The organism is Streptococcus atopicus, from assembly GCF_049166725.1.
GTDB lineage: Bacteria > Bacillota > Bacilli > Lactobacillales > Streptococcaceae > Streptococcus > Streptococcus hominis.
Map to the genome: position 1 here is coordinate 115343 of NZ_JBMHFC010000002.1, position 115343 is coordinate 230685.

The 115343-nt window shown below is 38.7% G+C and carries 115 protein-coding genes, 1 tRNA gene, 3 pseudogenes and 1 other annotated feature (2 of these 120 running past the window's edge); of the genes and pseudogenes, 84 read left to right on the forward strand and 35 right to left on the reverse strand.

From position 1 onward, the window contains the following. Positions 1-1107: the 3' portion of an ABC transporter permease gene (locus ACOMA9_RS01900; RefSeq protein WP_126468071.1), read on the forward strand. 171 nt of this gene lie to the left of the window's left edge; 1107 of the gene's 1278 nt are visible here — the last part of the coding sequence; its start codon lies beyond the left edge, outside the window; it ends in the stop codon at positions 1105-1107. 106 nt (positions 1108-1213) lie between these two features. On the opposite strand, the gene ACOMA9_RS01905 is transcribed toward ACOMA9_RS01900, so the two are convergent. Continuing rightward, the gene (locus ACOMA9_RS01905; RefSeq protein ID WP_003024081.1) at positions 1214-1384 is read right to left on the reverse strand and encodes a DUF3042 family protein; all 171 of its coding nucleotides are present in this window, start codon (positions 1382-1384) and stop codon (positions 1214-1216) included. A gap of 77 nt (positions 1385-1461) precedes the next feature. Here ACOMA9_RS01905 and miaA point away from each other — a divergent pair, with 77 nt between their 5' ends. The 9 genes from miaA to recJ all read left to right on the forward strand — a co-directional run bounded on the left by miaA (position 1462) and on the right by recJ (position 10019). Next, positions 1462-2346: a tRNA (adenosine(37)-N6)-dimethylallyltransferase MiaA gene (miaA, locus tag ACOMA9_RS01910; RefSeq protein WP_247905834.1), complete on the forward strand. Its 885-nt coding sequence runs from the start codon at positions 1462-1464 to the stop codon at positions 2344-2346. Next, the gene (gene hflX / locus ACOMA9_RS01915; RefSeq protein ID WP_330944969.1) at positions 2339-3577 is read left to right on the forward strand and encodes a GTPase HflX; all 1239 of its coding nucleotides are present in this window, start codon (positions 2339-2341) and stop codon (positions 3575-3577) included. The genes miaA and hflX overlap by 8 nt, the downstream gene beginning before the upstream one ends. Next, positions 3570-4199, forward strand: a complete 630-nt coding sequence (locus tag ACOMA9_RS01920) for a cystathionine beta-lyase (protein WP_330944968.1) — start codon at positions 3570-3572, stop codon at positions 4197-4199. Before hflX ends, ACOMA9_RS01920 begins: the two co-directional genes overlap by 8 nt. Positions 4200-4209: 10 nt before the next feature. Next, a complete protein-coding gene (rnz, locus tag ACOMA9_RS01925; protein WP_003043038.1) occupies positions 4210-5139 on the forward strand; it encodes a ribonuclease Z in 930 nt (309 codons plus the stop codon). Positions 5140-5174: 35 nt separating this feature from the next. After that, positions 5175-5783, forward strand: coding sequence for a histidine phosphatase family protein (locus ACOMA9_RS01930; RefSeq protein WP_330944967.1), 609 nt, complete (start codon positions 5175-5177; stop codon positions 5781-5783). A 9-nt stretch (positions 5784-5792) separates the two neighbouring features. Continuing rightward, positions 5793-6548, forward strand: coding sequence for an SDR family NAD(P)-dependent oxidoreductase (locus ACOMA9_RS01935; RefSeq protein WP_330944966.1), 756 nt, complete (start codon positions 5793-5795; stop codon positions 6546-6548). Between the two features lie 9 nt (positions 6549-6557). Further along, positions 6558-7295 carry a methyltransferase domain-containing protein gene (locus ACOMA9_RS01940; protein ID WP_330944965.1) on the forward strand — a complete coding sequence of 246 codons (738 nt, stop codon included), beginning with the start codon at positions 6558-6560 and terminating at the stop codon, positions 7293-7295. Continuing rightward, positions 7273-7689, forward strand: coding sequence for a GNAT family N-acetyltransferase (locus tag ACOMA9_RS01945; RefSeq protein ID WP_330944964.1), 417 nt, complete (start codon positions 7273-7275; stop codon positions 7687-7689). The genes ACOMA9_RS01940 and ACOMA9_RS01945 overlap by 23 nt, the downstream gene beginning before the upstream one ends. 95 nt (positions 7690-7784) lie before the next feature. Next, entirely contained in the window at positions 7785-10019 is a 2235-nt protein-coding gene (gene recJ, locus ACOMA9_RS01950; protein ID WP_330944963.1) for a single-stranded-DNA-specific exonuclease RecJ, read from the forward strand. 291 nt (positions 10020-10310) lie between these two features. Here the strand turns inward: recJ and ACOMA9_RS01955 are convergent. The 3 genes and pseudogenes from ACOMA9_RS01955 to ACOMA9_RS01965 form a co-directional block, all read right to left on the reverse strand. Next, positions 10311-10957: pseudogene (locus ACOMA9_RS01955) on the reverse strand (ABC transporter ATP-binding protein); the annotation flags it as partial. A 17-nt stretch (positions 10958-10974) separates the two neighbouring features. Next, positions 10975-11670 carry an ABC transporter ATP-binding protein gene (locus ACOMA9_RS01960; protein ID WP_003042057.1) on the reverse strand — a complete coding sequence of 232 codons (696 nt, stop codon included), beginning with the start codon at positions 11668-11670 and terminating at the stop codon, positions 10975-10977. Between the two features lie 3 nt (positions 11671-11673). After that, positions 11674-12039: a GntR family transcriptional regulator gene (locus tag ACOMA9_RS01965; protein WP_003029270.1), complete on the reverse strand. Its 366-nt coding sequence runs from the start codon at positions 12037-12039 to the stop codon at positions 11674-11676. Positions 12040-12194: 155 nt separating this feature from the next. Here ACOMA9_RS01965 and ACOMA9_RS01970 point away from each other — a divergent pair, with 155 nt between their 5' ends. The 7 genes from ACOMA9_RS01970 to ACOMA9_RS02000 all read left to right on the forward strand — a co-directional run bounded on the left by ACOMA9_RS01970 (position 12195) and on the right by ACOMA9_RS02000 (position 20928). Next, positions 12195-15296: a DNA polymerase III subunit alpha gene (locus tag ACOMA9_RS01970; protein ID WP_330944962.1), complete on the forward strand. Its 3102-nt coding sequence runs from the start codon at positions 12195-12197 to the stop codon at positions 15294-15296. 82 nt (positions 15297-15378) lie between these two features. Continuing rightward, positions 15379-16389, forward strand: a complete 1011-nt coding sequence (pfkA, locus tag ACOMA9_RS01975; protein WP_003042339.1) for a 6-phosphofructokinase — start codon at positions 15379-15381, stop codon at positions 16387-16389. Positions 16390-16447: 58 nt separating this feature from the next. Continuing rightward, entirely contained in the window at positions 16448-17950 is a 1503-nt protein-coding gene (gene pyk / locus ACOMA9_RS01980) for a pyruvate kinase (RefSeq protein WP_003024114.1), read from the forward strand. A 154-nt stretch (positions 17951-18104) separates the two neighbouring features. Next, positions 18105-18662 carry a signal peptidase I gene (lepB, locus tag ACOMA9_RS01985; protein WP_151380204.1) on the forward strand — a complete coding sequence of 186 codons (558 nt, stop codon included), beginning with the start codon at positions 18105-18107 and terminating at the stop codon, positions 18660-18662. 142 nt (positions 18663-18804) lie between these two features. Beyond that, positions 18805-19446, forward strand: a complete 642-nt coding sequence (locus tag ACOMA9_RS01990; RefSeq protein WP_003042803.1) for an amino acid ABC transporter permease — start codon at positions 18805-18807, stop codon at positions 19444-19446. A 9-nt stretch (positions 19447-19455) separates the two neighbouring features. After that, on the forward strand, positions 19456-20085 hold the full coding sequence (locus ACOMA9_RS01995) for an amino acid ABC transporter ATP-binding protein (RefSeq protein ID WP_003042623.1): 630 nt from the start codon (positions 19456-19458) through the stop codon (positions 20083-20085). A gap of 9 nt (positions 20086-20094) precedes the next feature. After that, positions 20095-20928: an amino acid ABC transporter substrate-binding protein gene (locus tag ACOMA9_RS02000; RefSeq protein ID WP_151380206.1), complete on the forward strand. Its 834-nt coding sequence runs from the start codon at positions 20095-20097 to the stop codon at positions 20926-20928. Between the two features lie 260 nt (positions 20929-21188). Here the strand turns inward: ACOMA9_RS02000 and ACOMA9_RS02005 are convergent, their stop codons facing one another. Then, entirely contained in the window at positions 21189-22391 is a 1203-nt protein-coding gene (locus ACOMA9_RS02005) for a cation diffusion facilitator family transporter (protein ID WP_022525000.1), read from the reverse strand. Positions 22392-22546: 155 nt separating this feature from the next. On the opposite strand from ACOMA9_RS02005, the gene pcrA reads away from it, so the two are divergent. The 20 genes and pseudogenes from pcrA to radC all read left to right on the forward strand — a co-directional run bounded on the left by pcrA (position 22547) and on the right by radC (position 42409). Beyond that, positions 22547-24829, forward strand: a complete 2283-nt coding sequence (gene pcrA, locus ACOMA9_RS02010) for a DNA helicase PcrA (protein ID WP_330944961.1) — start codon at positions 22547-22549, stop codon at positions 24827-24829. Positions 24830-24848: 19 nt separating this feature from the next. After that, a complete protein-coding gene (locus tag ACOMA9_RS02015) occupies positions 24849-25247 on the forward strand; it encodes an NUDIX domain-containing protein (protein WP_330944960.1) in 399 nt (132 codons plus the stop codon). Between the two features lie 24 nt (positions 25248-25271). Beyond that, complete coding sequence (locus ACOMA9_RS02020; protein WP_330944959.1) at positions 25272-26171, forward strand: helix-turn-helix transcriptional regulator; 900 nt, start codon at positions 25272-25274, stop codon at positions 26169-26171. 451 nt (positions 26172-26622) lie between these two features. Next, on the forward strand, positions 26623-28392 hold the full coding sequence (locus ACOMA9_RS02025) for an ABC transporter ATP-binding protein (protein ID WP_330944958.1): 1770 nt from the start codon (positions 26623-26625) through the stop codon (positions 28390-28392). After that, entirely contained in the window at positions 28385-30124 is a 1740-nt protein-coding gene (locus ACOMA9_RS02030) for an ABC transporter ATP-binding protein (RefSeq protein WP_330944957.1), read from the forward strand. Before ACOMA9_RS02025 ends, ACOMA9_RS02030 begins: the two co-directional genes overlap by 8 nt. 124 nt (positions 30125-30248) lie before the next feature. After that, positions 30249-31523: a DUF2130 domain-containing protein gene (locus ACOMA9_RS02035; protein WP_330944956.1), complete on the forward strand. Its 1275-nt coding sequence runs from the start codon at positions 30249-30251 to the stop codon at positions 31521-31523. Positions 31524-31532: 9 nt separating this feature from the next. Then, positions 31533-31674, forward strand: a pseudogene (locus ACOMA9_RS02040) (GNAT family N-acetyltransferase); the annotation flags it as partial. 49 nt (positions 31675-31723) lie between these two features. Then, complete coding sequence (gene truB / locus ACOMA9_RS02045; protein WP_330944954.1) at positions 31724-32602, forward strand: tRNA pseudouridine(55) synthase TruB; 879 nt, start codon at positions 31724-31726, stop codon at positions 32600-32602. Between the two features lie 25 nt (positions 32603-32627). Then, complete coding sequence (locus tag ACOMA9_RS02050; RefSeq protein ID WP_247937148.1) at positions 32628-33560, forward strand: bifunctional riboflavin kinase/FAD synthetase; 933 nt, start codon at positions 32628-32630, stop codon at positions 33558-33560. Positions 33561-33680: 120 nt separating this feature from the next. After that, the gene (locus tag ACOMA9_RS02055; RefSeq protein ID WP_003042028.1) at positions 33681-34082 is read left to right on the forward strand and encodes a Spx/MgsR family RNA polymerase-binding regulatory protein; all 402 of its coding nucleotides are present in this window, start codon (positions 33681-33683) and stop codon (positions 34080-34082) included. Position 34083: 1 nt separating this feature from the next. Continuing rightward, a complete protein-coding gene (locus ACOMA9_RS02060) occupies positions 34084-34368 on the forward strand; it encodes a UPF0223 family protein (RefSeq protein ID WP_003029307.1) in 285 nt (94 codons plus the stop codon). Then, a complete protein-coding gene (locus ACOMA9_RS02065; RefSeq protein ID WP_330944953.1) occupies positions 34352-35125 on the forward strand; it encodes an inositol monophosphatase family protein in 774 nt (257 codons plus the stop codon). The genes ACOMA9_RS02060 and ACOMA9_RS02065 overlap by 17 nt, the downstream gene beginning before the upstream one ends. Next, positions 35126-36430, forward strand: a complete 1305-nt coding sequence (locus tag ACOMA9_RS02070; protein ID WP_330944952.1) for an RsmF rRNA methyltransferase first C-terminal domain-containing protein — start codon at positions 35126-35128, stop codon at positions 36428-36430. Positions 36431-36535: 105 nt separating this feature from the next. Beyond that, positions 36536-37402 carry a phosphate ABC transporter substrate-binding protein PstS family protein gene (locus ACOMA9_RS02075; protein WP_057489695.1) on the forward strand — a complete coding sequence of 289 codons (867 nt, stop codon included), beginning with the start codon at positions 36536-36538 and terminating at the stop codon, positions 37400-37402. A 21-nt stretch (positions 37403-37423) separates the two neighbouring features. Continuing rightward, positions 37424-38335 (forward strand): phosphate ABC transporter permease subunit PstC, encoded by a 912-nt coding sequence (gene pstC / locus ACOMA9_RS02080; RefSeq protein WP_003024154.1) that lies wholly within the window; start codon positions 37424-37426, stop codon positions 38333-38335. After that, the gene (gene pstA / locus ACOMA9_RS02085) at positions 38325-39209 is read left to right on the forward strand and encodes a phosphate ABC transporter permease PstA (RefSeq protein ID WP_330944951.1); all 885 of its coding nucleotides are present in this window, start codon (positions 38325-38327) and stop codon (positions 39207-39209) included. The genes pstC and pstA overlap by 11 nt, the downstream gene beginning before the upstream one ends. 11 nt (positions 39210-39220) lie before the next feature. Beyond that, positions 39221-40024: a phosphate ABC transporter ATP-binding protein PstB gene (gene pstB, locus ACOMA9_RS02090; protein WP_003029316.1), complete on the forward strand. Its 804-nt coding sequence runs from the start codon at positions 39221-39223 to the stop codon at positions 40022-40024. 42 nt (positions 40025-40066) lie between these two features. Further along, a complete protein-coding gene (pstB, locus tag ACOMA9_RS02095; RefSeq protein WP_003029320.1) occupies positions 40067-40825 on the forward strand; it encodes a phosphate ABC transporter ATP-binding protein PstB in 759 nt (252 codons plus the stop codon). 163 nt (positions 40826-40988) lie between these two features. Beyond that, positions 40989-41642 (forward strand): phosphate signaling complex protein PhoU, encoded by a 654-nt coding sequence (gene phoU, locus ACOMA9_RS02100; RefSeq protein ID WP_126467089.1) that lies wholly within the window; start codon positions 40989-40991, stop codon positions 41640-41642. An 86-nt stretch (positions 41643-41728) separates the two neighbouring features. Beyond that, positions 41729-42409 carry a RadC family protein gene (radC, locus tag ACOMA9_RS02105; RefSeq protein ID WP_003024167.1) on the forward strand — a complete coding sequence of 227 codons (681 nt, stop codon included), beginning with the start codon at positions 41729-41731 and terminating at the stop codon, positions 42407-42409. Here radC and ACOMA9_RS02110 read toward each other — a convergent pair. The 6 genes from ACOMA9_RS02110 to ACOMA9_RS02135 form a co-directional block, all read right to left on the reverse strand. Next, positions 42406-43098, reverse strand: coding sequence for a gamma-glutamyl-gamma-aminobutyrate hydrolase family protein (locus tag ACOMA9_RS02110; RefSeq protein ID WP_003032527.1), 693 nt, complete (start codon positions 43096-43098; stop codon positions 42406-42408). The two genes, radC and ACOMA9_RS02110, sit on opposite strands and share 4 nt — an antisense overlap. Before the next feature lie 27 nt (positions 43099-43125). Continuing rightward, on the reverse strand, positions 43126-43770 hold the full coding sequence (locus ACOMA9_RS02115) for a redox-sensing transcriptional repressor Rex (protein ID WP_003029327.1): 645 nt from the start codon (positions 43768-43770) through the stop codon (positions 43126-43128). 172 nt (positions 43771-43942) lie between these two features. Next, a complete protein-coding gene (locus tag ACOMA9_RS02120; RefSeq protein WP_151380068.1) occupies positions 43943-44290 on the reverse strand; it encodes a DUF1831 domain-containing protein in 348 nt (115 codons plus the stop codon). Positions 44291-44295: 5 nt separating this feature from the next. Continuing rightward, positions 44296-45411, reverse strand: coding sequence for a cysteine desulfurase family protein (locus tag ACOMA9_RS02125; protein ID WP_151380069.1), 1116 nt, complete (start codon positions 45409-45411; stop codon positions 44296-44298). A 9-nt stretch (positions 45412-45420) separates the two neighbouring features. Beyond that, a complete protein-coding gene (locus ACOMA9_RS02130) occupies positions 45421-46380 on the reverse strand; it encodes a ribose-phosphate diphosphokinase (protein WP_049533856.1) in 960 nt (319 codons plus the stop codon). 83 nt (positions 46381-46463) lie between these two features. Further along, complete coding sequence (locus tag ACOMA9_RS02135) at positions 46464-47024, reverse strand: CYTH domain-containing protein (RefSeq protein WP_106083417.1); 561 nt, start codon at positions 47022-47024, stop codon at positions 46464-46466. 95 nt (positions 47025-47119) lie between these two features. Between ACOMA9_RS02135 and yjbM the strand changes: the two genes are divergently transcribed. The 5 genes from yjbM (at position 47120) to mutY (ending at position 51704) form a co-directional block, all read left to right on the forward strand. Beyond that, positions 47120-47791, forward strand: a complete 672-nt coding sequence (gene yjbM, locus ACOMA9_RS02140) for a GTP diphosphokinase (protein ID WP_106083416.1) — start codon at positions 47120-47122, stop codon at positions 47789-47791. Further along, positions 47775-48593: an NAD kinase gene (locus ACOMA9_RS02145; protein WP_049512216.1), complete on the forward strand. Its 819-nt coding sequence runs from the start codon at positions 47775-47777 to the stop codon at positions 48591-48593. The genes yjbM and ACOMA9_RS02145 overlap by 17 nt, the downstream gene beginning before the upstream one ends. Further along, complete coding sequence (locus tag ACOMA9_RS02150; protein ID WP_151380070.1) at positions 48590-49480, forward strand: RluA family pseudouridine synthase; 891 nt, start codon at positions 48590-48592, stop codon at positions 49478-49480. Before ACOMA9_RS02145 ends, ACOMA9_RS02150 begins: the two co-directional genes overlap by 4 nt. A 10-nt stretch (positions 49481-49490) precedes the next feature. Next, a complete protein-coding gene (pta, locus tag ACOMA9_RS02155; RefSeq protein ID WP_003029342.1) occupies positions 49491-50468 on the forward strand; it encodes a phosphate acetyltransferase in 978 nt (325 codons plus the stop codon). A gap of 66 nt (positions 50469-50534) precedes the next feature. Continuing rightward, the gene (gene mutY / locus ACOMA9_RS02160; protein ID WP_049533764.1) at positions 50535-51704 is read left to right on the forward strand and encodes an A/G-specific adenine glycosylase; all 1170 of its coding nucleotides are present in this window, start codon (positions 50535-50537) and stop codon (positions 51702-51704) included. 115 nt (positions 51705-51819) lie between these two features. Here mutY and ACOMA9_RS02165 read toward each other — a convergent pair whose 3' ends face one another. The 5 genes from ACOMA9_RS02165 to ACOMA9_RS02185 form a co-directional block, all read right to left on the reverse strand. Next, positions 51820-52167, reverse strand: coding sequence for a DUF6568 family protein (locus ACOMA9_RS02165; protein ID WP_106083411.1), 348 nt, complete (start codon positions 52165-52167; stop codon positions 51820-51822). A 390-nt stretch (positions 52168-52557) separates the two neighbouring features. Continuing rightward, the gene (locus ACOMA9_RS02170; RefSeq protein WP_247905855.1) at positions 52558-54276 is read right to left on the reverse strand and encodes a phospho-sugar mutase; all 1719 of its coding nucleotides are present in this window, start codon (positions 54274-54276) and stop codon (positions 52558-52560) included. Between the two features lie 179 nt (positions 54277-54455). Beyond that, complete coding sequence (locus tag ACOMA9_RS02175) at positions 54456-55019, reverse strand: ECF transporter S component (RefSeq protein ID WP_003024201.1); 564 nt, start codon at positions 55017-55019, stop codon at positions 54456-54458. Further along, positions 55003-55554 (reverse strand): phosphopantothenoylcysteine decarboxylase, encoded by a 552-nt coding sequence (gene coaC, locus ACOMA9_RS02180; protein WP_247905856.1) that lies wholly within the window; start codon positions 55552-55554, stop codon positions 55003-55005. The genes ACOMA9_RS02175 and coaC overlap by 17 nt, the downstream gene beginning before the upstream one ends. Beyond that, positions 55551-56243: a phosphopantothenate--cysteine ligase gene (locus ACOMA9_RS02185; protein ID WP_247905857.1), complete on the reverse strand. Its 693-nt coding sequence runs from the start codon at positions 56241-56243 to the stop codon at positions 55551-55553. The genes coaC and ACOMA9_RS02185 overlap by 4 nt, the downstream gene beginning before the upstream one ends. 137 nt (positions 56244-56380) lie before the next feature. On the opposite strand from ACOMA9_RS02185, the gene ACOMA9_RS02190 reads away from it, so the two are divergent. The 3 genes from ACOMA9_RS02190 to ACOMA9_RS02200 all read left to right on the forward strand — a co-directional run bounded on the left by ACOMA9_RS02190 (position 56381) and on the right by ACOMA9_RS02200 (position 59352). Then, on the forward strand, positions 56381-58051 hold the full coding sequence (locus tag ACOMA9_RS02190; protein WP_330944950.1) for a formate--tetrahydrofolate ligase: 1671 nt from the start codon (positions 56381-56383) through the stop codon (positions 58049-58051). Positions 58052-58154: 103 nt separating this feature from the next. Next, positions 58155-58697, forward strand: coding sequence for a GNAT family N-acetyltransferase (locus tag ACOMA9_RS02195; protein WP_151380073.1), 543 nt, complete (start codon positions 58155-58157; stop codon positions 58695-58697). A gap of 1 nt (position 58698) precedes the next feature. Then, entirely contained in the window at positions 58699-59352 is a 654-nt protein-coding gene (locus ACOMA9_RS02200) for a DNA alkylation repair protein (protein ID WP_022524991.1), read from the forward strand. Between the two features lie 194 nt (positions 59353-59546). Here the strand turns inward: ACOMA9_RS02200 and ACOMA9_RS02205 are convergent, their stop codons facing one another. Beyond that, the gene (locus ACOMA9_RS02205) at positions 59547-60239 is read right to left on the reverse strand and encodes a YoaK family protein (protein ID WP_003029367.1); all 693 of its coding nucleotides are present in this window, start codon (positions 60237-60239) and stop codon (positions 59547-59549) included. Between the two features lie 347 nt (positions 60240-60586). Between ACOMA9_RS02205 and ACOMA9_RS02210 the strand changes: the two genes are divergently transcribed. From ACOMA9_RS02210 to ACOMA9_RS02270, 13 genes are all read left to right on the forward strand, one after another. Then, the gene (locus ACOMA9_RS02210) at positions 60587-61663 is read left to right on the forward strand and encodes an aspartate-semialdehyde dehydrogenase (protein ID WP_247906609.1); all 1077 of its coding nucleotides are present in this window, start codon (positions 60587-60589) and stop codon (positions 61661-61663) included. 54 nt (positions 61664-61717) lie between these two features. Then, entirely contained in the window at positions 61718-62599 is an 882-nt protein-coding gene (dapA, locus tag ACOMA9_RS02215; RefSeq protein WP_151380074.1) for a 4-hydroxy-tetrahydrodipicolinate synthase, read from the forward strand. A 291-nt stretch (positions 62600-62890) separates the two neighbouring features. Then, positions 62891-63742, forward strand: a complete 852-nt coding sequence (locus tag ACOMA9_RS02220) for a MerR family transcriptional regulator (protein WP_330944995.1) — start codon at positions 62891-62893, stop codon at positions 63740-63742. Positions 63743-63887: 145 nt separating this feature from the next. After that, positions 63888-64022, forward strand: a sequence feature (ribosomal protein L10 leader region). Between the two features lie 38 nt (positions 64023-64060). Beyond that, entirely contained in the window at positions 64061-64561 is a 501-nt protein-coding gene (rplJ, locus tag ACOMA9_RS02225) for a 50S ribosomal protein L10 (RefSeq protein WP_003024222.1), read from the forward strand. 70 nt (positions 64562-64631) lie between these two features. Then, positions 64632-65000 (forward strand): 50S ribosomal protein L7/L12, encoded by a 369-nt coding sequence (rplL, locus tag ACOMA9_RS02230; RefSeq protein ID WP_059220797.1) that lies wholly within the window; start codon positions 64632-64634, stop codon positions 64998-65000. Positions 65001-65196: 196 nt separating this feature from the next. Next, the gene (gene rimM, locus ACOMA9_RS02235; RefSeq protein ID WP_009568768.1) at positions 65197-65715 is read left to right on the forward strand and encodes a ribosome maturation factor RimM; all 519 of its coding nucleotides are present in this window, start codon (positions 65197-65199) and stop codon (positions 65713-65715) included. Next, a complete protein-coding gene (gene trmD, locus ACOMA9_RS02240) occupies positions 65705-66430 on the forward strand; it encodes a tRNA (guanosine(37)-N1)-methyltransferase TrmD (protein WP_151380079.1) in 726 nt (241 codons plus the stop codon). Before rimM ends, trmD begins: the two co-directional genes overlap by 11 nt. Positions 66431-66573: 143 nt before the next feature. Then, entirely contained in the window at positions 66574-67497 is a 924-nt protein-coding gene (locus ACOMA9_RS02245) for a metal ABC transporter solute-binding protein, Zn/Mn family (RefSeq protein ID WP_270737068.1), read from the forward strand. Between the two features lie 8 nt (positions 67498-67505). Further along, positions 67506-70070, forward strand: coding sequence for a pneumococcal-type histidine triad protein (locus ACOMA9_RS02250; RefSeq protein WP_421424521.1), 2565 nt, complete (start codon positions 67506-67508; stop codon positions 70068-70070). A 477-nt stretch (positions 70071-70547) separates the two neighbouring features. After that, complete coding sequence (locus ACOMA9_RS02255; RefSeq protein ID WP_049514024.1) at positions 70548-71045, forward strand: GAF domain-containing protein; 498 nt, start codon at positions 70548-70550, stop codon at positions 71043-71045. Then, entirely contained in the window at positions 71045-72709 is a 1665-nt protein-coding gene (gene dnaX / locus ACOMA9_RS02260) for a DNA polymerase III subunit gamma/tau (RefSeq protein ID WP_421424523.1), read from the forward strand. Before ACOMA9_RS02255 ends, dnaX begins: the two co-directional genes overlap by 1 nt. A 38-nt stretch (positions 72710-72747) precedes the next feature. Further along, positions 72748-72942 carry a DUF3272 family protein gene (locus ACOMA9_RS02265; protein WP_003042586.1) on the forward strand — a complete coding sequence of 65 codons (195 nt, stop codon included), beginning with the start codon at positions 72748-72750 and terminating at the stop codon, positions 72940-72942. A 237-nt stretch (positions 72943-73179) separates the two neighbouring features. Beyond that, on the forward strand, positions 73180-73596 hold the full coding sequence (locus tag ACOMA9_RS02270) for a YjdF family protein (protein ID WP_151380077.1): 417 nt from the start codon (positions 73180-73182) through the stop codon (positions 73594-73596). A 58-nt stretch (positions 73597-73654) separates the two neighbouring features. Here ACOMA9_RS02270 and birA read toward each other — a convergent pair whose 3' ends face one another. Both birA and ACOMA9_RS02280 read right to left on the reverse strand, forming a co-directional pair. Then, entirely contained in the window at positions 73655-74590 is a 936-nt protein-coding gene (gene birA / locus ACOMA9_RS02275) for a bifunctional biotin--[acetyl-CoA-carboxylase] ligase/biotin operon repressor BirA (protein WP_421424526.1), read from the reverse strand. A 2-nt stretch (positions 74591-74592) separates the two neighbouring features. Then, a complete protein-coding gene (locus ACOMA9_RS02280; RefSeq protein WP_421424528.1) occupies positions 74593-75594 on the reverse strand; it encodes a LacI family DNA-binding transcriptional regulator in 1002 nt (333 codons plus the stop codon). A gap of 241 nt (positions 75595-75835) precedes the next feature. On the opposite strand from ACOMA9_RS02280, the gene ACOMA9_RS02285 reads away from it, so the two are divergent. The 6 genes and pseudogenes from ACOMA9_RS02285 to ACOMA9_RS02310 all read left to right on the forward strand — a co-directional run bounded on the left by ACOMA9_RS02285 (position 75836) and on the right by ACOMA9_RS02310 (position 80697). After that, on the forward strand, positions 75836-77014 hold the full coding sequence (locus ACOMA9_RS02285) for a galactokinase (RefSeq protein WP_421424530.1): 1179 nt from the start codon (positions 75836-75838) through the stop codon (positions 77012-77014). Between the two features lie 72 nt (positions 77015-77086). Beyond that, positions 77087-78568 (forward strand): UDP-glucose--hexose-1-phosphate uridylyltransferase, encoded by a 1482-nt coding sequence (gene galT / locus ACOMA9_RS02290; RefSeq protein ID WP_330944944.1) that lies wholly within the window; start codon positions 77087-77089, stop codon positions 78566-78568. Positions 78569-78665: 97 nt separating this feature from the next. Continuing rightward, positions 78666-78875 (forward strand): annotated as a pseudogene (locus ACOMA9_RS02295) (UDP-glucose 4-epimerase GalE); the annotation flags it as partial. A gap of 143 nt (positions 78876-79018) precedes the next feature. Then, positions 79019-79153, forward strand: coding sequence for a DUF4044 domain-containing protein (locus tag ACOMA9_RS02300; protein WP_003024272.1), 135 nt, complete (start codon positions 79019-79021; stop codon positions 79151-79153). A 57-nt stretch (positions 79154-79210) separates the two neighbouring features. Next, entirely contained in the window at positions 79211-80521 is a 1311-nt protein-coding gene (gene obgE / locus ACOMA9_RS02305) for a GTPase ObgE (RefSeq protein WP_195322987.1), read from the forward strand. Between the two features lie 14 nt (positions 80522-80535). Beyond that, positions 80536-80697, forward strand: a complete 162-nt coding sequence (locus ACOMA9_RS02310) for a hypothetical protein (RefSeq protein WP_003024275.1) — start codon at positions 80536-80538, stop codon at positions 80695-80697. 32 nt (positions 80698-80729) lie between these two features. Here the strand turns inward: ACOMA9_RS02310 and ACOMA9_RS02315 are convergent, their stop codons facing one another. Further along, positions 80730-81680, reverse strand: coding sequence for a polysaccharide deacetylase family protein (locus tag ACOMA9_RS02315; RefSeq protein WP_195673205.1), 951 nt, complete (start codon positions 81678-81680; stop codon positions 80730-80732). 178 nt (positions 81681-81858) lie between these two features. On the opposite strand from ACOMA9_RS02315, the gene ACOMA9_RS02320 reads away from it, so the two are divergent. From ACOMA9_RS02320 to ACOMA9_RS02345, 6 genes are all read left to right on the forward strand, one after another. After that, a complete protein-coding gene (locus tag ACOMA9_RS02320; protein ID WP_421424534.1) occupies positions 81859-83145 on the forward strand; it encodes a homoserine dehydrogenase in 1287 nt (428 codons plus the stop codon). 1 nt (position 83146) lies between these two features. Further along, on the forward strand, positions 83147-84013 hold the full coding sequence (gene thrB, locus ACOMA9_RS02325; RefSeq protein ID WP_421424535.1) for a homoserine kinase: 867 nt from the start codon (positions 83147-83149) through the stop codon (positions 84011-84013). A gap of 359 nt (positions 84014-84372) precedes the next feature. Beyond that, positions 84373-85302, forward strand: coding sequence for a hypothetical protein (locus ACOMA9_RS02330; protein WP_421424537.1), 930 nt, complete (start codon positions 84373-84375; stop codon positions 85300-85302). A gap of 144 nt (positions 85303-85446) precedes the next feature. Further along, on the forward strand, positions 85447-86775 hold the full coding sequence (locus ACOMA9_RS02335) for a PTS sugar transporter subunit IIC (protein WP_421424539.1): 1329 nt from the start codon (positions 85447-85449) through the stop codon (positions 86773-86775). Then, a complete protein-coding gene (locus ACOMA9_RS02340) occupies positions 86768-87610 on the forward strand; it encodes an alpha/beta hydrolase (protein WP_421424541.1) in 843 nt (280 codons plus the stop codon). The genes ACOMA9_RS02335 and ACOMA9_RS02340 overlap by 8 nt, the downstream gene beginning before the upstream one ends. Positions 87611-87811: 201 nt before the next feature. After that, positions 87812-88660, forward strand: a complete 849-nt coding sequence (locus ACOMA9_RS02345; protein ID WP_421424570.1) for an aldo/keto reductase — start codon at positions 87812-87814, stop codon at positions 88658-88660. Between the two features lie 615 nt (positions 88661-89275). Here ACOMA9_RS02345 and ACOMA9_RS02350 read toward each other — a convergent pair. Then, complete coding sequence (locus ACOMA9_RS02350; RefSeq protein WP_330944940.1) at positions 89276-89782, reverse strand: LysR substrate-binding domain-containing protein; 507 nt, start codon at positions 89780-89782, stop codon at positions 89276-89278. Beyond that, complete coding sequence (locus tag ACOMA9_RS02355; RefSeq protein WP_247906616.1) at positions 89766-89927, reverse strand: LysR family transcriptional regulator; 162 nt, start codon at positions 89925-89927, stop codon at positions 89766-89768. The genes ACOMA9_RS02350 and ACOMA9_RS02355 overlap by 17 nt, the downstream gene beginning before the upstream one ends. Positions 89928-90147: 220 nt before the next feature. On the opposite strand from ACOMA9_RS02355, the gene ACOMA9_RS02360 reads away from it, so the two are divergent. From ACOMA9_RS02360 to ACOMA9_RS02370, 3 genes are all read left to right on the forward strand, one after another. Next, the gene (locus tag ACOMA9_RS02360) at positions 90148-91107 is read left to right on the forward strand and encodes an ROK family glucokinase (RefSeq protein WP_003042755.1); all 960 of its coding nucleotides are present in this window, start codon (positions 90148-90150) and stop codon (positions 91105-91107) included. A 149-nt stretch (positions 91108-91256) separates the two neighbouring features. Then, positions 91257-91604: a 50S ribosomal protein L19 gene (rplS, locus tag ACOMA9_RS02365; protein ID WP_003024326.1), complete on the forward strand. Its 348-nt coding sequence runs from the start codon at positions 91257-91259 to the stop codon at positions 91602-91604. A gap of 39 nt (positions 91605-91643) precedes the next feature. Beyond that, positions 91644-91715, forward strand: a tRNA-Arg gene (locus ACOMA9_RS02370). Between the two features lie 73 nt (positions 91716-91788). Here the strand turns inward: ACOMA9_RS02370 and ACOMA9_RS02375 are convergent. From ACOMA9_RS02375 to ACOMA9_RS02400, 6 genes are all read right to left on the reverse strand, one after another. Further along, the gene (locus tag ACOMA9_RS02375) at positions 91789-92931 is read right to left on the reverse strand and encodes a site-specific integrase (RefSeq protein ID WP_270737057.1); all 1143 of its coding nucleotides are present in this window, start codon (positions 92929-92931) and stop codon (positions 91789-91791) included. A gap of 53 nt (positions 92932-92984) precedes the next feature. Next, a complete protein-coding gene (locus tag ACOMA9_RS02380) occupies positions 92985-93326 on the reverse strand; it encodes a DUF771 domain-containing protein (RefSeq protein WP_270737056.1) in 342 nt (113 codons plus the stop codon). A gap of 6 nt (positions 93327-93332) precedes the next feature. After that, positions 93333-93944, reverse strand: coding sequence for a replication protein (locus ACOMA9_RS02385; protein ID WP_330944939.1), 612 nt, complete (start codon positions 93942-93944; stop codon positions 93333-93335). 240 nt (positions 93945-94184) lie between these two features. Then, on the reverse strand, positions 94185-94541 hold the full coding sequence (locus ACOMA9_RS02390; RefSeq protein WP_330944938.1) for a hypothetical protein: 357 nt from the start codon (positions 94539-94541) through the stop codon (positions 94185-94187). A 242-nt stretch (positions 94542-94783) separates the two neighbouring features. Next, positions 94784-95938, reverse strand: a complete 1155-nt coding sequence (locus ACOMA9_RS02395) for a helicase HerA domain-containing protein (RefSeq protein ID WP_270737053.1) — start codon at positions 95936-95938, stop codon at positions 94784-94786. After that, positions 95935-96249 (reverse strand): hypothetical protein, encoded by a 315-nt coding sequence (locus tag ACOMA9_RS02400; protein ID WP_330944937.1) that lies wholly within the window; start codon positions 96247-96249, stop codon positions 95935-95937. The genes ACOMA9_RS02395 and ACOMA9_RS02400 overlap by 4 nt, the downstream gene beginning before the upstream one ends. Positions 96250-96582: 333 nt before the next feature. Here ACOMA9_RS02400 and ACOMA9_RS02405 point away from each other — a divergent pair, with 333 nt between their 5' ends. Continuing rightward, positions 96583-97788 carry a hypothetical protein gene (locus ACOMA9_RS02405; RefSeq protein WP_270737051.1) on the forward strand — a complete coding sequence of 402 codons (1206 nt, stop codon included), beginning with the start codon at positions 96583-96585 and terminating at the stop codon, positions 97786-97788. A gap of 82 nt (positions 97789-97870) precedes the next feature. Here ACOMA9_RS02405 and ACOMA9_RS02410 read toward each other — a convergent pair whose 3' ends face one another. Then, on the reverse strand, positions 97871-98197 hold the full coding sequence (locus ACOMA9_RS02410) for a helix-turn-helix domain-containing protein (protein ID WP_003031298.1): 327 nt from the start codon (positions 98195-98197) through the stop codon (positions 97871-97873). A 261-nt stretch (positions 98198-98458) separates the two neighbouring features. Here ACOMA9_RS02410 and ACOMA9_RS02415 point away from each other — a divergent pair, with 261 nt between their 5' ends. Both ACOMA9_RS02415 and ACOMA9_RS02420 read left to right on the forward strand, forming a co-directional pair. Further along, positions 98459-101533 (forward strand): SEC10/PgrA surface exclusion domain-containing protein, encoded by a 3075-nt coding sequence (locus ACOMA9_RS02415; protein ID WP_421424546.1) that lies wholly within the window; start codon positions 98459-98461, stop codon positions 101531-101533. Positions 101534-101539: 6 nt separating this feature from the next. Beyond that, entirely contained in the window at positions 101540-102388 is an 849-nt protein-coding gene (locus tag ACOMA9_RS02420) for a hypothetical protein (RefSeq protein ID WP_268733972.1), read from the forward strand. A 107-nt stretch (positions 102389-102495) separates the two neighbouring features. On the opposite strand, the gene ACOMA9_RS02425 is transcribed toward ACOMA9_RS02420, so the two are convergent. Then, positions 102496-102792 carry a type II toxin-antitoxin system RelE family toxin gene (locus ACOMA9_RS02425; protein WP_003024343.1) on the reverse strand — a complete coding sequence of 99 codons (297 nt, stop codon included), beginning with the start codon at positions 102790-102792 and terminating at the stop codon, positions 102496-102498. Beyond that, positions 102789-103037, reverse strand: coding sequence for a type II toxin-antitoxin system RelB/DinJ family antitoxin (locus ACOMA9_RS02430; protein WP_003029583.1), 249 nt, complete (start codon positions 103035-103037; stop codon positions 102789-102791). The genes ACOMA9_RS02425 and ACOMA9_RS02430 overlap by 4 nt, the downstream gene beginning before the upstream one ends. 505 nt (positions 103038-103542) lie before the next feature. Here ACOMA9_RS02430 and ACOMA9_RS02435 point away from each other — a divergent pair. The 5 genes from ACOMA9_RS02435 (at position 103543) to ACOMA9_RS02455 (ending at position 108377) form a co-directional block, all read left to right on the forward strand. Next, positions 103543-104478, forward strand: a complete 936-nt coding sequence (locus ACOMA9_RS02435; RefSeq protein WP_421424550.1) for an IS30 family transposase — start codon at positions 103543-103545, stop codon at positions 104476-104478. A 281-nt stretch (positions 104479-104759) separates the two neighbouring features. Next, a complete protein-coding gene (locus ACOMA9_RS02440) occupies positions 104760-105302 on the forward strand; it encodes an alpha/beta hydrolase (protein ID WP_421424551.1) in 543 nt (180 codons plus the stop codon). A 336-nt stretch (positions 105303-105638) separates the two neighbouring features. Continuing rightward, entirely contained in the window at positions 105639-106094 is a 456-nt protein-coding gene (locus tag ACOMA9_RS02445) for a hypothetical protein (RefSeq protein ID WP_151380325.1), read from the forward strand. Between the two features lie 272 nt (positions 106095-106366). After that, positions 106367-107041, forward strand: coding sequence for a response regulator transcription factor (locus ACOMA9_RS02450; RefSeq protein ID WP_003024352.1), 675 nt, complete (start codon positions 106367-106369; stop codon positions 107039-107041). Continuing rightward, positions 107031-108377, forward strand: coding sequence for a sensor histidine kinase (locus ACOMA9_RS02455; RefSeq protein WP_151380324.1), 1347 nt, complete (start codon positions 107031-107033; stop codon positions 108375-108377). The genes ACOMA9_RS02450 and ACOMA9_RS02455 overlap by 11 nt, the downstream gene beginning before the upstream one ends. Positions 108378-108681: 304 nt before the next feature. Here ACOMA9_RS02455 and ACOMA9_RS02460 read toward each other — a convergent pair whose 3' ends face one another. Continuing rightward, on the reverse strand, positions 108682-110130 hold the full coding sequence (locus ACOMA9_RS02460; protein WP_151380323.1) for an alpha-amylase: 1449 nt from the start codon (positions 110128-110130) through the stop codon (positions 108682-108684). A gap of 176 nt (positions 110131-110306) precedes the next feature. Here ACOMA9_RS02460 and ACOMA9_RS02465 point away from each other — a divergent pair, with 176 nt between their 5' ends. After that, the gene (locus ACOMA9_RS02465; RefSeq protein ID WP_421424555.1) at positions 110307-111920 is read left to right on the forward strand and encodes a M20/M25/M40 family metallo-hydrolase; all 1614 of its coding nucleotides are present in this window, start codon (positions 110307-110309) and stop codon (positions 111918-111920) included. Positions 111921-111969: 49 nt separating this feature from the next. Here ACOMA9_RS02465 and ACOMA9_RS02470 read toward each other — a convergent pair whose 3' ends face one another. The 3 genes from ACOMA9_RS02470 to coaA all read right to left on the reverse strand — a co-directional run bounded on the left by ACOMA9_RS02470 (position 111970) and on the right by coaA (position 113768). Then, positions 111970-112479, reverse strand: coding sequence for a DNA topology modulation protein (locus ACOMA9_RS02470; protein ID WP_151380321.1), 510 nt, complete (start codon positions 112477-112479; stop codon positions 111970-111972). A gap of 63 nt (positions 112480-112542) precedes the next feature. Next, a complete protein-coding gene (gene rpsT, locus ACOMA9_RS02475; protein ID WP_020999623.1) occupies positions 112543-112794 on the reverse strand; it encodes a 30S ribosomal protein S20 in 252 nt (83 codons plus the stop codon). Between the two features lie 53 nt (positions 112795-112847). Further along, complete coding sequence (coaA, locus tag ACOMA9_RS02480; RefSeq protein WP_049533158.1) at positions 112848-113768, reverse strand: type I pantothenate kinase; 921 nt, start codon at positions 113766-113768, stop codon at positions 112848-112850. A 95-nt stretch (positions 113769-113863) separates the two neighbouring features. Here coaA and ACOMA9_RS02485 point away from each other — a divergent pair, with 95 nt between their 5' ends. After that, entirely contained in the window at positions 113864-114457 is a 594-nt protein-coding gene (locus ACOMA9_RS02485) for a class I SAM-dependent methyltransferase (RefSeq protein ID WP_049533157.1), read from the forward strand. Further along, positions 114454-115343, forward strand: partial view of a pyrimidine-nucleoside phosphorylase gene (locus ACOMA9_RS02490; RefSeq protein ID WP_151380318.1) — the 5' portion only. 388 nt of this gene lie beyond the right edge of the window; the window shows 890 of its 1278 coding nt (coding positions 1-890); the start codon lies at positions 114454-114456; its stop codon lies beyond the right edge, outside the window. The genes ACOMA9_RS02485 and ACOMA9_RS02490 overlap by 4 nt, the downstream gene beginning before the upstream one ends.

Consider the following 115343-nt stretch of genomic DNA (forward strand, 5'->3'; position numbering starts at 1 on the left):
TCCTTATTTTACTCACACAAGAGAAGTAAAAACGGTGATGGTGTTATGACGTATCAAGAGATGCGTGACGATGCTGAAAGTGGAAATGGTGATGAGACAGTTTCGACAGAAGAAGAGCCTCGAATCCAAGAAGTTTGGGTCAAGCAAGCGGTTAATGATATTAGCGGAATTGACAATTATTATGTTACAAATAACACAACCGCTACAGTAAATTATGGTAAGAAAAAGGCGGATAATATTCCTATAACAGGTATCAATTCCACTTACTTTACGGTAAAGAAATACCAAATCGTTGCAGGACGGACATTGAAATCAAATGATTATCAAACATTTGCAAGAGTTGTATTACTGGATACGAAACTAGCTGATATTCTTTTTGGAGGTGCAGATAAGGCGCTCAATCAGATTGTCCAGCTGGGATCTAATAATTACCGTGTGATTGGGGTTTATAAAGATCCGAATGAAACGCGAAATCGCTTAGCCAATATGAACAACGGAAATTTATTAATGGCTAACACTCAGTTGGCAGCTGAATACAATGTTGCTGAGATTATGAATGTCGTGGTACATGTTAAAAAATTAGATGATGTGTTGAAAGACGGAAGTGCAGCTGCGCGCTTGATGACAAAATTGTCTGGTGTAAGAGAAGGCGAGTACCAGATGTTTGATCAAGCCAGTCAATTGGCTGCTATCCAAAGTCAGGTTGCCATTGTGCAAGTGGTTTTTGGAGCGATTGCCGGGATAGCACTTCTCGTTGGTGGTATCGGTGTTATGAATATTATGCTTGTATCAGTGACAGAACGAACCCGTGAAATCGGTCTTCGAAAAGCCCTTGGAGCAACCCGTGGCAATATCTTGATGCAATTTGTCATTGAGTCAATGGTGTTGACAGCGATTGGCGGTTTGATTGGGCTTGCTTTAGCAGCTCTTATCGTGGCATCTATCGGTCATAGTTTGGATGCATTTTTCGGAGCTCCACCTACCATTACGACTGTGTCTGCTGTCGGAAGTGTGCTTTTTTCTGCAACTATCGGAATTGTTTTCGGTATTTTGCCAGCTAATAAGGCTTCTAAATTGGATCCAATCGAATCCTTGCGTTATGAATAAAAAACTGACCGTTGCAGTATGAGAAAAAACGTGTAAAAAAACTCCAACAGATACTCATTTTTCTAGTGAGTTATCTATTGGAGTTTTTATATGAAATGAATGGTTTTTAGTGTGATACACGTTTGCGAGCTGCTTTTTTACGGTTTTCTTCGATGAAAGCTGCTTTCTTTTCTTCAGGTTCAATCACTTTTTTCTTGAATGTATAAACTGCACCTGCAACAGCAGCAACAGTGCCAGCTACGCCAGTTACAACACCTTTAACAAATCCTTTAGCCATGAGATTTCTCCTTTTCTGAACTTTATTTATGTTATAATATATAGTAACGAAAAATTAAATTTTTTTCAAGGGAAAAGATGAAAACCAAGATAATTGTAATTGTAGGACCAACTGCTGTCGGAAAAACGGCTCTCAGTATAAACCTCGCAAAACGTTTCAATGGTGAGATTATTAGCGGTGATAGTCAGCAAGTGTATAGAAAACTAAACATCGGAACGGCTAAAGTCACTCCAGGTGAGCAGGAGGGGATTCCTCATTATTTGATAGATGTTCGGGAAGTGACCGAGTCTTATTCAGCCTTTGACTTTGTAAAAGAAGCCGAGGCTGCTGTTGAGATGATTGTAGCAAAAGGGAAACTGCCGATTATTGCAGGCGGAACGGGGCTTTACATTCAAAGTTTGCTGGAGGGCTATCATCTGGGCGGTTTAGCTTCTCATGAAGAGATTTTAGCTTATCGAGCCGAACTAGATACCTTGGCTGATGAGGAATTATTTGGCAAAATAGCAGAGCTGGGATTGGAAATTCCCCAGATTAACCGCAGGCGGGCTATGCGAGCGCTGGAAATTGCTCATTTGGGGAATGAACTTGAAAACAAACAGCCTGACTATGAAGCCCTGCTGATTTGTCTGGACGATGACCGAGAAGTTCTCTATGAGCGTATCAATCAGCGAGTGGATCTAATGCTAAAGGCTGGACTTTTAGAAGAGGCGAAGTGGCTTTATGACAACTATCCACATGTCCAAGCCAGCAAAGGAATTGGCTACAAGGAACTTTTCCCCTACTTTGCTGGGGAGTTGACCTTAGAGGAAGCTATCAATAAACTTAAACAAAATACTCGCCGCTTTGCTAAACGTCAGCTAACTTGGTTCAGAAATCGCATGAATGCTACTTTTTATCAGGTTTCAGAGCCGAATGTCAAAGAGCGGATTATGCAGGATATAGAGGAATTTTTGAATGATTGAAACAGAAAAACAGCAGGAACGAGTGATCCTCATCGGAGTAGAATTGCAGGGAATAGAAAACTTCTCTATGTCTATGGAAGAATTAGCCAGTTTAGCCAAGACTGCTGGCGCTCAGGTAGTTTCCTCTTACACTCAGAAACGAGAGAAGTATGACAGCAAGACTTTTGTTGGTGCTGGAAAATTAGAAGAAATCAAACATATGGTAGAAGCAGATGAAATTTCCACCGTTATTGTCAATAATAGTCTGACACCTCGCCAGAATATCAATTTGGAAGAAATTTTAGGGGTTAAGGTTATTGACCGCATGCAATTGATTTTGGATATTTTTGCTATGCGAGCTAGAAGTCATGAAGGAAAACTTCAAGTTCACTTGGCTCAACTCAAATATCTCTTGCCTCGCTTGGTCGGGCAGGGGATTATGCTCAGCCGTCAGGCTGGGGGAATTGGTTCCCGCGGTCCTGGTGAAAGTCAGTTGGAACTCAATCGTCGTAGTGTTCGCAATCAGATTCATGATATTGAGCGCCAACTCAAAATTGTAGAGAAAAACCGCGCAACTGTACGGGAGAAACGTCTGGACTCTAGTGTTTTTAAAATCGGTCTGATTGGTTATACCAATGCTGGGAAGTCTACCATAATGAATGTCTTGACGAACAAGAGCCAATATGAGGCGGACGAACTTTTTGCTACTTTGGATGCGACAACCAAAAGTGTCAATCTGACAGGCAGACTCAATGTGACATTGACAGATACAGTTGGTTTTATTCAGGATTTGCCGACGGAATTGGTATCTAGCTTCAAGTCTACTCTAGAAGAGAGCAAAAATGTGGATCTTTTGGTTCATGTGATTGACGCCAGTGACCCTAATCACGAAGAACATGAAAAAACGGTCTTGGCGATTATGAAGGACTTGGATATGTTAGACATTCCTCGCTTGACCCTCTATAATAAAGCGGACAAAGCAGAGAACTTTACTCCAACTTTAACTCCCTATGTCCTGATTTCGGCGAAAAAGGAAAATAGCAGAGCAGTCTTGCAGGAGACCCTGCTGAATAAGATGAGAGAACTCTTTGTCCCTTTTCGTATCAAGGTTAGCCCTAGCAAGGCTTATAAGTTACATGAATTAGAAAGCCTAGCAATCATTGATAAGAGAGAATATCTGGAAGAAAGTGAAACAATTTCTGGCTACATAGCAGAAAAGAATAAATGGAGACTAGAAGAATTTTATGACTGATTATATCAATTTAGCACTTAAATATGGCGGTTTTACGAGCTTAGACCGTGTTTATCTAGGAAAGGTTTTGGACAGGTTGTCTGATTCGCAAAAAATGACTTTTATCACACCACCGCCTAGCGTTATCAATGCGTATTTTTCGGAACTCTATCAAAAAAAGAGTCCGGAAGCTGCAACGGATTATTTTTTAGAATTAAGTAAAGAATTGGCTCTTTTTAACGACCACCCTAGCTTTGATGAGGAAAAACCTTTTATCCGCCTGAATCTTTCAGGTAAGTCTTATGGTTTCTGCTTTGAAAACGAAGATGGGATTGGTTTGATTTTTCCAGAACGTCCAGAGGTAATTCAGTCTGATCTGCTTTTTGAAATTGCTCAGATTTTTCCTCACTATTTGGTTTATGAAGAAGAAAATGTCATTCGGATGATGCCAGCTATTTCTGAAGAAGTAGTGCAAAAGCAGCCGCTCTCTGCTCTGACAGATCTTTATAAGCTAGCAGATGGTCGCCTGAAACTGGAAGGGTACAATCAGGAAGAGCTAATCCAGTTGGCTCAAGACTATTCTGGTCAGCTTTACTATCGCTCGCAGAATCGCTCTGCTATGATTTATATTAAAGAAAAATAGAGAGAATAATATGCAACTACAATTTTTAGGTACAGGAGCAGGTCAGCCGTCTAAGGCTCGCAATGTATCCAGTCTGGTTTTGAAATTATTGGATGAAATCAACGAAATCTGGATGTTTGATTGCGGTGAAGGAACCCAGAATCGTATTTTAGAGACAACGATTCGCCCTAGAAAGATTAGAAAGATTTTTATCACCCATTTGCATGGGGATCATATTTTTGGTCTGCCGGGTTTTCTCTCCAGTCGAGCATTTCAAGCCAATGAAGAGCAAACTGATATTGAAATCTATGGACCAGTTGGCATCAAAAGTTTTGTCATGACAAGTCTGCGTGTGTCAGGGTCTCGTCTGCCTTATCGGATTCATTTTCATGAGTTTGACGAAAAAAGCTTAGGGAAAATTTTGGAAACTGACAAATTTACAGTTTATGCCGAGAAGCTAGACCACAGTATTTTTTGTGTGGGTTATCGCATTATGCAGAAAGACTTAGAGGGAACCTTGGATGCCGAGAAGTTAAAAGCTGCGGGGCTTCCTTTTGGGCCTCTCTTTGGTAAGGTAAAAAATGGAGAGGATGTAGTGCTAGAAGACGGAACAAAGATTATAGCAGCGGATTACATTTCAGCTCCACGACCTGGGAAAATTATCACTATTCTAGGTGATACGCGTAAAACGAATGCTAGCGTGCGACTGGCTGTCAATGCAGATGTTTTGGTGCACGAGTCTACTTATGGTAAAGGGGACGAAAAAATTGCTAAAAATCACGGGCATTCTACTAATATGCAGGCAGCAGAAATTGCTAGAGAAGCTGGTGTCAAGCGCCTCCTTCTCAATCATATTAGCGCACGCTTTCTATCAAAAGATATAGGTCAAATGCGCAGAGATGCCAGTTCCATTTTTAAAAATGTTCACTTAGTCAAGGATTTAGAAGAAGTAGAACTATGAAATTTTAGCGAGAATCAGCTAGAGGAAAGGAATTCATGAATCTATTATTTGTCAGACATGGGAAAGATTCTGATCAACACAGAGGTGGCTGGAGTCAGCTCGATTTGCTTCCTGAGGGAAAAAGGGAAGCAAAAATGTTAGCGGATTACTTAGAGCGACACAAAGAAAACTACCATTTTAAGAAAATTATTACGAGTGATTTAAAAAGAGCTGAGACAACTGCAATAATTTTAGCAAAGAAACTTCAGCTACCGTTGGAAAAAGAAAGCAACTTACGAGAAACGAATAATGGTGACTTGGCAGGAATGTTAAATAGCGAGGCTGATCAAAAATTTCCTCATCTTTATTTTAGAAGTCTTGCGATGGACGAGCATTATCCAAATGGAGAAAGTCCGAGAGAATTTTATCAACGGATAAAAACTTGGTTTCAACGCTTCTTGCAGGAAAATGACGATTCAGATGAGACACAAATTGTGGTCACACACGGTGGAGTGATCAACATTATCTATCATTTAGTGAACCAGATAGAATGGACGAATAAAAGCAATCTATTCCACGTCAAACATTGTAGCATTAGTCTATTGAATACAAAAACGCTTGTTTTTGAGGTTGAAAACCAAACGGATTTTTTAGAAGAAAAATAAGGAGAACACATGCGAACAATCGTTATTACAGGGGCTAGTGGCGGTGTGGCTCAGGAAATGGTGAAGTTGTTGCCAAATGACCAGCTGATTTTAGTGGGACGCAGTCAAGAAAAATTAACAAAACTTTATTCAAATCATGCACATTGTGAATTCGTTGAGTTGGATATTACGGATTACAAAGCTTTAGAAGCTTTTACTGAAGAAATTTACCAGAAGTATGCTCAGGTGGATGTTCTAGTCAACAATGCTGGTTACGGGATTTTTGAGGAATTTGACAAGATTAGCAACGAAGATATTCATGCCATGTTTGAGGCCAATACGTTTGCTCTGATGAATCTGTCTCGTCTTTTCGGAGAGCAGATGAAGCAAGCGGGTCATGGGCATATTGTCAATCTTGTTAGTACAGCTGGGCTGATTGCCAGTGCCAAATCCAGTCTTTACTCGGCTACCAAGTTTGCTGGAATTGGCTTTTCTAATGCTTTGCGCTTAGAGCTCATGCCCTACAATGTCTATGTGACCACCGTTAATCCGGGACCAATTAAGACGGCTTTCTTTGATAAAGCTGACCCTGACGGTAGTTATGTTAAGGCAGTTGATAAGTATATTTTAGAAGCGGATGTCGTTGCTAAGCAAATTGTGGACAATTTTGGAAAGAAGAAACGGGAGCTGACGATGCCTTTCGCTCTGAAAGCAGCCCACAAACTTTATACGCTTTTTCCAAATATTGGTGATAAACTAGCTAGTAAAATGTTTAATTATAAGTAGGAGAATTTTATGGATGTGACAGCTTACAAAGAATTTTTAAACCAACCTTGGGGTAAGCTTTATTATGATATTCTCTTTGCTCAGCTAGCACATATAAAAAACAAGGAAGTACTGGATTTCGGTAGTGGTTTTGGCTTGGTAGCAGATTTTTTAGCACAAAATAATCAGGTAACAGCCATAGAGCCAAATGATGAGATGATTGCAGAACGGAAGCAGAATTTTCATTATCATCAACTACAAGGCAGTCTGGAATTGTTGAAGGAAATTCCAAGTGCTCGTTTTGACCTTATCGTTTGCCACAATGTTCTGGAGTATGTGGATGAGCCAGCTCTTTACCTAGCTGAATTTAGCAGATTGCTGAAAAAAGGCGGACAGATTTCTCTCATCAAGCACAATGAAGTGGGGCGAATCATGCAGACTGTTGTGTTTGCAAATGATACAAATTTAGCATTGGATTTATTATCAGGTAAATCTTATCAATCACATACAATGGGGCAAGCAACCTATTATGAAATAGCAGACGTATTACAAAAAGCTGACACTGAACTGACTGTTCAGGACTATCAAGGAATCCGAATTTTCTATGGTCTGCAAGACAATGCAGTGAAGACTGCTAATGACTGGCGGGAAAAGATGCTGGAGGTAGAGCTTGTAGTTTGCCAACAGTCTCCTTATCGGGACATTGCGGCTTTTCAGCATATTTGGCTACAAAAAGGAGGCAAGAATGATTCGTTATTTTGCAAATAGACAAATTGCAATTGAAGACTTACTTCCACTTTATCAATCTGTTGGCTGGACCAACTATACAGAACGGTCAGATATGTTAGAACAAGCATTTCAGCACTCACTATTTACTGTATCAGCCTATGATGGAGAACAGCTAGTTTGTCTCCTTCGAGCAGTCGGAGACGGATTTTCTAGTGTTTTCATTCAGGATTTGTTAGTTTTACCGTCTTATCAGCGCCAAGGTATCGGTCGAGAATTGGTTCGACAAACGCTGGAGACCTTTGCAGATGTTTATCAGATTCAGCTAGTAACAGAGCAGTCAGACAAAAATTTAGCCTTTTATCGCTCTTTAGGATTTCGGGAACTGTCGGATTTGAATTGCACGGGTTTGATTTATAGAGGTAAAAGCTATTAGATAAATGCTTGTGTATAAAATTGGAGGTTTGGGCTAGTGAAAGCTAGTCTTTTCGTGTTATAATAGACTTTATATTGCAACAGAAAGATAAAAGCATGATTACATCAAAATATGATTGGCAGATTGCCACAAATTTTTCAGATGAGAGCTTTATTAAAAAAGCTAAAAAACTTGGCTTGGAGGCTTCGGTAGCTAATCTGGTCTACCAGAGAGGAATTCAGACAGAAGAAGCACTGCGAGATTTTCTAGAGCCTAGTTTGGACCAGCTGCATGATCCTTATGAATTGCATGATATGGATAAGACAGTGACGCGCATTCGTCAAGCGATTGAAAATTATGAGCAGATCTTGATTTATGGCGATTATGATGCGGATGGCATGACTTCGGCTTCTATTGTTAAAGAAGCACTAGAACAACTTGGAGCAGAGTGTCAGGTCTATTTGCCCAATCGATTTACAGACGGTTATGGTCCTAACGCGAGTGTTTACAAGTATTTTATTGAAAATCAGGGAATTTCACTCATCGTTACAGTGGATAATGGAGTTGCAGGACATGAAGCAATCGAACTAGCTCAGTCTATGGGAGTGGATGTCATTGTGACGGATCACCATTCTATGCCAGAGGTACTTCCTGATGCTTATGCAATTATTCATCCAGAACATCCGGAAGCTGATTATCCTTTTCAGCATTTAGCTGGTTGCGGTGTAGCTTTTAAGTTAGCGACTGCTCTTTTAGAGGAAGTACAAGTAGAGTTGTTAGATCTAGTCGCTATTGGAACTATTGCAGATATGGTCAGCCTAACGGATGAAAATCGCATTCTGGTCAAATATGGGCTAAGCGTCCTCAAAAATACTCAACGAATCGGCTTGCAGGAGCTTTTTAAGATTGTAGGTATTCAGGAAAATGAAGTGGATGAAGAAACAGTCGGTTTTCAAATAGCCCCTAGACTCAATGCTCTAGGTCGATTGGATGATCCAAATCCTGCTATTGAACTTCTGACGGGTTTTGATGAAGAAGAAGCGCGTGATATTGCCCTGATGATTAACCAGAAAAATGAAGAGCGCAAGGAGATTGTTCAGAAGATTTATGATGAAGCCAAGACCATGGTTGATCCCGATAATCCCGTTCAAGTTCTAGCCGGTGAAGGTTGGAATCCAGGTGTTTTGGGAATTGTGGCAGGTCGGCTTTTGGAAGAATTACACCAGCCAGTCATTGTCTTGAATATTGAAAATGATTTGGCAAAAGGCAGCGCCCGCAGCATTGAAGCAGTTGATATTTTTGAAGCCTTAGACCCTCATCGAGATTTATTTGTGGCTTTTGGTGGGCATGCAGGGGCAGCTGGTATGACTCTAGAGGCCAACAAGTTAGAAGCACTCAGTCAGGTTTTGGTAGCATATATTGAAGATAATCAAGTGGATTTGTCCACTAAGAATGAGCTCTTTTTGGATGAGGAATTATCTTTGCCAGATTTGACACTAGAGACCCTCAAAAACTTTGAAAAGTTAGCTCCTTTTGGCATGGACAATAAAAAGCCTGTTTTTTATTTGAAAGATTTTAAGGTTGAAAATGCCCGCACTATGGGGGCGGGAAATACTCACCTTAAGCTGAAAGTTTCTCAGGCTGACGCAGTTTTTGAGGTAGTGGCTTTTGGTCTGGGTGATCTTGCGACAGAATTTTCCCAAACTAAAAACTTAGAGCTAGCAGTCACTCTGTCGGTCAATAAATGGAATGGTAAAACCAGTCTCCAGCTTATGCTAGTGGATGCTAAGGTCAATGGGATTCAGCTCTTTAATATTCGAGGTAAAAATGCTCCTTTGCCTGAAAATGTGCCCGTCCTGCGTTTTTCAGAAGAAATGCCTAATTTGGAAAAGAGCAGAGCAATTGTCGTGTATGACTTGCCTGAACGCCTAAATCAGCTCAAAGCAATCATTCAGCAAGGACATTTTGAAGCAATTTACTTTAAAAATGAGATTGCTCAGCCTTATTATCTGACAGGTTTCGGAACGAGAGACCAGTTTGCTAAACTCTATAAAACGATTTATCAGTTTCCAGAGTTTGACATTCGTTATAAGCTCAAAGAACTAGCAGCTTATCTCAAGATTGACTCCATTCTACTCATCAAAATGATTCAGATATTTGAAGAGCTGAACTTTGTGACAATTCAAGATGGAGTGATGCAGGTAAACAAAAAAGCAGAAAAAAAGGCTATTGAAAACAGCCATATTTATCAAGAACTGAAGAAAACAGTCAAAGAGCAGGAGCTTATGGCTCTGGGAACGGTGCAGGAAATTTATGATTATCTGATAGAAAAAGATGAATTTTCAAACTAAATTTTAGATGAACTATTTATTGGTCTCGCACCGAAGGCTGCGAGACAGACTGAAAGTCGCATAATAAAAAAGTCATGAGTAAGATGGATCTCATGACTTTATTGTTTATATAAGTATTACTATCAGCTTGTGTTACCTACTGCAAATTCACTTTATTTTTGAGGATATAATACGTTCCGGCATAGTAGATAAGCCCTAAAAGAAGATAGGCTATGACTCCGCTCAAACTACCTAAAGAAGTTGAAAGTGATGGGAAGGCTGAAACATATAGATTAGCAGCGATAATCAGAGCAAATTGAATTCCAAAATAGGCTAGAAAGGCTATAGCAGCGCGGTGGTCTTGGAAAAGTTGACCGATAGAGATAGAAAGATAAATCAATAGGATATTTGGAATGAGAACTACAAGATAGTATCCAAATGATTTCAATAGTTCACCAGCAAATTCCCAAAAATGCTTGCCGAGTAATTGCACAAATGTTCCCATTTCAAATTGTGTATGAGAAGCTACCCCTACGATAAGAACAATGATTCCAAAACTAAGAAACAATGCAAGTGTGCTAAGAATCGTCCATATAACAGCACCGAGTAATTTTGAGAGGATAATTTGATGTTCGTTAACTGGTAAAGTGAGCGTTAGATATCCTTCTCTTTCATAAACACTATTTTTAAAGCGACGAATAATCAGAAAAAGTGTTGAAATGGCAAGTGCTACAAGGAGACCTGAGAAAATCAGCATTGTAAAACCGAAGAAAGTACTTGTCATACTCCCTACTTCATTAGTAGAAGACTGCAAACGGTCGAAAAAGTTCCTTCCATTTGCAAAATGTCTTAGCCAAAGTCCAATACTAATAGATAGAAAGAGTACGATTCCGTATAAACAAACCTAAATACCACTTGTTCACATTTTTAAATTCGTATTTTAATAAATTCCAAAACATAGTCAATCTCCTTTGTTCTAAGCCTTAAATTCTTGGCGGAAGAGCTGGTCAATAGATTCACCAGACTCATAGCGAATATCATCTACATTCCCTTGTCGAACAATCTTGCCATTATCAATAAAGATGATTTCATCTAGGATTGGTTCAATATCTGAAATCAAATGTGTTGAAATGAGAACAGAAGCGCTAGGTGAGTAATTGTTGATAATCGTCTTTAGAATGTAGTCTCGCGCTGCTGGGTCAACCCCTCCAATAGGTTCATCCAGAACATACAGTTTGGCTTGGCGGCTCATGACTAAAATCAGCTGAACTTTTTCCTTGTTTCCTTTGGATAATTTTTTGAATGCCAGATTTTCGTCAATATGAAGATCTTGCAAGAGTGCCTGTGCACGCTCTATTTCAAAGTCTGCATAGAAAGATTGAAAATACTGCAAAGCATCTTTGACTTTCATATTTTCATTTAGGTAAGTCGTATCTGGTAAATAAGATACGATTTTCTTGGTTTCTGAAGACGGTTGAAGTCCATTGATGAGGATTTTTCCGTCATTGGGTTGAAGCAGTCCATTGATTAGTTTTATCATGGTTGTTTTTCCAGAGCCATTTGGACCAAGTAAGCCGATAATTTTTCCAGCTTCAATTTCAAAATTGATGTGTTCTAAAGCAGGTGTGCTGCCGTATGATTTTGAGACATTTTCAAATGCAAGTAATACCATTTCCTAAACTCCTTTTATATAATCTGCAATGATAGTTGGTAATTCTTCTTTGTGATAGCCAAAGCGAGTCATATTGTTTACAAAATTTTTCACTTCCTCCTCAGAAAGTTTTTGTCTTGCTTGTAAAATCAAGTCGCGATTATCTGTGACGAAACGTCCTGATGTTCGTTGAGAATAGACAAATCCTTCTTTTTCCAAGTCAGATAAAGCACGCTGGATTGTATTGGGATTGACCCCCGCTTCAGCAGCCAATTCTCTGACGGCAGGTAGCTTTTCGCCAGCTTGCAGTTGATTGGAGATGATTTGTAATTTTATCCTGTCCATGATTTGTAAATAAATGGGCAGATTATTATCAAAAGTCCAACTCATGATTTCTCCTTTCTTCTGTATCTTTGTACTAATTAAATAATACAGTATTTTTTAAAAAATAGCAAGCCTTTAGAAAAAACTTCTATTATTTTTTCTTTAGCAAGCAAGCCAGAAATTTAGTATAATAGAAAAAAGAAGAATCAAAGGAGGATGCCGTGGTTGCTCAATTAGATACCAAAACTGTTTATACATTTATGGATAGTTTGATTTCTATAAAAAAATATGTAGAAACAGCTAAAAATTTAGGCTATCAAACTCTAGGGATAATGGACATTGACAATCTCTATGGAGTTTATCATTTCATGGAAACGGCGATCGAGCAAGGAATTCATCCGCTTTTAGGCGTGGAAATGACCTTGGATTACGCTGGACTTCCTCTTAATCTTCGCTTTCTAGCTCTTGATAGCCAAGGGTATCGCAATTTAATGAAACTTTCTACTTTAAAAATGATAGGAAAAAGCAAGTGGGAAGAATTTCAGCATTTATTGGAAGGAATAGCGGTTATTGTGCCTGTGTTTGAGGGCATTGAAGCCTTAGACTTGGGACGAGAGTTTTATATTGGCGTATTTTCTGACACTCCTAAGCAGGCGTTTCCTCATGCAACCTTGCCTTTGCAGACAGTTCGCTATTTTGATACAGGGGATTTAGAAACCTTGCAAATGCTATGTGCCATTCGTGAAAATAGTAGCTTGCGGGAAGTTGGAAATTTGCCAAATCACGAATATCTCTTATCACCTGAGCAATTCACACAATCCTTTCAAGAAAATTATCCAGAAAGTCTGGATAATTTAAAGCGGCTAGTTGCAGGCATTCATTACGAAATCAATACAGAGTTGAAATTACCACGTTTTAATCCAGAACGACCAGCAGCAGAAGAATTACAAGAACGAGCAGAAGCAGGGCTAGAGAAAAAAAGGTTAAATAGTCTGGTTTATAAAGAGCGATTGCAGCAAGAGCTGTCTATCATCCACCAAATGGGTTTTGACGACTACTTTTTGATTGTCTGGGATTTATTGCGTTTTGGTCGTAGTCAGGGCTATTATATGGGTATGGGGCGTGGGTCTGCAGTTGGAAGTCTGGTTGCCTATGCGCTAGAGATTACAGGGATTGATCCTGTTGAGAAAAATCTTCTTTTTGAGCGTTTTTTAAATGTAGAACGTTATACTATGCCCGATATTGATATTGACATTCCTGATGTCTATCGTCCAGAATTTATTCGCTATGTCCGCGATCGTTATGGAACCATGCATGCAGCTCAAATCGTGACCTATTCGACCTTTGGAGCTAAGCAAGCGATTCGTGATGTTTTTAAACGTTATGGTGTTCCAGAGTATGAATTGACCAATATTACCCGTAAAATTAGTTTTCGAGATAATCTGACATCTGCTTATGAAAAAAATATGTCTTTCCGCCAAATTATCAACAGTAAGCTGGAATATCAAAAAGCTTTTGAAATTGCGAAAAAAATCGAAGGAAATCCTCGTCAAACTTCTATCCATGCAGCAGGTGTCGTGATGAGTGACAATGACCTGACAGATCACATTCCGCTTAAATATGGGGAAGATATGTATATCACGCAATACGATGCGCATGGTGTTGAGAGTAACGGTCTGCTCAAGATGGATTTCCTTGGCTTGCGCAATCTAACCTTTGTCCAACGAATGAAAGAAGCAGCCTTGGAGAAATACGGTGTCGCTATTGATATTGCAAAGATTAACTTAGAAGACACAGCAACCTTACAGCTTTTTGCTGCTGGCAGAACTAAAGGGATTTTTCAATTTGAGCAAGCAGGTGCCATTAACCTTTTGAAACGAGTGCAGCCAGCTCGATTTGAAGAAGTGGTTGCAACAACCTCACTCAATCGTCCAGGAGCTAGTGACTATATAGATAATTTTGTCAGAAGAAAGCATGGACAAGAAAAAGTAGAAATGCTGGACTCAAGTTTGGAAGACATCTTGGCGCCAACTTACGGCATTATGCTCTATCAAGAGCAAGTAATGCAAGTAGCGCAACGGTTTGGGGGCTTTTCACTGGGGAAGGCTGACATTTTACGTCGTGCTATGGGGAAGAAAAATGTTGCCGAAATGCACAAAATGGAAGCAGAGTTTGTCACAGGAGCTCTCGAACTTGGGCATTCTGAAACTAAAGCAAAAGAAGTATTTGCAGTTATGGAAAAGTTTGCAGGTTATGGCTTCAACCGTAGTCACGCTTATGCCTATTCTGCACTTGCTTTTCAGTTGGCTTATTTTAAGGCACATTATCCTGATATTTTCTTTGATATTATGCTGAATTATTCAAGCAGTGATTACATCACAGATGCGCTAGAATTCGACTTCCAAGTTGCTTCTTTAAATATCAATAACATTCCTTATAGAGATAAGTTTCAAGACAAGCAGATTTATTTAGGGTTAAAAAATATCAAAGGCTTACCACGTGATGTTGCTTATTGGATTATTGAAAATCGTCCTTTTTCAAATGTAGAAGACTTCGTTTTGAAGTTGCCAACGCAATATCATAAGGTTCAGTTACTAACTCCTTTAGTGCAAGTTGGTTTATTTGATGTATTTGAAAAAAATCGTCAAAAAATCCTGCAAAATCTTCCGAATTTATTTGTCTTTGCGGATGAGCTGGGTAGTCTTTTTGCAGATACAAATTATAGCTGGACAGAAGCAGAGGATTATACAGAAGCAGAAAAATTTGAGTTAGAAAAAGAAATTATCGGTGTCGGTTTGAGCGAGCATCCCTTGGTAAAACTTGCAAAATCTGCTACTCAAGCCTTTACCCCTATTCAAGACTTGGTTGAAAACAATCATGCAACGATTTTAGTAGAGATTTTGTCCATTCGTGTTATCCGTACCAAAACGGGTGAAAATATGGCCTTCTTACAAGTGAGTGATGCTAAAAGAAAAATGGAGGTAACAGTCTTTCCAGATGCTTTTAAACAGTTCAGCAAAGGTTTGCATGAAAAAGGCTTTTATTATCTGACTGGTCGGGTTCAAAAACGCGAGGAGCGTTTGCAGCTGATTTTAAATGATTTGCAGGAAGCTGTTACAGAACGTTTTTGGATACAAGTAGAAGATCATGAAAGCGATGCAGCAATATCTGCTATTTTACGACAATTTCGAGGAGATATTCCGGTTGTTCTTCGATATGAAAATGAAAGAAAAACAGTGGCAATTACTCAATATCGTGTTCAAAAATCAGAGAAATTACAAGAAGAATTGAAAAAAATAACCATGAAAACGATTTATCAATAAAAAATTAGGAAAAAAGAAGAATTTTGGTTTTGATTGTGGTATAATCAAGGGTGAATGTAAAAAGAAAAAGGAGCACAAACGAATGAAACGTATTGCTGTTTTGACTAGTGGTGGTGATGCCCCTGGTATGAATGCTGCTATCCGTGCAGTTGTTCGTAAAGCAATTTCAGAAGGAATGGAAGTTTACGGTATCTATGACGGTTATGCCGGTATGGTTGCTGGTGAGATCTATCCACTTGATGCTGCATCAGTTGGAGATATTATTTCACGTGGTGGTACTTTCCTTCACTCAGCTCGTTATCCAGAATTTGCCCAATTAGAAGGACAATTAAAAGGGATTGAGCAACTTAAAAAACATGGTATTGAAGGAGTTGTGGTTATCGGTGGAGACGGTTCTTATCATGGCGCTATGCGTTTGACAGAACATGGTTTCCCAGCTGTCGGACTTCCTGGTACGATTGACAATGATATTGTTGGTACAGACTTCACAATCGGCTTTGATACTGCTGTAACAACTGCAATGGATGCCATTGATAAGATTCGTGACACATCATCTAGTCACCGTCGTACTTTTGTTGTTGAAGTAATGGGACGCAATGCTGGAGACATCGCTCTCTGGGCTGGTATTGCCACAGGAGCTGATGAAATCATCGTTCCCGAAGAAGGCTTCAAGATTGAAGATATCGTCGCTAGCATTAAACGTGGCTATGAAGAAGGTAAGAAACATAACATTATCGTTCTGGCAGAAGGTGTCATGTCGGCGAATGAGTTTGGCAAGAAATTGAAAGAAGCTGGTGATGTGAGTGACCTCCGTGTGACCGAACTTGGACATATTCAACGTGGTGGCTCACCAACTGCACGTGACCGTGTTCTTGCTTCACGTATGGGTGCTCATGCTGTTAGCCTTCTTAAAAAGGGCATTGGTGGTGTTGCAGTTGGTATTCGCAACGAACAAATGGTTGAAAATCCAATCCTCGGTACAGCAGAAGAAGGTGCTTTGTTTAGTTTAACTGAAGACGGCAAGATTATTGTTAATAATCCACACAAAGCTGATCTTGATCTTGCTAAATTAAACCGTAGCATTTCAATGTAATTTTAATTTGTTATCTTGGTCATAAAGACCATTAAATAAAAAGGAGTTTTCATATATCATGAATAAACGTGTAAAAATCGTTGCAACTTTAGGTCCTGCGGTAGAAATCCGTGGTGGTAAAAGATTCGGTGAAGACGGATATTGGGGCGAAAAACTTGACGTTGAAGCTTCAGCGCAAAATATCGCTAAATTGATCGAAGCTGGAGCTAACACTTTCCGTTTCAACTTCTCACATGGTGACCACGCAGAGCAAGGTGACCGTATGGCTACTGTTCATCGTGCTGAAGAAATTGCTGGTCAAAAAGTTGGTTACCTTCTTGACACTAAAGGTCCTGAAATCCGTACAGAATTATTTGAAGGCGATGCTAAAGAATATTCTTACAAAACAGGTGAAAAAATCCGTGTTGCAACTAAACAAGGTATCAAATCAACTCGTGAAGTTATCGCATTGAATGTTGCTGGTGCACTTGATATCTATGACGATGTTGAAGTTGGAAAACAAGTTCTTGTTGATGACGGTAAACTTGGTCTTCGCGTTATTGCAAAAGATCCTGCTACACGTGAATTTGAAGTAGAAGTTGAAAACGACGGTATTATCGCTAAACAAAAAGGTGTTAATATTCCAAATACAAAAATTCCTTTCCCAGCACTTGCTGAACGTGACAATGACGATATTCGTTTTGGTCTTGAACAAGGAATCAACTTTATCGCTATTTCATTCGTACGTACTGCAAAAGACGTCAACGAAGTTCGCGCAATCTGTGAAGAAACTGGTAATGGACATGTGAAATTGTTTGCTAAAATCGAAAACCAACAAGGTATCGAAAACTTGGATGAAATCCTTGAAGTAGCGGACGGTATCATGATTGCTCGTGGTGATATGGGTATTGAAGTACCATTTGAAATGGTTCCAGTTTACCAAAAAATGATTATCACAAAAGTCAATGCAGCTGGTAAAATTGCGATCACAGCAACAAACATGCTTGAAACAATGACTGAAAAACCACGTGCGACTCGTTCAGAAGTATCAGACGTATTTAACGCTGTTATTGATGGAACAGATGCGACAATGCTTTCAGGTGAATCTGCAAATGGTAAATACCCACTTGAATCTGTAACAACAATGGCTACAATTGATAAAAACGCTCAAACTCTATTGAACGAGTATGGACGCTTGTCATCAGTTGATTACGCACGTAGTTCTAAGACAGAAGTTGTGGCTTCAGCTGTTAAAGATGCTACAAACTCAATGGACATCAAATTGGTTGTAACAATGACTGAATCAGGAAATACAGCTCGTTTGATTTCTAAATATCGTCCAGATGCTGACATCTTGGCAATTACATTCGATGAATTGACACAACGTTCATTGATGTTGAACTGGGGTGTTATTCCAGTAGTAACTGAAAAACCTGCATCTACTGATGATATGTTTGAAGTTGCTGAAAAAGTTGCTCTTGAAAGTGGTCTTGTAGAATCTGGCGATAATATTGTGATTGTAGCTGGTGTGCCAGTCGGAACTGGTGGAACAAACACAATGCGTATCCGTACAGTACGGTAATCTATCTCATTCAGAAAAACTAGCCTATCAATCCAACGATTATCTGATTGATAGGCTTTTTTGTTGCAAATGGGAGCAGAGATAACAGTTGACTTTCCTACCTTTGTTTATTTTCTGAAAACATGATATAATGAGTAGAAGAAGAGGAGAGACTATGGTTAAAAGAGATTTAATTAGGAATGTTATTTTTTTATCTATTGTTGTGATAATCATTGCTTGTTTGCGAATTTTTATTTTTACACCATACAGGATTACTGTAAAAGATGCGAATCATTTTTTGCAAGATAAAGATGTTGTTGTTGCCAATAAAAATGAAGAAATCAAAAGAGATGATTTTGTCTTGTACGAGGTGAAGGGGAAAGAGCATGTCGGACGTGTCATTGGTCTAGGAAATGACTCCGTTGTTTATATGGATGATGTTCTTTACTTAAATAATAAAATCAAGTCAGAAGATTATTTAACGAAGGCTAAGGAAGAATACTTAGCAAAAGCTACTAGTACAGGTTATTTCACTCATGATTTCACCATTCAGACATTAACTAAATCGAATGAAAATAAAATTCCAGCGCAGTCATATCTGATTCTGAATGATAATCGGCAAGATATGGAAGATAGTCGGAAGTTTGGCTTGATTACAGAGAAACAAATTAAAGGAGTTATCTCATTTAGAGTACTACCGTTTAATCAATTTGGATTTATTAAAACAAAGTAGTTCAACTATTTTGTTTTTTTATTCTTTGGAAAATGAAGTTTTTGCGATATTTAGTAAAAATTCATGGATATATTTGCAAAAAGATGTTGAAAATATAAAAATTTTTGATATAATGATAAATATTTATTTAGGAGGTGTACGCATGAACTATATTTTTGAAGTTTTGCCAAGCTTATTGAATGGCGCATTGGTGACTTTACAAGTATTTGTTTTAGTCTTAGTTTTATCCATACCACTTGGAATTGTGATTTCCTTTTTAATGCAAGTCCACTTTAAACTGCTTCATTGGCTTATAAATATTTATATTTGGATTATGCGCGGTACACCTCTCTTGCTACAACTGATTTTTATTTATTATGTTTTGCCAAGCATTGGTGTGCGTTTGGATCGGCTTCCAGCGGCTATCATAGCATTCACGCTAAATTATGCTGCTTATTTCGCCGAAATTTTCCGTGGTGGGATTTTATCTATTCCAGCAGGGCAATATGAGGCGGCTAAGGTTTTGAAGTTTACACCATTTCAAACGATACGGTTTATTATTTTACCGCAAGTTGTCAAAGTGGTGCTTCCGAGTGTCTTTAATGAAGTGATGACGTTGGTAAAAGATACATCCCTTGTTTATGCGCTTGGTGTTTCCGACTTAATCTTGGCTAGTCGGACTGCAGCCAATCGTGATGCGAGTTTAGCACCGATGTTTATAGCAGGGGCTATTTACCTTGTCTTGATTGGTCTTGTGACGATTGTATCGAAGCAAGTTGAAAAGAGATATAGTTATTATAAGTAGGAGGCGCTTATGTTAGAATTAAAGAATATTAGCAAACGTTTTGGCGAAAAGCAAATTATTTCCGACTTGAATTTAAAGGTGCCAGAAAAGCAAATCCTTGCCATTGTAGGACCGTCTGGCGGCGGGAAAACGACATTATTGCGGATGTTGGCTGGCTTGGAAACAATTGATTCGGGTGACATTATTTATAATGGAGAAGAGCTGCCCTTGGATGAACTTGAAAAACGTAATTTATTGGGATTTGTGTTTCAAGATTTTCAGCTATTTCCACATTTAACAGTTCTTGAGAATTTAACTTTATCACCCATTAAAACAAAAAATGTCGCAAAAGAGGATGCAGAAAAGAAAGCAATTAGCTTATTGACCCGATTGGGGTTAGCAGAACATGTAAATGCTTATCCTTATTCTTTATCAGGTGGTCAAAAACAACGTGTAGCATTAGCTCGTGCGATGATGATTGACCCAGAAATTATCGGTTATGATGAGCCAACTTCCGCATTGGATCCGGAATTGCGTCTTGAAGTTGAAAAGTTGATTCTTCAGAATCGTGAGCTAGGAATGACGCAAATTGTAGTGACCCATGATTTGCAGTTTGCGGAAAATATCGCAGATACGATTCTTAAAGTTCAGCCTAAATAGGAGGAGAATATGAAGATAAAACGTTATGTTCTTGCGATCTGTGGTTTGATTCTTTTTTTGCTCCTTACAGCTTGTAGCAATGTTAGCAACCCTAAAGTAGATAATTGGTCAAAATACCAACAAAAAAAGAGCATTACTATTGGTTTTGACAATACATTTGTTCCTATGGGATTTGAGCAAAAAAATGGTCAATATGTTGGTTTTGATATTGATTTGGCAAATGCTGTCTTTAAAGAATATGGGATAAAAGTGAATTGGCAGCCGATTGATTGGGACATGAAAGAAACTGAGCTCACAAATGGAACGATTGATCTTATCTGGAATGGGTATTCGGCAACTGATGAGCGACGAAAGAAAGTACAGTTCACCATTCCTTATATGAAAAATGAACAAGTACTGGTTACTAAAAAATCATCGAACATTGCAAAAACAGCTGACATGAAGGATAAAATTCTTGGTGCTCAGACGGGTTCTTCGGGTTACGATGAGTTTGAAGCTCATCCGGAGCTTTTGAAGAATCTAGTTAAAAATCACAAAGCTGCTCAATATCAAAGTTTTACAGAGGCGTTGATTGATTTGCAAAATAGCCGGATTGATGGATTGTTGATTGACCGAGTTTATGCCAACTATTATTTAAAAGAAGAGGGTATTTTGCAGGATTATTATGTTTTCCCAGCCGGATTTGATAGCGAATCCTTTGCAGTTGGCGCTAGAAAAACGGATAAGCAGCTCGTTGAAAATATAAACCGAGCATTTAAAAAATTATATCAAACAGGTCAATTTCAAAAAATAGCAGACAAGTGGTTTGGTGAGGATATTGTGGCAGATCAAGTCAAAAAATGAGAGAACATCTGATTGTTGCCCCAATCACCTACAGAAGAAGTAAAGACAAAACCCAAAGTTTTCGCTAGGAGTATCATCTTAGTGAGGGCTTTGGGTTTGATGATTTATTGATTGTGAGAAATGAGGGACAAATTAGATTGCTTTACTGATAAATCCCTAAAAATATAGGCTGAGAATATTTTTATCTCAGCCTTGTTTTTTATAGTAAAACTCCTTATTAGCCTTGTAGGAGCGAGATAAGAAAGTCGATTTCTATGGCATTACGACTGTTGTTCGCTCTCGTTTTTTCGTGTTTCCTGATGGAAAATATTCTGCCACGTTTCGTGACGACGCCAAAGGCTGGTATGAATAATCCCGTCTTCTTCGTAGCAAATTAGTTTGGTTTTTTGGCTGATAGAAGTTAATTGGAAATTTCTGATAGGAGATTGTTTCCCTTTTTCGATTTGAAATTCCTCTTTGTTCATTTGGCAGCCATCCTGAGAAATGTACACAAATTCAGGTGCTAGTAAATCCTCTAATTGGCTTCCCTGATCAACCAATTGCTCTCTCATAAAGAGCTTTCGATAAACATTGTCCAATATTTCATCTTCGGGGATAGGAGCAGGCTCAATGTGGATGTCAATATCAAAGACACCAAAGCGCTCTTTGAGCATATTTTCAACCTGATCGGCAATTTCGTGGCTTTCATAGACAGACAAGTCGGGATTCATTTCTAAAATGAGGTCAAGATAGATGTTGCTACCGTAGGTTCGCCCTCTTTGAGATTTAACACGGGAAATTTTAGGAATTTCTAAAATGGCTTCTTTGTATTCTTTTAAAAGATTTTCATCAAAGCCGTCTGATAGACTAAAAGAAGATTCCATGAAAATTTCATAAGCCGTTTTAAGGATGAAAAAGGTAATGACGATAGCGACCAGTTTATCTACAATCGGGAAATTGAAGGCGCTTGCGATGATTGCAATGGTTGTACCAAGCGAAGTAATGGCATCAGATAAATTGTCTTTGGCAGCTGCGTCGAGTGCTTTAGACTGCGCTTTTTTTGCTAAGGCTTTATTGTAAAAATACACTCCTGTCATGACCAAAGCGGAAATAATCCCGACGATGGCGCCTAAGGGATCGATAGTCGTTTCTTGGTTAGAGATGATTTTTTGAACGGTATCAATTAAAACATCAAATCCGACAAAAAACATGATAAGAGAAGTGATAAGGCTGGCTAAGTCCTCAATTTTCCAGTGACCAAATTTGTGATCTGTATCGGCAGGCTTACGTGCCATGCGAAGTCCAATCAAGACGGCAATATTAGCAACAATATCCGAAACATTGTTAAAACCGTCGGCTGTCAAACTAGAGGACTGTAAGACAGAACCGGCAATGATTTTAGCAATGGATAAAACGATATAGGCTAGAATGGCTAAAATAGCACCACGCTCTGCGAGTTTCAGATTTTTTGCTGGATTATTCATGCTTTTTTCCTTTCAGAATGTTTATTATAACGCTTTTTAAATGATTTTTCAAACGTTTATATAGTAAGAAAATAAAACAAAGATTTTCTTTTCTAGTTTAGCTTATGAGTGATTTTTGTTATAATAGAGTCATTGACTTTGAAAGAGGAAAAAAGATGAATCCTTTATTAACTAGTATGAATGACCGTCAGGCGGAGGCGGTTCAAACAACGGAAGGTCCTTTGCTGATTATGGCAGGAGCTGGGTCTGGAAAAACACGTGTTTTAACCCACCGTATTGCCTATTTGATTGATGAAAAGTTAGTCAATCCTTGGAATATCTTGGCGATCACCTTTACGAATAAGGCTGCTCGAGAAATGAAGGAGCGAGCATTTTCCTTAAATCCCGCAACAGAAGATTGTTTAATTGCGACTTTTCACTCGATGTGCGTGCGGATTTTGCGTAGGGAAGCTGACCATATCGGCTATAACCGAAATTTTACGATTGTCGATCCTAGTGAGCAGCGAACACTGATGAAGCGGATTCTCAAAAATCTCAATCTCGATCCTAAGAAGTGGAATGAGCGCGCCATTCTGGGCACCATTTCCAATGCCAAGAACGACCTGATTGATGAGGTAGCCTATGAGAATATGGCTGGTGATATGTATACAGAAATTGTGGCTAAGTGCTATACAGCCTATCAAAAGGAACTGCGCCAGTCAGAGGCTATGGACTTTGATGATTTGATCATGCTGACCCTGCGGCTTTTTGACCAAAATCCTGACGCCCTGACCTATTACCAGCAACGTTACCAGTACATCCATGTAGACGAGTATCAAGATACGAACCACGCTCAGTACCAGCTGGTCAAGCTCTTGGCTTCACGTTTTAAAAATATTTGTGTGGTAGGAGATGCCGACCAGTCTATTTATGGCTGGCGAGGTGCTGATATGCAGAATATCTTGGACTTTGAAAAGGATTATCCTGAAGCTAAAGTTGTTCTTCTGGAGGAAAATTATCGCTCAACTAAGACCATTCTGCAAGCTGCTAATGATGTTATCAAAAACAACCGCAACCGCCGTCCAAAGAATCTCTGGACACAAAATGCTGATGGTGAAAATATTGTTTATTATCGGGCTAATGATGAGCAAGACGAAGCTCTCTTTGTAGCTAAAACCATTGATGAGCTATCTAGCACATCTGACTATGTCTATCGGGATTTTGCTGTTCTTTATCGAACTAACGCCCAATCTCGGAATATTGAGGAAGCTCTTCTAAAAGCTAATATTCCTTACACCATGGTGGGGGGGACTAAGTTTTATAGTCGTAAGGAAATTCGAGATGTCATCAGCTATCTCAATCTCATTGCTAATACTAGCGACAACATCAGTTTTGAGCGTGTTGTGAATGAGCCTAAACGGGGTGTCGGACCGGGTACAGTGGAGAAAATTCGTAATTTTGCAGCTGGTCAAGAGATGTCTCTTTTGGATGCTTCTTCGCAGATTATGCTCTCACCTGTTAAGGGGAAAGCTGCTCAGGCTGTTTTTGACTTTGCCAATCTCATTTTGAATCTGCGCGAGCCATTGGACGAATTGACCGTGACAGAATTGGTAGAGCTGGTGCTTGAAAGGACTGGTTACACCGAGCAATTAGTAGCTCAAGCTACGCTGGAAAGTCAGGCTCGGATTGAAAATATCGAAGAATTTCTTTCTGTTACTAAGAATTTTGACGAAAATCCAGAAAATGATACTGAAGAGACTGGTTTGGACAGACTTAGCCGTTTTCTCAATGATTTGGCTTTGATTGCGGATACAGATGATGGTGATCAGGAAAGCTCAGAAGTGACACTTATGACGCTACATGCTGCCAAGGGATTAGAGTTTCCAGTGGTTTTCATTATCGGTATGGAAGAAAATGTCTTCCCACTTAGTCGTGCGGCAGAAGATGAAGATGAGCTAGAGGAAGAGCGCCGATTAGCCTATGTCGGAATTACTCGTGCTGAAAAAGTCTTGTTCCTAACCAATGCAAACTCGCGCCTGCTATACGGAAAAACCAATTACAATCGTCCAACTCGTTTTCTCAATGAAATTAACTCAAGCTTGCTAGATTATCAAGGCTTGGCTCGACCTGCTAATACATCCTTTAAAGCTTCCTATGTGAATGGCAAAGCTGTTCAGTTTGGTCAAGGAATGAGTCTCGCTCAAGCATTGCAGGAACGCAAGCGGCAAGCTGCACCGAGCAGCATTTCCTCGAGCCAGTTGCCATTTGGTAAGAATGTAGCTGCTAATCAGCCGACTATTGATTGGGCTATCGGTGATATTGCTCACCATAAAAAATGGGGGGACGGAACGGTATTGGAAGTGTCAGGCAGTGGCAGTAGCCAAGAATTGAAAATCAATTTCCCAGAGGTTGGATTAAAGAAACTGTTGGCAAGTGTTGCACCAATTGAGAAAAAGTGAAATCTAAGGGACTACTGCGATGAAATATTCCATTGAAGCCTGGATTTATGATCCGATTGCTAAGGAAACTTTGCTCTTAAAAGTTAAAACTGAACAACGTTCTTTCTGGCAACCGATTACTGGTGGTATTGAAAGTGATGAAAGTCCTGAAATAGCTTGTATTCGTGAGATTTTTGAAGAAGCGGGACTGGAAATCGAGCTAACAGAACTGTTGCAAATCGGTCATCACACAGTTGTTATTGATGAAGACTTGACCATTTTTAAAACACTTTTTCTTGTGGAAACAAAGCAAAAAGATATTCATATTTCTGATGAGCACATTGATTTTATGTGGACAGAAGTTAAAAATGTGCCTGATATATTGTACTGGCAGAGCAATCAAGAGACTTTTCAAAAGATTTTAGAGAAATTGAGATAAGGTATTCATGGAAAGGCACGGTCTATGACAGAGAGTAGATTATTTAGAATAGTGTATGTTCTTTTAGAAAAGGATAACGTTACAGCGAGGGAGCTGGCAGAACAATTTGAAGTATCTGTTAGAACGATTTATCGAGATGTTGACCGACTTAGCAGTGCGGGTATTCCAATCTACACCATGCAAGGCAGAGACGGAGGCATTCGACTGACGGAGGATTTTGTACTAAATAGTTCTTTGCTTAATCAATCAGAAAAAGAGCAACTGTTGGTTGCTTTACAAGGATTAGGGGTTACGGGTCTTCTGCATGAAAACGAGCTTTTGACCAAACTATCGGCTTTATTTCAATTGAACCAACCAAACTGGATAGAAGTAGATTTTACCAGCTGGTCCAATAGCAAGAAATATGAAGAGCTATTTCAGAATTTGAAAAATGCAATCATCAGTAAGCAAGTGATTTCCTTTTCGTATGTTAGCAACAAAGAAGAGTGCACCCAGCGTCAAGTAAAACCAGTTCGCCTGCTTTTTAAAGGACAATCATGGTATCTTCATGCATTTTGCTTAGTCCGAAATGATTTTCGTTATTTTAAACTTTCTCGCATAAGCCAGCTAAAGCTTTTACCACAACATTTTGCAGATAACTTTGACAATGTGAGCTTGGAAAAAGAAGCGCGATTAGAAGAGATCGTACGAGTCAAGCTGAAATTTAATAAAAAAGCTGCTTTCAGAGTATATGATGAACTGGATTGTCCAGTCAAAGAAGATGAGCAAGGAAACTTGTACGCAGAGATAGAAATTCCGAATGACTATAGTCTGTACTGCTATATTCTTTCTTTTGGAGACAATGTGGAAGTGCTGGAGCCAACAAAGATTCGTGAGCAAATAACAGAAATGATTGAACGTATGGCACAAAAATATAAAAACTGATAGCAGTGTCTATTTTTTCAAGCTACAATGAAGTTGGGGCAAAAGTGCTCAGCCTCCTTTGTTTATATAGTCAAAATTATAAGACGCAGTAGTTTGGAGAAGCTCTATTGACTTTCGTCGATGTAGAGTTTCCCATTCACAATCAATCACTACCGAGTGGACTCAAATATGTTGATAATTCAAGTTTTACAGCCCTTTTAACGCCAAGCTTCACTTGACTTTATTTCCAACTTCGAAAGGTTCCCAAAACCTTTCGAGTTGTGCGGAGGTGGGGTAGAAATCAGGTTTCTACGAAACTACTGATTTCTGTCTCGCTCTTTTATTTTTGTTTGACATTAGAATTGTCAGAATTTATAATATAAGTATAAATTAAATCATAGCATTGTTAGCATATCATGAATTGTTTGACTAGGGTTCTTTATTCGTTTTCTAGGAGAAAGAAGGGATTTGTATGAAGAAAAAGTCGGTTGTATCTTGGATACTGGAATTTGTCTCTTTTCACAAATTTTATTTTATTGTTAGTCTTGTTTTTGCCTTTTTATCTGTTTTATGTGGATTTTTGCCTTATTTTTTTGTAGGAAATATCATCAATCAGCTTTTACAAGGCAATCGAGATTGGAATTTTTATGTCCTTCAGTCCATTTGGATAGGACTGGCATGGATAGCACATTGGGGATTTCACGGGATTTCGACACTCTTGTCTCACACAGCAACCTTTAAAATTTTAGCAGAAATGCGCTATCGTCTGACAGAGAAATTGGCCAAATTGCCTCTGGGAACGGTTTTAAGTCAATCTTCTGGAACTTACAAAAATATCATTGTTGAGCGAGTGGATGCCACAGAAGTAACCTTGGCACACTTAATTCCTGAGTTTACATCTGGGCTATTTGGTCCCTTTATTATCTTAATTGCCATGTTGGTGATTGATTGGCGCCTAACTTTGCTTTCGCTACTGACAATCCCGATTGTTATCTTAGCTTATGGGAATATGCTACGCAAGAGCGAAGGTGATTTTGAAAATACAGTCGAGAAAACGAAGAAGCTCAATGATATAGCAGTAGAATACATCAATGGGATTGAAGTCATCAAGGTTTTTGGAAAAGAGAAATTTTCTTACGATAAATTTGTCAAGGCTGCCAAAGAAGGAGCTGATTGCTTTATTGAATGGATGCGCAAGTGCGTAGTTGAAATGGGTATTGTTACAGTTTTCTTGCCGGCCAGTTTGCTTTTCTTACTCCCTTTTGGAACTCTCTTTTACCTTCAAGGTAGCCTAACAGCTAGCAACTTTATTTTACTAATCATTCTGTCTCTTAGTCTTTTGACACCGTTTATTTTAGTGGCTTCCTATATGGATGATTTACGGAAAATTGCGACAATCTTTGGTGAAGTGATTGTTATTTTGGAAAAACCTGATTTGCCTCGTCCAACAGAATTAACGGACATTCCAAAGGGAACAGAACTTCAAATGACAGATGTTAGTTTTGGTTATTCAGATGAGGAAGAAGTATTGCATAGTATTTCCTTAACGATTGAGCCTGATACAGTAACTGCTCTTGTCGGTCCCTCTGGCTCAGGGAAATCTACGATTGCTAAACTTCTAGCTTCTTTCTGGGATGTTAGTTCTGGTAGTATTACCTTTGGTGGCGTGGACATTCGAAACCTACCTCTTGATTATTACAGTCGTCAGATTGCCTATGTCACACAGGATAATTACCTTTTTGATGGAACGATTATGGAAAATATCCGTATGGGTAATTCCGCTGCTTCAGACGAAGACGTGATAGAGATTGCTCGCAAATGTGGCTGTTATGATTTCATTATGAAGTTGGAAAATGGGTTTGAAACGCGCGTTGGTACTGGCGGCGGTCATTTATCTGGTGGAGAACGGCAGCGAATTGCGATTGCACGAGCTATGCTGAAAGATGCACCGGTTATCATTTTGGATGAAGCAACGGCTTATACTGACCCCGAAAATGAAGCTCTCATTCAGTCTAGTATTGCTCGTTTGATTGAAGGCCGTACACTCCTTGTCATTGCTCATCGTCTTTCAACGATTGCAAGTGCAGATCAGATTGTTGTGGTCAATGACGGGCGTATTGAAGCAAAAGGAAAACATGCAGATTTGCAGAAGACTTGTCCGCTTTATGCTTCTATGTGGCAGGCTCATCTTGCAGTAAAGGATAGCGATCAAATGACAGAAGGAGGATTGGCAGATGCTTAGTACATTGAAAAAATTCTTTGATTTTTGTACAGAAGAAGATCGCAAGAAATTCTACACTTCTGTTTGTTTAGGGGTTCTAAAAGCTTTCATTATTGCTTTTCGGATTCCAGCTATTGGGTTGGTTGTTATGGCTATCATTAACAATGATGTTTCTATGCAGACTGTATGGCTCTCTCTCGGAATTATGCTCTTGTCTGTTATTCTTAACATTTGGATTAGCTTGAAAATTACAATGTTGCAGACAGAAGCGGGCTATCATACATGTACTCATAAGCGGATTGAAATTGCTGAACACATGCGCTACCTGCCAATGGGGTATTTTAATCAAAATAGTCTGGGACAAATCACCAGCGTTACAACCAATACACTTGAAAGTCTAGCAGATGTTGCTACTCGGGTTGTCATGATGACGTTGGAAGGATTCCTAACAGCAGGAACTATTACGGTTCTTGTATTTATCTACGATTGGAAAATTGGTTTGATTTTGTTGGCAGGCTTGATACTGTTTCTCTTGCCAAATGGATTGATGCGTTGGCAAGCTGGAAATGTGTCAGAAGCTAAACAACAAGCTGATACAGATTTGGTAGCAGTTGTGCTAGAATACAGTCAAGGGATAGCGGAAGTAAAGAACTATAATATTGTTCAATCATCGGCTAAAAAACTATCGCGTGCTATTGAGAATAAAAGGCATTTAGATACAAAGCTGACTTGGGTTACCTCGCCTTATATCGCTCTGCAAGGGATGATTACCAAGCTGACTGGAACGATTATGGGGCTGTTCTCCATTTACTTTTACCTGCAAGGAAGTATGAGTCTTTTGATTTGTATCATGATGCTCATCAGTGCTTTTATGATTTACGAAAGTCTGGACGGAGTTGGTAGTTTTTCTTCTCTTCTTCGCATTGTTGATTTATCGGTTGATATGGTCAATAAAGTTTTGTCGATTATACCAATGGATATTAGCGGAAAAGATTTGCAGCCAAAAACCAGCAATATCAAGCTGGATCATGTCAGTTTCTCCTATGAGAGTAAGAAAATTATTGATGATGTATCGTTGGACATTCCAGAAAAGACAACGACAGCTCTGGTAGGGCCTTCTGGTTCTGGAAAGACAACTCTTTGCAATCTCATTGCCCGTTTCTGGGATGTAGAGAGTGGCAGCATCAGCTTAGATGGTCATGATGTAAAAGAATACAGCTATGACAGCCTTATTCGTAATTTCAGTTTTGTTTTTCAAACAGTTTATCTGTTTGAAGATACCATTGAAAATAACATTAAATTTGGAAAACCAGATGCCAGTCATGAAGAAGTTGTAGCTGCTGCGAAAAAAGCTGCTTGTCATGACTTTATCCTGTCTTTGCCAGAGGGTTATCAGACCAAGATTGGTGAAGGCGGAGCCAGTCTCTCAGGCGGGGAGCGGCAGCGGATTTCCATTGCTCGTGCCATTATCAAGGAAGCTCCAATTATTATTTTGGACGAAGCAACTGCTAATGTCGACCCAGAAAACGAAGAAGCGCTTATGCAAGCCATTCATTCTTTAACAAAGAATAAAACCATTATTATGATTGCTCATCGGCTAAAAACAGTAGGGCATGCCGATCAAATTATTGTTCTTAATCAAGGTCGTATAGTTGAGCAAGGCAAGCACCAAGAATTGCTTGCTAAACGAGGTTTATATAGCCGATTTATTCAGGAAAGACGCAGTGCTGCCAGCTGGCGGATACAGGCTTAATTTACAAACAAAAAGATTGTTGTTCATGTGCAACGGTCTTTTTATATTTAAGCTGTTAATTTAAAATAACCATAAGAAATGGTATAATAAGATGTTATAGAGAACAATCAATGAAGAGGTATCCATGAACGAAATCAAATGCCCCAACTGCGGGGAAGTTTTTACAGTTAATGAGAGCCAGTACAGTGAACTTTTGTCGCAGGTTCGAACTGCAGAGTTTGACAAGGAAATTCATGCTCGAATTGAGCAGGCATTAGCTTTAGAAAAACAAAAGGCACAGAATGAGCAACAGCAAATGTTAAGTCAGAAAGAATCTGAAATTCAAGAGCTCAAGGCAACTATTTCCAATTTTGAATCACAAAAGGAGTTGATCAAAAAGGATACGGAGCAGGCTCTGTCTGAAAAACTCATCAATAAAGACAAGGAGTTGCTGGGCTTGCGATCGCAACTGGATCGTATGAAGCTGGAACACCAAAATGAGCTGCGAGCTTCGTTGACAAATGTTGAAAAAGAACGCGACCAAATCCAAAATCAGCTTTTATTGCAAGAGAAAGAAAATGAATTATCCCTTGCATCTGTTAAACAAAATTACGAAGCTCAGCTAAAGGCTGCCAATGAGCAAGTAGAATTTTACAAGAATTTTAAAGCGCAGCAATCTACTAAAGCGATTGGAGAGAGTTTAGAGCATTACGCTGAAAGCGAATTTAACAAGGTTCGCAGTTTTGCCTTTCCAAATGCTTACTTTGAGAAAGATAATCAGGTTTCTGCACGAGGCTCCAAAGGGGACTTTATTTTCCGTGAGGAAGATGAAAACGGAGTAGAAATCATTTCTATTATGTTTGAGATGAAAAATGAAGCGGACGGTACTGAGAAAAAGCATAAAAACGCTGATTTTTACAAAGAATTGGACAAGGACCGCAGGGAAAAGAAATGTGAGTATGCTGTTTTGGTGAGCATGCTGGAAGCAGACAATGACTATTTCAATACTGGCATTGTTGATGTTAGCCATGAGTATGAAAAAATGTATGTGGTTCGTCCTCAATTTTTTATCCAGCTCATTGGACTTTTACGCAATGCTGCGCTCAATTCTCTTAAATACAAGCAGGAGCTGGCTTTGGTTCGGGAGCAAAATATTGACATTACCCACTTTGAAGATGATTTAGAAACCTTTAAAGTAGCGTTTGCGAAGAACTATAACTCAGCTTCTAAGAATTTCAATAAGGCAATTGAAGAAATTGACAAAGCCATTAAGCGAATGGAAGTAGTCAAACAGGCACTTCAGACATCAGACAATCAACTGCGTCTCGCCAACAACAAACTGGATGACGTCTCCGTCAAGAAATTGACCCGCAAAAATCCAACTATGAAAGCTAAGTTTGAGGCGTTGAAGAACGACTAGGAGGAAACGATGCAGATACGACAAGCAATCTTGAAAGCCATAGAAGTCTTGCTCCCCCTCTATGAAGATTTAGGCTATCCGACGACTACTTCTAGTCTGACTAGATGTTTGAATACGGCTTCATTACGGCTCTTGTGGGGCTGAAAGAAATAAAAAATTTAATCAACTACTAATAGAATTTTTAGCAGAATAAGGAATCAATGAACGGAATTATCAATTTAAAAAAAGAAGCGGGAATGACCTCGCATGATGCGGTTTTTAAACTGCGTAAAATTTTAGGAATGAAAAAAATCGGTCATGGTGGGACTTTAGACCCAGATGTGGTGGGTGTCTTGCCCATTGCAGTCGGGAAGGCCACGCGATTGGTAGAATTTATGCAAGACGAAGGTAAAGTGTATGAAGGAGAGGTCACTTTAGGTTTTTCGACAACGACAGAGGATGCCAGTGGAGAACAGGTGGCTTTCAGCCCTGTGACAGAAGCGCTAGATGAAAAATTAGTGGATCAAGTCATTGCCAGTATGGTTGGAGAACAGACCCAAGTGCCACCTATGTACTCGGCTGTCAAGGTCAATGGGCGAAAACTCTATGAGTATGCTCGAACTGGGGAGGTAGTAGAGCGACCAAAGCGTCAGGTAATAATTTACAACTTTGAGCGGACAGGAGCTATTGTCTATGAAAGTGACTTAGCACGTTTTCCTTTTCGAGTTAAATGCAGCAAGGGGACCTATGTGCGAACATTGGCAGTTGATTTAGGAGCGAAGCTGGATTATGCTTCCCACATGTCTAAACTGACTCGCACTGCTGCGGCTGGTATGGATTTGGAAGAAGCTTTGACTTTAGCAGAAATTGACGAGAAGGTGAACAAAGGCGACTTTTCATTTTTGCAGCCCATTGAATTTGGCATAGGAGATTTACCTAAGGTAAACCTTACGAAAGAGCAGGTTGAAGAAGTGCGATTTGGACGCTTTATTCATATAGATACCAAGGCAGGACAGGTGGCTGGTTTTTATCAAGGGAAATTACAAGCCATTTTAGAAAAGCGCGACAAAGAATATAAACCTAGAAAAGTATTTCTTTAAAATTTTGTGATAAAATAGTTAAGTGATGAAAACGATTAGAATAAAAAATGAAAAAGACATTCAGCAAATTGAACACACAGTATTAGTGCTAGGGTATTTTGACGGACTGCATAAAGGACATCAAGCCTTGTTTGCTGAAGCGAGAAAAATGGCAGCAGAGAAGCATCTGAAGATTGCAGTGCTGACATTTCCAGAATCTCCCAAATTAGCTTTTGTACGCTACCAGCCTTCATTGATGCTTCATTTGACTAGTCCAGAAGATCGCTTGCAGCAAATGGAAAATCTTGGTGTAGACTACCTTTATTTGATTGATTTTACCAGTCAGTTTGCTCGTAATACTGCGGAACAATTTTTTGAAAAATACATCTCGCGTTTGAAAGCAAAAGTTGTCATTGCGGGATTTGATTACCATTTTGGTTCAGATCGAGGCAATGCAGAGGATTTGGAGAAACTATTTGACGGACAAGTTATCATAGTTCCTTCTGTAAATTTCAATGGAGAAAAAGTTAGTTCAACTCGTATTCGAGAAACGGTACTAGCAGGAAATGTAGCCGAAAGCAATCAATTGCTAGGCTACTCGTTATCTACTAGAGGAATTGTCGTTCATGGCAATGCAAGAGGACGAACGATTGGCTATCCAACGGCAAATCTTGCTCCGCTGGATCGGGTTATTTTACCAGCAGATGGTGTCTATGTGGTCGATGTAGAGCATGACGGACAGATGTATCGCGGAATGGCTAGCGTCGGCAAAAATGTCACTTTTGAAGGAGATGAACTTCGTTTTGAAGCCAATATTTTTGAGTTTTCACAAGATATTTACGGTGATACTATTCGCATTTTTTGGTTGGATAAAATCCGAGATATGGTAAAATTCGATAATGTGGACAAACTAGTCAAACAACTGCAGGCTGATGAGGAAATCGCAAGATATTGGACACCTAAAAACGCAAACCACTAAATCATGTAGTAAGCTTCTTATTTTTCCTAAAAAATAGGAGAAAATTTGTAAAAATACCTAGTAATCTTACATAAAATTTAGTATAATGATAACAGTTACAAATAATAAGAAGAGAAATGCATGGTTACACTATTTTTATCACCGAGTTGTACAAGTTGTCGCAAGGCGCGTGCATGGCTATCCAATCATGAAGTTCCTTTTGAGGAGCACAATATCATGACGAGCCCTTTATCTGCACCTGAATTACAACATATTCTTTCTCTGACGGAGAATGGAACAGACGACATTATTTCAACTCGTTCAAAAATTTTTCAAAAATTAAATTTGGATGTTGAAAATTTATCAATTTCTGAATTGCTTCGTTTAATTGAGGAAAATCCAAGCCTTTTGCGTCGCCCGATTATTCTGGAAGACAAGCGAATGCAAATTGGATTTAACGAAGATGAAATCCGTGCGTTTTTGCCTCGCGGATATCGAAAACAGGAATTGCGCGATGCAACTCTAAGAGCTGAGATTGAATAATATGAATAAAAACTATCGTTACCCACTAGACATATCGTGGAGCACTGAAGAGCTTGCTTCAGTGCTTTCTTTTTTGAATGATGTTGAGCAGGCTTATGAAGAAAAAATAACAGCAGAAGAAATACTGTCATCTTACAAACTCTTCAAAAAAATTGTTCCAAGCAAAGCTGAAGAAAAGCGGATTGGACGTGAATTTGAAATAGCAAGTGGCTATTCCTTATATCGAGCTGTTCAAGCTGCAAAACAAAAGGAGAAAGGAATGTTTTCTCTTGGAAAAGAAATTTAATTTTGCCAAACAAATTGTACTGAATGCGGCTTCTTATATCAAAGAGCATTTGAATGATCAGTTGCAAATTGAGACCAAGTCCAGTCCGACTGATTTAGTAACTCAAATGGACAAAGAAGTTCAAGATAATTTAGTAACCTGGATTTTAGAAGCTTATCCTGCGGATCACATTTTAGCTGAGGAGAATGACTTGCGGCATTCTATTTCAGATGGCAATGTTTGGGTCATTGATCCTATTGACGGCACGAATAATTTTGTGGCACAAAAAGCAGATTTTGCTGTTGTTCTGGCTTATTTTGAAAATGGCATTGGTCAATTTGGTGTCATTTATGATGTGATAGGAGATAAGTTGTACCACGGTGGTGGGCAATTTGATGTCTATTGCAATGAGCAGAAATTGCCTCCTTACCAAGATCGCCCTTTAAATCAATTTTTAATAGCTTCAAATGCTGGGATTTTTGAGCGCAATGATTGGGGAATTGCTGATTTGGCGAAAGAAACTTTAGGAGTTCGAGTGTACGGAAGTGCTGCAATCAGCTTTAGTAAGGTTTTGTCAGGTCAACTGTTGACCTATATTTCCTATATTTGGCCTTGGGATTATGCTGCTGCTTCTATTATGGGAGACAAGCTAGGATACACGACGCTAACATTTGAGGGTGAAGAGCCTGATTTTGAAAGTCATCAGGGGATTATGATGATTCCAACTATGAAATTAGATGAAATTAAAACATACATATATCGAAAGCGAGAGGATTAGATGAATTTTCCAAAAGGATTTGAAGAAAAATATAACAATCTTTTGGGAGAGGAAGCTCCCTCTTTTTTTCTAACTTTCGATGAGGAGCCAGTTTCCGCTTTCCGGGTCAATCCATTAAAAGAGCAGCAAAAAACTTTTCCAAATCCTATTCCTGATACGAACTGGGGTTATTATGGCAAAGTTTCTGGAAAATCAATAGAGCATGTCACAGGATTAGTCTATTCACAAGAACCTGCTGCACAAATGGTTGCCCAAGCTGCAGCGCCACAACAGAATATGAAAGTACTTGATTTGGCAGCAGCGCCGGGTGGAAAATCCACTCACCTATTGTCATACTTGAATAATACAGGTATTCTTGTTTCCAATGAAATCAATCCAAAACGTTCTAAGGTTTTAGTAGAAAATATTGAGCGTTTTGGAGCGAGAAATATTGTGGTGACGAATGAGTCAGCTGGCAGATTAAGCCAGATCTTTCAGGGCTATTTTGATATGATTGTCTTAGATGCACCATGTTCTGGTGAAGGAATGTTTAGAAAGCAGCCAGAAGCAACGGAGTATTGGAGCGAGACTTATCCTGCTCAATGTGCACAGCTTCAACGTGAGATACTAGCGGATGCTTTGAAAATGTTGACAACTGGTGGTGAACTGATTTACTCTACTTGCACTTGGGCACCAGAAGAAAACGAGGAAATCGTTGACTGGTTGTTAGAAAATTATCCGCTTGAATTAGTCGAAATTCCTAAAATCAATGGGATGATTGCAGGTATTAACTTTCCAGAAACTGCACGTATGTATCCTCACCATTTCAAAGGTGAAGGTCAATTTGTTGCAAAATTTCGTTTTTATGGTGAGCAGTCAGCTAAAAAAATAAAAGCCAAAAAGAGCAATCTGACATCGGAGCAGAAGACGTTGTGGCAGGAATTTCAAAAACAACATTTGGCTCTAGAGTTAAATGGAGATTTACAGACTTTTGGAGATCATTTATATCTATTGCCACTAGGTCTTCCAGATCTATCGAAACTCAAAATTGCCAGAAATGGCTTGCACCTAGGTGTCTTTAAGAAAAAACGATTTGAACCGAGTTTTGCTTTGGGACTGGCTTTAAAACCAAGTGAAGTAAAGCACATAATTGAAATTGATGAAGAGCAGTTTAAAAAGTACGTTGCTGGGGAGACAGTCAATCTCAATCAGAACCCTGCAAATGGTTGGTATCAAGTTGTTGTCCAAGGTAATGGTTTAGGGTTTGCAAAAGTGACTGGAAATATTCTGAAAAATTATTTTCCAAAAGGCCTGAGATTTCAATAAAGAATCTTTCCAAATGTCTAAAGATATGTTATAGTGAGATTAGATGTGAAAAGATTAGGGAAATCTTAGAATGAAAATGCTTTCACATCTGAAAAGGAGTTTCATGTGATTAAACACAAAAAAATACTTTGGGCAGTCACTCTCGTGATTTGCAGCATCGGTCTTTCAGCTTGTTCTTCCTGGATTAACCGCGGTGAGGCGATAACAGCAGTTGGCTCAACAGCTCTACAACCGTTGGTTGAAGCAGTCGTGGACAAATACACCGAAGAAAATCCGAAAAAAATTGTAAATGTGCAAGGTGGTGGATCAGGTACAGGATTATCGCAAGTTCAATCAGGTGCAGTAGATATTGGAAATAGTGATTTGTTTGCAGAAGAAAAAGACGGAATCAAGGCGAAAACTTTGGTGGATCACCAAGTTGCTGTAGCGGGTACTGCGATTATTGCAAATAAAGGAATTAAGGTAAATAATTTATCAACAGATCAACTACGCAAAATTTTTACTGGAGAATACACCAATTGGAAACAGGTCGGTGGTCAAGATTTGGAAATTACCATCATCAACCGTGCCGTTGGTTCTGGTAGTCGAGCAGTTTTTGATAGTGTTATTATGAATGGCAAAGAAGCTAAGCAAGCGCAAGAGCAAGATTCTAACGGAATGGTCAAAACGATTGTTTCGCAAACTCCAGGTGCCATTTCTTATTTAGCTTTTTCTTATGTTGATACTAGTGTGAAAAGATTAAACTTGAATGGTTATAAGCCAACGAAGAAGAATGTGACGACGAACAACTGGCCTATTTGGTCTTATGAGCACATGTATACTAAGGGAGAACCTAACAAATTAGCTAAAAAATTTCTAGAGTACATGATGACAGCAGAAGTCCAAAATAATATTGTTGGTAAAATGGGCTACATTCCGATTAACGATATGAAGGTTACTCGTAGTCTTGACGGAACTATCAGCTCAAAGTAAAAGAAAGAATTTAGGAATAACATGAACGAAGTAGCAAAAAAAATGCTGACAAAGTCAAAAAACTCTCGTTTAGAAACATTTGGAAAAACCATTACTTTTCTTTGCATGAGTTTAATTGTTTTTGTCGTCGCAATGATTTTATTATTTGTAGCGGAGAAAGGACTTTCGACTTTCTTTGTTAATAAAGTAAACATCTTCAGTTTTCTTTTTGGAACAAGGTGGAATCCATCCGGTAAGGAATTCGGTGCTTTACCAATGATTCTGGGCTCTTTCCTCGTAACTCTTCTATCAGCTTTATTGGCAACACCATTTGCAATTGGAGCAGCTGTTTTTATGACGGAGGTTTCCCCTAAAGGCTCAAAAATTCTGCAACCAGCTATTGAACTTCTAGTCGGAATTCCATCAGTTGTGTATGGATTTATTGGATTACAGGTAGTTGTTCCCTTTGTTCGCAGTATCTTTGGTGGAACAGGTTTTGGAATCTTGTCAGGGATTTTTGTTCTCTTTGTCATGATTTTACCAACGGTGACCTTTATGACAACAGATAGCCTGCGTGCTGTACCGCGGCATTATCGAGAAGCTAGTATGGCAATGGGAGCGACTCGTTGGCAAACGATTTGGCGTGTGACGCTAAAAGCAGCTCGCTCAGGTATTTTTACAGCTATTGTCTTTGGAATGGCTCGTGCCTTTGGTGAAGCTTTGGCGATTCAAATGGTTGTCGGAAATTCAGCGGTTATCCCAACTTCTCTGACAACACCTGCTGCAACCTTGACTTCTATTTTAACAATGGGAATTGGAAATACCGTTATGGGAACTGTTAATAATAACGTTCTGTGGTCGCTTGCTCTGGTTCTGCTTTTGATGAGTTTAGCCTTCAATACTGTGATTAAATTGATTACAAAGGAAAGAGGTAAGAAGAACTATGCACGCTAAAAAAATGGATAAATTAGCAACAGGCGTCCTCTATACCATTGCGGGAATCATTGTTGCTATTCTTGCTTCCTTGATTTTGTATATCTTAGTAAGGGGCTTACCTCATGTTTCGTGGAAATTCTTGACTGGTCAATCGTCTTCATACCAAGTGGGCGGCGGAATTGGAATTCAGCTCTATAATTCATTGTTTCTGTTAGTTATCACCTTAATCATTTCCATTCCTTTATCAATGGGAGCAGGGATTTACTTATCTGAGTATGCCAAAAAAGGTCCGGTAACAGATTTTGTCAGAACCTGTATTGAAATTTTATCATCCCTGCCGTCCGTTGTGGTCGGTCTCTTTGGATATTTGATTTTTGTTATTCAATTTCAATATGGTTTTTCAATTCTTTCTGGAGCGCTAGCTTTGACTGTATTTAATCTGCCGCAGATGACACGTAGTGTAGAAGATAGCTTACAGCATGTGCATCACACACAGCGTGAAGCTGGACTTGCTCTTGGCATTTCTCGCTGGGAAACGATTGTCCATGTTGTAGTTCCAGAAGCATTACCAAGTATTGTAACGGGGATTGTCCTAGCTTCTGGGCGTATTTTTGGGGAAGCTGCTGCGCTTATCTATACAGCAGGTCAATCCGCCCCAGCGCTTGACTGGTCAAATTGGAATATTTTCAGTGTAACTAGTCCGATTTCTGTTTTTCGTCAAGCTGAAACTTTGGCTGTTCATATTTGGAAAGTCAATAGTGAAGGAACGATTCCCGATGCAGTAGAAGTGTCAGCTGGGTCAGCAGCAGTGCTTCTTATCTTTATTTTAATCTTTAACCTTGGAGCTCGTAAGCTCGGAAGTTACCTGCATAAGAAATTAACATCTGCCTAAAAGGAGAAGAAATGACAGAATATAACTGGAATGAAAAACATATCGTTACTTTTCCTGAGGAAGAGGTTGTTTTATCAACGAAGGATTTGCATGTTTACTATGGTAAAAACGAATCCATTAAAGGGGTTGATATGCAGTTCAAGAAAAATAAGATTACAGCTCTTATCGGGCCTTCAGGTTCTGGTAAGTCAACCTATCTTCGCAGCTTGAATCGGATGAATGATACGATTGATATTGCTAAGGTTACTGGTGAGATCTGGTATGAAGGTATTGACATTAACCGCCCAGATATCAATGTCTATGAAATGCGGAAGCATATCGGAATGGTCTTTCAAAGACCAAATCCTTTTGCCAAATCTGTTTACCGCAACATCACCTTTGCGCATGAACGTGCCGGTGTTAAGGATAAGAAAATCTTAGATGAAATTGTAGAAACATCTCTAAAACAAGCGGCTCTGTGGGAACAAGTAAAGGATGACCTTCATAAATCTGCTTTGATGTTATCAGGCGGTCAGCAGCAACGTCTCTGCATTGCCAGAGCCATTTCCGTGAAGCCAGAAATACTTCTAATGGATGAACCTGCTTCTGCGCTTGATCCAATTGCAACCGCGCAGTTAGAAGAAACGATGTTAGAGTTGAAGAAGAACTATACGATTATCATCGTGACCCACAGCATGCAGCAGGCGGCACGTGCTAGTGACTATACCGGTTTCTTCTATCTTGGTGATTTAATTGAATATGATGAAACAGCCAATGTTTTCCAAAATGCTAAGTTGCAGTCTACGAATGACTATGTTTCTGGTCATTTTGGCTAAGAAAATTGCTGATTAATTAGAATTTATTAAAGGACTATCAGAATGACAGAACCTATTTTACAAATCAAGGACTTGTCGGTTTATTATAATAAAAAGAAAGCTCTCAATAGTGTATCATTAGATATACTACCGCAGGAGATTACCGCTTTGATTGGTCCTTCTGGGTCAGGAAAATCAACCCTTTTAAAGGCAATCAATCGCATGGGAGATTTAAATCCAGAGGTGACAACGACAGGTACTGTAATTTATAACGGGCACAATATTTACAGCCCACGGACAGATACGGTGGAGCTTCGCAAAGAAATTGGAATGGTTTTTCAACAGCCCAATCCATTTCCAATGACGATTTATGAAAATGTTGTTTATGGTTTGCGGATCAATGGTGTTAAGGACAAAGAAGTGTTAGATGAAGTTGTTGAAACTTCACTAAAGGGAGCATCCATTTGGGATGAAGTAAAAGATCGTTTACATGACTCAGCGATTGGCTTGTCAGGCGGTCAGCAACAACGTGTTTGTGTGGCTCGCGTTTTAGCAACGAGTCCGAAAATCATTCTTTTAGATGAGCCAACGTCGGCACTTGATCCCATTTCTGCAGGAAAAATTGAAGAAACACTTCATGGGCTGAAAGATCAATATACAATGTTACTCGTGACCCGCTCAATGCAACAGGCCAGTCGTATTTCAGACAAGACTGCTTTCTTCCTAAATGGCGATTTGATTGAGTTTAATGCCACGAAAGAGATGTTCCTCAGTCCGATTCATAAGGAAACGGAAGATTATATCACAGGCAAGTTTGGTTAGAGATTGTAATTGCTCACTACAATATTGTGGCTATTCCAATGTTTTGGCGACTACTGATTCTCTATATATTTATATATAAAATGCACATATACTTGTAGACAAGAATTATGTAAAAAGATGGATTTTCGTATAAAATTCTTTAGATCTTAGGAAAGGAAAATTTATGCTTAGAGTACAATTTGAAGAAGACTTAGCAAAACTCCATAACCAATTTTATGCAATGGGAAATGAAGTTTTGTCACAGATTAATCGCACAGTTCGTGCATTTGTGACCCACGACCGTGAATTAGCAAAAGAAGTAATCGAAGAAGACGCAGAAGTGAATGAATATGAAGTAAAGTTGGAGAAAAAATCTCTGGAAATCATTGCTTTGCAGCAGCCTGTTTCGCAAGACTTACGAACCGTTATTACAGTTTTGAAGGCTAGTAGTGATGTGGAAAGAATGGGTGACCACGCTGTTTCCATTGCACAGGCAACGATTCGCATGAAGGGAGAAGTTCGCATCCAGTCTGTTGAGGAAGAAATCAGCAAAATGGGACGCGATGTCAAAAATTTTGTGGAAGCAGCACTTGATCTTTACCTTAATGGCGATGTGGACAAGGCTTACGAAATAGCAGCTATGGATGAGAAAATCAATCAGTACTTTGATGATATTCGAGACCTAGCAACGCAAGAAATTAAGTCAAATCCAGATTTGATTGTTACAGGTCGTGATTACTTCCAAGTTATTTCGTACTTAGAACGTATTGGTGATTACGCCAAAAATATCTGTGAATGGGTTGTTTATTTTGAAACAGGTAAAATTGTTGAAATGTAAATACTAACTTAAAAAATTTGAGAATCATTTCTCAGATTTTTTATTTTCCTCTTCTTTTTCCGAATAAGGATATGAGGAGGTTTTTTATGTATAGTATTTCATTTCAGGAAGATTCTTTGTTGCCAAGGGAACGTTTAGTTGCAGAAGGTGCAGAACAATTGAGCAATCAAGAATTGTTATCCATTCTTATCCGCACAGGCAATAAAAAAGAAACTGTTTTTCAAGTTTCTCAACGGATTTTATCAACAATTTCTAGTTTAAATGATTTGCGCAATATGACGCTACAAGAATTGCAATCAATCTCTGGAATTGGTCGTATCAAAGCTATTGAATTGCAAGCCATGATTGAATTAGGCCAGCGAGTCAGTAAGGCAGAATTGATTACGCAAGAGCAAATTTTAGGTAGTCAAAAGCTAGCGAAAAAAATGCAACAAGAATTGGGGCATAAAAAACAGGAGCACCTTGTAGCTTTATATCTGAATACTCAAAACAAGATCATTCATCAGCAGACGATTTTTATTGGTAGTGTGTCACGCAGTATTGCAGAACCACGAGAAATTCTGCATTATGCTGTGAAACACATGGCGACATCCATTATTTTGGTGCACAATCATCCATCAGGAGCTGTACTGCCAAGCAAAAATGACGATGAAGTGACCAAACATGTAAAAGAAGCGTGTGAGCTAATGGGCTTCATCTTACTGGATCATCTCATCGTCGCAGAGAAAGATTATTATAGTTATCGCGAAGAAACAGACTTGATTTAAAGTCTATTGACAACATAGTCAAATAGCATTCGATCTTTAGGGCGTGTTTCAAATAAGAATTCTGGATGCCACTGGACTCCCAGATAAGCGATTTCATCAGTTGTTGTAATGGCTTCAATGGTGTTGTCTTTCGGATCACGGGCAATGACTTCGACATTTTCTGCTAAATCTTTGATACTCTGATGATGGAAAGAGTTGATATGAGATACTTCGCCGTAAATTTTTTCCAAAACAGAACCGGATTTAGTGACTAGTTTTTGAGTAGTATATTCAGCAGAACTGTCTTGCCAATGGTGCTCAATATCTTGATAAAGAGTTCCGCCCATTGCAACATTAAACAATTGCGTACCGCGGCAAACGGTAAAAATTGGTTTTTGTTGCTGGATAGCTTCATGGATTAAGGCTAATTCAAACAAATCACGTTCCAAATAGTAATCATCACTGTCAATTGTTTTTTCTTCGCCATAGAATTGTGGTGATACATTTTGCCCACCCGTTAGGATAAGTTTGTCAATCATCTGGATGTAGCGCCGTGCCATATCTGCATCTCCAATCGGCAATATGATAGGAGTTCCACCAACTTCTTTTACGCCCTCTACAAATCCCTTAGCAGCATAACTCATGATGGCAAATTCATCTTCAGGGTTTGGTCTTTCATTTCCAGTAATGCCGATAATAGGTCTCTTCATAAATAAATGTTTGCTCTTTCTAATTACTTAATGCTCTTTTTTCATAAAATAAAGGAGTGTTTGTAGCTCACTTGTCAAATCAACATATTGAACAACAACATCTTTTGGAACGGTTAAGTGAACAGGAGAAAAACTGAGAATACCTTTTACACCAGCCTCCACAAGAACAGTTGCAACTTCTTGCGCTTTTGCACTAGGAACTGTTAAAATAGCTGTTTTAACATCCACACCTTTTAATTTGTTATTGATTTGTGAAATGCCATAAATAGGAATCCCGTCATTTGTAGTAGTCCCAACTTCAGGATGATCATCTGTATCAAATGCCATAACAATCTTCATTTTGTTCCGTTCGTGGAAACGGTAGTGGAGCAAAGCATGTCCCATGTTACCGATACCAACTAACATCACATTGGTAATGGAATTGTCATGAAGTAAGTCAGCAAAAAAATTCATGAGTTTTTTTACATCATAACCATATCCACGACGACCTAATTCGCCAAAATAAGAAAAATCTCGACGGACAGTTGCAGAATCAATCCCGATCGCATCTGCGATTTGTTTTGAATTGGCTTTGTCAATTTTTTCGGAATTAAATCGTTTGAAAATCCGATAATACAGAGAGAGCCTTTTAGCAGTTGCGCGTGGAATGGTTGTATTATTTTCAGATTTCACAAAATCACATCCTTTCAAAGACTATTTTATAGAAAGTTTGTGAAAAAATCAACTTATTTGATAAAAATAGAAAAGGAGTAGGACAAAATCAAGAAAATCAAAGATTTTTGGCTTGTTTCCTACTCTTTATTGTTTTACTGATGATTTAAAAATGAGTTTTTAAGCTATTTGTTTATTGTTCTTGTTTAGTGAAAATACCACGTTCTACCAAGCTATCCATTAAGAAATAAAACTTTTCTTGAATGATGTGATTGTCTGCTGATTTAAAAATATTCACTAATCGAAGGCCAGATTTGTCTGTGATATTGATTTTCACACCTGAAAGGTCTTTATTGATAATGATTTTTAATAGAAAACCATCCCCGCTATTGGGAACATTTTCTAATAAGCGTGTTAATTCGTAATTTCCGACTTTTGTTTCGGCAAATGTGTTATCACGCAAAGTAAATTTTTTTACATTTTCTCCAAGAGAGTAACTGTAGGGGCAGTCTTTTAAGTGAATAGTGGTCTGAAAAGCCATCTATTTTATCCTCCTAAAATTTCTTTTAATGTTGTAGTAAATTGTCGAACTTCTTCTGAAGTATTTTGCTCCGAGAAACTAATGCGAATAGATTCCCTTAAGCGTTCTGAATCGCTACCATAAAAAGCTTTAAGCACATGACTTGGCTCAACCGTTCCGGCCGTACAAGCAGAGCCAGTTGAGATAGAGATTCCAGCCAAGTCTAAACGCATGAGCAATAAATCGTTAGCCTGATTTAGAAAGCCAAGATTTACGACATAGGGAAGTAGGTGTGAATCATTATTTATATAGTAATGGATTCCGTCAAGTTCAGAGAGAAGTTGATGTTTCAAACTTTCAACATGTTCCATGTTTTCTTGGTAGCAATTGAGGCTCTCTTTTAGAGCCGCAACCATACCGGCAATAGCCGCTAAATTCTCAGTTCCTGCACGTCTTTTATCCTCTTGATCTCCACCGTGTAAAAATTTGTCAAATTTTACATGATTGAAGTACAAGAAGCCGATGCCTTTTGGACCATGAAATTTATGAGCTGACGCACTCATAAAGTCAATTCCTAGCTCGTCAGGATAGACAGGTAATTTACCTATAACTTGCACAGCATCCACATGATAAGCAGCGGGATGATGTTTCACAATGTCAGCAATTTCTTTGACTGGAAGCAGGTAGCCAGTTTCATTATTGGCATACATGGTTGAGACAAGTATTGTATCTTCTCGAAGGGCTTCTTTTATCTGTTGAGCCGTAATCTCTCCATTTTTAGGTTGGATATAAGTGGCTTCAAAGCCAAATTTATCCACCAGATATTCAATTGTTTCAAGAACCGAATGATGCTCAATAGCAGTAGTAATAATGTGTTTTCCTTGATCTTGATGGGCTAAGGCATATCCTTTTATGGCTGTATTGTTACTTTCTGTCCCACCAGATGTAAAGATGATATGTTGACTATTAGTATGAAGCAGTTCAGCAAGCTCTTGTCGGACTTCGCGAAGAATTTTGCTAGCAGCTCTTCCGTGACTATGAATGCTAGATGGATTGCCGAAGGTATTTTCCATAACCTGTGTCATAGCAGTAATAGCAGCTTTTGACATAGGAGTTGTTGCTGCATTATCGAAATAAATCAAGATTTCTCCTTATTTCTTTTTATTGTAAGCAAAGAGAGGACTAACTGGTTTTCTTTTATGAATACGAACGATTGCATCTCCGATTAGCTCACTTGCAGTAATGTATTGAACATTTTTTGGAGTTTTTTCTTTGGTTGCAACTGAGTCGGTTACTAGAATTTCTTTGATTGGGGCATTGTCTAACTTTTCAGCAGCTCCCTCAACAAATAAACCATGACTAGAAACTGCATAAATCTCTGTTGCACCCTCACGTTCAACGATTTTTGAAGCTTCCGCAAAGGTACGTCCGGTATTTAAAATATCATCAATGAGAATAGCTTTTTTGCCAGCAACATCTCCGATAATATATCCTTCGTTACGATGAGAATCGTCTTGTGCATAGTCAATAATCGCAATTGGAGCATCTAAATGTTCTGCTAAGCTTCTAGCACGTTTAACACCAGAGTTTTTGGGACTGACCACAACTACGTCCTCGCCAGACAAGCCTTTTTCGCAGTAATGTTTGGCAAAAAGAGGAACGGTGTAAAGATTATCAACAGGGATATCAAAGAAGCCTTGAACTTGGACAGCATGTAAATCTAGGGTTAGAACACGATCAACTCCTGCCTTTACTAGCATATTCGCTACGAGCTTGGCTGTAATTGGTTCGCGAGGAGCGGCTGTACGGTCTTGACGAGCATAGCCAAAATATGGCATCACAACATTGACAGAATTAGCGCTGGCGCGATTGCAAGCATCCACCATGATGAGAAGTTCCATCAAATGATTATTGACAGGAAAACTTGTTGATTGAATGATAAATACATCAAAGCCACGCACACTTTCCTCGATGTTTACTTGAATTTCTCCGTCCGAAAATTGACGTGATGAAAGTTTGCCAAGAGGCACACCAGCAGCTTTAGCGATTTTTTCGGCAATATCGTGATTGGAATTTAGTGCAAACAACTTCATCTGTGCTTTATCCGTCAGTATATCCATGATAACTTATTAAGACTCCTTTTGATTTCTACACTCCATTTTATCAAAAAATAAGTAAAATTTCAGCTTTTTATTCATAAGTTTTGAGCAAATCTTGCAACTTTAGGTTTTGCATATTTATAATGGATATGATGAGCTTGTAAAAAGTAGTCAAATTGTTCTTTACCCATTTCAGCATCTGTCACTTCTAGCTCTAATTCGTAGTCTGTTTTGTCAAAATAATGATTCTCATCAAGTGCCATTAAGCCAATAGTGGTTTCTTTTTCATAGCGAATAGTTGTTAAGCTCCCCAGCACCTTTAGTTCATCGAGATTGATAGCAGCGTGAGTCAGCAGTATGCGTATTTCTCCTTCAGGTAGCACACATGTATTGATGAGTGTGTGACACTCTTCTAAAGTGAGAGATTGATTGTATTCCATATTACCGACCTGTTGTGGAATTTTCAAAGTTAATTCGGCACGATTTTCAAAAGCACGGACGCGTAGTGCCATTTTTGCATCTCGGATTGAAAAGTCGGCTGTGTCAATATAGTAGTTTGTCTGTTTGGTAGCTGTTATATCTGAAAACAGCGGTAACAGCTGTTGGTACTCATTTTTTGTCAGAAGTGTTTTGTATTCAATTTCCAGGTGATTCATTTCCCAATCCTTTTCTTTTGTTTGAAAGCGATTTATGTTATAATAAGTATTGTGTTTATTTTATAAAAAAATAAGTAAAATGACAAGGTGATAGTATGGAAGTAGAATGGGAAGAGTTCCTGGATCCTTATATTCAAGCGGTTGGTGAGTTGAAAATCAAACTGCGCGGGATTCGCAAACAATACCGAAAACAAAAGCAGCATTCTCCGATTGAATTTGTAACGGGGCGTGTAAAACCGATAGAAAGCATCAAAGAAAAAATGGCTTTGCGTGGAATTAAAGAAGAAAATCTGGCACAAGATATGCAAGATATAGCTGGTTTGCGCGTAATGGTCCAATTTGTGGATGATGTAGAAGAAGTTTTGGATGTTTTGCGAAAACGTCATGATATGCGGATTATTCAAGAGAGAGACTATATTAAAAATCGTAAAGCTAGTGGTTATCGCAGTTACCATGTTATTATTGAATACCCCGTTGATACCATCAATGGGAGCAAAACGATTTTAGCAGAAATTCAAATTCGTACTCTGTCCATGAATTTTTGGGCAACGATTGAACATTCTCTGAATTATAAGTATAAAGGAGAATTTCCAGATGAGATTAAGAAACGTTTGGAAATTACAGCAAAAATCGCCTATCAATTAGACGAAGAAATGGGAAAAATTCGCGATGATATTCAAGAGGCACAAGCTTTATTTGACCCAATTAGTCGTAAATTAAATGATGGCGTAGGAAATAGTGACGATACAGATGAAGAATACAGGTAAAAGAATAGGGATTATCAGTAATCGCAGACGGCAAAGTCAAGAAATTTGTCGCCAATTAAAACAAAAATTAAAACAAAATCACTTTATTTTGAATGATAATAATCCTGATATTGTCATTTCCATTGGTGGCGATGGGATGCTTTTGTCAGCATTTCACAAATATGAAGATCAGCTAGACAAAGTTCGCTTTGTTGGCGTTCACACAGGTCATTTGGGCTTTTATACAGATTATCGAGATTTTGAGTTGGACAAACTAATCGATAATTTAAAATTAGACACAGGCGCAAAAGTGTCTTATCCGATTTTGAATGTGAAAATTTTCCACGGAAATAATGAGATTTGTATAAAACGTGCGTTGAACGAGGCGACGGTCAAGCGTTCTGGACGAACAATGGTCGCTGATATCATTATCAATCAAGTGCATTTTGAGCGCTTTCGTGGTGACGGCATTTCAGTATCAACTCCGACAGGAAGCACAGCTTACAATAAATCGTTGGGTGGAGCTGTTCTGCACCCAACCATCGAAGCTCTTCAGATTGCAGAAGTTGCAAGCTTGAACAATCGTGTGTTTCGGACCTTGGGCTCCTCAATTATCGTCCCTAAGAAAGATAAAATTGAAATTGTGCCGACTTGGAATGATCGACATGCGATTTCGATTGACAATCAAAATTTTATGATAAATAATATTTCTAAAATTGAATTTCAAATCGATCAACATAAGATTAACTTTCTTGCTACACCGAGTCATACTAGTTTTTGGAATCGTGTCAAAGATGCCTTTATCGGTGAGGTGGAGGAATGAGGTTTGAATTTACTGCAGATGAGCATGTGAAAGTCAAAACCTTTTTAAAAAAACATGAAATTTCCAAAAGTTTGCTTGCAAAAATAAAGTTTTCTGGTGGGGATATTCAGGTGAATGGCAAAAAGCAAAATGCCATTTATTTGTTAGATATTGGCGACAAAGTTGCCGTCGATATTCCTGCAGAAGAAGGTTTTGGCAGTTTGCAAGCTGTAGAGAAAGATTTAGAAATTGTCTACGAAGATGAACATTTTCTGATTTTGAACAAGCCGGCAGGCGTAGCCAGTATTCCTAGCGTGAATCATTCCAATACAATGGCTAATTTTGTGAAGGCTTATTACATTGCGAATCATTATGAAAATCAGCAGATTCATATTGTGACTCGTTTAGACCGTGATACGAGTGGTCTGATGTTGTTTGCAAAGCACGGTTATGCTCATGCAAGATTGGACAAGCAGTTGCAAAAGAAAGTCATTGAGAAGCATTATTATGCTTTGGTCAAGGGTTCGGCACCGCTAAAGCCAGAAGGAGATATTATTGCTCCCATAGCGCGTGAAGATAGTAGTATCATTACTCGGTGTGTGGCAAAAAATGGAAAATATGCTCATACGAGTTATAAAGTTTTAGCGCAGTATGATGACATTTATCTCGTGGATATTCACCTTCATACAGGACGGACACACCAGATTCGGGTTCATTTTTCTTATATTGGTTTTCCGCTCTTGGGAGATGATTTATATGGTGGGAGCATGACTGACGGAATAACGCGGCAAGCGCTTCATTGTCATTCATTGCGTTTTTACAATCCATTCCATGAGGAAGTTGTGAATAAATCAAGTCCTCTTCCGGAAGATTTTCAAAAAGTCATTCAAAAATTAAGCAACAAGTAAGGAGTAAAACATGAAAATTTTTGAAACAATTCGTGAAACATTGCAAGACAAAGAAGTGAAGATTGTCTTACCAGAAGGTGAAGAACCACGTATTCTTCAAGCTACTAAACGTTTGGTAAAGGAAACAAGTATCACACCTGTTTTATTGGGAAATCCTGAAAAAATTCGTATTTATCTTGAAATTGAAGGTGTGACAGAAGGTTATGAAGTCATTGACCCTCAAAATTGTTCATGCTTTGAAGAAATGGTTGCAGCTTTTGTAGAACGCCGTAAAGGAAAAATCACAGAAGACGAAGCGCGTAAATTATTGAAAGAGGACGTCAATTATTTTGGTGTCATGCTTGTTTATCTTGGTAAAGTGCAAGGTATGGTTTCTGGTGCGATTCATTCTACAGCAAGCACGGTTCGTCCAGCTCTTCAAATTATCAAAACACTTCCTTGGGTTTCTCGCACATCTGGTGCCTTTCTCATGGTTCGCGGTGATGAACGCTATGTTTTCAGTGATTGTGCAATCAATATTGACCCAGATGCTAAAACATTAGCAGAAATTGCTATTAACTCTGCCTTGACCGCGCAAATCTTTGACATTGACCCTAAAGTGGCGATGCTGAGCTATTCAACTAAAGGTTCTGGATTTGGTGAAAAGGTTGATAAAGTCGTCGAAGCAACGAAACTTGCGCAAGAAATGCGACCAGATTTGGCTATTGACGGAGAATTACAATTTGATGCAGCTTTTGTGCCTAAAACGGCAGAGTTAAAAGCTCCTGGAAGCAATGTAGCTGGTCAAGCGACTGTCTTTGTATTTCCTGGTATTGAAGCTGGAAATATCAGTTATAAAATGGCAGAGCGCCTCGGTGGCTTCTCAGCAGTCGGTCCTATTTTGCAAGGATTGAACCACCCAGTAAACGACCTTTCACGTGGATGCAATGCTGATGATGTTTATAAATTAACATTGATTACTGCCAGCCAAGCAGTTGGTCATTATTAGAAAGCCAAGACAGAATCCAGAATTCAAGTTCTGGGTTCTCTTTTTATTTTGTGTTATACTAAAGCTATGTTAGATTTGAAAAAATATGGGATTGAGATGTGGGAGGATGAAAAGATTATCTCTTTTCGCCAAAAATTATTAGCTTGGTATGATGAAAATAAGCGCGATTTACCTTGGCGGAGAAGCAGCAATCCTTATCATATCTGGATTTCAGAAATTATGCTTCAGCAAACACGGGTAGATACGGTTATTCCTTACTATGAGCGTTTTTTAGCCTGGTTTCCGACAATTAAAGATTTAGCAATGGCTTCAGAAGAACGTTTGCTTAAAGCTTGGGAGGGGCTAGGTTACTATTCGCGAGTACGCAATATGCAACAGGCTGCTCAGCAGATTATGACAGATTTTAGTGGCGAGTTTCCTCACACTTACGAGGAGATTTCTAGTCTGAAAGGAATTGGTCCTTATACAGCAGGAGCTATTGCAAGTATTGCTTTTGGCTTGCCTGAGCCAGCGGTTGATGGGAATGTTATGCGGGTCCTGAGCCGTTTATTTGAGGTGAATTTGGATATTGGTGTCCCTGCTAACCGAAAGGTTTTTCAAGCGATGATGGAAATTCTGATTGACCCCCAAAGACCGGGAGATTTCAACCAAGCTTTGATGGATTTGGGCTCAGATATTGAAGCGCCTGTCAACCCTAGACCTGAGGACAGTCCAGTAAGGGAATTTAGTGCTGCTTACTTACATGGAACAATGGATAGATACCCGATCAAAGCTCCTAAGAAAAAACCTATTCCAGTTTATTTGTATGGTTTGATTATCCAGAATAATCAAGGAGAATTTCTTTTAGAGAAAAATGAAGCAAGCAGTCTTTTATCAGGATTTTGGCACTTTCCTTTGATTGAAGTAGACGAATTTTCGGATGATGAACAGTTATCCCTTTTTGAAGTAGCAGAAAATCAAGTTGCAATTGAATTATCTCCGCAAGAAAGCTTTGAGCAGGATTATGATGTGGTAGTGAATTGGCAGGAGCAAGCTTTTCCGACAATTCAACATGTGTTCAGTCATCGCAAGTGGCAGATTCGTTTGCTTTATGGTCAGGTAGTAAATGCTACGGAAATGCCTAAACAGGAACAAGTTTTATGGTTGCATCCTGATGAATTTGACAACTATCCATTTGCTAAACCTCAGCAAAAGATGTGGCAAGCCTTTCAAAAAGGAAAATTAAAAGGAAATTAAATATTAAGAGACAGGGACGATATGATCCCTGCCTCGTTTGGTGATAGTAAAAAGTTACTGCTTAGTTAGTTTATAATATACTTTGAAGCTGGAAATTTTAATTCCAGCTTCATTTTTATAAGTTAGCGAATGTCTTGATTTCGTCAGCCGTCATAGAAGAGTCACAACGGACAGTCACATGACCATTCTCTGTGTGTAAAAATCCTGGCACAGTTGGGATTCCATATTCGGAACGAAAAGCTTGGAGTTCTTCCAGTTCACTAGGTTCCTCACTATTGATAAAGAAAATATGTGCTTGGGTTTCAGCGACAACACTAGCTAGCGTAGTGGCGAATTTACGACAGTAAGGGCACGTTTTACGCCCAATGAAAAAAGTTGCGTTTTCTTTATTTGCAATGGCTTGTCGGGCACGTTCTACAGTCGTGACTTCTAAATCTTTGATATCTTGCGTAAAATTATCCATAAAATAACCTCATTTCTTTTGCTCATTTTAGTATGCCACAAATAGGAAAATAATGCAGAGATTTGAAATGAATGTAAAATATTGAAAGAGAAGTGAAACAGAACTAGAAACTGAAAATTTTAATTGTCATCCTCTTATCTCAAGACTCCGGTATAAAATGTTTCCCAGCTATTTTGTATAGTCTCCCCTGTAACGTTGAGCAAATGTTAAAAAGCGAAAAGACCTTGAGACCTACTTCGAAAGCTCTGTCCGCCATCTTAAAGCAGCATTTGAGCAATTATCTGTCATTTGTTACAAGACAATTTCGAGTCTGAGACACTCTTGTCCCAGACTCGAAGTTTGAATATTGTAGAAGTTAGACTGAGAAATCAAAGCCTTCTTACTTTTTGCTTATTTTACAAAATCATTGATTTCTGCTTCAATTTTTGCAATTTTTGCTTGAGCGTCTTGGCTGGAATTTCCGACAACAGCAATGTAGAATTTGATTTTTGGTTCAGTTCCTGAAGGACGTACAGCAATCCATGAACCATCAGTAAGTGTGTATTTTAATACATCGCTTGGTGGAGTTGTTAATTTCGTTACATCGCCGTCAGAATCAGTAGCAGTTTGTGCTTTGAAATCTTCTGTGACTGCAACAGCAGTAGCGTTAAATTCTTTTGGTGCATTGTCACGGAACTTGCTCATAATAGCTTTGATTTGTTCCGCGCCATCAACACCAGACAGAGTAACTGAAATCGTCTTTTCAGCATAATAACCATATTCTTTGTAGATTTCTTCAATTCCGTCTGCAAGAGTTAAGCCGCGAGAACGGTAGTAGGCAGCTAATTCTGCAACAACTAATACAGCTTGGATAGCATCTTTGTCACGCACAAATGGTTTAATCAAGTAGCCAAAGCTTTCTTCAAAGCCCATCATGTAAGTGTGATTGTGTTTTTCTTCAAATTCTTGAATCTTTTCAGCGATAAATTTGAAACCAGTTAAGACATTGAACATGGTTGCGCCGTAGCTTTCAGCAATCTTGGTTACAAGATCGGTAGACACAATGGATTTGCAAAGTGCTGCATTGGCAGGAAGTGTTCCAGCAGTCTTATGCGCTTCAAGGATATACTTAGCCATAATTGCACCGATTTGATTTCCTGAAAGATTGCGGTAGCTGCCGTCTTTTTGGAGAACTTCAACGCCCACACGGTCAGCATCTGGGTCTGTTGCGACAAGGACATCCGCACCAACTTTACGCCCTAATTCTTCAGCGAGAGCGAAAGCAGCTTGGTTTTCTGGATTTGGTGATTTGACAGTGGAGAAGTCTGGATCTGGCACGCATTGAGCTTCAACAACCTGAACAGAATCAAAACCAGCTTGGGCAAATGCTCGACGTGCTAACATTTCACCTGTACCATGAAGCGGAGTGTAGACGATTTTCATGTCTTTGCCGTATTCTTTAATCAATTGTTGGTTGATGTTGACGTCTTTAACTTCCTTGAGATATTCGGCATCAATAGTTTCACCAATAACTTCAATCAAACCAGAAGCTTTTTCGGCTTCAACATCAGCAACTTCAATGGCAAATGGATTTTCGATTGCACGAATATAATCTGTCAAGGCATCAGCATCATGCGGTGGCATTTGACCACCATCTTCACCATAGACCTTGTAACCATTAAATGGAGCAGGATTGTGGCTAGCAGTAATCATAATTCCAGCAAAAGTTCCTAAATGGCGAACTGCAAATGAAAGTTCTGGTGTTGGACGGAGACTTTCAAATACATAAGATTTAATGCCATGTTTTGCTAAAACAGCAGCAGATTCAAAGGCGAATTCTGGTGAGAAGTGGCGAGAGTCGTAAGCAATAGCGACACCGCGTTTTTTGAAATCTTCGCCTTTTTCGTCAATCAAACGTGCTAAACCTTCAGTTGCCTGACGAACGACATAAATATTGATACGATTCGTACCAGCACCTATCAGACCACGCATACCAGCAGTACCAAATTCAAGATTAGTATAAAATGCATCTTCTTTTGTTTTTTCATCCATTGAATCCAATTCTTTACGAAGATAGTCTGGAAGTTCTGCAAAATCAAGCCATTTTTTGAAATTTTCTTGGTAAGTCATTACGAAATCTCCTTTTTAAAATAGGAAAGCTTATGAAAAATCAGTGAAAACAGGAAATATCATTGCTTATTTAATAAAGGAACGAGCATATCCATTTTTCTCAATTTTTCAGCTTTCTGCATTTGTTTAACCGTTTTCATTATAGCATTTTTCCATAAAAAAATCACGTTTTCACGTGATTATTTTCTAACTTTTTCAAGAGCTGGGATAATAGTAACTGTCAGAACCGCAGAAATAATCATTTCAGCAATAGAATTGGTTGAAATGACAGAGGCAAGCAGCAACTGAATGTTTCCGTTATACACTTTGGAGAATAGCAGGAAAATCCCTCCTAAAACAAATATGGTATTTGTCAACGAACCGACTGTTCCAGCTAAGATAAGTCCGGTCTTATTTTTAAGATATTTATAAACAAAATAAGGAGTGACTCCGATTAAGATTCGTGGAACGAGGGCAATGAGGAGTGAATAAATATTCCCATTAGGTACAAACGGGCTAAACAAGTAACTGGTTGGCAAGAGAACAAGTGTGTTCGTAACCAGACTAATGATACCCATTAGCGCCCCTAAAATAGCACCTACTTTTGGTCCATATAAAATACTTGCAATAATAACGGGAATGTGGACAATCGTTGGTTTGATCGGAACAGGGAATAGGTTAAATATTACTGAACTCAATAGATGAATGACGAGCATAATCGCAAAAAAGATAGCAATTTGAGCAATATTAGATTGTTTCTTCATAAATCATTTCCTTTACTTTTTTTATAATTGTTTCTATATCAGCAAGTGCGCCGATTCCTTTGTCACCACAAGCGAGGACGGTTTCTCTAGGCTGAATGATTTGCCAGCCATATTTTTCTAATTTAGATAGATTTTCTTGAGTGATTGGATTTTCATACATTTTTGTATTCATAGCGGGAGCCAGCACTTTTTTAGCTATTGATGGCAGAGCAAGTGCGGTACTGGTTATCATATTGTCTGCAAAGCCATTGGCTAATTTAGCGATTGTATTGACAGAAGCAGGTGCAACTAAGAAAAGATCCGTTTGCTTGGCAATTTCAATATGATTAACTTTGTTTGGCGCAGGCTCGTCCATGACGTCTGTATGTACTACATTTTTCGACAATACCTGTAAAGTCAACGGTGTAATGAAATTTGTAGCTACTTGAGACATCAGAACAGTTACATTTAGATCGTCTTTTGTCAATTGACTGACCAAGTCGGCAGCTTTATATGCAGCGATACTTCCTGTAACAGCTAAAGTAATATGTTTCATAGATTGTCCTTTGCGTGAATGTGTGTTACGAGTTGTTGAGCGATTTCCTCTTTGGTGCTGGCTTCTATGACAGAATTTTCTTTGACCAAGTAAGCATGATGTTGATTGCTTGAAATATCATACAAGTCATTTGCTACAATTATTTCAGCTTGATTTTTAGCAAGACTGGCACGAGCAACTGTCAGTAATTCTTCCTTAGAAACATCAACTAAGAGTTTAAAACCAATTAGACGGATATCGGGATTCCATTTTTTGACTTGGCTGATAATTTTTGGCGTTTGCTTGAGAAAGAGTACTTGGTATTCATCTTTTGATGAAATCTTGCCTTGATCATTGGTCTTATTCAAAAATTCTGTTAAATTCTGTGAAGCAGTAATTTGATCAAAACCTGTCATGTAAATAGGCGTGTAGTCAGAGACGGCCATTGAATGAATCAAAACATCATGAATTTTGACCAAAGACTGCATTGTTTCTAGCAAATCCTGAACATTTTCAATGATTTGAATGGTTAAATTCGGATGAGCAGCAGGTTTGACAGCACTCTGTGTAGTGATTAAGGTGACCTGATCACCTTGTGTTAAAAAACTCTCTGCAATAAGAGCACCAAGTCTTCCTGTTGAGTGATTCGTAATAGAACGAACTTGATCAATTTTTTCGCTTGTGCCGCCAGAAGTAATCAATAGTTTCATAACTAAATTTTACACAAAAAAACTTAATTCGTAAATAGAAAAGACTTTCCCGAACGTTTTTGAGAAGTTTAGCTTTGAAAGTGTTTGTTTTCTTTATTTTTTGGTATAATAATCCTATCAAAACTGGAGGATTCCAAATGAAAACGGATATAGAAATTGCTCAGAGCGTTGACTTACAGCCGATTGCTGATGTAGTGAAGAAAGTTGGAATTGATTACGACGATTTGGAGCTTTACGGTAAATACAAGGCTAAATTGTCTTTTAATAAGATTCAGGAATTACAAAAGAATCCAGTTGGTAAGCTGATTCTGGTAACAGCAATCAATCCAACACCGGCTGGCGAAGGGAAATCGACTATTACTATTGGTTTAGCAGACGCTCTCAACAAAATAGGCAAGAAAACCATGATTGCGATTCGTGAACCATCTCTTGGACCAGTAATGGGAATCAAAGGCGGAGCCGCTGGAGGTGGTTATGCACAGGTTCTACCAATGGAAGACATCAATTTGCATTTCACAGGAGATATGCATGCGATCACCACTGCCAACAATGCCCTTTCTGCTTTGATTGATAATCATTTACATCAAGGAAATGCTCTAGGAATTGACCAACGTCGCATTATCTGGAAGCGCGTGGTAGATCTGAATGACCGTGCTTTGCGGCATGTGACAGTCGGTCTGGGCAGTCCGGTTAATGGAATTCCGCGGGAAGATGGTTTTGATATTACGGTTGCATCTGAAATCATGGCTATTCTCTGTTTAGCGACAAGTATTGAAGACTTGAAAGAACGTCTAGCTAATATCGTTATTGGTTATCGTTATGATCGGACGCCTGTTTATGTTCGAGATTTGGAAATAGAAGGTGCTCTTGCTCTCATCTTGAAAGATGCTATAAAGCCCAATCTAGTACAGACTATTTATGGAACACCTGCCTTTGTTCACGGTGGACCGTTTGCCAATATTGCTCACGGCTGTAATTCCGTTTTGGCAACGACAACAGCTTTGCATTTGGCGGACTACACGGTGACTGAAGCTGGATTTGGTGCGGATCTAGGGGCTGAAAAATTCCTAGATATCAAAACACCCAATCTTCCGACTGCTCCAGATGTAGTGGTTATTGTTGCAACTCTCAGAGCATTGAAAATGAACGGTGGTGTTGCTAAAGAAGATCTGACAACTGAGAATGTTGAAGCGGTTAAAGCAGGTTTTGCCAACCTCAAACGCCATGTGGGAAATATCCGTAAATTTGGTGTTCCGGTTGTGGTGGCTATCAATGAATTTGTCTCTGATACTGAGGCTGAAATTGCCGTTCTCAAGGAACTTTGCACGGAGATTGATGTCCCTGTGGAATTGGCTAGTGTCTGGGCAGACGGAGCTGACGGTGGTCTAGCTCTTGCTGAAACTGTGGTTAAAACGATTGAAGAGACTCCTGCTCACTACAGCCGACTCTATGACAACAATCTGTCTATCGAAGAAAAAATCGAGAAAATTGTCAAGGAAATCTATCGTGGAACAAAAGTCAATTTTGAAAAGAAAGCCAAAACTCAAATTTCTCAAATTGTCAAGAATGGCTGGGATAAGCTGCCAATCTGTATGGCCAAGACCCAATACAGTTTTTCAGATAATCCAGCTCTACTGGGAGCGCCAGAAGATTTTGAAATCACTATCCGTGAAGTCGTTCCAAAATTGGGTGCAGGCTTTATTGTCGCCCTGACCGGTGATGTTATGACGATGCCCGGTCTGCCAAAACGCCCAGCAGCCCTCAATATGGACGTAGCAGCAGACGGAACTGCTGTTGGACTATTTTAAAACGAAAAAGGTTCGAGAGAGCCTTTTCTTTTTGAATTTGGTAAAATATACATGGTGATATACTTCATTTTTATGAAAATAATAAGAAGAAAGGAAGGTTCGGATGAACATCAGATTAGCTCATAAAAACGACGCCACTGCTCTTGTAGCTATTTACGCGCCTTATGTGGAGAAAACAGCCATTACTTTTGAGTATGATATTCCGTCGGTGGAGGAATTTTCTGACCGGATTGAGAAGACCTTGGAAAGGTATCCTTATCTGGTGGCAGAGGAAGATGGAGCAATTCTAGGTTATGCTTATGCTTCGACTTATTATGGTCGAGAGGCATACAACTGGGCTGTTGAACTGTCGGTCTATGTAGCTGATGAGAATCGCGGTAGAGGGATTGGGAAGCAGCTTTATGACAAATTGGAAGAAATTCTTGAACAGCAAGGTTTTGTCCACTTTCTAGCTTGTATTGCTCTTCCGAATGACGCTAGTATTTCTTTCCATAAAAAACGTGGTTACCAGCAAGTAGCGCATTTCCCAAAAATCGGCTATAAATTTGGCTGCTGGCATGATACAGTTTGGTTGCAGAAGAGTTTAGATAAACCAGCAAGACCAATTAAATTATTCAAAGATATGAATGTTGAAAGTGAATGGTAATATGAAAGTAGAAGATATTTTCCAAGGATTAAAAGAAGTAGCAAACCCTGAAGATGCTATTCACATGAAAGCATACATGAAAGACCAGTTCGAGTTTTTAGGGGTCAAAACACCTGTTAGACGAAAGCTTTCCAAGGTATTTTTTAAGAAAAATAGCAGCCTTGCAATTGATTGGAAATTTATCCATCAGGCTTGGGACAATCCCTATCGTGAAATGCAATATGTGGTGCTGGATTATTTGCAACTGAAACAAAAAGCTTTGACACCAAGCGATTTGCCAAAGATAAAGAAATTAGCACAAACAAAGCCATGGTGGGACACAATTGACTTTTTGTGTCGCTCGGTAGGCTATATTAGTTTGCATTATCCTGAGACAAAGAAAATAGTATTAGATTGGAGCAGGGATAAAGATTTCTGGTTGCGCCGAATTGCTATCGAGCATCAATTGCTTCAAAAAGAAGAAACGGATGTCCAGCTGCTGGAGCAAATCCTGATTAATAATCTTAATCAAACCGAGTTTTTCATCAATAAGGCCATCGGCTGGGCTCTGCGAGACTACTCTAAAACCAATCCCGACTGGGTGCTGGAGTTTATCGAAAAATACAAGGATAAACTGAGCAAACTCAGCATTAAAGAAGGAAGCAAGTATTTGTGAGATTGATAGATGAGGAAGTTTTTCCATCAGTAGTTAAAAACTGATGAAGAGGATTGATAAATGAAATATCGCAGGCAAGTATTGGTGAACTAGCAAAAACCGAACCAATTCTCTTTGTGAGCATTACCCAAGAGGATTGGTTCGGTTTTTTGTCTTACTTAGTTCCTAGTTTGCTTTTCGATTTTCATTGAGTGTTAGATATTTTTTTGCTCTAAGTGATGTATATGATTGTATCTGGTATAATGAATGATAATAATCGTCAAAATAGTGGTGACTGTCCAGATAGCATATTGGTGAATGAAGCGTGTGAGAAAACCAGTAAAAACAGCACCGCCGATGAAACTAGCGACAATCATAGAGTAATTAGCCGCTTGCCTTCTAATAATATGTCTACGGTCTTTAAAACGAATATACTCATACCAAGCAGTGACCATTCTCCGATAGTTTCCTGAAGTCATCATAATCATATAGGGATAAGACTCAATTTTTGAGCCTGTATAAGTTAGCATGACCATTCCGGTAGAGGTTGCAAGCAATATCACCCAGATAAAATAATGAGAATGAAAGAAAGGAAAGAGGAAAGTCGTGAGAGTCAATGGTAAGACCCCCCAAGTACGCCAATGTGAACTTTGCGCCCGTTCCTTAAGTAGAATACCGAAGACAAAGCCACAGGTAAAAAAGATAAGCGAAAGGATACGGTAAGCAGTCTTTACGGTTGGTCCATCCCAATCGGCTACGATTAAAAGAATATTCCCTGTTTGGGTTGCGATTAGCGTACTAAATTGCATATGCGAGAAAACATCAAGGCAGCCACCTACAGCACCAAGTAAGAGGGCCATTATTCTCGTATCCTGAGGCATAAGGACAGGCTGTTTTGTTGTATCCATAACTTTTTATCCTCCTAAAATTATTTTACTCTTTTAAGACACCAATTTCAAATATTGATAAGTTAGAAAATCTCTCATAAAAAATAGTTTGACTTTTAGGATTTTCTATAGTAGAATGCTAGATATGCGATGAGTCGATAAGTGGCGCAAGCCACATATTGAGCATGGGAGGTCATATACGCAGGAGCGGACCTTGATGAGTTGTGTGAACCTGCTCATCACACGAAAGTGCCCTCAATCCCTACTTTTTAGTGGGGATTTTTTTCTTATAAGTCTTTTCAATTCTTTAGAAAAGTAGTATAATACCAGCAATACACAAATTTTTTGAAAATTCAGAGAGGTATGTTATGGGATATACAGTTGCTGTGGTTGGTGCTACAGGTGCCGTTGGAGCTCAAATGATTAAAATGCTGGAAGAATCAAGTCTTCCAATTGAGAAAGTACGCTACTTGGCTTCAGCTCGTTCTGCTGGGAAAGTTTTGAAATTCAAAGACCAAGACATCACAATTGAAGAAACAACGGAAACTGCCTTTGAAGGTGTAGATATCGCTCTCTTTTCAGCAGGCGGTTCAACGTCTGCCAAGTATGCTCCTTACGCTGTTAAGGCAGGAGCTGTTGTCGTTGACAATACCTCTCATTTCCGTCAGAATCCTGATGTTCCATTAGTTGTGCCGGAGGTCAATGCCCATGCACTTGATGCTCATAACGGGATTATTGCCTGTCCTAACTGTTCCACCATTCAGATGATGGTGGCGCTGGAGCCGATTCGTCAGAAATGGGGCTTAGAGCGCATCATCGTATCGACCTATCAAGCTGTGTCCGGAGCTGGTATGGGAGCTATTCTTGAGACTCAGCGTGAACTGCGTGAGGTCTTAAATGACGGAGTCGATCCGCGTGATGTCAAGGCTGAGATTTTACCTTCCGGCGGTGACAAGAAACACTATCCGATTGCTTTTAATGCTCTTCCTCAAATCGATGTCTTTACGGACAATGACTACACCTACGAAGAGATGAAGATGACCAATGAAACCAAGAAGATCATGGAAGATGACACGATTGCGGTTTCTGCTACTTGTGTTCGTATCCCTGTTCTTTCAGCGCACTCAGAGTCTGTCTACATCGAGACAAAAGAAGTAGCACCCATCGCAGAGGTCAAAGCAGCTATTGCGAACTTCCCAGGAGCAGTATTAGAGGATGATGTTGCTCATCAAGTCTACCCTCAAGCTGTCAATGCTGTCGGAAAACGCGAGACATTCGTGGGACGAATTCGCAAGGATTTGGACGCTGAAAAAGGCATCCATATGTGGGTGGTTTCAGACAATCTGCTTAAAGGTGCTGCTTGGAATTCTGTTCAAATCGCTGAGACTTTGCATGAACGTGGCTTGGTGCATCCAACAGCAGAGGTCATTTTCGAATTGAAGTAAAATGTGAGATAATATTCGTATAGTTGTATTTTGCAAGCTAGGAGGACGAGGTTTATGTCTATAGAAGATTTAAAAAAAGCAAGAATAATTACAGCACTTGTCACACCTTTTAAAGAGGATGGTAGTATTAACTTTGAGGCTCTTCCTAAGCTGATTGAACACCTTCTAGCGCATCATACAGAAGGATTGATTATCGCAGGAACGACTGGTGAAAGCCCAACTCTGACGCATGAAGAAGAGTTGGAATTATTTGCAGCAGTTCAAAAGATTGTAAAAGGGCGAGTTCCGCTGATAGCCGGAATTGGTACAAATGATACTCGAGACTCCGTTGAATTTGCGCGTGAAGTTGACAAATTTGGTGGTTTTGCTGCCGGACTTGCAGTGACTCCTTATTACAATAAACCGACTCAAGAAGGTCTATATCAGCATTATAAAGCGATTGCGGAAGCTTCAAATCTGCCAGTCATCGTTTATAATGTTCCTAGCCGAACGGTTGCTGGTTTGACAGTAGAAACTTTCTTGCACTTAGCACAATTGCCAAATATTATTGCAATCAAAGATTGTACAGGCATAGATGCTCTTACCCATTTGGTTGAAAACGCTCCACAGGACTTTCTAATTTATACTGGGGAAGACGGACAAGCTTTTCATGCAAAGGCAATCGGAGCACAGGGGGTTATATCTGTTGCGGCTCATACCAATGGAGATGACTTTTATAGAATGTTTGCAGCCTTAGACGAAGGTAAGCTGAAAAAAGCTGCTCAGATTCAACGTCAGTTGTTACCCAAAATAGAAGCTCTCTTTTCTGTGACAAGCCCAGCACCACTTAAAGCTGTGCTAAATTCTCAAGGATTTGAAGTCGGACCACTCCGTCTCCCGCTTGTTGCCTGCACAGAGAAAGAAAAAGCCTCTATTCTTCCATTTTTTGAAGATTGAAATAAGCATTTTAGATTTGTAAAAAGTTGTAAAGATCTTGTCAAAATTTATTGTGAAGTAGTTAATTTTTCATTACGGAGGACTTTGCCATCTAATGCCTTTGATGAGGATGATTGCTGTTATTTGTATTCCTGTAAAGGCTTATTTACCAGTGATTCTGTTGAGATTTCAGTTGGATGTTCTCCATTAATTATGTTTTTCATCACCAGATATTACGAGAAAATATTAAATTAAGGGCTTGACCTGTCCGTTAGGGGCTGGGGTATTATCTAATTGAGGAGGTGGTGCATCATATTGAGAAATGAAATTCAAAATAAAACTGGTTTGACCAGAAAAGCAATTGAGTACTACGAGGAAAAAGGATTGATTAAGCCTTTGAAATCAGAAAATGGTTATCGAGATTATAGCGAAGAAGACATGAAAATCTTGAGTAAGATATCTTTATTTAGAAAAGTTGGGCTTAGTGTATCTGAGATAAAAGAATATTTATCTTCAAATGGGAATTCATTATCTTCCATACTTAGAAGAAAACAACATCAGCTGGATATTGAACAAATGAGGAGAGAGGTTATTGAGCTAATCGTTAAGAAAGAAAGCCAGACTCTTATTGATGATAAGATAGCTTTGATCGAAGCAGAAGAAAGTATTTATGAGAGATTGGAAAAAATATTTCCAGGACATTTTGGACAATTAATTTTTTCTGCATACCAGCCATTTTTGAATGAACATTTAAGAGAGGATGGAAAAGAAGCTTATAAAAAATTTGTTAACTATCTAGATAGCCTTCCTTCTTTTAACCTTAGTAAAGAAGAACAAGATTATATTGAAGAAGTAAGCTCTGCTTTTGATATGAAAGTACTAAAAGAAGTTAATGCGTCAAAAATTGAAGCAATAGAAAATGCCGAAAAGTGGCTAACAGAAAATAAGAATATTATAGCTCAATATCAAGATTATAAAAATAGCGACAATTATAAAAATAGTCCTATGAAAACAATTCAAGATAAATTACAAACATTTATGTTAGACAATAAATATTATGAAATAGCAATTCCACTAATAAGGAAATTTAGTAAGAGTTATAATCAGTATTACAAAAAAACGCTTATTGCAAACGAGCAATATTTGAAAGCTAGAGAGTTATAAGAGTATAAGGCATCTACTCCGAGTGAGCTGGTGCCTTTTTCAAAAATTTAATGTATCTGCTTACCCCAAAGGATAGACTTTCACTTTATTATAAAAAGATTATCAAAAACTCTTGCAATCTTTTTTTTCTTATGTTACAATCATTAATGGTTTGAAAAAACTGCCTAAGACAGTAGGGGAGCTCGACTCATAAAGATCCTACCGAGGACAAAACGGATCATGTAAAAGAAACGTATTGTACTTTCGTGTCTAGGTTTGGGCACGTTTTTCTTTTGGAAAAATTTCCCAAGCAAAATAATTACGGAGGTGAAACACTAAATGAGTGAAGCAAGTATTGCTAAAAAAGCGGAACTAGTTGATGTAGTTGCTGAAAAAATGAAAGCAGCTGCAAGTATCGTTGTTGTGGATGCTCGTGGTCTTACAGTTGAACAAGACACAGTTCTTCGTCGTAATCTTCGTGGAAGCGAAGTTGAGTATAAAGTTATTAAAAACTCAATTTTACGTCGTGCATCTGAAAAAGCTGGACTTGAAGGTCTTGCTGATGCATTTGTTGGACCATCTGCTGTTGCATTTTCAAATGAAGATGTTGTAGCACCAGCAAAAATCATCAATGATTTTACTAAAGAAGCTGATGCACTTGAAATTAAAGGTGGAGCTATTGAAGGTGCTGTTGCATCTAAAGAAGAAATTGTTGCTCTTGCAACTCTTCCAAACCGCGAAGGACTTCTATCTATGCTACTATCTGTACTTCAAGCGCCAGTTCGCAACGTTGCTCTCGCAGTCAAAGCTGTTGCAGACAACAAAGAAGAAGCGGCTTAATGTTAAGTTGCGCGTAGCCTATGCTACAAACTAATAATAAATAACGAAAATATATTTGGAGGAAATAACAATGGCATTGAACATTGAAAATATTATTGCTGAAATTAAAGAAGCTTCAATCCTTGAATTGAACGACCTTGTAAAAGCTATCGAAGAAGAATTTGGTGTAACTGCAGCTGCTCCTGTAGCTGTAGCTGCTGCTGGTGCTGGTGAAGCTGCCGCTGCGAAAGATTCATTTGATGTTGAATTGACTGCAGCAGGCGACAAGAAAGTCGGCGTTATCAAAGCTGTTCGTGAAATTACAGGTCTTGGTCTTAAAGAAGCTAAAGAATTGGTTGACGGAGCACCAACTGTTGTTAAAGAAGGTGTTGCAACTGCGGAAGCAGAAGAAATCAAAGCTAAATTGGAAGAAGCTGGAGCTTCAGTTACTCTTAAATAATAGAGTATCGCAATTTGATTGCGGAAGCCTAATAAATCAAGGTTTTAAGGTTGCTTAAGGCGATTTAAAATTAGAGGAATGATGTTATTCCCCAATGACCCTACTAAGGATTTATCTTGGTGGGGTCTTTGTTTTCTTGAGAATTCCCTTTATTCATGATAGAATAAATAGGATAATGCTAGTATTTGGAGAGAAAATGAACTATTATAATGTTGGAAAAATTGTAAATACGCAAGGTTTGCAAGGTGAAATGCGTGTACTATCGGTGACGGATTTTGCAGAGGAACGTTTTAAAAAGGGAAGTATGTTGGCCCTTTTTGATAAGAAAGATAATTTTGTCATGAATGTGGAAATTGCTAGTCATCGTAAGATGAAAAATTTTGATATTATCAAATTCAAAGGAATGTACCATATCAATGACATTGAGAAATATCGTGATTTTACTTTGAAAGTGGCTGAAGAAGATTTATCAGATTTAGATGAGGGCGAATTTTATTATCATGAAATTATTGGCTTAAATGTTTATGAACAGGATATTTTGATTGGAACAATTAAAGAAATTTTGCAGCCCGGTGCCAATGATGTCTGGGTGGTAAAGCGCAAAGGCAAGCGTGATTTACTGTTGCCTTATATTCCGCCTGTTGTATTGAATATTGATCTTGAAAATAGTCGAGTAGATGTGGAAATTCCGGAAGGACTGGATGATGAAGATTAACATTTTAACACTCTTTCCAGAGATGTTTGCCCCGCTGGAGTATTCAATAGTTGGTAAGGCGCGCGAAAAAGGATTACTAGAGATTCACTATCATAATTTTCGAGAAAATGCAGAGAAATCGAGACACGTTGATGACGAGCCTTATGGAGGCGGTCAAGGAATGTTGCTTAGAGCGCAACCGATTTTTGATGCTTATGATGCGATTGAGAAAAAACAGCCACGGGTTATTTTGTTAGATCCCGCTGGTCGAACGTTTGATCAAGCCTATGCGGAAGAGCTTTCCCAAGAAGAAGAATTGATTTTTATTTGTGGACATTATGAAGGTTATGATGAGCGGATTAAAAGTTTGGTGACAGACGAGGTCTCTCTTGGAGATTATGTTTTGACCGGTGGAGAGTTGGCTGCTATGACGATAATCGATGCGACGGTACGGCTGATTCCTGAAGTTCTTGGTAAGGAAGTTAGTCATACTGATGACAGTTTTTCATCAGGTCTTTTAGAATATCCTCAATATACGCGCCCTTATGATTTTCGTGGAATGGTTGTGCCAGATATTTTGATGAGCGGTCATCATGAAAATATTCGAAAATGGCGTCTGTATGAGAGTTTGAAAAAGACTTATGAACGTCGTCCAGATTTGCTAGAAAAATATGAGTTCACAGCAGAAGAAGCTGAAATGCTGGAAGAGATTCGTAAAGAAAAAAGCGATTGGTAAGACTAAAAGTTTTCTAATGTGGTTTAGGAAGCTTTTTTATTATTGTTAAAAAAACAGATAAAAAATTCTTGACAGCTAATTTCTATCATGGTATCATATTAACCAGTTAATGAACTGGTTAAACACTAGTTAAGGAGTAATATATGAAATTAAGGAAATATTTATTTTCTATTTTTGTGGCGGGACTGGTTTTGCTTTTGACAGCGTGCGGTGCAGGTAGCAAAAAGCAGAGCAAGGGAATGAAAATTGTAACAAGTTTTTACCCGATTTATGCCATGGTTAAAGAAGTGTCTGGGGATTTGAATGATGTTCGGATGATTCAGTCAAGCACGGGAATTCATTCTTTTGAGCCATCGGCGAATGATGTAGCTGCTATCTATGATGCGGATGTCTTTGTTTACCATTCTCATACACTAGAGTCATGGGCAGGAAAATTGGATCCAAATCTAAAAAAATCCAAAGTGAAAGTGCTTGAAGCGTCAGAAGGTATGAAGCTGGAGCGCGTACCGGGATTAGAAGATGTAGCTGCTGGTGAGGGAGTGGATGAAAAGACTCTATACGATCCGCATACATGGTTAGACCCAGAAAAAGTGGCAGAAGAAGCGCAAATCATCGCTGATAAACTTTCGAAGATTGATAGTAAAAATAAAGAGACCTATCAAAAAAATGCGAAAGAGCTGGCAGCTAAGGCAAAAGAGTTGACTAAAAAATATCAGCCGATTTTCAAAGCAGCGAAACAAAAAACGTTTGTGACACAGCATACGGCCTTTTCTTATTTGGCGAAGCGATTTGGATTGACTCAGTTGGGGATTGCTGGGATTTCACCAGAGCAAGAGCCTAGTCCGCGTCAACTGACGGAAATCGAAGAGTTTGTGAAACAATACAAGGTCAAAACAATTTTCGTGGAAAGCAATGCGTCATCAAAAGTTGCGAAAACTTTGGTCAAATCTACAGGCGTTAAACTAAAACAATTAAATCCTTTGGAAGCTGACCCACAAAATAATAAAACTTATCTTGAAAATCTAGACGCCAATCTAGCGGTATTGGCAAAAGAATTGAAAAAATGAGTAGAAAAATGAAGAAAAAATATATTGTTGGATCTATTGCAGTTCTTGCATTGAGCATTTGTGCGTATGAGCTAGAACGTTATCAAAGTGTTTCTAGCAAAGCAGACAATCGTGTAGCTTATGTTGATAGTAAGTCGAAAGCCAAAGCGAAAAAGGCTGAGAATTTGACTCCTGATGAAGTGAGTGCCAAAGAAGGAATCAACGCAGAGCAGATTGTTGTTAAAATCACAGATCAAGGCTATGTAACGTCTCACGGTGATCATTATCATTATTATAATGGGAAAGTCCCTTATGATGCGATTATCAGTGAAGAGCTGATTATGCGGGATCCAAACTACACTTTGCAGCAGTCTGATATTGTCAACGAAGTAAAAGACGGCTACATTATCAAGGTGAATGGCAAGTATTATCTTTATCTGAAAGATCCGAATCATACAAGCAATGTTCGGACAAAAGAAGAAATTGCTCGCCAAAGGGCAGAATACAGTGGAAAAGGGCATAAGGGCGCAAAAGGAACTGTAACTACAGCTGTCAAAGAAGCTCGTGCGCAAGGTCGTTATACGACAGACGATGGCTATGTCTTCAATCCGACAGATGTGATAGAAGATACTGGAGATGGCTTTATTGTACCGCATGGCAATCATTTCCACTATATTCCAAAGAAAGATTTGTCTCCTAGTGAGTTAGCTGCTGCTCAAAACTATTGGGACAATAAAACAGGCAAAAGTCGTCCACAATATCCGTCCAATTCAGGTCAAATTCCTCAGTCAAACGGAGGAATGAACCATCCGTCGTTGGACTATCGTCCTGCTAATCCGGGAACGCCTAATCATACAGGAAATCAGCAAACTCAGCCTTTTCAACCAGCTCCAAAACAAACTGAACCGAAGCGTGGAAATAAAGCTGAAATCATTAAATTGCTGCGGCAATTGTATGCGACTCCTTTGAGTCAACGACATGTAGAATCAGACGGTTTGATATTTGACCCAGCACAGATTACAAAGCGGACTTCTAACGGAGTGGCTGTTCCGCACGGCAATCATTATCATTTTATCTATTACAATGAAATGTCTGATTTGGAACGAAAGATTGCGCAGATGATAACGCCGGGTGAGGATTATTCGGAAGCTAAGCAATCGGATCAAGCGCAACAAGATCATCAAGCAACACCAGATAAAAATCAGCAAGATACTGGCAAAACTTCTGATAAAAACGAGAAGAAAGAAGAACCTGCTGAAACAGAAGTTAGTGATGAGCAGATTAAAACCTTTATTAGTAAGGCAGAAGCTTTGTTAGAGAAAGTTTCAGATGTGCGTCAAAAAGCAAACTTTGAAGAGCAAATAAACGGCCTCAACTCAAATCTGTTATTAGGTATAGAGGAGAAAGAGAGCCTGCTTGCGAAAGCAAAAGCCTTGTTATCCGAAATAGTGAAAGCAACTGGTTCAGATAATGATTCTGCTAGTCAAAACACAGAATTTGCAAAGAAAGCGAAAATTGTGTTGATGTCTATCCGAAAAGCATTGGAAACAAAAGGAAATGCAAGCGATAAACTGGCTCAAGTGAATGATTTGCTCCAAAAAGTGGCAGACAAGAATGCGGATAAATTGGCTTTGCTAGACCAAGTCTTGAAACTCTCCGCCGAAGTGCACCCTGACCGCGCAGGCAAAGCAAATTCGCAAATTGCTTATACGGCTGATGAAGTAGCATTAGCTAAAGCTGCAGGTCGTTATGCAACATCGGACGGTTATATCTTTGATCCGCATGATGTGACAGAGGAGCAGGGAGATGGCTACACTGCGCCACACATGACACACAGCCATTATATTCCTAAGAAAGATTTGTCAGAATCTGAGCGTAAGGCGACAGAAGAATATCTGAAAACCAAAGCGCCGAATGAAAAGAAAGAAGACAAGCCTAAAACTGATCCAAAGCAACCTCAAAAAGAAAGTGCGCAATCAATCTATGAACGCGTGACACCAGCTAAAAAAGTGCCGGTTGAGGCAATGCCATATCATACAGCTTATGTTGTGGATTACAAGAATGGGCAATTGATTATTCCGCACCATGATCACTATCACAATATTTCTCTCTCTTGGTTTGACGAAGGTCTTTACAACGCGCCAGAGGGTTATAGCATGGAAGATTTCCTTGCTACGGTGAAATATTATGTGCAAAATCCAAACGATCGTCCTCACTCTGATGATGGCTTTGGTAATGACAGCAACCATGGTAAGCAAAACCAATCAGATGATGGCAAGAATTATGCACCAAATGAAGAGTCAGAGGATAAGAAAGACGACTCTGCAAGTAAAGAGGTAGATGATGAAAAGGAAAATTCAGAAGGGACTGAAAAACCAACAGTTAATGCTGAAGAAGAAGCTGAAAAGGCACGCGCAGCAAGCTATGGATTGTCTCTGCAAGATTTCCGAGCAAAAATGATTAAAATTGCTTTTAAATATGGTTTGAGCTTAGAAAAGTTTACCTATCATCCTGCAAACAAGACGGTCAGCTATACTGATTTGACAGGAACTGTCAAGTCTATCAATGTACTCACAGGAGAATTGGTTTCTTAATAATGCACCCCTCAAGAGTTGGAAATTGACTTTCCAGCTCTTTTGTTATTCTATGTTTATAAAGGGAAGTTTATCTTGTCCGCCAGACGGATAAGATAAACTAAAAGAGATTCACTCCGTCCGCCGGGCGGATAAGCCAAACCAAAAGGATTTCACTTTGTCCGCCGGGCGGATAAGCCAAACCAAAAGGATTTCACTTTGTCCGCCGGGCGGATAAGATAAACTAAAAGAGATTCACTCCGTCCGCCGAGCAGACAAGCCAAACCAAAAGGAATTCATTCTGTCCGCCGAGCGAATAGAACAAACCAAAACTAATTTACCCTGTCCGAGGGTCGGCTAGCCTCAATCAAAAGAGATTTGCTTCGTCCGACCCTCGGACAACCTTTTATAAACTGAAAAATCTATCATTTTTGAGGAATGACTTGTCCACTTGCGAAAAAACAGTCACGAGGCTGTTTTTTTGATATAATAGAAAGTATGAATCAATCAGAAAAAATTTCAAATTATCAATTACTTTTAGCACAACTTGAAGCATTACTAGAAGGCGAAAGCAATGCGTTGGCGAATCTCTCAAACAGCTCTGCTCTGCTAAACCAAGCCTTGCCTCATTCTGTCTTTACTGGCTTTTATCTTTATGACGGAAACGAGTTGGTGTTAGGTCCTTTTCAAGGGGGCGTTTCCTGCGTGCACATTGCTTTAGGAAAAGGGGTCTGCGGTGAAGCAGCAGCCAAACGGCAGACGATGATTGTAGAAGATGTGACCCAACATGGCAATTACATTTCCTGTGATAGTAGAGCTCGCAGCGAGATTGTAGTACCAATGGTCAAAAACGACAGCCTAGTAGGGGTGTTGGATTTGGATTCTCATCTGGTGGCAGATTATGATGAGATTGACCGAGAATATCTGGAAAATTTTGTGGCTCTTTTACTAGAGAAAACAAGTTGGAATTTTGAAATGTTTGGAGACAAAGCCTAATGTATCAAGCTTTATATCGAAAATACAGAAGCCAAACCTTCGGTCAGCTAGTTGGGCAGGAGGTTGTGGCGACAACCTTGCGGCAGGCAGTTGAACAGGATAAAATCAGTCATGCCTATCTCTTTTCAGGTCCCAGAGGGACAGGAAAGACCAGCGTAGCCAAGATTTTTGCTAAGGCAATGAATTGCCCCAACCAAAAGGATGGAGAGCCTTGCAATGACTGTTATATTTGCCAAGCCATTACCGAAGGAAGCCTAGAAGATGTCATTGAGATTGACGCGGCTTCTAATAATGGTGTGGATGAAATCCGAGATATTCGTGACAAATCTACTTATGCTCCCAGTCTAGCGAAGCACAAGGTTTATATCATTGATGAGGTTCACATGCTCTCAACAGGCGCTTTTAATGCGCTTCTTAAGACTTTGGAAGAGCCGACAGAGAATGTTGTCTTTATTTTAGCAACGACGGAGCTGCATAAAATACCAGCAACCATTCTCTCGCGTGTTCAGCGCTTTGAGTTCAAGTCGATTAAGACCAAAGATATTGTAGAACACATTGAGTGGATTTTGCAGCAAGAAAATATTGACTTTGAAAATGAAGCGGTGCAGATTATCGCAAGACGAGCAGAAGGTGGGATGCGGGATGCCTTATCTATCTTGGACCAAGCCCTCAGCTTGACTCAAGACAATCAGCTGACAACGGCTATTTCTGAAGAAATCACGGGTTCTATCAGTTTAGGAGCATTAGACGCGTATGTAGCAGCTGTATTAGCGCATGATACGTCAGTGGCATTAAAAAATCTTGATGTCATATTCGACAGCGGCAAAAATATGGCTCGCTTTGTCACAGACCTGCTGCAATATCTTAGAGACTTGCTCATTGTTAAAACAGGTGGTGGAAATACGCATACGAGCGAAAGTTTTTTAGACAATCTCAATACACCACAGGAGAGATTGTTCGACTTGATTGAGATTGCAACGAAAAGCCTTTCGGAAATCAAAAATAGTCTGCAGCCTAAAATTTATACAGAAATGATGACCATTCGACTGGCAGAAGGACAAGAAAAAGCAGAATTGCCATCAAATCTAGCGAGTGAGTTAGAAACGCTAAAGGATGAAATCAGCCAGCTTAAGAATCAATTAGCAAGTTTGCAGTCAAATTCTGTACCTAGTAAGCCAGTACAGGGAACACAATCAGCCAAAACAAGCAAAGGATACCGGGTAGATCGTCATAAAGTAAATGCGATTCTGCAAGAGGCAGTTGAAAATCCTAGTCTGGCTCGCAGTAATTTAACCAAGTTGCAGAATGCTTGGGGAGAAATTATTGAAAGTTTAGCCGGAGCAGATAAGGCGCTTTTAGTCGGCTCACAACCCGTCGCAGCTAACGAAAACCACGCCATTTTGGCATTTGAGTCGAGCTTTAATGCAGAACAAACCATGAAACGGGAAAATCTTAACACCATGTTTGGCAATCTCTTAAGCAATGCTGCTGGATTTTCTCCGGATATCTTAGCTATTTCGATGACCGACTGGACAGAGATTCGGGCTGAATTTTCGGCTAAAACGCGTGGAGAAAACGCACCACAAACTGAAGAAAAAGAGAATACAGTCATTCCAGAAGGATTTGATTTCTTAGCGGAAAAAATTACCGTTCAAGAGGACTGAATTTAGATTTTTCTGCTTTTTCGTGCTATAATAGAATCATGACAAGACAACAATTTTTTACAACAGCTTTTTTCACAGCGATTGAAACGTATTTTTTTAACGAAGCAATGATGTCAGGACACTATTTATTTGCTGTTTTCTGGGCGCTTCTAGTGATTCGCAATTTACAGGTGAGCTATGTCATGGGTAAAATAGTGGACGAAATTGATAAACATATCAAACGTAAAAAATAAAAAGAAAGGTTGGGGCAAAAATCCTCAACCTTTTCTCTTCTTTTCAATTTGAAAAAATGCTCTGCTTGCGGTAAAATAAAAGTGCAAAGATAAAAACACAGTTTCGGTTGGTAGTCCGAACATATACGTGGTATGCCAGATTTGTTTTTCTAATGACAAATTGAAGCAGGTCACGACTATCAGTAACCCTCCTCCTTGGTTGTCCCTTCTTTGTAATGTATTTAAGGAGGATGCTGTATGGAACATGTTTCACTAGAATTGACCATATACTTTGAAAATGGCTTTTATTATGGCTTATTTGAGCAAGAAAATGCTCAAGGTTTGTCTGTTTGTCGGGTGACATTTGGAGTTGAGCCCCAAATGAACGAGGTTTTAGAATTTGTTAATCAGAAGTTTTCACAACTACAATTTAGTCCGGCTGTTGCAGTAAAGAAAAAAAGACATTGTGCAAATCCCAAACGCTTGCAGCGATTAGCAAAAAAAGAAATGAAGCGTGAAAAACGCTCAACGAAATCACAAGACGCACTAAAACTGCAACAAGAGTTAGATAAACAAGCTAAACGTTCCAGATTGAAAGCTCAAAAAGAATATATGCAAAATAGAAAATTCCAATTAAAACAGCAAAAACGCAAAGAAAAGCACAAAGGTCATTGATTTTGTGCTGAAAAAGAAGGAGAAAATTGATGGTTACTCAATTTTCTCCTTCTTTTATTTACCAACTTGTTAAAGAAACTTCACCGCTGTTTAGCCACATTTCTTGTCCGGTATCTAATTGGATCAATAGCTGCCCGGTATCTGATATTTCCTTGGCAACTCCTTTGTATTCTTTGTCATTCTGGCAAAAAGTGACCGTCCGACCTAAGACAAGGGAATGTTGTTTGTAAAGGTAAATCAGCTCGTCTGGCTCACATTCATAGAAAGCTTTCCAAATCTCAGCAATGAGTTCATTGCGTGTGATAGATTGATTTTCGTGGAAGAGAGAGTCAGCCTTATTTTTTAACTCTTTCGGAAAATCAGAGATTGCGAAATTGATGCCCACTCCAATAATCACATCAGTGACTAAGCCCGTCTCGACAGAAGTAATAGCTTCGGTTAAAATGCCGGCTATTTTCTTGCCCTTGTAGTAAATGTCATTGACCCATTTAATGTCCATTTCCATTAAAGTGAGGTCTTTAATAGCCTTGTAAATGGCTCCAGCAGTCAAGATAGTATAGGCGGGAATTTGTTGAAAAGGAAGATTGGGTTTCAGATGAAGGGACATATAAATCCCGCCTTGATCTGGAGCAAAATAATTTCTGCCAAAGCGTCCACGACCAGCTGATTGAGAGGAAGCTAGATAGAGGGTGTTGGCAGGATTGCCAGCTTCAACTCCTGCTTTGGCATCAAGTTGAGTGGATTTGCAGTTTGGATTGAAGGAAACTTGAATAGGAGCAGTTTCTTCTATTTTCTCAGCAATCAATAAATCACCTGAAAGGAGCTTATAGCCTTTATTTTTAACGGATTCAATGTGAACGCCTTCTTTTTCCAAATGTTGAATAGCTTTCCAGATAGAAGTGCGTGAAATTCCTAACTCCTGTGCTAATTTTTCACCGCTGATATAGTCAGATTCTCGACTTAAAATGTCGAATAAAATTTCGTATGTTTTCATTTCTATAAGCTGCTCTTTCTAAGGGTCAGTTTGGTGGCAAGTGTTACCATACGTGGAATGGTCGAGCCAGGATGTTGAAATTCCTCGTGCAGCAGTTGCAAACCTTGTCTGCCCATTTCCTCTGTAAAGACAGTGACCGTGCTGAGTGGTGGATAGACGTACTTAGCAATAGATGTATCGTTAAAAGCAATCAAACTAACACGATCTGGTACAGGGATGTCCGCTTCTTGAAGTGCTCGAAGGGCGCCAACAGCTAAGGCGTCACTTGCCATGAAAAATGCAGTTGGAAGTTGTTCACCTAAATTTGCAATCAATTCTTTCATCATAGAATAACCTGATTCAGATGAAAAGTTTCCTATTTTGACGTATGTTTCTTGATAAAGTTGTTTTTCAGTTAGATAATTTTTAAAGGTTACCAAGCGTGGATCAGATAGGATAGTAGTTTTGTCAGAAGTTTGTTCTTGCCCAACTAGCAGCCCAATTTGTCGGTGTCCCCTTTCTAAAAAGTGGTTCAGAACAGTTGTAACGGAATTTTCAAAATCTGTCGTGACGCAGCTATGTCCATAGGCAAGCGTATTGCTATCAATAAAAACAAGTTGTTCTGTGTAGAGTTCCAGCTCCTTTATCTTTTGAGGGCTGAATTTTCCAATCGCGATGATGCCGTCAACTTGATCGAGATGATTTAATTCTTCATTATTGAAAAAGCGCATAACATCATAGGCCAATTCTTGAGCTTTTTTCTCTACCCCAAGACGAATGGCATAGTAGTAGAGGTCGTCTAGTTCCTCCTCTTCTGTGTACCATTCTACGATCGCAATTCTGCGGTTTTGGGAATTTCGCGTGCTTCCTCTTTTTGTTTTTTTATATTCTAATTCTTCTGCAATATCAAATATCTTTTGGCGAGTCTCGTCACTCACAGACATGGATTGGTCGTGATTTAAAACGCGTGATACAGTTGCTGGAGAGACACCAGCACTTTTTGCGATATCTTTAATCGTTGCCATGATTGTTTCCTAATTTCTTTAAAGAATATGTCTATTATATCTTAAAAATTAGTAAAATACAAAAATATTTAGTAAATTTCCTAAAAATTAGTATGAAAGATTGACGAGTATTATTTTTTACAACTTGATTGATAAAATTTTGGTAAAATTTTACTAAAATACTTGAAATTTTACTAATGATGTTTTATAATAAAGATGATAAAACGGTTACAAGACCTAACAAAATAAAAGGAGACTTTTTATGTCAACAACTCTTTCTATTCAACAATTGCGTTCAAACTTTGCAACAATTTTTGGGGCAGAAGCAGATCACACATTTTTTTCACCGGGACGCATTAACCTGATTGGTGAGCATACAGACTACAATGGTGGTCACGTTTTTCCTGCGGCTATTTCGCTGGGAACTTACGGAGCGGCACGCAAGCGTGACGATAATTTACTTCGTTTTTACTCAGCAAATTTTGAAGACAAAGGGATTATTGAGGTGCCGCTAGAAGATCTTCGTTTTGAAAAAGAGCATAATTGGACGAATTATCCAAAAGGGGTGCTTCATTTCTTGCAAAAAGCAGGACATGTCATTGATAAAGGGATGGATGTCTATGTTTTTGGAAATATCCCAAATGGTTCAGGTCTCTCTTCATCGGCTTCTTTAGAGTTACTAACAGGAATAATTGCAGAGAGACTATTTGATTTAAAATTAGAGCGTTTAGATTTAGTAAAAATTGGTAAACAAACAGAGAATGAATTTATCGGTGTTAATTCAGGAATCATGGATCAGTTTGCTATTGGCATGGGAGCAGATCAACGGGCAATTTACTTAGACACGAACACGCTCGAATACGACTTGGTACCGCTTGATCTCAAAGACAATGTGGTTGTCATTATGAATACAAACAAGCGTCGTGAACTAGCAGACTCCAAATACAATGAACGCCGTGCAGAGTGTGAAAAGGCAGTCGAGGAATTAAAGCAAAAACTCTCTATTGCAACCTTGGGTGAATTAAATGAGTGGGATTTTGATGAATACAGCTACTTAATTCAAGATGAAAATCGACTCAAACGTGCTCGTCACGCTGTATTGGAAAATCAACGGACACTTCAAGCTCAAGCTGCTTTGCAAGCTGGCAATCTGGAAAAATTCGGTTGCTTAATGAATGCGTCTCATGTCTCACTTGAACATGATTATGAAGTCACAGGATTAGAGTTGGATACTTTGGCTCATACTGCATGGGAGCAAGAAGGAGTACTGGGCGCTCGCATGACAGGAGCAGGATTTGGCGGTTGTGCCATTGCTTTGGTTCGCAAAGATGCAGTGGAAGCTTTTCAAAAAAATGTTGGGCAAAAATATGAAGAAGTCGTAGGTTATGCACCGAGCTTCTATATTGCTGAAATCGCTGGTGGCAGCCGTGTGTTGGATTAAGCGAGCGTTTTACATAATAGTAATAAGGGCTGACGAGGATTTCAGCCCTTTCTATAAAAGAAAGGAAAATCAATGGCACGAAATTTACTGAATGCCTTTGTAACAGAGGTCATAGCAAATAGCTCTTTTACAGAAATTGACCGAATTTATTTGACAAATCGCGTCATGAGTCTGGTTGGAGAGGAAGCTGCAAAGCAAGAGACAACAGTAACCAGCTTAATTGATCTCAAAGATGATTTACTAGAAGTTGCTTTAGCAGTTGGAAAAATCGGCTCAACTCTTGCAGAACAGGATATTCTTGGGGCAGAGTTGATGAATTTAGTCACGCCAGCACCTAGTCAACTCAATCAGCAATTTTGGCAAACTTATGAACAAAATCCTGAACGAGCTATTGCTGATTTTTATGAGCTTAGCAAACGTAATGATTATATTAAATTGAAAGCCATTGCTAAGAATATTGCCTATCAAACACCGACTGAATATGGTGATTTGGAGATTACGATCAACCTTTCTAAACCAGAAAAAGATCCCAAGGGAATTGCAGCAGCTAAGAAAGCCAAGACGAGCCACTATCCAGCTTGCCAGCTTTGTTTTGAAAATGAAGGGTATCAAGGGCGACTAGATCATCCAGCGCGAGCGAATCATCGAATTATCCGCTTTGATTTAGCCGGGCGAGAATGGGGCTTTCAGTATTCGCCCTATGCATATTTTAATGAGCATTGTATCTTTTTAGATAGCAAGCATACTCCTATGACTATCAGTCGTGCTACTTTTGAGCGTCTTTTGGACATTGTAGAGACTTTTCCAGGTTATTTTGCAGGCTCCAATGCGGATCTTCCTATCGTAGGAGGCTCCATTCTCACTCACGACCATTATCAAGGTGGACGACATACTTTTCCTATGGAAAAGGCAGAGCTGGACAACACTTTCACCTTTGCAGGTTTTGAAAATGTAGAAGCTGGTATTGTCAACTGGCCCATGTCGGTTTTAAGGTTGCAATCAACTGATAAATCCGTATTGATAGATTTGGCGGATAAGATTTTACAGAAATGGCGCAGTTACTCCGATCCGACTGTTCAGATTTTAGCTGAGTCAAATGGTGAACTACATCATACGGTTACTCCAATAGCACGTCAAAAAAATGGTAAGTTTGAGTTAGATTTGGTTCTTCGGGACAATCAAACGTCAAAAGAATATCCAGATGGTATTTATCATCCGCATAAAGATGTTCAACACATCAAGAAAGAAAATATCGGCTTGATTGAGGTCATGGGCTTGGCAATTCTCCCACCTCGTTTGAAAAATGAGATAAAAGAAGTTGAAGAATTTCTTTTGGGACAAAGAAAAGAAGTGGCTCCTTATCATCAAGCGTGGGCTGAGCAGTTAAAAACTAGCCATTCAGATATAACAGCAGAATCAGTCCAGACAATCGTGCGTGCTTCGGTTGGTCAGATTTTCAAACGTGTCTTGGAAGATGCAGGTGTTTACAAGCGCACAAAAGAAGGTCAAATCGCCTTTATGCGTTTCGTTGAATCAGTTGGTCTTAAGAAATAGCGCCCTTTTTATGATATAATCTAAAAAATAGGAAGGAATGGTTATGGCAATTTTAGTATTAAGAGGAGCTGGTTATATCGGCTCCCACATGGTTGATCGATTGGTTGAAGCCGGACGAAAGGTGACAGGACACCCCATTCCACCTGAAATCGCAGATCGTCGCCCAGGAGATCCGGATACACTTGTCGCATCGTCTGACAAGGCACGTCAGGTCTTGGGTTGGCAATCGAAATTTGACAATATTGAGATGATTATCGAAACAGCTTGGAAATGGCATTCGACACATCCAAACGGTTACGCTGATTAACATTGAAATCCAGCAGGAAGCCTGTTGGATTTTTACTTTTTAGTAATTTTCAGTTGTAATCTTTTTATTTCAGCTATCATTTGAAAAACTCTCACCTTCATGTTACAATTAAGAGAACAAATTAAATATATAGAGGTAATATCGTGGCTTTTGGTGATAATGGACAACGGAAAAAAACAGGATTTGAAAAATTGACTTTGATTGTCGTTGTTATCATGTTATTGGTAACAGTCGGAGCAATCTTTGCAAGTGCACTTGGTGCTTTGAGTAATTTCTAATCCTCAAACGCTTGAAAGAGCGTTTTTTTAGAGTGAAAAACGAGAGAAGAGAAAAATATGAGTATGTTTTTAGATACAGCCAAGATTAAAGTCAAGGCTGGTAATGGCGGTGATGGCATGGTAGCTTTCCGCCGTGAAAAGTATGTCCCCAATGGCGGACCTTGGGGCGGTGATGGTGGTCGTGGTGGCAATGTTGTTTTTGTCGTAGATGAAGGACTTCGTACCCTGATGGATTTTCGTTACAATCGTCATTTTAAGGCTCAATCTGGTGAGAAGGGAATGACTAAGGGAATGCACGGTCGTGGAGCAGAAGACCTCATAGTTCATGTACCACAAGGAACAACTGTTCGTGATGCTGAAACAGGGAAAATCCTGACAGACTTGATTGAAAATGGGCAAAAGTTCGTCGTAGCTCACGGCGGTCGCGGCGGTCGCGGCAATATCCGCTTTGCAACGCCTAAAAATCCAGCTCCAGAAATTTCTGAAAATGGTGAACCGGGACAAGAACGTGAACTCCAGTTGGAGCTGAAAATTTTGGCAGATGTTGGTTTGGTCGGATTTCCGTCTGTTGGAAAATCCACTCTTTTAAGTGTTATCACTTCTGCTAAGCCGAAAATTGGCGCTTATCATTTCACGACCATTGTACCTAATCTTGGAATGGTTCGGACGCAGTCCGGTGAATCTTTTGCTGTGGCAGACCTGCCTGGCTTGATTGAAGGAGCCAGCCAAGGTGTAGGACTTGGAACACAATTTCTTCGCCATATTGAGCGAACTCGTGTCATCTTGCATATCATTGATATGTCAGCTAGTGAAGGACGTGATCCTTACGAAGATTATCTTGCTATCAATAAGGAATTGGAATCCTACAATCTTCGCTTAATGGAACGTCCACAGATTATTGTTGCTAATAAAATGGACATGCCTGAAAGTGCAGAGAATCTAAAAGTCTTTAAAGAAAAATTAGCAGCAAATTATGATGAATTTGATGAACTGCCACAGATTTTTCCAATTTCAAGTCTGACAAAACAAGGCTTGTCAACGCTTTTGGATGCAACTGCAGAATTGCTAGATAAAACGCCCGAATTTCTGCTTTACGATGAGTCAGAAATGGAAGAAGAAGCCTACTATGGCTTTGATGAAGATGCTCCAGCCTTTGAAATTTCACGCGATGATGACGCTGCCTGGGTTTTATCTGGTGATAAGTTGGAAAAACTCTTTACCATGACGAACTTTGACCGTGAGGAAGCTGTCATGAAATTTGCACGGCAACTACGTGGTATGGGGGTAGACGAAGCATTGCGGGCGCGTGGTGCTAAGGATGGTGACTTAGTTCGCATCGGCAAGTTTGAATTTGAATTTGTAGACTAAAAAGGAGTGATATCATGGGTGATAAACCAATATCCTTTCGCGATGAAAATGGCAATTTCGTTTCTGCAGCTGACGTTTGGAATGAAAAAAAGCTTGAAAAACTTTTTAACAAACTCAATCCGAACCGAAAGCTTCGCTTGGAACGTGAAAAATTAGCACAAAAGAAAAAAGAATAGGACTTGCTCATTTTTGAGCTAAGTCCTATTCTTTAATTTGTCGCAATTTCATTTAATAAGTCTTGGGCAGTTGTGGTTGGATTGACACGGACACGGTTGAGGGTTAGAAGTCCGTCATTAAGAGAAGCTAGTCCATTGTTGGTTGTTAACCCCATTTTATAGCCGAGGCTTTCAGCAATCTGTGTCGTTGTTTCACTATAACGTCCAGAAGGATAAGCAACCGTCGTTGTGTTTTGTGACAGGTTGCTGTCTAGATATTGCTTAGAAACTTGCAATTCTGTCGTTTGTGTTTCAGCATTTGCAAGGGATAAATCTGGATGATTAACGGTATGATCTTCAAAAGACATTCCCTTTTGCTTCATTTCCTTGATTTGCTCAAGCGTCAGCATATCCTCGCGTCCATTTTCGACAAAACCAGTAATGACATTATTGGTTGCCCGCATTTGGTATTTTTGAAGAAGTGGGAAAGCATTGGTGTAAAAATCTCTCAAACTATCATCAAAGGTCAACCAAACGACTTTTTTATTTTTCGGAAGGACATTTTCAGTCAAAACTTTATAGGCTTCCTTTGGCGTGAGAGTATAATAGCCAGCGTCTTTTAGAGCTTTCAAATGACTTTCAAACGTTTCAGGCGAGACAATCAAACCAGCATTTGCTGCTTCAGAAGGATCCATATTGTGAATCGCATGGTACATCAAAATAGGGAATTTAACAGGCTGATCTTGCCTTATCCATTTCACTTTGCTTACTTTTTCACTAGATCCAGATGTTTCTTTAGTAGTTGCTTGAGAAGTAGAAGATTTGCTCACTTGTGAAGTGGCAGTTCTTGTATGGTTATTAGCCAGATTTGTTCCAGAGCGTTTCCACATAAATGTTCCTGCAATCACTAGAACAACCAATAAGATGAAGCTTATAATAGCACGCCGTTGTCTCCTCTTACGAATACGATTTCGTACAGAACGATTACCAGAATGTTTTCCCATTATGTGGAACTCCTTTTACTTTTAAATCACTATGTATATTTTACCATATTTCTGACTAACCGTTCACAATTTTTTAAAATAGATTTCTATTATTTTTATAAAAATCCTGAAGTCTGCTTACTAGAAAAAAACTAGTTTATTTGCTATAATAAAAAGAATAAAATCTCAAGGAGTAGTCATGTCTATTAAAATTGCTTTACTTGGTTTTGGGACAGTTGCTAGTGGTGTTCCATTTTTATTGAAAGAAAATAGTGAAAAGATTGTGCAAGCAGCTCATTCAGAAATTGAAATTGCGAAAGTATTGGTAAAAGGTGATGCTGAAAAAGAACGCTTGTTAGCAGCAGGAAATCATTTTAATTTTGTCACGACGATTGATGAAATTGTAAATGATAATGAAGTAACGATTGTCGTTGAATTGATGGGGCGTATTGAACCTGCAAAAACTTTCATCACTCAAGCGTTAGAAGCAGGTAAACATGTTGTCACTGCAAATAAAGACTTGCTGGCAGTTCATGGCGCTGAGTTGCTTGAGATTGCTGCAAAACACAAGGTGGCTCTTTACTATGAAGCGGCAGTAGCGGGAGGAATTCCGATTTTACGCACGCTTGTTAATTCCCTAGCTTCTGATAAAATTACGCGTATTCTCGGTGTGGTCAATGGAACGTCCAACTTCATGATGACCAAAATGGTAGAAGAAGGTTGGTCTTATGAGGCGGCACTTGCTGAAGCACAGCGACTTGGATTTGCAGAAAGTGACCCAACCAATGATGTGGACGGAATTGATGCTGCATATAAAATGGTTATTTTAAGTCAATTTGCCTTTGGAATGACGGTTAAATTTGAAGATGTCGCCCACCAAGGCATTCGCAATATTACACCAGAAGATGTAGCAGTTGCGCAGCAATTAGGCTATGTTGTCAAATTAGTTGGTTCCATTGAAGAAACGGAATCAGGTCTCGCTGCAGAAGTCACACCGACCTTTTTACCAAAAACTCATCCTCTTGCTAGTGTGAATGGCGTGATGAATGCAGTCTTTGTGGAATCTATCGGTATTGGTGAGTCAATGTATTACGGTCCAGGTGCCGGACAAAAACCCACCGCAACAAGTGTTGTTGCAGATATTATTCGGATTATTCGACGGATTAATGAAGGAACCGTTGGAAAAGCCTTTAATGAGTTTCGGCGTGAATTAGTTCTGGCTAAACCAGAAGATCGTAAGAGCCCGTACTACTTTTCGATATTGGCACCTGATGCGAAAGGACAAGTTTTACGCTTAGCAGAAATTTTTAATGCTGAAAATGTCTCCTTTAAGCAAATTCTGCAACAAGGAACAGACGGAAATACTGCACGTGTTGTGATTATTACCCATGCTGTCAACAAAACGCAGCTAGAAAATGTCACTCGAAAATTGCAGGCAACTTCTGATTTTAAATTATTGAACACCTTCAAAGTATTAGGAGAATAAAATGAAAATTATTGTACCTGCAACGAGCGCAAATATTGGTCCGGGATTTGACTCGGTTGGTGTAGCTGTCAGTAAATATCTAACCATTGAAGTTTTGGGAGAAAGCGACCATTGGCTGATTGAGCATGATTTGGAGCGGCGTATTCCTTCTAACGAACGGAATTTATTGATTAAAGTGGCGCGCAGAATTGCTCCAGCTATTCAACCTCATCATTTAAAAATGACAAGTGATATTCCTTTAGCGCGTGGTCTGGGTTCTTCTAGTTCCGTTATTGTTGCAGGGATTGAACTGGCAAATCAATTGGCAAGTTTGCAGTTGTCAAATGCTGAAAAATTGAATTTTGCGACGAAAATTGAGGGACATCCAGATAATGTGGCACCTGCTATTTATGGTAATTTGACGATTTCTAGTTATTTAAACGAGAAAGTTTCAACTGTGGTGACGGAGTTTCCAGAAGTAAGCTTTATTGCCTATGTTCCAAATTATGAATTGCGTACTAAAGACAGCCGTGGCGTTCTTCCAAAAGGTTTATCTTATCGTGAAGCTGTCACTGCAAGCTCTGTAGCGAATGTGGCTATTGCCGCTTTAATGAAGGGCGATATGGTAACAGCGGGGCGTGCTATTGAGTCCGACCGTTTTCATGAGCATTTTCGCCAAGGTTTGATTAAGGAATTTCCAAAAATCAAGATGTTGGCAAAGAAAAACGGTGCGTATGCGACTTATCTATCAGGAGCAGGACCTACTGTGATGGTTCTAGCACCAAAAGACCAGTCGAATATGATAAAAGAAAAAATAGAAGAGCAACAATTTAAAGGACAAGTTTTTGACCTTCAGGTTGATTGCCGAGGCGTTCGAGTAGAAAAATGAGAAGAGAGTGAAGAGGGTGGAACAGAACTAATGAAACGAAAATTTAGTTCGTAATCCTACCTTCGTAAGGTTGCTCAATAGTCTGAGAGATTATTGAGGTGGCAGATAAAGAAAACAAAGTTTTCGCCTAAAGTGGCTCTTCCGAGCTTGAAAAGTGAACCGCTTGGAAAGCTCTATCTGCCACCTCAAGACAGTACTTTGAGCAATCAGTCGCTGCATCGTTGATTTATTACATAGTATGCTTTTAGGTTGGGAATTTTTGTCCTAACCTCTTTTAATATTCTTACAAAAAATTCCCTCTTGTCTATTTATTCAAATGTATGCTATAATAAATAAAGAATATATAAAGGAGTCCGGCTATGAATAAACTTGATTTGCAGGCACTTGCGGATGAGTTGGGGTTGCAGTTTGATGAGACTTCATCTGTTATTTTTGGTCAAAAAGGTGGTTATACTTTCTATATTGAACAAACGAATCAAAAAAATCAATATTGTATTTGTTGTTCGGTAAAAAATGGTGAAGCATTACCGTCTTTGGAAGAATTTAAAGAATTGACGAAATCTTCTAAGGCTTTGAAAACTTATCAGGTTAATTTATATAAAGCAACTTTTTATATTAAAACTGGTATGACTAAAGGAAAAACACGTGAACATATTCGTCAGGGATTACAAGATATTATCGCGTTCTTGAAAGAAAGAAATCTGACGAATGTTTGCGAGCAGACAGGAAAAGCAGGGCAAGTAGATCTTTATCAAGTCGGAGGAAATCTTTTACTGCTTTCACCAGAAGCCTTTCAGGAATTAAGCTCAAACTTGTCAATTGAAAACCAAGTTTATGACCACCAAAAGGAAAGTATCTTAGCAGGAACGGTAGGAGCTTTTCTAGGGAGCTTGATAGGGGGAATTGTTACCTTGGTGATTGCTCAACTTGGATATGTAGCTGTTGTTGCAGGGATTGTCATGGGAGTTTGTACAATCAAAGGATATGAATTGTTAGGTAAAAAGTTATCCAAAGTTGGGATTGCAATCAGTGTCGTGTTTATGTTTGTGATGATGTTGGTTGCGCACCAATTTGACTATGCAATTCAGCTTGCAAAAGCAGAAAGAGCAGATGTTTTTACCGCTTTTACTTATCTGACAAATTATATCTTAAATGGTAATGAAGTACATATTTCTTATTGGACAAATCTTGGTTTGCTATTATTGTTCACAGGTGCTGGGGCTGTGGGAACGATTATCAGTGCTCTTTCCGCACAATCACAGAAATATCTTACAAGAAAATTAGGGTAAGTTTAAATATTTTAAGGCTTGGATTTTCATCTGAGCCTTTTTAGGTCTGATTAAAAAACATTGAATAATAAATATTCAAACATGTAGCATTTAATTTTAAAAAGGCTAATTGAATTGTCATCTCAACTATGCTACAATCAAGCTATGATATTCAATAAATTAACCAGAAAAAGTCGTATAGATCAATACTTAATAAAAAAAATGATTGCCTTTCGGCAAATGAGTTTCATTAAAATTACACAAGAAACATTGGTATCGCTCTTTCCGTTTTTTTTGCTGACGACGATAACGATGATTTTTTCTGAATCCATTTTTGGTATAAATGGCTATATCAACAATCTTTTTGCGATTCGGCACTGGTTTCCCCATTTTTCAACTATTAGCTTAGTTACGACAAATTTCACTTATCTGATAGGGGGATTGGCAGGACCATTAGCGACTTATTTTAGTGCAAAATACACAGCTGGTTATTATGGTCGTAGTACAGGGACAGCTGGGATTACAGCCTTTATTTTTAGCTTATTAGTTAATTCGCGCGAATTATTTTCGGTGGTTTTAAATGACGGCGCTTTGACGAGAATCAATCTTCCTGTCAATATCAATCTAATTGTTGCGATATTGATTGGTTATGTGGTGGGACAAATTTTTCGATTTTCAAGTCCGAATGATGATCATATTGTAGATGAGCATTTTATTTATTACCCTAAAACGTTGCGTCCTATCTTTTGCTCGTTTGCTCTGGCTGCCTTGGTTAGTTTTCTCATTAATCTAGGCAATCGATACAATGTTTTTTCAACAATTATAACTTTTTTGTCAGGCTTAATTGTCAATCGAAACAATATATTTGTCATTGAAATGAATACCGCCTTACGGACTTTTAGCGCTTGGATTGGAAATAGTAATCCATTTAATGACCTGCCATTTATCAATGACTCCTTTGCCTTGGATAATCTCAATTATGCTTTGAAACATCATACTACAACAGGGGTACCTTATCTTTTTTCAACGACCAATCTGTATGATGCCTATGGAACATTTGCGGGACTGGGGGGAGTTTTAGCTCTTCTCGTAGCTATTCTATGGAAATCTCGGAGCGACAAAGACCGAGATGTGAGTTTGAAAAGTATTTTCCCTTCCCTTTTTAACCATGGTGTAGCCTTTATGGTTGGGATTCCTATATTTTTCAACTTTCTATTTTTAATCCCTTTTATCCTCGTACCCATGCTGAATGTCTTTGTAGCTAGTATTTTTCTATATTTTAGAATAATGCCTCCGGCTGTCTATCCAGTTCCTAGCGGAGCGCCAAGTGTACTTTATGCTTTTATTGGGACAGGCGGAAGTTTGCGAGCATTAGCAGTAGGAATTTTCATTTTTATTATCGATGTTCTTATTTATATCCCCTTTGTGAGATTTAATGACCGGATTCATGAGGAACTCAGACAAATGGATCAGAAAGGAGGCGAACATGACTAAAAAGGTAAAAATAGTGCTACTAATTGTTCTAATTTTTTTGATAGGATTAGCAATTCCCTCTTACAGTTGGACAAGAAAAAACATTGATCAAATTGCTAAATTTTATAATGCTCGTTTGTCGCCAATCATTATGATACCGGGAAGTTCTGCTACGGAGAACCGCTTTGACGGCTTGGTTCAAAAGCTCAATCAAAGACGTCGTGGGGTTAAGCATAGTTTACTTAAAGTGAAAGTATGGAACGATGGACGGATTACTTATAGCGGTTCGATTGCTGCTAATGACAATGAACCGATTATTGTTATTGGATTTGAAAATAATAAAGATGGTTATAGTAATATCAAAAAGCAAGCTAAAATGGTTAATGCTGCGTTTGAGGACTTGCAAGGAAAATATAATTTCAATAATTTTAAAGGATTGGGGCATTCTAATGGCGGTTTGATTTATACAGCATTTATCGAGAATTATCTTGGAGATTATGATGTGAATCTAAAAAAGTTAATGACAATCGGAACGCCTTATAATTTTACTGAAACAAATATTAATAACAAAACAGAAATGTTAGCTGACTTTATTAAGAATCGTAAAAATATTCCTAGGACCTTAGCGATGTACTCCGTAGCAGGGACTATTACTTATGATTCGGATGAATTGGTTCCTGATACAAGTGTAAGTGCCGGTAAGTATATCTATCAAGGACAAGTAGCTCACTATACAGAAACTACTGTCACAGGAGAAGATGCACAACACTCTGACTTGCCAACCAATGATGAAGTTGTGGCGTTAATCCAAGAACGCCTTATAGATAGACAAAACCAGCGAAATCAAAGAAATTGAGAAGAAGTAGGACAGATGACTAGGGTTGCTGACACAATCTTGGTCATCTATCCTAGTATCTTCTTTTTTTGTTGTTATAAATTATGAATCGGATGATAATTGCTATTCATTTTTTTGCATACTACTCTGCAATTTTACTATTGTACTTTTTCTGAAAAGAGCGTTATACTTATGATAAAAATTGTGAAAAGAGGAAATCACATACAAAATCTAACCTTAAACAACGGTGTCGAAATTCCAATTTTAGGTTTTGGAGTGTACCAAATTGCTCCCAAAGATACTAAGAGTGCTGTGCTAAATGCTATCAAGGCAGGTTATCGTCATTTTGATACTGCTCAAGCCTATGCCAATGAAAAGGAAGTAGGCGAGGCGATTCGAGAGTCTGGGATTGACCGCAAAGAGTTTTTCATCACTAGTAAAGTCTGGCTATCCAACTATGGCTGCGACAAGGCTTATGCCTCGGTTTTAGAATCTCTTGACAGAATGGAGTTAGATTATCTGGATCTTATGTTGCTCCACCAACCTTTTGGTGACTATTATGGTGCCTACCGTGCTTTGGAAAAACTTTACAAAGAAGGAAAACTTCGAGCGATTGGTGTGTCTAATTTTTATCCAGATTGTCTCAGCGACATTGTAGCTTTCAATGAGATTACACCACAAGTCAATCAAGTGGAAACTCACCCACTGAATCAACAGATATTCGCACAAGAAAATATGATAAAAAATAAGGTGCAAATTGAATCTTGGGCTACTTTTGCAGAAGGTCGTGGTGACATTTTCAACAATCCAATTCTCAAAAGTATTGCTGATAAACATGGTAAATCCACTGCACAAGTCATGGTTCGCTGGCAAGTTCAACGGGGAATTGTTTGCTTGACTAAGTCTTCACGCTTTGAGCGAATGAAGGAAAATATTGATGTTTTTGACTTTGAACTCAGTGCAGAAGATATGACAAAGATTGCAAGTATGGACACCCAAACCAGCCTTTTCTTTAATCATCAAGAAGCCAGCACAGTAGATCTCTTTTTAGGATTTCTGGGGAGAAAATGAGAACAGGATTTTCGTTTGAAAAAGATTATGATATATGTAAGTAATCGGATGTAAAGAATGCTTTATTATAATTTTTGAAAGATTATCTAATGTTAACTCCAAAATTTAGTCTATTTGTTCTTGCTAGCTATTTTATCTTACCAATTATTGCATTGTTATTTCCAAACAAATATGTTAAATTAATCGTATTTGTGATATTTCTATTAGAAAATATTTTGGTGATAGGTCTGTATATAAAGGGCAAGTATTTTAACTAATCATCTTATTTTACAATACAATAGTAACAATAGTACCAAGAAAAAGCCTAACTTTTTATTTTGATTGAGTTGGGCTTTTTCATCTTATTCAGTTTTAATACTAGAACAGTATTTAGTTGTTTAATAATCTTATTTTATAGTGAATATATCATGTTTTTTCATAAACATAGATCATTTAGTTTTCACCAACTCCTGTAAAATAGCTTTATTCTTCTTCAAAACGGAAATGTAGAAAGTCTTGGTAGCTTCTTTGCCCGAGATAGGAATCTGGATACGTTGGCTATTCACAGTGGATTCTTCAGTGTTTTGTTAAGTAATATTGGTAGAAAAAGTTGGTAATTCAGAAGCATTTACCAAATCAACAAAGGCTACCCAATCTTTTTGAACAATAAACTTTGTTTGCGTCAGTTGATTGACTAATGGCTGCCAAATGCCTAGATCCGATCCGCAGCAGCATAATCAAATTAGCCAATTCTGCAAGTTTTATCTCTTTTCGTGTGGCATACGGGTGAGTCAAGGGAACGGATAAGTAAAGTTGCTCCATGAAAAGCCCCATGGAAAGAATATGCTCTTTTTTGATAGGATAGTCTGTTACAATGAAGTGAACGTTTTCGTCATCCAGAGCTTTTTCCAATTCGTCATTCGTCTTTTGCTCAATTTGAATGTGTTGCTCCAAGCCCTTTTCTTTTATACGACTTTTCAGTTCAAAGATAGCTCCCGGTGCATTAACACCACCAAAAATAGTACTTTCTTTTAATGCAAAATGTTGTACATCATCGAGAAATTTTTGTTTCAGAATTTTTTTGGTTAGTTTAACTGTTTGATGACCGGTTTCCGTGAAACTTAATTTATTTTTTTCGCTCAAAAAGAGTAACTCCCAATTCATCTTCCAGCATTTGCATATTTCGAGTTAAGGACGGCTGAGAGATGAGTAGGATTTCGGCTGCTTTAGACAAGGTTCCCTCCTGTGAGAAAACAATGAGTTGCTCCAAGTGTTGTAAATTCAGCATGATGTCTCCTTTTTGATCAATGAATTGGACAGTTTTAACTATAGGTAAAATGAATACTAATATTATCTATCGTTATTGTGCAATTTTTTATTTGTCTTGTAAAATGAAAGCAGAGAGTAGCACAAGTCATTCAAAACTATTCAAGTTCTATGCAAACCTTTTCAATTCGTAAAAAATCTGATATAATAAGAATGAAAAAAAGTTATTAGAGGAGAGTAGCATGTCTAAAAAAATTATTGGGATTGATTTAGGTGGTACATCTGTGAAGTTTGCGATTCTGACCCAAGAGGGAGAAGTTCAAGAAAAATGGTCTATTAAGACAAACATTTTAGATGAAGGTAGTCATATTGTTGATGATATGATTGAATCTATCAATCATCGCTTGCGACTATTGGGACTTGGGGCAGAAGATTTCATTGGAATTGGCATGGGTTCACCTGGTGTTGTGGATCGTGAAAAAGGAACGGTTATTGGGGCTTATAATCTCAATTGGAAAACTTTACAACCTGTAAAAGAAAAGATTGAGAAAGCAACTGGTATTTCTTTCTTTATTGATAATGACGCAAATGTAGCTGCTCTTGGCGAACGTTGGAAAGGTGCTGGTGAAAATCAGCCTGATGTTGTGTTTATGACTCTTGGAACAGGTGTCGGTGGCGGTATTGTTGCGGAAGGAAAATTACTGCACGGTGTAGCTGGAGCAGCTGGAGAGCTGGGACATATCACAGTTGATTTTGATCAGCCGATTCTCTGTACTTGTGGTAAAAAAGGTTGCCTAGAAACCGTAGCTTCTGCAACGGGAATTGTCAATTTAACGCGTCGCTACGCTGATGAATATGCTGGTGATGCAGAGCTGAAAAAATTGATTGATAACGGTGAAGACGTTAATGCAAAAATTGTCTTTGATTTGGCTAAAGCTGGTGATGAACTAGCCCTCATTGTTTATCGCAATTTTGCACGTTATCTTGGTATTGCTTGTGCCAACATTGGATCTATCTTAAATCCGTCAACGATTGTCATCGGTGGTGGCGTCTCTGCAGCAGGCGAATTTTTATTAGACGGTGTTCGTAAGGTCTATGAAGAAAATTCTTTCCCTCAAGTACGTACATCCACAAAACTTGCACTTGCAACGCTTGGAAATGATGCAGGCGTCATTGGAGCAGCTTCATTGGTTCTTCAATAATTCGCTAAAATGGAAGAATAATCCGAATAAGGCATTTACAATTATTATAAAATTTGTTATAATATTAGTTAGTGCGCAATGGAAGCACTAGAAAACGACTAATCCGCTGTGGTCTTGAACTGCAAGATTAGTAAGATAGGAGAAGAAAAATGAATCCATTAATCCAAAGCTTGACTGAAGGTCAACTTCGTACTGATATTCCTGCATTCCGTCCTGGTGACACTGTTCGTGTTCATGCGAAAGTTGTCGAAGGAAATCGCGAACGTATCCAAATTTTCGAAGGTGTGGTTATCGCTCGTAAAGGTGCTGGTATTTCAGAAAACTATACTGTTCGTAAAATCTCTAACGGTGTAGGTGTTGAACGTATCTTCCCACTTCACACACCACGTGTTGAAAAGATTGAAGTTGTTCGTTACGGTAAAGTACGTCGTGCGAAATTGTATTACCTTCGTGCATTGCAAGGTAAAGCAGCGCGTATCAAAGAAATTCGCCGTTAATGTAGAATTAACTCTGTCACTTGGCAGAGTTTTTCTCTAGTCCCCTTAGTTCAATGGATATAACAACTCCCTCCTAAGGAGTAGTTGCTGGTTCGATTCCGGCAGGGGACATATTTCAAAGGCTTCAAACGTTGATAAATCAGCGTTTCTTTTCTTTTTGTTCAAAATTTGTTCAAAATAGTTTCTACTGGCTTAAACCGTGGAAAAAGTCACGGATTTTATTGTCTTCACGGATAGCTTTTTCTTTGATTAAATGCCCGTAAGTCTCGCTGATTTGCTGAATATCTTTATGTCCCATATTCTTGGCGATTGCCCAGATGTCTATATCCATTGCCAGAAGTGTGCTTGCGTAAGTATGTCTTAAACCTGTACTAGTCATATTTGAAGGAGTAATAGACAATTCAGATAGTATCTTCTTTAATTGTTTATTGACTGCTGAATTTGTAGGTAGTCCAGATTGTTTATCAAAGAACAAACATTTGTCTGGATTAGAAACTTGATGGCTTCTTAAAACATACCTTTGTTCAGCCTTTAGCTTTTGTAAAATAGAGACTGTAGTATCATCAATCGGAATGTCACGGATAGAAGTTTCTGTTTTAGCTTTTGTCCAGCGTTTTCTTGTGCAATCATAGCGTCTATATGTTTTAACGGTCTTATTTTCAATATTGATACAATCCCAAGTTAAGCCAAGAACTTCTCCAAACCGCATACCTGTTTTCAGTTGGATATATAAGAGGTATGGAATGACGGATTCTTGATAATCGAGAAGATATTCTAGATACTGACAAAGTTTTTTATAATCTTCTAAGCTATGGATATATCTTTCATTTTTAGATTTCGGTGATTCTCTGCCAGATAGTACAACTCCTTCTGTGAATAAATCTATACTGAGCTTATCTTGCCTAGCAAAAATAAGGACACTTCGTATTTCTGCATTTAGGCGGCTGACATTATCACGACAATTTGTTTCAGCGTATTTATTGATAAATGCTTGATATTGGCTGGATGTGATGGATACAGCAGGTGAATCTCCAAAGTATTTTTGAATAAACTTTCCACGCAAGCGATGCTTGTTTTGTGTAGAATCCATTTTATTGAGTGGGATGATTTTTAAATGGTACCATTTTTCCCAAAGTTGAAAGAGACTGATGTTTTTATCAATGACCTTTCCTTGATGTAATTTAATTTCTTGGGTTAAACCTTCAATTTCAGCTTCTTTTTTGGTTTTAAATCCTGATTTTGATGTAATATAGTTCCCTTTTTTGTCAGTGATCCGATAAGACCACTTCCCTTTTTTCCCTCCGCGTTGCGTAATGTATAGTGACATGGTTACCTCTTTTCTAAGAAATCGATAACCAAGGTTTTATCTTGGTTATCTTATCATAATTCAAAAATTTTTGCAAAATGATCCTCGAAAAATTCTTTGGTTTTGCTTGCCAGAAAGTAATAGCGTCCACCTTGATTATCTGGGTATTTCACAAAACCATTGCTATTTTGATCAATGTCAATTTGCTTCCGAATTTCAGGCTTATAAAGCACGTTTTCGAGCAGCCATGGACGAGAGACGGAAAGAAGTTCTAAAACCTCAGAGAGCGTTAGATAACGCCCTTTTGAGGAGGTTTTTTTGAGTTCTTCATACTCGGAACGGTCAACGATAATTTTATCGGATGGGAGTTGTATCGTAATATTTTTTAAGTCAATTTGTAGGGTGGTTGGTTTCATAGGCAGTTAGTCCGTATCCATTTCTTGGTCAATGATGGTCACATCTTTGATGTGTCTGCTTTCGTGATAGCGTTTTGATTCTATAAATTTTGTAAAAAAGTAGGTACGATCCATAATCAATGTGAGTAGACGGGAGCTGTTGTATCTTGCATAGATCACAAGGTCTTGAAATTCGGTAAAATTGTAATCGTTAATAAGGCCAATGGTTTCATTGATAAAGCGCCCGGATTGTTGCTCAACGAGGAACTGATCGAGGTCAAACCCTGCACCGCTTTCAATATCTTCGATATCATAAGGTGTTTTGTCTGGGTTTTGTGCATGAGTAAAATAATCAAACATTCCCTTTGGAGATAAGACAATTTGCACCTTTTTAGGAGTGTTTAGATTTTCGGTAAGCAATTCTGATACTTGCGTATAGCTCTTTAAAGAATCAAAGAAGAGAGCCCCATGTTTGTGGGCTTTTAATAGTTCACCCGTTTTTTTGTCCACATCTCGGTCATGCCATGGACTCAGAATATAAGGGACTTGCATTTCTTCTAAAATGTCAAGATAATTGTCGGGCGCACTTTCTTTGTAGAGAAGAAAAGTCCATTTGTTGGAACGTTTTGTTGAAGGCATAGTATACCAATCTTTCTAATGATTTGATTATTGATTATTGAACTAATGGGGGTCGTAGTAACCCCATTAGTTCCTATCACAATTTCCCGCTGATAGCGGGAACCGCCCTTCTAGCTCGGCGGCTGCGCTAGGAACCGTCACCAGAATAGAAAAGACTACGCTATTTCTATCCTGCTTCCTGTTTGAAATGGGGTGCTTTTCTGCGGCTCTTTGTCTGTTCCGACAAAGCCGCAGAAGCACCTATTTGGTGCGAGTACCAATAGCTTGATAAACGCGGTAGCTTTCAAGCGTGAAATCGTTAAAGCTATAGGCTGGGTCTAGCTCTGTCAGCTGATTTTTAATATCGGGTAATAACTCTTTGACCATTTTCATAGCTTTATGATTAACTGGTAACTTTATAGAAACGAAGATTTTATCTTCTTCGCATTCGACTGTTAAAGACCATAACGAGCGATTGGCAAGGCGCTTATCAGCAACGCTGTAAGGAATCTTATCTTGTCCGATATTCAGAGACTTTTCAGAGGTAGTATATGCAAATCTTCGGATTTTATTTGTGTAATAAAGAGATTTCCACAAATTGAGTTTTTGATTTGACAACCATTTTATCGCTGTTATCCCAAGAAGTAATAGGAACAGTCTCAATGCGAGGACTAACAGTTTTGAGGAAAGAAAAGTAAAGATATTTGTGATTAGTATAGGTGTTTGAAAAACAACTAAGAATAATTTGAGGAGAAGTCCGCTTCCGCCTGTCATAAGTAGAGCAAGACTTAAAAGATAAAAAGTATTATAGAAATTAAAATTTTTAAAATAATATTTAAACATAATATAAATGTACCTCGTTAATACGTTGGCGTCAGTAGTGGCATAATGTGATTGTTGTGCTGATCATCTGTAAACTTGATGATACCTGTCCCGATGCCAGCTGGGACAACAATATTGTCAATATTTGCATGAGGCAATAAGAACTGCGTTGTATTCGTGTTGATGTCACCTAAAATAATGGCGCAATTGATTTGTTCTCGAACGGCTGTATTTCCACCAAAGGCAGTTGCGTCAAAGCGTTGAGAGATGAGAATCAAGCTGACTTGTGTCTCACGCCCTAAAAGGGCAATCGTTCCAAGCAATTGAGAGAAAGTATCTCTTGCTTGCTTCGAGCTGCCTTGCACTAAAGCAAGGAGTTCATCAATTACAACGTAAATCTTTGAAAAATTTGTAGTAGGATTGATGAGCAATTTCTGTTGTCGCTCGTAAATCTTGTTTATCACTCGTCCTAGAAGTTCGTTGACTTCTGTAATAAAGCTATTGAGATTAGAGCCAAAGGTTGGAGATAAGACTTCTAAGTTTAGCTCTCTTCCTAGTTTGTAAATTTGAGATAATTTTGGATCAACGAGCAAGAGATGAGTAGCGGTATCAGCGTTTAAGCATCTAATTAAATATTCAGTGAATTTTGATTTTCCTGACCCTGATGAACCGCTAATGGCTAGGTGAACAATGTTGTCCATATTTAGATTGACCTGGTTTGCCATGATTGGAATGCGGTTGCTAGTTACTTCTGTAGTAATAAACTGGTCAATGTTTTCAATCATCAAGCGCTCTGGAATCCCGTCAATCCACGGGAAAAAGAGGGCTCGTGCAAGGTTGGGCTCTTCGGGGTCAAAGGGAACAAAGTACGCGTTGGTTTGTGGTAAAAGGGTTTTGTAGGGGTATAGAATTCCTGAACATATCGAATAGATTTTCATATAAAGTTGATTGTCAAGGGAGTAGGAAACGGGCAGATTTGGCAGATAGAGAAAGCCACGGTCATTGCCTGCCAAACGAATCATAAACGAATTGGTGTAGCTCGTCTCACCGTTGACGTCTAAAGCATTGTTTAGGTTTCTCTGGATAAAAGTGCATAACTCATGCGGGTCACGGAAGGCCCCACTAGATGCGGTTGGCTCTAGTGGGTTTCGTGACCGTTGAGCTTGCTTTTGATGTTGCATGCTCAAACTCATGATTTCACCTCATGTACTTCATCAGCACGGAAGTAGATATTGTAACGAACTTCACAGGCTTCTAAGTTGTCAAAGCTGACGGCAGACAAGTAGCTTGGCAGCGCAATCTTTTTGGCAAACTTTACGGTGAAAGGTGGCAGCCCTTCCTGTGTAAACCAAGCGCGATAAGCTACAATCTCATCTGTACGATGATTATTTTCAAAACGATATTGCGGTTCTAGTTCTGTACTCAAGAGATAAATCTCTTTGTTTGAATCAAGTGTATGATTAGCGAGTTCTGAACTATAACCAGATTGAGTGAGTTTCCTCATGGGCGGAAAACCTCCTTGTTAGTTTTTATTTTTGCAAGTGGGCCCCTTGCCTGATTATATACTACATCATTTTTTTAAGACATACATTAGAATTTTCTGTATAATTTTTACTGAAAAAATCCGATTTTTAAAATAAACAAATTGTTTTATCATTTAAAGGACTAAATCCATTTAGAATCATAAATTTCTTTATAGTTGGAAACTCTCCATTTGTTTGTATTCCAAAGGTTATTGTCTTTATTTGATTAGATTATATGAAATTTTTTCAAGACATATAATAGACTTTATGATATAATTTGAACTGAAAAAATCCGATTAAAGAAGGGAAATAAATTGTTTTATCATTTAAAAAAATATATCTACTCAGAATCGCAAAAAAGAATAAATAATAGAATAGATTCTATCAATCAGAAACGTTTAGAGCAAAAAAGAGCCGGAAAAAGGGTTTCTAAATTGACCAAAGGAAAACTATATCCAAATAAAACTCAAAAAATTATCAGACTCTTAACAACTGATGCCATTGATATTACTTCTGAATTTTTATCTCCAGCTATTGCCAACTCTATCCTTTTCAATATGAAATATGAAGATAAAGTGATTTATCAAAATGAAGAAGATAAAGAAGGCAAACAGTTTAAAAAAGAAAAACGAGAAAACTTAGAATTTTTAAATGTATCTGAAATTTATTGGGGAACAGATGAAGAAATGAATACTTCTAGTTGGAAATTCCATTTTCTGGCAAATTTATTTCGAGATATATTAGATCATCAATTTGAAGAAGATTGTTTTGATATAGAGGAAAATAGAGAAAAGGCAAGAGAATTGGTTGAAGAGACACTACAAGAATATGTTCCCTATGCTAGTTATCAAGCATATGAACAAGTCTTTACAAAGGAAGATTTTCACGCAGAATTTATAGAGTATCAGTTGGGAGAATATACTCCTACATTACTGGATATTCATTATAAGGAGCGACATGTCAATGCTTTTGAAGGTGCTATCTTTTATTTTTGTCAATTAGCCCTCTCTGATACTTTAGTTGATAAATTCTCTTTTTTAATCAACCAACCTCTAAGGTACGAAAGTAAAGAAAAAAAACAATTTGTCGTGAAGTATACAGAAGCCAATTTTCGCTATTTTGATAAATTTATAATTTCTTTTATTGAATACACACTGATTCCTATTTTAGAAGATAGAAAAAATTTTATTCAATTTTCATTAGGGAAGAGGGTTTATCAATTAATTGTTCAAGATTTAGAAATGGAAGCATTTATAGAATTTCAAAATCTAACAAACGGTAAAAATAAAGATACTTATGATAAATTCATTGAATCTGAGGCTTATATTTTAGGACTTATTGAATTGCTTGAAGCGAGTAGCAGCTATCTAGACAGACTAAGTGATATTCAACTAAATTCACACGGAGATATAGAGCTTCAATATTTTAATAGTGAAGTGTTCAAGGAAGATACTTCTGACAAGTATTTTTCTTCTCAAAGATGTGCTTATCTAAAAAACTTATCTATGGAAAAACTGTAGAAATTCTATTTTTATAAAAACAAAAACAACTTAAAATCTTAGTTCTAAGTTGTTTTTTTATTTATAGATTGATTTAAAACGCTCAACTCTCTAATAATACGGTAATGGCATCAATCACTTTCTTTTGTTTTTCTTGTGGGAGTGATTTCAGATGTTGCACCAATTGGGTCAAATCATCTTCTTTTTCCTTATCTGGTACCATATCAAAAAAGGTTTCAATATCAACTTCTAGGGCTTGCATCACCCTTTCAAGAGTGTTGATTTTGACATTTGGGGCAAGATGCTCTAGTTTATAAACGTAATTTGTGCCTAAATCCGCTCGTTCTTCCAGTTGTTCTTGGGTCATTCCTCTTTCTAATCTTAAAAGGCGGATTCTTTTCCCAATGTAATCTCGTAATAATTCTTTCATATCGTACCTCTTTTTCTCCATGATACCGATTTTTAGGAAGAAAGATAACTTCTCAAAAGGTTGATTAATAACTTTACAAGATTGGTTTTAGGTGCTATAATCAATCTGTGACAACTTTTTAAGGTTGGATAGGGGAACGTTTTTCTCAAAAATTTTTCAAAAATCATGCTAAATACTTGACAAAAACGCTTGTTATACTACATATAACAAGGCTTGACTTTGGAGTCAAGCCTTCCTAAAAGTAAAAAAACAGGAGGAACTATGGGAAACAAGGTTATTAAAGGTACAGCAACAGGGGCTATAGCACTAGCTGCGTTTGGTGTAGCTAGCGGGGCAACTGTTCAGGCAGAAGAATTGACCAAACCGTCAACTACTCTGTCTTCTGATGTAAGAGCACCCAAGGCGCATAATATTAAAGTTTTAGACGGTGTTCTATTGACAAAGGATGGTGCTGCGGTCACCACCACCCCAACAGAGAAGACGGTTGAGGAAGCGCATGGGATTAAGCAACAAGCCGATCAAGCGGTGACCGACCAAGCCGGGAAAGTAGCTGAAAGTGCCCAAATGGAAGCCAACAGCCAAAAGGCGGTAGAAGATGCGACCGCAAAAGTAGCCGAAGCGGAGAAGAATAAGGCTGCCGCTACACCAGATGCGATTGCCCAAGCGGAAAAAGGCGTAGCTGATACGCAAAAAGAGATTGCACAAAATCAAAAAGCAAGTGATACCGCAGCTAATGCCACACAAAAAGCGACTGACGCGGCGACTGCCCAAAAACAAGCGGTAGAACAAGCCCAAAAAGGGGTAGAAGCTGGACAAAAAGCTGTTGATACGGCTAAAAAAGGTGTCGATACCGCCAAAGCAGCGCTCGATGGCACAGGCGAACAAAAAGCACTTGATGAACAAAAAGCCGCCAACAAAGGCTTAGAAGATGCCAAAAAGGCAGAAAGCGATGCCACTCAAAAATTGGTAGACGCTAAAAAGGCAGATACCAACCGTCATGCCCAAATCAAGGACTTGAAAGACCAAGCAGCCGCTCAAAGCAAAACGGCAACCGACACGGCAACCGATGCGGCTGCGAAAAAGACAGCGGATAGCGCTGCTAAAGCGGATGTCAGCACTGCTAAAAAGGCCGTAGAAACAGCTCAGGCAGCCCTTGACGGGACGGGTGCCCAAAAGGTCTTGGACGAACAAAAAGCTGCTGAGAAGGCTCTTTCTAACGCCAAAACCAAAGAAGTGGAAGCCGCTCAAAAATTGGACGAAGCCAAGAAAGCAGACGCCGATCGTGATGCCAAAATCAAAGACTTAACCACAAAAGAGACAGAACAAGCTGTAGCTAAAACAGACGCCGAAAATGCCCTTGCGGAAGCTAAGAAAAATGCCGAAGCCAAGAAAGCAGCCAAAGAAGCAGCCGAAGCCAAACGTGATGCGTTGCAGAAAGAATTGGATGCTAAGAAGAAGTTATCTACTATCACCGTACCACAATATGTGATTGATGCTTATAAGAAGTATCTAGCATCCGATCAATTAGAAGCTGATAAGGATGCGCTTCAAGACGTCTTCAACAAGTGGATTGAAGAAGGTGCTTACGACATTGAACGGGATGGAAATGTACCAATTGACCCATCAACCGTTGATCCAGCTCATATGACCCGTGAACAAGCAAAAGCCTTAACCCAATATTATGCACACTTAGTTACAGCAGTGCGTCGCCAAATCTGGGGTACTAAGGTGAAGACTTACACCACCGAAGAAGCAATGGACTATGTGCAAAAAGTTGCGGATGCTTATGCAAAAGAAAACAAACCATGGTCATCTGGTCACAGTCATACCGCTCTGGCTGCTGGTGAAACACCTTCTTCAAAATTGACATGGATTACAGAAAATATCGCTGGTATGTCTTATCGCACTACAACCATGACGGAAATGTATCGTTTCATTGCTGGTAAAATCATTGACATGATTGTAAATGATTATTATAGTGATTTTGGTCATACTAAAAACATGATTAGTGGTGATCAATACGACGACGTTATCGGTGTCGCATCCAGTGTGACCCCAAACGGACTTGGTCGCATGCACTATGTGGGATTCAGTGATAAATATGCCGGTCAAGCCCTACCAGACCCATATGACACGACGCAATTGGAAAAAGACTTGGCTCAAGCCGAAAGTGACTTTCAAGCAGCACTCACAGCCTTCAATGAAGCCAATGGGGTTCTGACTGCTAAACAAGCTGCTTTTGATGCAGCTCATCAAGCACTGAGCACGACACAAAGCGAATTGGCTACTGTACGCAACCAAGCGCTCCAAACACCTAGCGCTGAAATGGCACACCGTGCAGCAGTTGCAACGCGTACTAGCGCAGAAACCCGCAAAGCGAGTGCAGACAAAGCGGTTGCCAACCTCAACGCATCGATTCAAGAAAAACAAGTTGCATTGCAAAAAGCGCAAGCGGTCTTGGCTGCTAAAGAAGAAGCGGCTCAAAAGGCTGCGACCGCCCTTCGTGAAGCAGAAACCAAAGCAATGGAAGCGCAACAGATGCTCAACGCTACCAAAGCCAAATTGGCAGCACTCACCGGGGTGAAAGACGCTACACCAGCGGCTAATGAAGCCCTTGAAAAAGCAACGACTGCTCGCAAGGATGCACAAGCTCGTAAAGATGCGGCAGACAAAGCGGTTGCCAACTTGAACGCATCTATCAAGGAAAAACAAGCAGCACTTCGTACCGCAGAACAAGCCTTGACGGCAGCTGAAAACAACTTGGCTGTGTTGAAAGCAAGTAAAGCAAATGAAGATGCCAAATTGGTAGCTGCTGAACAAGCGGTAGCCGATGCTAAAGCCGTGGAAGCCAAATTGGTGGCGGAAGCGAAGACACTTGAAAGTAAGTTGAAAGACCAACAAAACTTGCTTGCCATGTATAAGAATGCAGATAAGTTGCTTGGTGAAGCGGTATCAAAACAATTGGAAGCAAGTGCGAAACATAAGGAAGCCGTTGCGAAAACATTAGAAGCGCGTAGTAAACTGGCGGAACTGTTGAAAGACCAAAAGGATGCAAATAGCCAGTATGATGCGGTGAAGAAGGCTTATGAGGAGTGGGTTGCTTCTAAGAAAGCAGCAGAAGAAAAAGCACAAGCTCTTTCAATACGTCAAGCTGCCAAACCAATGACCACAAGCAAAAAGATTCGCCCAACCATTCACTCAAGCTATATTTATAGCCGAGCTGACAAACAACTCCCACAAACTGGAGAAAAAGGTTCATGGCTGGCATTGATAGGTATGGGAATCTTAGCAAGTCTTAGCTTTGGTGTACGTAGAAAACAGGGAAGAAAAGGATAAGGAAATATGACAGAAGAAAAGTTAGCCGTTAGTGATTTTAATAGAGAAGAATTGCTTGATATTTTGACTTTGCTTTATGTACAAGGGGATAAAATTGTAACTCTTAACAATAAAATGCAAAATACAATTAAAGCAAACCGTCAACTAAGACTACAGCAAGCAACTAAAAGAAAAAAGAACAGAATAGCCAATATAATTGGAATTGTTTTTGCTGTAGCATTTTTTGCCAGTTCAGAGAGCAATTTCTTTATTACTATACTACAGCTCCCAATAGGATATGTAATAGGGCAGGTTACTGCGAAAATATTCATGTTTCTAACTGAAAAGATGAATGAAAAGATAAGTGAAATCACTAAACATGAAAAACGATCTCTTTTTTTCCCAAAAATTACAATTAATTATGGTTTAACACGTAAACAAGCTGAGAAAGTGTCAGAAGAAGCAACTCTTGAAGCAACAAATACAACGCAGTATCAATCGTATAATCAAGAAAAACAAGATTTAGAAAATGATCCAACCTTCTCATATTTCATTTCTCTTATTCCTGATAATTTTTGCAAATTAGAAGACTTTGCGGGAATGATTGTTCTTTTGAAAGATTACCGTGCAATGAATTTTCAAGAAGTAGCTAATCTATGGCGTACAGAACAACATCAACAACAAATGTTACAACAGCAAAAACAATTAGAGAAACAATTGCATCAAAATTATGATCAAGTAATGGCAGAGGTTCGCGAATCTGCGAATCGCTTACGGCAAGACATGCAAAATGCTCGAAATGAATCTTCAAAAATCAATAGAAACCTTGAAGATATTAGACGTAATGGGGTAGGTATTAAATCAAGATTGATATAGTATGTAAAATGAAACTGACTTAGAATTATTTCACATGAGGGAAAAAGTCAATATAAAAGCTCTGGTATCTAAAAATACTAGAGCTTTTATAGTATAATAAAAATAAATTAAGGCAGAATTCTTTTTTCAGCAATCTTATAGATTTCAGAATCACTCCGTTTGCCAATCGCAATGACCTCTATAATCTCAATTCCGTTGCTTGTTTCTCTAAAGATAACTCTTAAACCTAATTTTCTATGTTTTAATTTGCGATAGCCTGCTAACTTACCGTGGAGAGCTTCACCGACTTTAGGACCATTTTGTTCTAGTTTGAGTAAAGATTTTCTAACATGAATGATTTGACTATTATCTAATTTAGCTAAATCATTTTGAGCATCTGGAGTTAATTCAACTTGGTAGGTCATTCCCAATCGTCCTCAATTTCATCTAAGCCGTCTCTCCAATTTTTCCCAAAAATTTCATCAACAGTCAAATTTTTACGAATACTAATTTCAAAAGGTATTTTTTGCTCGGTTAAAATTTTTCTGAAATAGATATTGATAGCCGTTGTGTAGTCTAGTCCCATTTCTGATAAAATTTTCCCTACATTTTCTTTTAGGTCGGAATCAATATTCAAATTTAATCTTGACTTATTTTTTGTGAGAGCCATTTTTGCACCTCCTTTTATATCATAAGTATATTATACACCCAATGTCTTCATCTGTCAATTTGATATAAAAGAACTCCTTAAAGTGTTATTCATAGCGTTTATTTATATGACATCTAAAAGCTGATATTAGCCAATGTTAATGGTGAGTTTTTGATTCAGTGCAAAAGCAATCTTGCTCATGTTGAGAATTGATAGTTTACAAAGTTTGTTCAAAATCTGTTCAAAAAATTGTTTTTTTATATTCTAAAGCAAGTGATAAAACCTTGATTTCATGCGATTTCTGTTTTTTATTTTAACTTAATTTAACGTAATTTTACTGGCAGGGGACATAATGTGTCCTCAAAAGTCCTTATTGTTGAAGGGCTTTTGTGTTTTTTGAGTTCAATATTTGCTTGTTATTCTCAATAAAATGATAAATTGTAAAATATAGTGCAACAAAAAAACTCATAGTGTTTCATTGGTGTAAACTGTAAGTAACCACACAAACAGAACCCGAGGAAAAACTATGAGCTACTACCATCTTACCATAACTGACCGAATAAAGATAGAAACCTACTTGGAATTAGGTTTGAAACCTTGCCAAATTGCAAGTAAACTTGGCGTCCATAAGTCTACCATTTCAAGAGAGTTAAGACGATGCCAAAATGGTTATTCCGCAACCTCAGCACAGGAACAGTACGATCACAGGGCTAAGCAAAAAGGTCGGAAGTCTTGTTTGACACCAAAGTTGAAAAAGGAAATTGAGAACGGTTTAAAATCCTCCTGGTCGCCTGAACAGATTTGTGGCCGCTATCAGCTTGAACAAAAGCCAATGGTAGCTTTTAAAACCATCTATAACTGGCTTTATGCTGGTTTGATTGATCTGGATTTGAGCGTCCTTCGTCGTAAAGGAAAAACTCGACAACCCAAAGAAACACGTGGAAGATTTAGGATTGGTACGCCAATTTCCAAACGTCCTAAAGAGGTCCGTAATCGTGAAACTTTTGGGCACTGGGAGCTTGATACTGTGGTGTCTTCCAGAGGCAAAAGCAAGGGGTGTTTAGCGACCTTTCTAGAGCGAAAAACTCGTTTTTACTTAGCTTTCAAGATACCAGATAGAACAGCCAAAGCCATGTTTTCAGCCATCGAACAACTTTGTAGGCTATTTCCAAAAGAGGCTCTTAAAACCTTCACTTCAGACAGGGGAAAAGAGTTTGCCTGCTATCCTCTGGTAGAGAATTTAGGAATTTCCTTTTTCTTTGCGGATGCCTATTCATCCTGGCAGAGAGGAAGCAATGAAAACGCAAATGGCTTACTAAGAGAATATTTCCCAAAGAAAACAGATTTAGCCACTATCTCTGATGAAGATTTGAACAAGGCTTTATATGATATCAATCACCGACCACGAAAATGTTTAGGTTACAGAACTTCTTGTGAAGCTCTAGAGGATGAGTTCGAATAAATGTTGCACTTATTCTTGCAATTTATCAAATATAAAAGTAAACTTTGTTTTGGAAACATCTGACTGAAAGGATAAGAATATGAAGGCTTATTTTATTGGAGGACTAGGCTGCAATTGCTATTATCCCCAGGACCTTTTTAATGCACTGTCTTTTCCAGTTACTTATCTAGATATTTATGATTCTAGGTTGGAAGAGCAACTGATTTCATTACAGGCGTTGAAAGATTGGTTTATGGCACAAGTTGATATGGATGACGATATTCTTGTTAATAGCCCATTCTTTGGGAGCAGATTTAGCAGTTTATCTAACAAGTGTCTATGATAAAATTACGCATCTCGTCTTATTAGATGGTGGATACATTAATATGGATAAAATTTGCCCTTTGAATGTAGAAATTGAAGATTCTCTGAATTATCTTCAAACGAATATTTATGAGAAACTAAAGAAAGCTGTTATAACTGAGAAACAAAGCTCTGCTGTATGGTCAGAAAATTTGGAGAGGGCGGCAAAAGAAAGTTTTGTTTTTGATAAAGTTCAAAAACATTGGCATTTAAGCTTATCTAAAAAGTTAATGACTCATTTATTGACAATAAGACGGCAAGCTTTTAGAAATTTGTCCTTTTTGAAAAATAAAAATGCAATTTTGTTCATTCCAGAAATAAATAAGGAAACGCCAATTTGGAAAAAGAGGGCTATACAGACCATCCCGAACTTTCTAAACCTCATAGAAATGACTAGCTGTAGTCATTCATTGTATATAGAAAAACCGAAAGAAATAGCAGCATTACTTGAAGATAAAATGGAAATTAGGTCACTCTTTTGAGAAAAGAGACTATGCTCTTTGCCTTTTCTAGGACAAGTTTTATGAGATAATCTTCTAAACTAAATTGGAACAATCTGATTTAGTTTTTTTATATTTTGTGTGTCATTTTACTATTTTCTCTCTTTATTTTTAGTTTCTTTTAAGAAAAAATTCAGTCACTTTTAAGAAAAAGTAGATATGATAGTTCCATTCAAAAGAAAGGACGTGATGAGATGAAAAACTCAAAGTTAAATTTGTTTGTCTGATAAATTTTGGCATCAAAGGAGTTATTGTGGCAATACTCTTTGGAATGCAATCTCTGATCGCTTAAAAATAGAAAGAAGGAATTTGATAAAAATGAAACAAGAGAACACAAGGAAGAGAGAGAAGATGATCATGGTTGAAAAAAGTACCAAATGGTGGATGACTGTTGTAGCGAGCGGATCACTCGCTGTTGGTCTTCTCGGTGGGCTAGGCATTGGCTCTTTAGCAACAAATGCACTCAATCAGCAGGCAAAAGTACAGACAAGCACAACAACTCAGGCACAGAATAACCAGCAACGGGGGAACCAAAATCAAGGTGGTCCAGGAATGCCTCCAGGTGGACAACAAAACGGAAATAACCAAGGTGGTCCAAATGGAATGCCACCCCAACAAAATGGCAACCAAAGTGACAATAGTAATAGCCAAAATGGCTCAGGAAACAGTAATAACTCAAAGAAAAAAGCTCCATCAAATGCTGACGGTTCAACCAAATCAGATAAGAATAGTAGCACGACAGAAAATAATGATTCAAATACAACAAATTCTTAATATTTCAGAGGAAGTCATGATATAATAGAATCAAAACGTTAGTAGATTGATTTTCAAAAAGGTGAGGTGAGAAGAAGTCTTTACTTGTACTTGGTTCACGATTAAAGGAGTGGGCAGAACTAAACATTCAAAATGTTTAGCTCGTGATCTTATCCCCTCAAGCCTCAAAGTGCTGTTTTGAGCAATCTGCTACTGCATCGTTAGTTTAGTGCATAACGAATTTTGAAACTAGGAACTTTTGTTCCAGACTTATATTTTAGAAGGAAAAGCGTATGATTAAGATTCTATTAGTGGAAGACGACCTCGGTCTATCTAATTCAGTATTTGACTTTTTGGATGATTTTGCAGATGTCATGCAAGTTTTTGACGGTGAGGAAGGATTGTACGAGGCTGAGAGTGGCGTGTACGACCTTATATTGCTTGATTTGATGTTGCCAGAAAAAGACGGCTTCCAAGTGTTGAAAGAATTGCGTGAAAAAGGTGTCACAACTCCTGTGCTAATCATGACAGCAAAAGAAAGTTTGAATGACAAAGGACATGGTTTTGAGCTGGGTGCTGATGATTATTTGACCAAGCCATTTTATCTAGAAGAGTTGAAAATGCGGATTCAAGCTCTGTTGAAGCGTTCTGGTAAGTTTAATGAAAACACCCTTTCTTATGGTGATGTCACTGTTAATTTATCAACTAACACAACACTTGTAGACGGAAATGAAGTAGAATTGCTCGGAAAAGAATTTGACTTGCTGGTGTATTTCTTGCAAAATCAAAATGTCATTTTGCCTAAGACACAGATTTTCGATCGCTTGTGGGGATTTGATAGTGATACAACGATTTCAGTCGTAGAAGTCTATGTTTCAAAAATCCGGAAAAAATTGAAAGGGACGACCTTTGCGAACAATCTTCAAACGCTTCGCAGTGTCGGATATATTTTAAAAGATGCTGAATAAACTAAAAAAAACATGGTATGCGGATGATTTTTCTTATTTCATTCGCAATTTTGGTATTTTTACTCTCATTTTCTCAGCCATGACTTTGATTATCATTCAGGTGATGCGCTCAAGCCTTTATACAACGGTCGATAATAACTTGAAAAGTCTCAGTCAGGATTCCGCTTCTGTCATCAATTTGGCGCTCGCTCGGAGAGTGGGGCTGGAACAGAAGTCAGACAACGGAGATCCTAAAGCCGATACGGGTGACAAAGAGCTTACTGATAAACCAAATGTCAGTGCCAATACGGAAGTTATCTTATTTGATAAGAATTACAAGCCGATTATTACTAGCAATAATTTTCTGGGACTTAACAAACTTTCCTTTAATAGCAAGCAATTGGATCGCATTCGGCAAGTTCAAGTAAAAAGCAATTATGGGCGTGAAGAAACCTATCGGACGATTTTATTTAAGGTGAAATTGCCTAATTTGGAAACGAACGTTAAATACGCAGCTGTCTTTATCAATATCAGCCAATTGGAACAAACCAGTCAAAATCATGAGCAGCTGATTGTAGTTGTGATGATTAGTTTCTGGGGAATTTCTTTGATTGCAAGTGTCTATCTGGCTCGGGTTAGCGTAAAACCTTTGTTGGAGAGTATTCAAAAGCAAAAGAACTTTGTTGAAAATGCTAGTCACGAGTTGCGGACGCCTCTAGCAGTTTTGCAAAATCGCTTGGAAACCTTGTTTAGAAAACCAGAAGCCACCATTATGGAATCAAGCGAAAGTATTGCTTCTAGTTTGGATGAAGTGCGAAACATGAAAATGTTGACGACAAATCTACTCAATCTAGCACGACGCGATGACGGGATTAAACCAGAAATTGGCGATGTCGAGCCAAATTTCTTTAATACGACCTTTACCAACTATGAGATGGTTGCCGCAGAAAATGGGAAAACTTTCCGATTTGACAATAGGATTCACCGCATGATTAAAACAGACAAGACCTTGCTGAAGCAATTGATGACAATTCTGTTTGATAATGCCTTGAAATATACAGATGAAGACGGTGTAATTGAGTTGACGATTTCAGCGAATGACCGGACCCTTTTTTTGAAAGTTGCAGATAATGGTCCGGGGATTAGTACGGCAGATAAGAAAAAGATTTTTGATCGTTTTTATCGTGTTGATAAAGCACGGACTCGGCAGACAGGCGGTTTTGGTTTAGGATTGTCGCTTGCAAAGCAAATCACAGAAGCCCTTAAAGGAACTATTACTGTGAAAGATAATAAGCCGAAAGGAACCATTTTTGAGGTGAAGATTGCCATTAGAACGGACAATAGAAAGAAAAAATAAGTCAGGAATAACTTGTATCCATAGGGGGAAAGTTGTTTCGGAAGATGAGAAAAACACGAACAAAGTCAGGATTAGTTGTTGGCTATCTTGAATTGTTCGTGTTTTTATCTTGTTTAAAAGCAGAGTTGAATGGTTGAGGCTGGGATGCCAATGTTGCTTTCGTCAGCCGGGCTGACTGACTGCCTGAGTTTTAGTTTATACCGTCAGCTGAGCGGCGGACAAGACTCCCAACTTTCGGTTTGCTTTGTCGCCCTAATCGACAGAGAGAACGAATTTTGGTTTCAATCTTGCTGTGTTCTTTATTTTATTGCACAGACCAGACACTAACTGACTTTTCTGCAACTGGGAAATCTGCCCAGCCGTCTTTTTTGATTGTCACGATTGAAGAGCTGTTTCCTAAGTAATCTTTGAACTCCTTACCAGCCCAATTTTCACCAACATACATGCGTTTTGAATTTGCTTGGTCGTTACTTATGATGACAGCAATTGGTTGTCCGTTGTCTTTTCCTGAACGAGTCCAAGCGATACAATGCTCGTCATCAAAATAATCAGTCTGTTCACCATAGGCTAAGTTGAGCCGAATGTCTAACAGTTTATCTAGGACTTCTTGGAAACTTTGTTGAGCGAACTCGCCCTTGATACCATAGTAATCTCCGTAGAACACACAAGGAAGCCCAGCTTCACGAAGCAAGATAAGCGCATAAGCAACAGGTTTAAACCATTCTTCAACAGTTGATTCTAGCGCTTGTCCACGTTGTGTGTCGTGATTATCGACAAAAGTAACAGCCGATTTAGGGTGGTTTTTGACAAGCGTTTGTTCAAAAATATTTCGCAAATCATAGTCCGCCCCAGCACGGCTAGCATCAAATAAGTTGTGGTGCAGTTTGACATCTACGAGATCAAAACGATAGTCAATACTTCCTAAATAATCGTTATTTGCAGTTTCATCACCATTCCAAAACTCTCCAAAGACATAGAAATCTTCTCCATACTTCGCCATAATGTCGCGGATAAAATTTCCCATAAAGAAAGAGTCAATATGCTTAATAGCGTCCAATCTAAAGCCATGAATGCCGGTCGTTTCGATAAACCAATCTGCCCAATCATAAAGGTTTTGAATGACTTCTGGGTGCTTAAAATCAAGGTCAGCGTACATGAGATAGTCGAAATTTCCATTTTCATTGTCTACTAAGTCATCATCAGCCCAACCTTTGTTGTCCCCTTGAATGAGGTAAATCCCTGATTTATTTCGCTTAGCGTCATAATCCGTTCCTGTAAAGTGGTACCAATGCCATTCAAAATCATTGTATTTTTTATGGCGACCAGGGAATGTGAACTTGGTCCAGCCTTTTATTTCAAAAGGTTCAGAGAGGGCGACTGTACGATCATTTGGGTCAACTTCAATAACAGTAAATCTCTCTTTGTAATCTGCTGCCGCCTTGTGATTTAAAACGATATCTGCAATGGGCTCAATCCCATTTTCTTTGAGTGCTGAGATAGCCTTCAAATAGTCTTTCTTAAAGCCATACTTTGTCCGAACGGTTCCTTTTTGGTCAAATTCGCCCAAGTCAAATAAGTCATAAATGCCGTAGCCGACATCATTAGAACTAGTTGCTTTGAAAGCAGGTGGCATCCAAACCTTGCGAATGCCTTTAGAAGCTAGATGTGGAGCGTCTGTAGCCAAACGATTCCAATGTTGCCCGTCATTTGGTAGATACCATTCAAAATATTGCATTAATGTTTGATTTTTCATACGAGATACCTCTTTCTTGTCTTGTTGGCTATTATTTTAGCAAAATAATCTTTACAACGCAAACGTTTGCGTAAATTTTATAGAGTCAAAGGATGAAAAAAAGATTGAAACGATGATTGTTGAGGTATATAATAAGGCTAGTGAGCTATTTTTATAAAAAGTTGAAGGAGCCATTGATGAAAAATAGGATTCAAGATATTTTTGACAAGAGCATGGCGATTGAGAGTTTCACGCATACGAGTTCAGAAAGAAATATTGAAAATTTTCTCAATCAATATATTGGCAGTTTGCCGTATTTTCAAGAGCATTCAGATTACTTTGGCACCTATCAGATTCCGGATGATATTTATCAGCGTAATGTTAATTGGGCTTTGGTAAAACGTCATCGTGCAGATACAGTAATTTTGTTTCACCACCATGATACGGTGGATATTGAGGATTTTGGAAATTTAAAGGAATTTGCTTTTGATAATGTTGCTTTGAAAAAGGCTTTAGCGAGTGCTTCACTGGGTCAAGATGTGTTAGACGATATAGCTGCTAACGAATGGCAGTTTGGCCGTGGGTCATGTGATATGAAAGCTGCATTGGCTTTGCAATTGGGAGTGGTAGCAGAATATGCGAGCAAAGCAGAAGGAGAAGTGAATCTTCTTTATTTATCAGTTGGAGATGAGGAATCTTATTCTCAGGGAATGCGTGCTGCTGTAGGTTTGCTTGCTAATCTGAAAAAGAAATTTCATCTGAATTATATTTTGGCGATTGATTCAGAACCATTTGAAAGTCCTTCAGCTCAAGAAAAAGTATTGCATGTTGGAACAGTTGGGAAAATGATGCCTGTCGTGGTGACGCAGGGTATTCTATCCCACATGAAAGAACCTCTCAAGGGTATCAATGCTGTTTCACTCCTCGCAAAAGTAGTGGAAAAAATTGACCTTAATCCCCTCTTGTCGGATTCGATTTATGGAGAGCAGGCTCCTTTGCCTTCGTGGTCTTATATGCGTGATTTGAAGGAAAATTATGATGTGTCAACGGTTTTAAGAGCAGCAGGTTATTTTAGTGTTCTTTATTTAGATAAAAGTCCGAAAGAGCTGATGGCGACGATTCAACATCTTTGTCAAGAAGCTGTTGATGAATTTTATGAGCGTTATCAGGCTTTGCAGGTGATTTATAAAGAGGATAAAAAAGTAACAAAACCTCGTGTATTGACTTATGAAGAATTAATCCAGTTATGTCAAAAGAAGGCTGGATTTGAAGAATTTATGCACAAGGTAAACCAATTTGCTTATAAAGCATTTCAAGCGGGCTCAAGCTATCAAGAAATAACCATTGCAGCTGTTCAAAAGGTGTTAGATTTCTATGATAAAAAGGAAGCATTTATTGTGCTGGCTATCGCACCACCTTATTATCCTTCCATGAATTGTCGGCATCTGAAAAATAGCGTGGTTGATATTGAAAAACTCATTGCATTTTATAGGGATTACTTGGTTGAACAAGGAGCTAGTCGTTTAAAAGTCGAAGAATTTTTTATGGGAATCTGTGACATTAGTTACTGTGCTTTAGAAAAATCTGTTAAAGAGTATCAGAAAATTATCGAGAGTATGGCTGTTCCTGAACATTTATATTCGATTGATTTTGAGAAAATTCAGGACATCAATGTTCCTGGCATCAATCTAGGACCCTGGGGAAAAGATTTACATCAGTTGACGGAACGCGTCTATGAAAAGGATATGTTGGAGACGATTCCTCAATTTCTGTTATATTTGCTAGAACATATTGACTGTATTAAAAAATAAAAAAAACAAGAGCTATCTTCTTAACTGAATTGAATATAGCTCTTGTCTTTTATGAAAATTGCTCTAAAAAGTTATCTAGTTCTTTTTGGTTATGAAGAACTATAAATTTGTAGGGATACATTTTTTGAAGTTTCTTATATCGTTTCCGAATGTTAGCAGTTCGTCCGTCATGTAAGATCCAGCGGATAAATTCCCAGTCAAATTTTTCAGGACAGCCTTGTGCCATGCTGTCTCTGACCTCACCTCTGTTCTTGGAATAACGCTTTACAGCCCGTAAAAGACAATCCCAAGGCGAGAAATTTAAAAAAATAATTTGGTCTGCTTGCTCCATTCTCTCTTCATAGCAGCAGGAGCTGTAGTTTCCGTCTATTACCCAGCTTTTTCTGGCTTCTAAAAAATCCTTAACTTGCTCTTGCATCCAGTTGCGGTCACTCATTTCCCAATTGGGTAGAAATTGTAGCGTGTCTAAATGAAGCAGTGAGATGTCATAATGTTTTGCTAAATATTTAGCAAGTGTAGACTTTCCAGAGCCGGAGTAGCCGATAATTGCGATTTTCATATAGAGCCTTTCTTACCGATGCAACAAAAAAAGCTCCTTTGAGCTCTTTTTACGTTATGCAGATTATTTTGCAAGTTTGCTAGCAAGGCGTGCTTTGTCGCGGCTCGCTTTGTTTTTGTGAATCAAACCTTTAGTTTCTGCTTTATCGATAGCTGAGCTTGCAGCGCGGAAAAGTTCTTCAGAAGGGTTTGCTTCAAATGCTTTAATTGCAGAACGCATAGCTGATTTTTGAGCTGAGTTTTTTTCGTTTTGTTTAACGTTTAATTCAGCGCGTTTGATAGCTGATTTAATATTTGCCAATGTTTTCACCTCCAATGATATACTAACTATCTAATTATATATGAAAAGTTGAGATTTGACAAGCTTTTTTATTTTTTTAAGTAAATTTCATCAATCTCATGATTTTCTGTTTTATGAAGAATAATTTCAGCTCGGTTGCGTGTGGGTTCGATATAATCTTGCAAATTCACAAGGTTAATCGACTTCCAGACATTTTGAGCGAATTCCATAACTTTACTTTCTGGCTGAGAAGTGAAAGGATGATAATAGTTATTTGGATCTTCTTTTGCTAAAGTGAGCAATTTTTTAAAGCGGTCCAGATACCAAGTTTCGATATTCTCAACTTCTGCATCCACGTAAATCGAAAAATCAAAGAAATCCGTCATATAGAGGCGTTCATTTTGTGGATTTTGGAAAACGTTGATACCCTCAACAATGACAAAATCTGTAGCTGTAACAGATTGTTTTTTATCAGGAACAATATCATAAATTTCATGTGAATAAACGGGAATCTGATAGTCTTGTCCATTTTTGATGTTGTCAAGGAAATCAAGTAGCAACTCCATGTTATAACTTTCTGGAAATCCTTTGCGCTTGAGGAGATTTTGCTCTTCCAAATGAGCATTAGGATAAAGAAATCCATCTGTTGTTACCAATTCAACAGTTGCATTTGAAAATGTCCGAGATAAAAGTATTTGCAACAGCCTACTAGTAGTAGATTTTCCAACAGCGACACTTCCAGAAACACCAATGATGAACGGTTGCCGCTTGCTTGCTTTCTGTAAAAAAATCCCTTTTGAGAATGCCAAATCCTCTTTTGAACGCTTGTAAATCTGAATAAGATTGGTTAAAGGGAGATAAACGTCTGTTACATCTTGAAGGCTAATCTTATCATTGAAACTTTTGATAGAATTCAATTCTTTTTGCGTCAAAGGCGGGGTTGTTTTACGATGCAGATTTTGCCAAGTTTTTCGACTAATTTTTTCAAAATGGATAAATTCGTTATTCATAGAGGACTCCTATTAATATGACCATTAGTATATCATAATTTTAAACAAATTGTAAACGGTTTACAAATAAAAGGTCTTTATGTTAAAATAGTTTTATGACTAAAATGTATTTCGCAGAAAATCCAGATGCAGAGCATGATATTCACGAATTGAAGGTTCAGCTTCTGGGTCAAAAGATGACTTTCTTGACTGATGCAGGAGTCTTTAGTAAGAAAATGATTGATTATGGCAGTCAAGCTCTTTTAAAGTGTCTTGATTTTCATAAGCAAGAAAGCGTATTAGATGTTGGTTGTGGCTATGGAACATTGGGACTGACTTTGGTCAAAGCTAAAGAAGTCGAAGCGACGCTTGTTGATATAAATCAGCGTGCTCTTGATTTGGCGCGTCAAAATGCCGAGCGTAATCAAGTTCTAGCTACGATTTTTCAATCTAATATTTATCAAAATGTAGAAGGGAGATTTCATCATATTATCAGCAATCCACCGATTCGAGCTGGGAAACAGATTGTTCATGAGGTGATTACAGGAAGTTATACGCACTTACTAGACGGTGGGGATTTAACCATTGTTATTCAAAAAAAACAAGGTGCTCCAAGTGCCAAAGCCAAGATGGAAGAAGTTTTTGGAAACTGCGAAATTCTAAAAAAAGATAAGGGATATTATATCCTTAGAAGTAGGAAGGAAATATGAGAGCAGTTGATGTTATTCAGAAAAAGCGAGACGGCTTAGAATTAACCAGCGATGAAATCAAGTGGTTAATTGAAGGTTATGTTGCTGGAACTGTGCCAGATTATCAAATGTCAGCTTTTGCAATGGCAGTGTATTTTAAAGGCATGACCACTCGTGAAATATCTGATTTGACCATGACCATGGTAGGGACAGGTCAGCAAATTGATTTGTCAGCTATATCTGGCGTTAAGGTTGATAAGCATTCAACCGGAGGCGTAGGAGACAAGGTAACGCTTGTACTGGTGCCTTTGGTAGCTAGTTTTGGAATCCCTGTTGCTAAAATGAGCGGTCGTGGACTCGGTCACACAGGGGGAACGCTTGATAAATTAGAATCCATTAAAGGATTTCAAATTGAGCGCAGCCAAGAAGAATTTATTAAGCAAGTACAGGATATTGGACTATCCGTCATTGGTCAGTCTGATCAGTTGGTGAAGGCAGACAAGTTGTTGTATGCTTTGCGTGATGTGACAGCGACTGTTGATACTATTCCTTTAATCGCAAGTTCTGTTATGAGTAAGAAAATCGCAGCTGGTGCAGATAGTATTTTACTAGATGTGACAGTTGGTGGAGGCGCATTTATGAAGAATTTGGATGATGCGTGTGCTCTAGCTCGCACTATGGTTGATTTAGGAAAGGCAGTTGGGCGTAGAACAACTGCTGTTATCACCGATATGAGCCAACCTTTAGGAACCAGTATTGGTAATCGTTTGGAAATTCTGGAAGCTTTGGATATTTTGCAAGGAAAAGGTCGGGAAGATGTGACTGAATTTATTTGTGAATTAGGTCAAATCATGCTCGGCTTAGCAAATGTCGAAAAAACTGTAGACGAGGTTCGAGAACATCTATT

Excerpts from the sequence above, each read along its gene's own strand:
- ACOMA9_RS01905 (WP_003024081.1), bottom strand. The coding sequence starts at position 1,384 with ATGGCTAAAGGATTTGTTAAAGGTGTTGTAACTGGCGTAGCTGGCACT.
- miaA (WP_247905834.1), top strand. The coding sequence starts at position 1,462 with ATGAAAACCAAGATAATTGTAATTGTAGGACCAACTGCTGTCGGAAAA.
- hflX (WP_330944969.1), top strand. The coding sequence starts at position 2,339 with ATGATTGAAACAGAAAAACAGCAGGAACGAGTGATCCTCATCGGAGTA.
- ACOMA9_RS01920 (WP_330944968.1), top strand. The coding sequence starts at position 3,570 with ATGACTGATTATATCAATTTAGCACTTAAATATGGCGGTTTTACGAGC.
- rnz (WP_003043038.1), top strand. The coding sequence starts at position 4,210 with ATGCAACTACAATTTTTAGGTACAGGAGCAGGTCAGCCGTCTAAGGCT.
- ACOMA9_RS01930 (WP_330944967.1), top strand. The coding sequence starts at position 5,175 with ATGAATCTATTATTTGTCAGACATGGGAAAGATTCTGATCAACACAGA.
- ACOMA9_RS01935 (WP_330944966.1), top strand. The coding sequence starts at position 5,793 with ATGCGAACAATCGTTATTACAGGGGCTAGTGGCGGTGTGGCTCAGGAA.
- ACOMA9_RS01940 (WP_330944965.1), top strand. The coding sequence starts at position 6,558 with ATGGATGTGACAGCTTACAAAGAATTTTTAAACCAACCTTGGGGTAAG.
- ACOMA9_RS01945 (WP_330944964.1), top strand. The coding sequence starts at position 7,273 with ATGATTCGTTATTTTGCAAATAGACAAATTGCAATTGAAGACTTACTT.
- recJ (WP_330944963.1), top strand. The coding sequence starts at position 7,785 with ATGATTACATCAAAATATGATTGGCAGATTGCCACAAATTTTTCAGAT.
- ACOMA9_RS01960 (WP_003042057.1), bottom strand. The coding sequence starts at position 11,670 with ATGGTATTACTTGCATTTGAAAATGTCTCAAAATCATACGGCAGCACA.
- ACOMA9_RS01965 (WP_003029270.1), bottom strand. The coding sequence starts at position 12,039 with ATGAGTTGGACTTTTGATAATAATCTGCCCATTTATTTACAAATCATG.
- pfkA (WP_003042339.1), top strand. The coding sequence starts at position 15,379 with ATGAAACGTATTGCTGTTTTGACTAGTGGTGGTGATGCCCCTGGTATG.
- pyk (WP_003024114.1), top strand. The coding sequence starts at position 16,448 with ATGAATAAACGTGTAAAAATCGTTGCAACTTTAGGTCCTGCGGTAGAA.
- lepB (WP_151380204.1), top strand. The coding sequence starts at position 18,105 with ATGGTTAAAAGAGATTTAATTAGGAATGTTATTTTTTTATCTATTGTT.
- ACOMA9_RS01990 (WP_003042803.1), top strand. The coding sequence starts at position 18,805 with ATGAACTATATTTTTGAAGTTTTGCCAAGCTTATTGAATGGCGCATTG.
- ACOMA9_RS01995 (WP_003042623.1), top strand. The coding sequence starts at position 19,456 with ATGTTAGAATTAAAGAATATTAGCAAACGTTTTGGCGAAAAGCAAATT.
- ACOMA9_RS02000 (WP_151380206.1), top strand. The coding sequence starts at position 20,095 with ATGAAGATAAAACGTTATGTTCTTGCGATCTGTGGTTTGATTCTTTTT.
- ACOMA9_RS02005 (WP_022525000.1), bottom strand. The coding sequence starts at position 22,391 with ATGAATAATCCAGCAAAAAATCTGAAACTCGCAGAGCGTGGTGCTATT.
- pcrA (WP_330944961.1), top strand. The coding sequence starts at position 22,547 with ATGAATCCTTTATTAACTAGTATGAATGACCGTCAGGCGGAGGCGGTT.
- ACOMA9_RS02015 (WP_330944960.1), top strand. The coding sequence starts at position 24,849 with ATGAAATATTCCATTGAAGCCTGGATTTATGATCCGATTGCTAAGGAA.
- ACOMA9_RS02020 (WP_330944959.1), top strand. The coding sequence starts at position 25,272 with ATGACAGAGAGTAGATTATTTAGAATAGTGTATGTTCTTTTAGAAAAG.
- ACOMA9_RS02025 (WP_330944958.1), top strand. The coding sequence starts at position 26,623 with ATGAAGAAAAAGTCGGTTGTATCTTGGATACTGGAATTTGTCTCTTTT.
- ACOMA9_RS02030 (WP_330944957.1), top strand. The coding sequence starts at position 28,385 with ATGCTTAGTACATTGAAAAAATTCTTTGATTTTTGTACAGAAGAAGAT.
- ACOMA9_RS02035 (WP_330944956.1), top strand. The coding sequence starts at position 30,249 with ATGAACGAAATCAAATGCCCCAACTGCGGGGAAGTTTTTACAGTTAAT.
- truB (WP_330944954.1), top strand. The coding sequence starts at position 31,724 with ATGAACGGAATTATCAATTTAAAAAAAGAAGCGGGAATGACCTCGCAT.
- ACOMA9_RS02050 (WP_247937148.1), top strand. The coding sequence starts at position 32,628 with ATGAAAACGATTAGAATAAAAAATGAAAAAGACATTCAGCAAATTGAA.
- ACOMA9_RS02055 (WP_003042028.1), top strand. The coding sequence starts at position 33,681 with ATGGTTACACTATTTTTATCACCGAGTTGTACAAGTTGTCGCAAGGCG.
- ACOMA9_RS02060 (WP_003029307.1), top strand. The coding sequence starts at position 34,084 with ATGAATAAAAACTATCGTTACCCACTAGACATATCGTGGAGCACTGAA.
- ACOMA9_RS02070 (WP_330944952.1), top strand. The coding sequence starts at position 35,126 with ATGAATTTTCCAAAAGGATTTGAAGAAAAATATAACAATCTTTTGGGA.
- pstC (WP_003024154.1), top strand. The coding sequence starts at position 37,424 with ATGAACGAAGTAGCAAAAAAAATGCTGACAAAGTCAAAAAACTCTCGT.
- pstA (WP_330944951.1), top strand. The coding sequence starts at position 38,325 with ATGCACGCTAAAAAAATGGATAAATTAGCAACAGGCGTCCTCTATACC.
- pstB (WP_003029316.1), top strand. The coding sequence starts at position 39,221 with ATGACAGAATATAACTGGAATGAAAAACATATCGTTACTTTTCCTGAG.
- pstB (WP_003029320.1), top strand. The coding sequence starts at position 40,067 with ATGACAGAACCTATTTTACAAATCAAGGACTTGTCGGTTTATTATAAT.
- phoU (WP_126467089.1), top strand. The coding sequence starts at position 40,989 with ATGCTTAGAGTACAATTTGAAGAAGACTTAGCAAAACTCCATAACCAA.
- radC (WP_003024167.1), top strand. The coding sequence starts at position 41,729 with ATGTATAGTATTTCATTTCAGGAAGATTCTTTGTTGCCAAGGGAACGT.
- ACOMA9_RS02110 (WP_003032527.1), bottom strand. The coding sequence starts at position 43,098 with ATGAAGAGACCTATTATCGGCATTACTGGAAATGAAAGACCAAACCCT.
- ACOMA9_RS02120 (WP_151380068.1), bottom strand. The coding sequence starts at position 44,290 with ATGGCTTTTCAGACCACTATTCACTTAAAAGACTGCCCCTACAGTTAC.
- ACOMA9_RS02135 (WP_106083417.1), bottom strand. The coding sequence starts at position 47,024 with ATGAATCACCTGGAAATTGAATACAAAACACTTCTGACAAAAAATGAG.
- yjbM (WP_106083416.1), top strand. The coding sequence starts at position 47,120 with ATGGAAGTAGAATGGGAAGAGTTCCTGGATCCTTATATTCAAGCGGTT.
- ACOMA9_RS02145 (WP_049512216.1), top strand. The coding sequence starts at position 47,775 with ATGAAGAATACAGGTAAAAGAATAGGGATTATCAGTAATCGCAGACGG.
- ACOMA9_RS02150 (WP_151380070.1), top strand. The coding sequence starts at position 48,590 with ATGAGGTTTGAATTTACTGCAGATGAGCATGTGAAAGTCAAAACCTTT.
- pta (WP_003029342.1), top strand. The coding sequence starts at position 49,491 with ATGAAAATTTTTGAAACAATTCGTGAAACATTGCAAGACAAAGAAGTG.
- mutY (WP_049533764.1), top strand. The coding sequence starts at position 50,535 with ATGTTAGATTTGAAAAAATATGGGATTGAGATGTGGGAGGATGAAAAG.
- ACOMA9_RS02165 (WP_106083411.1), bottom strand. The coding sequence starts at position 52,167 with ATGGATAATTTTACGCAAGATATCAAAGATTTAGAAGTCACGACTGTA.
- ACOMA9_RS02170 (WP_247905855.1), bottom strand. The coding sequence starts at position 54,276 with ATGACTTACCAAGAAAATTTCAAAAAATGGCTTGATTTTGCAGAACTT.
- ACOMA9_RS02175 (WP_003024201.1), bottom strand. The coding sequence starts at position 55,019 with ATGAAGAAACAATCTAATATTGCTCAAATTGCTATCTTTTTTGCGATT.
- coaC (WP_247905856.1), bottom strand. The coding sequence starts at position 55,554 with ATGAAACATATTACTTTAGCTGTTACAGGAAGTATCGCTGCATATAAA.
- ACOMA9_RS02185 (WP_247905857.1), bottom strand. The coding sequence starts at position 56,243 with ATGAAACTATTGATTACTTCTGGCGGCACAAGCGAAAAAATTGATCAA.
- ACOMA9_RS02190 (WP_330944950.1), top strand. The coding sequence starts at position 56,381 with ATGAAAACGGATATAGAAATTGCTCAGAGCGTTGACTTACAGCCGATT.
- ACOMA9_RS02195 (WP_151380073.1), top strand. The coding sequence starts at position 58,155 with ATGAACATCAGATTAGCTCATAAAAACGACGCCACTGCTCTTGTAGCT.
- ACOMA9_RS02200 (WP_022524991.1), top strand. The coding sequence starts at position 58,699 with ATGAAAGTAGAAGATATTTTCCAAGGATTAAAAGAAGTAGCAAACCCT.
- ACOMA9_RS02205 (WP_003029367.1), bottom strand. The coding sequence starts at position 60,239 with ATGGATACAACAAAACAGCCTGTCCTTATGCCTCAGGATACGAGAATA.
- ACOMA9_RS02210 (WP_247906609.1), top strand. The coding sequence starts at position 60,587 with ATGGGATATACAGTTGCTGTGGTTGGTGCTACAGGTGCCGTTGGAGCT.
- dapA (WP_151380074.1), top strand. The coding sequence starts at position 61,718 with ATGTCTATAGAAGATTTAAAAAAAGCAAGAATAATTACAGCACTTGTC.
- rplJ (WP_003024222.1), top strand. The coding sequence starts at position 64,061 with ATGAGTGAAGCAAGTATTGCTAAAAAAGCGGAACTAGTTGATGTAGTT.
- rplL (WP_059220797.1), top strand. The coding sequence starts at position 64,632 with ATGGCATTGAACATTGAAAATATTATTGCTGAAATTAAAGAAGCTTCA.
- rimM (WP_009568768.1), top strand. The coding sequence starts at position 65,197 with ATGAACTATTATAATGTTGGAAAAATTGTAAATACGCAAGGTTTGCAA.
- trmD (WP_151380079.1), top strand. The coding sequence starts at position 65,705 with ATGAAGATTAACATTTTAACACTCTTTCCAGAGATGTTTGCCCCGCTG.
- ACOMA9_RS02245 (WP_270737068.1), top strand. The coding sequence starts at position 66,574 with ATGAAATTAAGGAAATATTTATTTTCTATTTTTGTGGCGGGACTGGTT.
- ACOMA9_RS02250 (WP_421424521.1), top strand. The coding sequence starts at position 67,506 with ATGAAGAAAAAATATATTGTTGGATCTATTGCAGTTCTTGCATTGAGC.
- ACOMA9_RS02255 (WP_049514024.1), top strand. The coding sequence starts at position 70,548 with ATGAATCAATCAGAAAAAATTTCAAATTATCAATTACTTTTAGCACAA.
- dnaX (WP_421424523.1), top strand. The coding sequence starts at position 71,045 with ATGTATCAAGCTTTATATCGAAAATACAGAAGCCAAACCTTCGGTCAG.
- ACOMA9_RS02265 (WP_003042586.1), top strand. The coding sequence starts at position 72,748 with ATGACAAGACAACAATTTTTTACAACAGCTTTTTTCACAGCGATTGAA.
- ACOMA9_RS02270 (WP_151380077.1), top strand. The coding sequence starts at position 73,180 with ATGGAACATGTTTCACTAGAATTGACCATATACTTTGAAAATGGCTTT.
- birA (WP_421424526.1), bottom strand. The coding sequence starts at position 74,590 with ATGAAAACATACGAAATTTTATTCGACATTTTAAGTCGAGAATCTGAC.
- ACOMA9_RS02280 (WP_421424528.1), bottom strand. The coding sequence starts at position 75,594 with ATGGCAACGATTAAAGATATCGCAAAAAGTGCTGGTGTCTCTCCAGCA.
- ACOMA9_RS02285 (WP_421424530.1), top strand. The coding sequence starts at position 75,836 with ATGTCAACAACTCTTTCTATTCAACAATTGCGTTCAAACTTTGCAACA.
- galT (WP_330944944.1), top strand. The coding sequence starts at position 77,087 with ATGGCACGAAATTTACTGAATGCCTTTGTAACAGAGGTCATAGCAAAT.
- obgE (WP_195322987.1), top strand. The coding sequence starts at position 79,211 with ATGAGTATGTTTTTAGATACAGCCAAGATTAAAGTCAAGGCTGGTAAT.
- ACOMA9_RS02310 (WP_003024275.1), top strand. The coding sequence starts at position 80,536 with ATGGGTGATAAACCAATATCCTTTCGCGATGAAAATGGCAATTTCGTT.
- ACOMA9_RS02315 (WP_195673205.1), bottom strand. The coding sequence starts at position 81,680 with ATGGGAAAACATTCTGGTAATCGTTCTGTACGAAATCGTATTCGTAAG.
- ACOMA9_RS02320 (WP_421424534.1), top strand. The coding sequence starts at position 81,859 with ATGTCTATTAAAATTGCTTTACTTGGTTTTGGGACAGTTGCTAGTGGT.
- thrB (WP_421424535.1), top strand. The coding sequence starts at position 83,147 with ATGAAAATTATTGTACCTGCAACGAGCGCAAATATTGGTCCGGGATTT.
- ACOMA9_RS02330 (WP_421424537.1), top strand. The coding sequence starts at position 84,373 with ATGAATAAACTTGATTTGCAGGCACTTGCGGATGAGTTGGGGTTGCAG.
- ACOMA9_RS02335 (WP_421424539.1), top strand. The coding sequence starts at position 85,447 with ATGATATTCAATAAATTAACCAGAAAAAGTCGTATAGATCAATACTTA.
- ACOMA9_RS02340 (WP_421424541.1), top strand. The coding sequence starts at position 86,768 with ATGACTAAAAAGGTAAAAATAGTGCTACTAATTGTTCTAATTTTTTTG.
- ACOMA9_RS02355 (WP_247906616.1), bottom strand. The coding sequence starts at position 89,927 with ATGCTGAATTTACAACACTTGGAGCAACTCATTGTTTTCTCACAGGAG.
- ACOMA9_RS02360 (WP_003042755.1), top strand. The coding sequence starts at position 90,148 with ATGTCTAAAAAAATTATTGGGATTGATTTAGGTGGTACATCTGTGAAG.
- rplS (WP_003024326.1), top strand. The coding sequence starts at position 91,257 with ATGAATCCATTAATCCAAAGCTTGACTGAAGGTCAACTTCGTACTGAT.
- ACOMA9_RS02375 (WP_270737057.1), bottom strand. The coding sequence starts at position 92,931 with ATGTCACTATACATTACGCAACGCGGAGGGAAAAAAGGGAAGTGGTCT.
- ACOMA9_RS02380 (WP_270737056.1), bottom strand. The coding sequence starts at position 93,326 with ATGAAACCAACCACCCTACAAATTGACTTAAAAAATATTACGATACAA.
- ACOMA9_RS02385 (WP_330944939.1), bottom strand. The coding sequence starts at position 93,944 with ATGCCTTCAACAAAACGTTCCAACAAATGGACTTTTCTTCTCTACAAA.
- ACOMA9_RS02395 (WP_270737053.1), bottom strand. The coding sequence starts at position 95,938 with ATGAGTTTGAGCATGCAACATCAAAAGCAAGCTCAACGGTCACGAAAC.
- ACOMA9_RS02400 (WP_330944937.1), bottom strand. The coding sequence starts at position 96,249 with ATGAGGAAACTCACTCAATCTGGTTATAGTTCAGAACTCGCTAATCAT.
- ACOMA9_RS02410 (WP_003031298.1), bottom strand. The coding sequence starts at position 98,197 with ATGAAAGAATTATTACGAGATTACATTGGGAAAAGAATCCGCCTTTTA.
- ACOMA9_RS02415 (WP_421424546.1), top strand. The coding sequence starts at position 98,459 with ATGGGAAACAAGGTTATTAAAGGTACAGCAACAGGGGCTATAGCACTA.
- ACOMA9_RS02420 (WP_268733972.1), top strand. The coding sequence starts at position 101,540 with ATGACAGAAGAAAAGTTAGCCGTTAGTGATTTTAATAGAGAAGAATTG.
- ACOMA9_RS02425 (WP_003024343.1), bottom strand. The coding sequence starts at position 102,792 with ATGACCTACCAAGTTGAATTAACTCCAGATGCTCAAAATGATTTAGCT.
- ACOMA9_RS02430 (WP_003029583.1), bottom strand. The coding sequence starts at position 103,037 with ATGGCTCTCACAAAAAATAAGTCAAGATTAAATTTGAATATTGATTCC.
- ACOMA9_RS02435 (WP_421424550.1), top strand. The coding sequence starts at position 103,543 with ATGAGCTACTACCATCTTACCATAACTGACCGAATAAAGATAGAAACC.
- ACOMA9_RS02445 (WP_151380325.1), top strand. The coding sequence starts at position 105,639 with ATGAAACAAGAGAACACAAGGAAGAGAGAGAAGATGATCATGGTTGAA.
- ACOMA9_RS02450 (WP_003024352.1), top strand. The coding sequence starts at position 106,367 with ATGATTAAGATTCTATTAGTGGAAGACGACCTCGGTCTATCTAATTCA.
- ACOMA9_RS02455 (WP_151380324.1), top strand. The coding sequence starts at position 107,031 with ATGCTGAATAAACTAAAAAAAACATGGTATGCGGATGATTTTTCTTAT.
- ACOMA9_RS02460 (WP_151380323.1), bottom strand. The coding sequence starts at position 110,130 with ATGAAAAATCAAACATTAATGCAATATTTTGAATGGTATCTACCAAAT.
- ACOMA9_RS02465 (WP_421424555.1), top strand. The coding sequence starts at position 110,307 with ATGAAAAATAGGATTCAAGATATTTTTGACAAGAGCATGGCGATTGAG.
- ACOMA9_RS02470 (WP_151380321.1), bottom strand. The coding sequence starts at position 112,479 with ATGAAAATCGCAATTATCGGCTACTCCGGCTCTGGAAAGTCTACACTT.
- coaA (WP_049533158.1), bottom strand. The coding sequence starts at position 113,768 with ATGAATAACGAATTTATCCATTTTGAAAAAATTAGTCGAAAAACTTGG.
- ACOMA9_RS02485 (WP_049533157.1), top strand. The coding sequence starts at position 113,864 with ATGACTAAAATGTATTTCGCAGAAAATCCAGATGCAGAGCATGATATT.